General features: G+C 59.9%; 87 protein-coding genes (1 of these 87 cut by a window edge). 47 read left to right on the top strand and 40 right to left on the bottom strand.

Annotated features, from left to right (window positions below; translation table 11 throughout):
* The 5 genes in view from ACWKWM_RS07305 to ACWKWM_RS07285 are tightly spaced (at most 35 nt apart) and all read left to right on the top strand, a layout consistent with a single transcriptional unit that may run on beyond the window.
* Positions 1-436, top strand: the final stretch of a protein-coding gene (locus ACWKWM_RS07305) for an ABC transporter substrate-binding protein (RefSeq protein WP_483845495.1). Its footprint begins 1,163 nt before the window's first position; 436 of the gene's 1,599 nt are visible here — the last part of the coding sequence; its start codon lies beyond the left edge, outside the window; its stop codon occupies positions 434-436.
* A gap of 35 nt (positions 437-471) precedes the next feature.
* Entirely contained in the window at positions 472-1,413 is a 942-nt protein-coding gene (locus ACWKWM_RS07300; RefSeq protein WP_065832352.1) for an ABC transporter permease, read from the top strand.
* A 10-nt stretch (positions 1,414-1,423) separates the two neighbouring features.
* Positions 1,424-2,299, top strand: coding sequence for an ABC transporter permease (locus ACWKWM_RS07295; protein ID WP_483845494.1), 876 nt, complete (start codon positions 1,424-1,426; stop codon positions 2,297-2,299).
* Positions 2,296-3,939 (top strand): ABC transporter ATP-binding protein, encoded by a 1,644-nt coding sequence (locus ACWKWM_RS07290; RefSeq protein ID WP_483845493.1) that lies wholly within the window; start codon positions 2,296-2,298, stop codon positions 3,937-3,939. The genes ACWKWM_RS07295 and ACWKWM_RS07290 overlap by 4 nt, the downstream gene beginning before the upstream one ends.
* Before the next feature lie 2 nt (positions 3,940-3,941).
* Positions 3,942-5,390, top strand: coding sequence for an N-acyl-D-amino-acid deacylase family protein (locus ACWKWM_RS07285; RefSeq protein WP_483845492.1), 1,449 nt, complete (start codon positions 3,942-3,944; stop codon positions 5,388-5,390).
* Here ACWKWM_RS07285 and ACWKWM_RS07280 read toward each other — a convergent pair.
* Positions 5,387-5,743 (bottom strand): RidA family protein, encoded by a 357-nt coding sequence (locus tag ACWKWM_RS07280; protein ID WP_483845491.1) that lies wholly within the window; start codon positions 5,741-5,743, stop codon positions 5,387-5,389. The two genes, ACWKWM_RS07285 and ACWKWM_RS07280, sit on opposite strands and share 4 nt — an antisense overlap.
* A 133-nt stretch (positions 5,744-5,876) precedes the next feature.
* Between ACWKWM_RS07280 and ACWKWM_RS07275 the strand changes: the two genes are divergently transcribed.
* Positions 5,877-7,127: a D-amino acid dehydrogenase gene (locus ACWKWM_RS07275; RefSeq protein WP_483845490.1), complete on the top strand. Its 1,251-nt coding sequence runs from the start codon at positions 5,877-5,879 to the stop codon at positions 7,125-7,127.
* Between the two features lie 478 nt (positions 7,128-7,605).
* Here the strand turns inward: ACWKWM_RS07275 and ACWKWM_RS07270 are convergent, their stop codons facing one another.
* On the bottom strand, positions 7,606-8,469 hold the full coding sequence (locus ACWKWM_RS07270; RefSeq protein ID WP_483845489.1) for a LamB/YcsF family protein: 864 nt from the start codon (positions 8,467-8,469) through the stop codon (positions 7,606-7,608).
* A gap of 84 nt (positions 8,470-8,553) precedes the next feature.
* Between ACWKWM_RS07270 and pxpB the strand changes: the two genes are divergently transcribed.
* Positions 8,554-9,285: a 5-oxoprolinase subunit PxpB gene (gene pxpB, locus ACWKWM_RS07265; protein ID WP_483845488.1), complete on the top strand. Its 732-nt coding sequence runs from the start codon at positions 8,554-8,556 to the stop codon at positions 9,283-9,285.
* Positions 9,282-10,247: a 5-oxoprolinase subunit C family protein gene (locus ACWKWM_RS07260; RefSeq protein ID WP_483845487.1), complete on the top strand. Its 966-nt coding sequence runs from the start codon at positions 9,282-9,284 to the stop codon at positions 10,245-10,247. The genes pxpB and ACWKWM_RS07260 overlap by 4 nt, the downstream gene beginning before the upstream one ends.
* Positions 10,248-10,663: 416 nt before the next feature.
* Here ACWKWM_RS07260 and ACWKWM_RS07255 read toward each other — a convergent pair whose 3' ends face one another.
* The 3 genes from ACWKWM_RS07255 to ACWKWM_RS07245 all read right to left on the bottom strand — a co-directional run bounded on the left by ACWKWM_RS07255 (position 10,664) and on the right by ACWKWM_RS07245 (position 13,510).
* A complete protein-coding gene (locus ACWKWM_RS07255; protein WP_483845486.1) occupies positions 10,664-11,458 on the bottom strand; it encodes a transporter substrate-binding domain-containing protein in 795 nt (264 codons plus the stop codon).
* Between the two features lie 87 nt (positions 11,459-11,545).
* Positions 11,546-12,511, bottom strand: a complete 966-nt coding sequence (gene speB, locus ACWKWM_RS07250; RefSeq protein WP_483845485.1) for an agmatinase — start codon at positions 12,509-12,511, stop codon at positions 11,546-11,548.
* 75 nt (positions 12,512-12,586) lie between these two features.
* A complete protein-coding gene (locus tag ACWKWM_RS07245) occupies positions 12,587-13,510 on the bottom strand; it encodes a dihydrodipicolinate synthase family protein (protein WP_483845484.1) in 924 nt (307 codons plus the stop codon).
* 168 nt (positions 13,511-13,678) lie between these two features.
* Between ACWKWM_RS07245 and ACWKWM_RS07240 the strand changes: the two genes are divergently transcribed.
* From ACWKWM_RS07240 to ACWKWM_RS07230, 3 genes are all read left to right on the top strand, one after another.
* The gene (locus ACWKWM_RS07240; protein WP_483845483.1) at positions 13,679-14,635 is read left to right on the top strand and encodes a GntR family transcriptional regulator; all 957 of its coding nucleotides are present in this window, start codon (positions 13,679-13,681) and stop codon (positions 14,633-14,635) included.
* A gap of 51 nt (positions 14,636-14,686) precedes the next feature.
* Complete coding sequence (locus tag ACWKWM_RS07235; protein ID WP_483845482.1) at positions 14,687-15,460, top strand: SDR family oxidoreductase; 774 nt, start codon at positions 14,687-14,689, stop codon at positions 15,458-15,460.
* 103 nt (positions 15,461-15,563) lie between these two features.
* Complete coding sequence (locus tag ACWKWM_RS07230) at positions 15,564-16,769, top strand: pyridoxal phosphate-dependent aminotransferase (protein WP_483845481.1); 1,206 nt, start codon at positions 15,564-15,566, stop codon at positions 16,767-16,769.
* Positions 16,770-17,168: 399 nt separating this feature from the next.
* Here the strand turns inward: ACWKWM_RS07230 and ACWKWM_RS07225 are convergent, their stop codons facing one another.
* The 7 genes from ACWKWM_RS07225 to ACWKWM_RS07195 form a co-directional block, all read right to left on the bottom strand.
* Positions 17,169-18,344 (bottom strand): M24 family metallopeptidase, encoded by a 1,176-nt coding sequence (locus ACWKWM_RS07225; protein WP_483845480.1) that lies wholly within the window; start codon positions 18,342-18,344, stop codon positions 17,169-17,171.
* Complete coding sequence (locus tag ACWKWM_RS07220; protein ID WP_483845479.1) at positions 18,344-19,441, bottom strand: mandelate racemase/muconate lactonizing enzyme family protein; 1,098 nt, start codon at positions 19,439-19,441, stop codon at positions 18,344-18,346. Before ACWKWM_RS07220 ends, ACWKWM_RS07225 begins: the two co-directional genes overlap by 1 nt.
* Positions 19,438-20,607, bottom strand: coding sequence for a M20 family metallopeptidase (locus ACWKWM_RS07215; protein WP_483845478.1), 1,170 nt, complete (start codon positions 20,605-20,607; stop codon positions 19,438-19,440). Before ACWKWM_RS07215 ends, ACWKWM_RS07220 begins: the two co-directional genes overlap by 4 nt.
* Positions 20,608-20,616: 9 nt before the next feature.
* Positions 20,617-21,375 carry an amino acid ABC transporter ATP-binding protein gene (locus tag ACWKWM_RS07210; RefSeq protein ID WP_483845477.1) on the bottom strand — a complete coding sequence of 253 codons (759 nt, stop codon included), beginning with the start codon at positions 21,373-21,375 and terminating at the stop codon, positions 20,617-20,619.
* Between the two features lie 27 nt (positions 21,376-21,402).
* On the bottom strand, positions 21,403-22,128 hold the full coding sequence (locus ACWKWM_RS07205) for an amino acid ABC transporter permease (protein ID WP_483845476.1): 726 nt from the start codon (positions 22,126-22,128) through the stop codon (positions 21,403-21,405).
* Between the two features lie 69 nt (positions 22,129-22,197).
* Positions 22,198-23,016, bottom strand: a complete 819-nt coding sequence (locus tag ACWKWM_RS07200) for an ABC transporter substrate-binding protein (RefSeq protein ID WP_483845475.1) — start codon at positions 23,014-23,016, stop codon at positions 22,198-22,200.
* Positions 23,017-23,233: 217 nt separating this feature from the next.
* Complete coding sequence (locus tag ACWKWM_RS07195; RefSeq protein WP_483845474.1) at positions 23,234-24,463, bottom strand: glutamine amidotransferase-related protein; 1,230 nt, start codon at positions 24,461-24,463, stop codon at positions 23,234-23,236.
* Between the two features lie 113 nt (positions 24,464-24,576).
* Between ACWKWM_RS07195 and ACWKWM_RS07190 the strand changes: the two genes are divergently transcribed.
* The 3 genes from ACWKWM_RS07190 (at position 24,577) to ACWKWM_RS07180 (ending at position 27,818) form a co-directional block, all read left to right on the top strand.
* Complete coding sequence (locus ACWKWM_RS07190; protein WP_483845473.1) at positions 24,577-25,434, top strand: LysR substrate-binding domain-containing protein; 858 nt, start codon at positions 24,577-24,579, stop codon at positions 25,432-25,434.
* Between the two features lie 133 nt (positions 25,435-25,567).
* Positions 25,568-26,425, top strand: coding sequence for an SDR family oxidoreductase (locus ACWKWM_RS07185; protein ID WP_483845472.1), 858 nt, complete (start codon positions 25,568-25,570; stop codon positions 26,423-26,425).
* 1,033 nt (positions 26,426-27,458) lie between these two features.
* Positions 27,459-27,818: a hypothetical protein gene (locus ACWKWM_RS07180; protein ID WP_483845471.1), complete on the top strand. Its 360-nt coding sequence runs from the start codon at positions 27,459-27,461 to the stop codon at positions 27,816-27,818.
* 14 nt (positions 27,819-27,832) lie between these two features.
* On the opposite strand, the gene ACWKWM_RS07175 is transcribed toward ACWKWM_RS07180, so the two are convergent.
* A complete protein-coding gene (locus ACWKWM_RS07175) occupies positions 27,833-28,720 on the bottom strand; it encodes an SDR family oxidoreductase (protein WP_483845470.1) in 888 nt (295 codons plus the stop codon).
* A 97-nt stretch (positions 28,721-28,817) separates the two neighbouring features.
* Between ACWKWM_RS07175 and ACWKWM_RS07170 the strand changes: the two genes are divergently transcribed.
* Positions 28,818-29,651 carry a helix-turn-helix transcriptional regulator gene (locus tag ACWKWM_RS07170; protein ID WP_483845469.1) on the top strand — a complete coding sequence of 278 codons (834 nt, stop codon included), beginning with the start codon at positions 28,818-28,820 and terminating at the stop codon, positions 29,649-29,651.
* Between the two features lie 42 nt (positions 29,652-29,693).
* Here the strand turns inward: ACWKWM_RS07170 and ACWKWM_RS07165 are convergent, their stop codons facing one another.
* From ACWKWM_RS07165 to ACWKWM_RS07155, 3 genes are all read right to left on the bottom strand, one after another.
* Positions 29,694-31,742: a TonB-dependent siderophore receptor gene (locus tag ACWKWM_RS07165; protein WP_483845634.1), complete on the bottom strand. Its 2,049-nt coding sequence runs from the start codon at positions 31,740-31,742 to the stop codon at positions 29,694-29,696.
* Positions 31,743-32,044: 302 nt separating this feature from the next.
* Entirely contained in the window at positions 32,045-33,334 is a 1,290-nt protein-coding gene (locus tag ACWKWM_RS07160; RefSeq protein WP_483845633.1) for an NTP/NDP exchange transporter, read from the bottom strand.
* 157 nt (positions 33,335-33,491) lie between these two features.
* Positions 33,492-34,418 (bottom strand): aldo/keto reductase, encoded by a 927-nt coding sequence (locus tag ACWKWM_RS07155; RefSeq protein WP_483845468.1) that lies wholly within the window; start codon positions 34,416-34,418, stop codon positions 33,492-33,494.
* A gap of 297 nt (positions 34,419-34,715) precedes the next feature.
* Between ACWKWM_RS07155 and ACWKWM_RS07150 the strand changes: the two genes are divergently transcribed.
* Complete coding sequence (locus ACWKWM_RS07150; RefSeq protein ID WP_483845467.1) at positions 34,716-34,922, top strand: hypothetical protein; 207 nt, start codon at positions 34,716-34,718, stop codon at positions 34,920-34,922.
* Positions 34,923-35,251: 329 nt separating this feature from the next.
* Complete coding sequence (mqo, locus tag ACWKWM_RS07145; protein ID WP_483845466.1) at positions 35,252-36,892, top strand: malate dehydrogenase (quinone); 1,641 nt, start codon at positions 35,252-35,254, stop codon at positions 36,890-36,892.
* A 261-nt stretch (positions 36,893-37,153) separates the two neighbouring features.
* Here the strand turns inward: mqo and ACWKWM_RS07140 are convergent, their stop codons facing one another.
* A complete protein-coding gene (locus ACWKWM_RS07140) occupies positions 37,154-39,529 on the bottom strand; it encodes a DUF2235 domain-containing protein (RefSeq protein ID WP_483845465.1) in 2,376 nt (791 codons plus the stop codon).
* 521 nt (positions 39,530-40,050) lie between these two features.
* On the opposite strand from ACWKWM_RS07140, the gene ACWKWM_RS07135 reads away from it, so the two are divergent.
* From ACWKWM_RS07135 to ACWKWM_RS07105, 7 genes are all read left to right on the top strand, one after another.
* Positions 40,051-41,676 carry an NADP-dependent glyceraldehyde-3-phosphate dehydrogenase gene (locus tag ACWKWM_RS07135; protein ID WP_483845464.1) on the top strand — a complete coding sequence of 542 codons (1,626 nt, stop codon included), beginning with the start codon at positions 40,051-40,053 and terminating at the stop codon, positions 41,674-41,676.
* A 133-nt stretch (positions 41,677-41,809) separates the two neighbouring features.
* Positions 41,810-42,403: a biliverdin-producing heme oxygenase gene (locus tag ACWKWM_RS07130; RefSeq protein ID WP_483845632.1), complete on the top strand. Its 594-nt coding sequence runs from the start codon at positions 41,810-41,812 to the stop codon at positions 42,401-42,403.
* A gap of 364 nt (positions 42,404-42,767) precedes the next feature.
* Positions 42,768-43,655 carry a DMT family transporter gene (locus ACWKWM_RS07125; protein ID WP_483845463.1) on the top strand — a complete coding sequence of 296 codons (888 nt, stop codon included), beginning with the start codon at positions 42,768-42,770 and terminating at the stop codon, positions 43,653-43,655.
* Positions 43,656-43,722: 67 nt separating this feature from the next.
* Positions 43,723-44,682, top strand: a complete 960-nt coding sequence (locus tag ACWKWM_RS07120; RefSeq protein ID WP_483845462.1) for a 3-hydroxyacyl-CoA dehydrogenase — start codon at positions 43,723-43,725, stop codon at positions 44,680-44,682.
* 219 nt (positions 44,683-44,901) lie between these two features.
* Complete coding sequence (locus ACWKWM_RS07115) at positions 44,902-45,669, top strand: SDR family NAD(P)-dependent oxidoreductase (protein ID WP_483845461.1); 768 nt, start codon at positions 44,902-44,904, stop codon at positions 45,667-45,669.
* 14 nt (positions 45,670-45,683) lie between these two features.
* On the top strand, positions 45,684-46,892 hold the full coding sequence (locus tag ACWKWM_RS07110) for an acetyl-CoA C-acyltransferase (RefSeq protein WP_483845460.1): 1,209 nt from the start codon (positions 45,684-45,686) through the stop codon (positions 46,890-46,892).
* A gap of 93 nt (positions 46,893-46,985) precedes the next feature.
* Positions 46,986-47,759, top strand: a complete 774-nt coding sequence (locus ACWKWM_RS07105; RefSeq protein ID WP_483845459.1) for an enoyl-CoA hydratase — start codon at positions 46,986-46,988, stop codon at positions 47,757-47,759.
* A gap of 4 nt (positions 47,760-47,763) precedes the next feature.
* Here the strand turns inward: ACWKWM_RS07105 and tssI are convergent, their stop codons facing one another.
* Positions 47,764-49,383 carry a type VI secretion system tip protein TssI/VgrG gene (tssI, locus tag ACWKWM_RS07100; protein ID WP_483845458.1) on the bottom strand — a complete coding sequence of 540 codons (1,620 nt, stop codon included), beginning with the start codon at positions 49,381-49,383 and terminating at the stop codon, positions 47,764-47,766.
* Positions 49,384-49,720: 337 nt separating this feature from the next.
* Here tssI and ACWKWM_RS07095 point away from each other — a divergent pair, with 337 nt between their 5' ends.
* Entirely contained in the window at positions 49,721-50,425 is a 705-nt protein-coding gene (locus ACWKWM_RS07095) for a YebC/PmpR family DNA-binding transcriptional regulator (RefSeq protein ID WP_483845457.1), read from the top strand.
* Positions 50,426-50,508: 83 nt separating this feature from the next.
* On the opposite strand, the gene ACWKWM_RS07090 is transcribed toward ACWKWM_RS07095, so the two are convergent.
* A complete protein-coding gene (locus ACWKWM_RS07090; RefSeq protein ID WP_483845456.1) occupies positions 50,509-51,810 on the bottom strand; it encodes a leucine-rich repeat-containing protein kinase family protein in 1,302 nt (433 codons plus the stop codon).
* Positions 51,811-51,907: 97 nt separating this feature from the next.
* On the bottom strand, positions 51,908-52,456 hold the full coding sequence (locus ACWKWM_RS07085; protein ID WP_483845455.1) for a TetR/AcrR family transcriptional regulator: 549 nt from the start codon (positions 52,454-52,456) through the stop codon (positions 51,908-51,910).
* Positions 52,457-52,561: 105 nt separating this feature from the next.
* Here ACWKWM_RS07085 and ACWKWM_RS07080 point away from each other — a divergent pair, with 105 nt between their 5' ends.
* The 3 genes from ACWKWM_RS07080 (at position 52,562) to ACWKWM_RS07070 (ending at position 57,550) form a co-directional block, all read left to right on the top strand.
* Entirely contained in the window at positions 52,562-53,776 is a 1,215-nt protein-coding gene (locus ACWKWM_RS07080) for an MFS transporter (RefSeq protein ID WP_483845454.1), read from the top strand.
* Between the two features lie 183 nt (positions 53,777-53,959).
* Positions 53,960-55,903 (top strand): propionyl-CoA synthetase, encoded by a 1,944-nt coding sequence (locus ACWKWM_RS07075; RefSeq protein WP_483845453.1) that lies wholly within the window; start codon positions 53,960-53,962, stop codon positions 55,901-55,903.
* A gap of 72 nt (positions 55,904-55,975) precedes the next feature.
* On the top strand, positions 55,976-57,550 hold the full coding sequence (locus ACWKWM_RS07070; protein ID WP_483845452.1) for a lactate dehydrogenase: 1,575 nt from the start codon (positions 55,976-55,978) through the stop codon (positions 57,548-57,550).
* Between the two features lie 65 nt (positions 57,551-57,615).
* On the opposite strand, the gene ACWKWM_RS07065 is transcribed toward ACWKWM_RS07070, so the two are convergent.
* Together ACWKWM_RS07065 and ACWKWM_RS07060 are read right to left on the bottom strand one after the other, a co-directional pair.
* Positions 57,616-58,374, bottom strand: coding sequence for an anti-sigma factor family protein (locus tag ACWKWM_RS07065; RefSeq protein ID WP_483845451.1), 759 nt, complete (start codon positions 58,372-58,374; stop codon positions 57,616-57,618).
* On the bottom strand, positions 58,371-58,883 hold the full coding sequence (locus ACWKWM_RS07060; protein ID WP_483845450.1) for a sigma-70 family RNA polymerase sigma factor: 513 nt from the start codon (positions 58,881-58,883) through the stop codon (positions 58,371-58,373). The genes ACWKWM_RS07065 and ACWKWM_RS07060 overlap by 4 nt, the downstream gene beginning before the upstream one ends.
* Before the next feature lie 175 nt (positions 58,884-59,058).
* On the opposite strand from ACWKWM_RS07060, the gene ACWKWM_RS07055 reads away from it, so the two are divergent.
* The gene (locus tag ACWKWM_RS07055) at positions 59,059-60,150 is read left to right on the top strand and encodes a catalase family peroxidase (RefSeq protein ID WP_483845449.1); all 1,092 of its coding nucleotides are present in this window, start codon (positions 59,059-59,061) and stop codon (positions 60,148-60,150) included.
* A complete protein-coding gene (locus tag ACWKWM_RS07050) occupies positions 60,147-60,686 on the top strand; it encodes a cytochrome b (RefSeq protein WP_483845448.1) in 540 nt (179 codons plus the stop codon). The genes ACWKWM_RS07055 and ACWKWM_RS07050 overlap by 4 nt, the downstream gene beginning before the upstream one ends.
* A gap of 150 nt (positions 60,687-60,836) precedes the next feature.
* Here the strand turns inward: ACWKWM_RS07050 and ACWKWM_RS07045 are convergent, their stop codons facing one another.
* The 3 genes from ACWKWM_RS07045 to ACWKWM_RS07035 form a co-directional block, all read right to left on the bottom strand.
* Positions 60,837-61,979, bottom strand: coding sequence for a M14 family metallopeptidase (locus ACWKWM_RS07045; RefSeq protein ID WP_483845447.1), 1,143 nt, complete (start codon positions 61,977-61,979; stop codon positions 60,837-60,839).
* A gap of 170 nt (positions 61,980-62,149) precedes the next feature.
* A complete protein-coding gene (locus tag ACWKWM_RS07040) occupies positions 62,150-62,698 on the bottom strand; it encodes a sigma factor-like helix-turn-helix DNA-binding protein (RefSeq protein ID WP_483845446.1) in 549 nt (182 codons plus the stop codon).
* Positions 62,699-63,361: 663 nt separating this feature from the next.
* The gene (locus tag ACWKWM_RS07035; protein WP_483845445.1) at positions 63,362-63,829 is read right to left on the bottom strand and encodes an Lrp/AsnC family transcriptional regulator; all 468 of its coding nucleotides are present in this window, start codon (positions 63,827-63,829) and stop codon (positions 63,362-63,364) included.
* Positions 63,830-64,038: 209 nt separating this feature from the next.
* Here ACWKWM_RS07035 and ACWKWM_RS07030 point away from each other — a divergent pair, with 209 nt between their 5' ends.
* Positions 64,039-67,524: an indolepyruvate ferredoxin oxidoreductase family protein gene (locus tag ACWKWM_RS07030; protein WP_483845444.1), complete on the top strand. Its 3,486-nt coding sequence runs from the start codon at positions 64,039-64,041 to the stop codon at positions 67,522-67,524.
* Between the two features lie 55 nt (positions 67,525-67,579).
* On the opposite strand, the gene ACWKWM_RS07025 is transcribed toward ACWKWM_RS07030, so the two are convergent.
* From ACWKWM_RS07025 to ACWKWM_RS06995, 7 genes are all read right to left on the bottom strand, one after another.
* On the bottom strand, positions 67,580-69,544 hold the full coding sequence (locus ACWKWM_RS07025; protein WP_483845443.1) for an acetyl/propionyl/methylcrotonyl-CoA carboxylase subunit alpha: 1,965 nt from the start codon (positions 69,542-69,544) through the stop codon (positions 67,580-67,582).
* Positions 69,541-70,359 (bottom strand): gamma-carboxygeranoyl-CoA hydratase, encoded by an 819-nt coding sequence (locus ACWKWM_RS07020; RefSeq protein ID WP_483845442.1) that lies wholly within the window; start codon positions 70,357-70,359, stop codon positions 69,541-69,543. The genes ACWKWM_RS07025 and ACWKWM_RS07020 overlap by 4 nt, the downstream gene beginning before the upstream one ends.
* A 14-nt stretch (positions 70,360-70,373) precedes the next feature.
* Positions 70,374-71,981: a carboxyl transferase domain-containing protein gene (locus ACWKWM_RS07015; protein WP_483845441.1), complete on the bottom strand. Its 1,608-nt coding sequence runs from the start codon at positions 71,979-71,981 to the stop codon at positions 70,374-70,376.
* Between the two features lie 91 nt (positions 71,982-72,072).
* A complete protein-coding gene (locus tag ACWKWM_RS07010; protein WP_483845440.1) occupies positions 72,073-73,236 on the bottom strand; it encodes an isovaleryl-CoA dehydrogenase in 1,164 nt (387 codons plus the stop codon).
* 703 nt (positions 73,237-73,939) lie between these two features.
* Positions 73,940-74,839, bottom strand: a complete 900-nt coding sequence (locus ACWKWM_RS07005) for a hydroxymethylglutaryl-CoA lyase (RefSeq protein WP_483845439.1) — start codon at positions 74,837-74,839, stop codon at positions 73,940-73,942.
* Positions 74,840-74,871: 32 nt separating this feature from the next.
* Positions 74,872-75,279, bottom strand: a complete 408-nt coding sequence (locus ACWKWM_RS07000) for a MerR family transcriptional regulator (RefSeq protein WP_483845438.1) — start codon at positions 75,277-75,279, stop codon at positions 74,872-74,874.
* A gap of 145 nt (positions 75,280-75,424) precedes the next feature.
* Entirely contained in the window at positions 75,425-76,354 is a 930-nt protein-coding gene (locus tag ACWKWM_RS06995; RefSeq protein WP_483845437.1) for a LysR family transcriptional regulator, read from the bottom strand.
* A gap of 158 nt (positions 76,355-76,512) precedes the next feature.
* Between ACWKWM_RS06995 and ACWKWM_RS06990 the strand changes: the two genes are divergently transcribed.
* Positions 76,513-77,745: an acyl-CoA dehydrogenase gene (locus ACWKWM_RS06990; protein WP_483845436.1), complete on the top strand. Its 1,233-nt coding sequence runs from the start codon at positions 76,513-76,515 to the stop codon at positions 77,743-77,745.
* 176 nt (positions 77,746-77,921) lie between these two features.
* On the opposite strand, the gene ACWKWM_RS06985 is transcribed toward ACWKWM_RS06990, so the two are convergent.
* Both ACWKWM_RS06985 and xthA read right to left on the bottom strand, forming a co-directional pair.
* Positions 77,922-79,271: a substrate-binding domain-containing protein gene (locus ACWKWM_RS06985; RefSeq protein ID WP_483845435.1), complete on the bottom strand. Its 1,350-nt coding sequence runs from the start codon at positions 79,269-79,271 to the stop codon at positions 77,922-77,924.
* A gap of 243 nt (positions 79,272-79,514) precedes the next feature.
* Positions 79,515-80,327, bottom strand: coding sequence for an exodeoxyribonuclease III (xthA, locus tag ACWKWM_RS06980; RefSeq protein WP_483845434.1), 813 nt, complete (start codon positions 80,325-80,327; stop codon positions 79,515-79,517).
* A 214-nt stretch (positions 80,328-80,541) separates the two neighbouring features.
* Between xthA and ACWKWM_RS06975 the strand changes: the two genes are divergently transcribed.
* From ACWKWM_RS06975 to ACWKWM_RS06965, 3 genes are all read left to right on the top strand, one after another.
* Positions 80,542-81,192, top strand: coding sequence for a GNAT family N-acetyltransferase (locus tag ACWKWM_RS06975; protein WP_483845433.1), 651 nt, complete (start codon positions 80,542-80,544; stop codon positions 81,190-81,192).
* Between the two features lie 68 nt (positions 81,193-81,260).
* A complete protein-coding gene (locus tag ACWKWM_RS06970; RefSeq protein WP_483845432.1) occupies positions 81,261-82,991 on the top strand; it encodes an autotransporter assembly complex protein TamA in 1,731 nt (576 codons plus the stop codon).
* A gap of 5 nt (positions 82,992-82,996) precedes the next feature.
* On the top strand, positions 82,997-86,680 hold the full coding sequence (locus ACWKWM_RS06965; protein WP_483845431.1) for a translocation/assembly module TamB domain-containing protein: 3,684 nt from the start codon (positions 82,997-82,999) through the stop codon (positions 86,678-86,680).
* A 270-nt stretch (positions 86,681-86,950) separates the two neighbouring features.
* On the opposite strand, the gene ACWKWM_RS06960 is transcribed toward ACWKWM_RS06965, so the two are convergent.
* Positions 86,951-87,946, bottom strand: coding sequence for an aldo/keto reductase (locus ACWKWM_RS06960; RefSeq protein ID WP_483845430.1), 996 nt, complete (start codon positions 87,944-87,946; stop codon positions 86,951-86,953).
* A 145-nt stretch (positions 87,947-88,091) separates the two neighbouring features.
* Between ACWKWM_RS06960 and ACWKWM_RS06955 the strand changes: the two genes are divergently transcribed.
* The 8 genes from ACWKWM_RS06955 to ACWKWM_RS06920 all read left to right on the top strand — a co-directional run bounded on the left by ACWKWM_RS06955 (position 88,092) and on the right by ACWKWM_RS06920 (position 102,016).
* Complete coding sequence (locus ACWKWM_RS06955; RefSeq protein ID WP_483845429.1) at positions 88,092-89,009, top strand: LysR family transcriptional regulator; 918 nt, start codon at positions 88,092-88,094, stop codon at positions 89,007-89,009.
* A 111-nt stretch (positions 89,010-89,120) separates the two neighbouring features.
* Positions 89,121-89,621, top strand: coding sequence for a thiol peroxidase (gene tpx, locus ACWKWM_RS06950; protein ID WP_483845428.1), 501 nt, complete (start codon positions 89,121-89,123; stop codon positions 89,619-89,621).
* A gap of 200 nt (positions 89,622-89,821) precedes the next feature.
* A complete protein-coding gene (locus ACWKWM_RS06945; RefSeq protein ID WP_483845631.1) occupies positions 89,822-91,156 on the top strand; it encodes an MdtA/MuxA family multidrug efflux RND transporter periplasmic adaptor subunit in 1,335 nt (444 codons plus the stop codon).
* Complete coding sequence (locus ACWKWM_RS06940) at positions 91,153-94,248, top strand: MdtB/MuxB family multidrug efflux RND transporter permease subunit (RefSeq protein WP_483845427.1); 3,096 nt, start codon at positions 91,153-91,155, stop codon at positions 94,246-94,248. Before ACWKWM_RS06945 ends, ACWKWM_RS06940 begins: the two co-directional genes overlap by 4 nt.
* Before the next feature lie 142 nt (positions 94,249-94,390).
* A complete protein-coding gene (locus ACWKWM_RS06935) occupies positions 94,391-97,498 on the top strand; it encodes an efflux RND transporter permease subunit (RefSeq protein ID WP_483845426.1) in 3,108 nt (1,035 codons plus the stop codon).
* Positions 97,495-98,988, top strand: a complete 1,494-nt coding sequence (locus ACWKWM_RS06930; RefSeq protein WP_483845425.1) for an efflux transporter outer membrane subunit — start codon at positions 97,495-97,497, stop codon at positions 98,986-98,988. The genes ACWKWM_RS06935 and ACWKWM_RS06930 overlap by 4 nt, the downstream gene beginning before the upstream one ends.
* Positions 98,989-99,118: 130 nt before the next feature.
* Positions 99,119-101,209, top strand: coding sequence for a putative bifunctional diguanylate cyclase/phosphodiesterase (locus ACWKWM_RS06925; protein ID WP_483845424.1), 2,091 nt, complete (start codon positions 99,119-99,121; stop codon positions 101,207-101,209).
* Between the two features lie 60 nt (positions 101,210-101,269).
* Positions 101,270-102,016, top strand: a complete 747-nt coding sequence (locus ACWKWM_RS06920) for an SDR family oxidoreductase (protein ID WP_483845423.1) — start codon at positions 101,270-101,272, stop codon at positions 102,014-102,016.
* Positions 102,017-102,277: 261 nt separating this feature from the next.
* Here the strand turns inward: ACWKWM_RS06920 and mapR are convergent, their stop codons facing one another.
* The 3 genes from mapR to ACWKWM_RS06905 all read right to left on the bottom strand — a co-directional run bounded on the left by mapR (position 102,278) and on the right by ACWKWM_RS06905 (position 104,982).
* Positions 102,278-103,732, bottom strand: a complete 1,455-nt coding sequence (mapR, locus tag ACWKWM_RS06915) for a GntR family transcriptional regulator MpaR (RefSeq protein ID WP_483845422.1) — start codon at positions 103,730-103,732, stop codon at positions 102,278-102,280.
* A 474-nt stretch (positions 103,733-104,206) separates the two neighbouring features.
* A complete protein-coding gene (locus tag ACWKWM_RS06910) occupies positions 104,207-104,395 on the bottom strand; it encodes a DUF2790 domain-containing protein (RefSeq protein WP_483845421.1) in 189 nt (62 codons plus the stop codon).
* Positions 104,396-104,733: 338 nt separating this feature from the next.
* Complete coding sequence (locus ACWKWM_RS06905; RefSeq protein ID WP_483845420.1) at positions 104,734-104,982, bottom strand: DUF3203 family protein; 249 nt, start codon at positions 104,980-104,982, stop codon at positions 104,734-104,736.
* Between the two features lie 148 nt (positions 104,983-105,130).
* On the opposite strand from ACWKWM_RS06905, the gene ACWKWM_RS06900 reads away from it, so the two are divergent.
* Complete coding sequence (locus ACWKWM_RS06900) at positions 105,131-105,652, top strand: MgtC/SapB family protein (protein WP_483845419.1); 522 nt, start codon at positions 105,131-105,133, stop codon at positions 105,650-105,652.
* Between the two features lie 171 nt (positions 105,653-105,823).
* Here the strand turns inward: ACWKWM_RS06900 and ACWKWM_RS06895 are convergent, their stop codons facing one another.
* Positions 105,824-106,000, bottom strand: coding sequence for a hypothetical protein (locus tag ACWKWM_RS06895; protein ID WP_483837063.1), 177 nt, complete (start codon positions 105,998-106,000; stop codon positions 105,824-105,826).
* 305 nt (positions 106,001-106,305) lie between these two features.
* Between ACWKWM_RS06895 and ACWKWM_RS06890 the strand changes: the two genes are divergently transcribed.
* The 3 genes from ACWKWM_RS06890 to glgB are packed head-to-tail and all read left to right on the top strand — an operon-like array spanning position 106,306 to position 113,926.
* A complete protein-coding gene (locus ACWKWM_RS06890; protein ID WP_483845418.1) occupies positions 106,306-108,342 on the top strand; it encodes an alpha-1,4-glucan--maltose-1-phosphate maltosyltransferase in 2,037 nt (678 codons plus the stop codon).
* A 17-nt stretch (positions 108,343-108,359) separates the two neighbouring features.
* Entirely contained in the window at positions 108,360-111,680 is a 3,321-nt protein-coding gene (gene treS, locus ACWKWM_RS06885) for a maltose alpha-D-glucosyltransferase (RefSeq protein ID WP_483845417.1), read from the top strand.
* A 2-nt stretch (positions 111,681-111,682) separates the two neighbouring features.
* Positions 111,683-113,926 (top strand): 1,4-alpha-glucan branching protein GlgB, encoded by a 2,244-nt coding sequence (gene glgB, locus ACWKWM_RS06880; RefSeq protein WP_483845416.1) that lies wholly within the window; start codon positions 111,683-111,685, stop codon positions 113,924-113,926.
* A 234-nt stretch (positions 113,927-114,160) separates the two neighbouring features.
* On the opposite strand, the gene ACWKWM_RS06875 is transcribed toward glgB, so the two are convergent.
* Positions 114,161-115,063, bottom strand: a complete 903-nt coding sequence (locus tag ACWKWM_RS06875) for a 2-hydroxy-3-oxopropionate reductase (protein WP_483845415.1) — start codon at positions 115,061-115,063, stop codon at positions 114,161-114,163.
* Between the last annotated feature and the right edge of the window lie 280 nt (positions 115,064-115,343).

The raw sequence follows: 115,343 nt of genomic DNA, 5'->3' as shown, positions 1-115,343 counted from the left end.
GGTGGTCGCGCAAGCGTTGCGCAAGGCCGGCTTCACCGTCGATCTGCAACCGATGGACTGGCAGACGCTGGTCTCGCGCCGGGCCAATCAGAATCCTCCGGCGCAGGGCGGCTGGAACCTGTTCTTCACCTACTGGAACGCCGAGACCATCTGGAACCCGGTGGTCAATCCGATGCTCGACGGGGGCGGGCAAAAGGGCGCCTGGTTTGGCTGGCCGACTGACCCGCAGATGAATCAGCTGCGGGTGGATTTCGCCACCGCCACCGATCCGGCCAAACAGAAGGAAATCGCCGTCGATATCCAGAAGCGCGCCATGGACCAGGTCAGCTACATCCCGCTGGGTCAGTACTTCGACGTCGCCGCCTGGAACAGCCGCATCAGCCACTTGATGACCGGGCCGTCCACGGTGTTCTGGAACGTCGAGAAAGCCGACTGATTGCCGCACCATGATGCATGCCTTCGGAGGCTTTGATGCTGGGTTACTTTTTACGCCGCGTGCTGGCCGCCATTCCGGTGATGCTGGTGGTTGCACTGTTTGTGTTCCTGCTGCTGCGTCTGTCGCCGGGTGATCCTGCGGCCATCATCGCAGGCGACATGGCCAGCCCCGAACAACTGGCGGCCATTCGCGAAAGCCTGGGCCTGAATCAGCCGTTGTACCGGCAGTTTTTCGTGTGGATCTGGCAACTGCTGCAAGGCGATTTCAGCACTTCGCTGATGGCGCACACGCCGGTGCTGAACATGATCGGCCAGCGGCTGGAGCCGACGCTGAGCCTGGCGCTGGTGTCCATCGTGTTCACCATCCTGATCTCGGTGCCGCTGGGTGTGTTGGCGGCGTGGAAGCACGGCAGCTGGATCGACAATCTGGTGATGTCGACTTCGGTACTGGGCTTTTCGATTCCGGTATTCGTGATCGGGTATGTGCTGATCACCGTCTTCGCCCTGGAACTCAAATGGCTGCCGGTGCAGGGCTTTCGCAGCATCAGCGATGGCTTGGGCCCTTTCGCGCAAAGAATTGTGCTGCCGGCGCTGACCCTGTCTTCGGTGTATGTGGCACTGGTCGCGCGTATGACCCGGGCCAGCATGCTCGAAGTGCTCGGCGAAGATTACATCCGCACGGCGCGGGCCAAGGGCCTGGCCGAAGTGCATGTGCTGTTCCGCCACGCTTTGCGCAACGCGATGATTCCGATCCTGACGGTAATCGGCACCGGTTTCGCGCTGATGATTTCCGGGGTCGTGGTCACTGAAAGCGTGTTCAACATTCCAGGGCTGGGCCGACTGATCGTCGATGCCGTGCTGGCCCGCGACTACCCGGTGATCCAGGGCATGATCCTGCTGACCAGCGGCGTATATGTCGTCATCAATCTGCTGATCGATCTGTCATACGCGATCAGCGATCCACGCATTCGCTACTGAGGCCAAGGCCATGAGCAAACCCGTTTCCTTGAGCCTGCCCGCGCCCCGGCGTCGCCTGGTCAGCCTGCCACGCTTGCCGGTGACGTCGGCGATTGCGCTAGTGGTGTTGGTGATGATTATCGGCATGGCAATCTTTGCGCCTTGGGTCGCCAACCACGATCCGGTGGCGTTGGCGCCGGCCTTGCGCCTGAAACCTGCCAGCGCCGAATTCTGGCTGGGCACCGACGCCTACGGTCGCGATCTGTTTTCGCGCATCGTCTACGGCGCGCGGATTTCCCTCACTGTCGGCGTGGGCGTCACGGTATTGAGCATCCTTATCGGCCTGCCGTTGGGCTTGATCGCCGGTTATTTTCGGGGGCTGGATGCGTTGTTGATGCGGGTGATGGACGGGCTGATGGCGATCCCTGGCATCCTGCTGGCGATTGCCATTGTGTCCCTGAGCAGCGCCGGGATCTGGACGGTCATGATCGCGATCATGGTGCCGGAGATTCCCCAGGTCGTGCGGCTGGTGCGGGCTCGCGTGTTGTCCACCCGTGAGGAGCCTTACGTCGAAGCGGCGGTGCTGATGGGCACCTCGACGCTCAAGATCCTCACGCGCCATCTGATGCCCAACACCCTCGCGCCGCTGATCGTGCAGGGCACTTATATCTGCGCATCGGCGATTCTTACCGAAGCGATCCTGTCGTTTCTCGGGGCGGGCATCGGCACCGAAATCCCGACCTGGGGCAACATCATTTCCGAGGGCCGGGTGTATTTCCAGCTCAAGCCATCGCTGGTGCTGTGGGCCGGTCTTGCGCTTTCGTTGTGCATTCTGTCGATCAATTTGCTCGGCGATGCGGCGCGCGACGCCCTTGACCCCCGCATGAAGAAAAGGGGCGCAGCATGAGCGAGCAGTTGAGCGACACGCTGCGGGTCGAACACCTGTGCGTGAACACGGCGGACGGTACGCCGATCCTGCAGGACATCTCGTTTGAAATTCGGCCCGGCGAAACATTGTGTCTGGTCGGCGAAAGTGGATCGGGCAAATCGGTGACATCGCTGGCGACCCTGGGCCTGCTGCCTAAGGATGCGCTGAGCGCCACCAGCGGGCGGATTCTGCTGGACGGCGAAGACGTGTTGCAGGTCAGCAATGGCCGACTCAAGGCCCTGCGCGGAAGCCGCATGGCGATGATTTTTCAAGAGCCGATGACCGCGCTCAATCCGGTACTCAGCGTCGGCAGGCAGATCGACGAAGTGCTGCAAACCCACACCGACCTCACCGCCGCGCAACGTCGTGTTCAGGTGATGGACGCGTTGGCGCAGGTGCATTTGCCGGACATCGAGCGCATGTACGATGCCTACCCCCATCAACTCAGCGGCGGCCAGCGTCAGCGGATCATGATCGCCATGGCGTTGGTGCTTGAGCCGCGCTTGCTGATCGCCGATGAGCCGACCACCGCCCTGGACGTCACCACTCAACAACAGATCCTCAAGCTGATCCGCGAGCTGCAACAAAAGCACGGCACAGCGGTGCTGTTCATCACCCACGACATGGGCGTGGTGGTGGACATCGCCGACCGGGTTTGCGTGATGCGCCAGGGCCGGATCGTCGAATCCGGCACCGTGGCCGATGTCTTGTCCCGTCCAGAACAGGATTACACCAAAGCGCTGCTGGCCGCCGTGCCGGGCCTTGAGCCGCGGGCGGCACGGCGCGAGGCCTACAGTGCCCAAGTGGTGCTCGACGTCAGTGAATTGGGCAAAGTTTATCCGCCTGCGGGCGGGGGCTGGCGCTGGTTCGGCAAGGCCCGGGAAGGCACGCGTGCCGTGCACGACGTCTCCTTCACCCTCAAGCGCGGACGAACCCTGGGCATCGTCGGCGAAAGCGGCTCCGGTAAATCCACCGTCGCCCGTTGCGTGATGCGTTTGCTCGCGCCGACCCATGGCGCGATCCGCGTCACCGGCAAGGACATTTCCGAGTTATCGGCCGCCAGTCTCAAGCCGCACCGCAAGCGCATCCAGATGATTTTTCAGGACCCCAATCGCTCGCTAAATCCGCGCATCAGCATCGGCAAAAGCCTGATCGAAGGGCCGATGAACCACGGCGTGCCTTTCGCTCAGGCGTGGGCGCGGGCTCAGGAATTACTCGAACTGGTGGGTCTGCCGGTCGACGCCATCGAGCGTTATCCGCACCAGTTTTCCGGTGGCCAACGCCAACGCATTGCCATCGCCCGCGCCTTGGCGATGGAGCCGGATGTGATCGTCGCCGATGAGGCGGTGTCGGCGCTGGACGTCTCGGTGCAGGCGCAAGTGCTGCAATTGCTGCAAGACATTCAGGCGCGCATGGGGGTGGCGATTTTGTTCATCACTCACGACCTGCGGGTGGCCGCGCAATTGTGCGACGACGTGCTGGTGATGCATCGCGGGCAGGTCGTGGAATACGGCCCGGCGGCCCATGTGCTCGCCCATCCGCAGCAGCCTTATACCCGGCAATTGATGGACGCGGTGCCCGGCAAGGGCTGGAATTTTGCCGCCGGCCAGAGGATTTGAGCATGACATTTGATTTGCTGTTTCGCGCCGTCACTGTGGTCGATGGCACCGGCGCCGAGCCCTACACCGCCGACCTTGCGACCCTGGGCGATCGTATCGTCGCCATCGGTGATCTCAGCGGCCACGAAGCACGGCGAACCATCGACGGTAACGGGCGCTGCCTGATGCCTGGTTTCATCGACGTGCACACCCACGACGACACCAATGTCATTCGCACGCCGGAGATGCTGGCGAAGATTTCCCAGGGCGTGACCACGGTGATTGTCGGCAACTGCGGCATCAGCGCGTCACCGGTCACGCTGCCCGGTGTGCCGCCGGACCCGATGAACCTGCTGGGCGCCAGGGACGCGTTCGTGTACCCGACCTTCAAGGCCTACGTCGATGCAATCGAGCACGCCGTGCCGAGCGTCAACGTCGCGGCGCTGATCGGCCACACGGCGTTGCGCGCTAACGTGATGGAACAGTTCGATCGCGCCGCGCTGGGCAGTGAACTGGAGGCCATGTGCCTGGCGCTGGAAGGCGCGCTGGACGCTGGCGCGATCGGCCTGAGTTCCGGGCTGGCGTACACCAATGCCAAACAGGCGCCGATGGCCGAGATGCAGCGCCTGGTAGACATCGTCGGCGCCCATGGCGCGCTATACACCACGCACATGCGCAATGAGCACGATGGCTTGCTGGACTCGCTGCAGGAATCCTTCGCCACCGCGCGCAACGCGGGTGCTGATCTGGTGATCTCCCATCTGAAATGTGCGGGCGCCGGTAACTGGGGGCGGGCGCCGCTGGCCCTTGCCGCATTGGAAAAGGCCGCTAGCGAGCAGTCCTGCAACTGCGATTGTTACCCGTATTCGGCCAGTTCCACCACGCTGGATGCCTGGCGCGTGGACGGAGTGATGGAGATTTACATCACCTGGTCCGACCCGCACCCGGACATGGCCAGACAGACGCTCAAGGACATCGCCGCGCAATGGGGCGTTGACCAATGGCAGGCCACTGAGCGGCTGCGTCCTGCCGGCGCGATCTACCACATGATGAGCGAAGACGACGTGCGCAAGATCCTTGCGCACTCGCTGTCGATGGTCGGTTCTGACGGCTTGCCCAACGACCCTAATCCACACCCGCGATTGTGGGGTACGTTTCCTCGGGTGCTGGCGCACTACTGCCGTGACTTGAAACTGTTCAATCTGGCCGAGGCGGTGCGCAAGATGACCGGGCTGTCAGCCACACGTTTTCGTTTGCAGGATCGTGGTGTGTTGCGCGAGGGCGCGTTCGCCGACCTGACGCTGGTCGACATGCAGCGCATCGAGGATGTCGCCACTTATGCCGATCCTTGCCGGCAGGCGCCGGGCATTGATCTGGTGGTGGTCAACGGCGTGGTCAGCTACGAAGACGGCAAGGTGCAGGGGCGGCAAGGGCGCTTGCTCAAGCGCCAGCCTGCCGCCGTGGCGGTTTAGGCGCCAGTGGCTGCGGTCAGCATGATTTCGACCAGCACGTCCGGGGACGCCAGGTCTGCCTGGATGGTCGCGCGGGCCGGTGCGGCACCTTCGGGCAGCCACTGGCTCCAGACTTCATTCATGGCGGCGAAGTCGGCGTTGATGTCCTTGAGCCAGATCTGTGCGCTCAGCAATCGTGATTTATCGCTGCCGGACTGGGCGAGCAGGGCGTCGATCTTGGCCAGCACCTGGCGGGTCTGCCCAGCGCAATCCTCGCTGCGATCGTCTGGCACCTGGCCCGACAACCAGGCCAGCCCGCTGTGGACGACTGCACCGCAAAGACGTGGATTAACGGAAATTCTCTGGATGCTCATGGCAATTCCTGGGTGGGGTAATGGACCGGCAACGCTAACCAACCTCGTCGCGCATTGCCATGACCAAATCGATGGTCGGCCATAACCTGGTGCTATGACCGCCGTCGCAACACGTTATTGAAAGGGGAACGCTGTGCAGGTAGTGGTGATTGGAGCGGGTGTGGTGGGGCTGACCAGCGCCTGGTATCTGGCGCAACAGGGCGTGCAGGTCACGCTGGTGGACCGTCATGCCGATGTGGCGCAAGAGACCAGTTTCGCCAATGGCGGGCAACTGAGCTACAGCTACGTCGCACCGCTGGCCGATCCGGGGGTGATCGGCAAGTTGCCGCAGTGGTTGTTGCGTGCCGACTCGCCGTTGCGTTTTCGCCCGCGACTGGACACGACGCAATGGCGCTGGTGCCTGGACTTTCTGCGGGCCTGCAACAGCGATCAGGTGCGACGCACGATCGGCGAGATGCTCAGCCTGTCGTATCTGAGCCGCGATTCCCTCGACCAATTGCTGGCCGCGCATCCGCTGGAGTTCGATCTGATCCGCACCGGCAAACTGGTGGTGTATCGCGATCCGGCAGCGCTGGCCGCTTCTGTGCCGATGGTGGAGTGGCAGCGCACGCTGGGTGCTGATCAGCAGATGCTCGATGGGCCGGGATGTGTGGCGCTTGAGCCTGCGCTGCAGGGGATTGGTCCAGAGTTGGCGGGAGGGATTTACACCCCCGGTGAAGCAACCGGTGACTGCCTGCGTTTTTGCCAGGGTTTGAAGGGCCTGTTGGCGCAGATGCCCAACGTGCACATGGCACTGGGCGTCGAGGTGCAAGGGTTGGTGCGCGAACGGCAGCGCGTGGTTGCGGTGCGCACCGATCAGGGGGATTTCGCGGCTGACGCCGTGGTGGTCACGGCGGGGATGTTCAGCGTGCCGTTGCTCAAGCCGCTGGGGATTTCACTGCCGCTGTATGCCCTGCGTGGTTACAGTCTGAGCGTGCCGCTGGACCCGGCGATGCAGACGCCGCGCTTGAGCGTGACCGATGCCGCGCGCAAGGTGGTTTACGCGCCGCTGGCCAGACACTTACGCATCGCCGCGATGGTGGACATGGGCGTCAGCCGGGCCGATGTGGACCCGGTGCGGATCACGTTGCTCAAACAGCAAGTGGCCGAGACCTTCCCGCAGCTGGATTTGAAAGAGGCGCAAGCCTGGGCCGGTCTGCGCCCCAGCACGGCTCACAGCAAACCCATCGTGGGGCGTGCGGCGGACTTCAGTAATCTGTGGCTCAACGTCGGGCAAGGCGCCTTAGGCTTTACCTTGGCACTGGGCAGCGCAAAGTTGTTGGTAGCGCAGATGTTCAACGAACGGTTACCGATAGATCCGGCGCCGTTTCAGCTCGGTTCATAACGGCTGCGGCGCGAGCCCAGGCTCCGCAGTCGTGGCTGATACACCGCGAGCGGCGGGTTTACTGCCGCTGCGCGCCAGATCGTCAGCAAGCTGGACTCCTACGGCCTGCGGCCAGAATCAAAAGCGAGTCGTCATTGAATTGAGCAGAGGGGTAAGAAGCCCGTGGGAGCGGACCTGTCCGCGAATGCTGAGTGTCAGGCGCCAGAAATGCATTGCCTGTACCGGCCCCTTCGCGGACAGGTCCGCTCCCACAAGTTGCGACGGTCAGACTGTGGGTGAAGGCGGGCTTCTGCCGAAGGCGTAGGAGCCTTGCTTGCAGGCGATTGCTCCGGGGTCGCGCCCGATCGTAGCAGTCCTGACTCCAGACACCTCGGTCGTACCTGATGCACCGCGTTCGCCAGGTTACTGCCGCTGCGCGCCAGATCGTCAGCAAGCTGGACTCCTACGGCCTGCGGCCAGAATCAAAGGCGAGCCGTCACTACCGCGCTCCGATCACCGCTGCCATCGGCGCAATCTGCACACCGGCGCCTTCAAGTAGCGCGCGCAGATGCCGGGCCATGTCTGTGGCGCCCGGGGTGTCGCCGTGCACGCAGACGGTGTCGATGCGCACGGGCATTCGGGTGCCGTCGACGGTGGTGATGGCTTGCTCTTCGATCATACGCAACACCCGGGCTGCGGCGATTTCGCTGTCGTGAATGACGGCGCCTGGCAATTTGCGCGAGACCAGATTGCCGTTGGCGGCATAAGCCCGGTCGGCATAGATCTCCCGGGCCATGCGCAGGCCCAGTTGTTCGCCGGCGCGCTCGGTTTCAAGACCAGGCATGACCACGAAGATCAAATCCGGATCAACCGCCTTGATCGCTCGGGCCACGGCCAGTGCCAGCTCAAAGTCTTCATTGGCCATGTTGCCCAGCGCGCCATGGGTCTTGACGTGCTGCAAGGGCAGTCCTGCCGCTTGGGCCAGCGCTTTGAAGGCGCCGATCTGATAAATGATCTGGCGTTCGATCTGGGCGGGACTGTCGCCCCTTATCTGCCGACGACCAAAGCCGTGCAGGTCGAGAAAGCTGGGATGGGCACCCACCGCCACACCTTTTTGCCGGGCCAGGACAGTGGTGTCGAACATGATGTCAGGGTCGCCTGCGTGGAATCCGCAGGCGATATTGGCGGAACTCACGATGTCGAGCATTGTGCTGTCATCGCCCATCTTCCAGGCGCCGTAGCCTTCGCCCATGTCGCAGTTCAAGTCGATCAGCATGCAGTCACCTGTGAGACGATTGAGGTCATCGTGAATCGGTCGGACCGGGGCAGTGACCCGGGTTGAATCAAGTTGTTTACGAGCCATCCGGGGCTATCTTTCGCAACAGCATATTGCCAGAATACTTCTGGTATTCCAAAAGCATTCCAGCGGTCACCGGAGAGTCGAGCATTGAACACCGAGCAGCAGGAGTCGTCTTTGCGCATTGCGCCCATCGCCGATCATGCGCTGTATATCGATTTCGGCGAAGTGATCGATGCAGCTGTCAATCAGCGCGTCACCGCACTGGCAAAACGTGTGGCCGATGCGAGCATCGATGGCGTTACGGGCCTGATCCCCACCTACCGCGCGTTGACTGTGGCCTACGACTGCACGCGGATTCGTCAGTCCCGATTGATCGAGCACATTGAGCGCCTGCTCGCCGAGCCCGATGAGCAAGCCGCGCCCGTGCGCAGTTGGGAGGTGCCGGTGGCTTACGGCGGCGACCACGGCATCGATCTGCTGTGGCTGTCCGAGCATCATCAGCTTGACCCGCAAGAGGTCATCCGCCTGCACAGCGCTGTCAGCTACCGCGTTTACATGATCGGCTTTATGCCCGGGTTCGCCTATCTCGGCGGCCTGGATCAACAACTGCACACCTCGCGCCGCGAATCCCCGCGCCTGAAAACTCCAGCGGGTTCAATCAGCATTGGCGGCATGCAAACCGCCGTGGCCTCGGTTGAAGCGCCCAGCGGCTGGCACTTGATCGGTCAGACCCCCGCGCGCAGTTTCGTACCCTCGCGCCAGGAGCCGTTTCTGTTTGGCGCCGGTGACGAAATCCGCTTCACGCCCATCAGTGCCGACGAGTTCGACGACCTCTGGGCACAGCCCGATTACCTCCCGCAATGGACCTGGCGCACATGAGCAGTCTTCACGTTTTAAATCCCGGGCTGCTTACCACGCTGCAGGATCGCGGCCGCACCGGCTATGAAGATCGCGGCGTGCCGCCCTCCGGCGCGCTGGACGAGTTGAGCTTCGCCATTGCCAACGCACTGGTCGGCAATCCGGCAGGGACCGGCGCGCTGGAGTTCACTCTGGTGGGCGGGCAGTTTCGGGTCGGGCAGGGCGGCTGTGTCATTGCGGTCACAGGCGACATGCAAGTGTTCATCGATGATCAGCCGGTCACGCCGTACCAGTGCCATGTGCTGCGCTCGGATGCTGTGCTCAAGGTCGGGCGGGCGCTCAGCGGGGCGCGGGGCTATCTCGCGGTGGCGGGCGGGTTCGCTGCCGAACCGGTACTGGGCAGCGTCTCGACATTGATGCGCGGCGCACTGGGCGGTTTTGCCGGGCGGGCACTGGCCAAAGGTGACGAGTTACCGCTGGCGGGGCCTTCGCAATACCTGCCAACTGCCGCGCGAGCACCGGGGCAGCGCCTTCTGCCCCAGCGTGAACATCAGCCGCTGCGTGTCGTTTTGGGCCCGCAGCAGGGGCATTTTTCCGCCCTCGAAATCCATCGCTTTCTCAGCGAGTCCTTTCAGGTATCAGGCCAGAGCGACCGCATGGGGTACCGCATGACGGGCGCGGTGATCGCTCATCTGAAAGGCTTCAACATCGTCTCGGACGCCATCAGCACCGGCAGCGTGCAAATCCCCGGCAGTGGTCATCCGATCATCGCCATGCATGACCGTCAGACCACTGGCGGCTATCCGAAAATCGCCACCGTGATACGCGCCGATCTGGCAAGGCTGGGCCAACTCAAGCCAGGTGACTGGCTGAGCTTTGCCGAGGTGTCAGTGGAGGACGCCGAAGATTTGTGGTGCGAGCGCCAGGTGCTTCTCAATGCTTATCTGGATGAACTGCTGATGCGTTATCGCCGGCGCAGTTGATGGCTTGCGGTCCGTCAGCGCAAGCCTCGCCAACAGCTCCTTCGCGCTGCCCAGGTCCCAGGCGGATGCAAAACCCGTGGGAGCGGACCTGTCCGCGAAGTGGCCGGTACATTCACTCCCTCTCTATCGTCCGAAACACCGTCTTCGCGAACAGGTTCGCTCCCACAGTGAATCAGCGGCGCCGCTGGTTTTTGAGTTCACGCCGATCCGTTGGTGCCGCGTGCGCCCAGGTCCCAGGAGGATGCAAAACCCGTGGGAGCGGACCTGTCCGCGAAGGGGCCGGTACATTCACTCCCTCTCTATCGTCCGAAACACCGTCTTCGCGAACAGGTTCGCTCCCACAGTGAGTCAGCGGCGCCGCTGGTTTTTGAGTTCACGCTAACAAAAGCAAAACCCGCGGCCTCGCTTCTGATCGGTTATTTGAAGATCGAGCGGATCGGCTCTTTCGGTGCCGGGTCGTAGCCCACCAGATCCAGCGTCAGCTTGGCGTAGGTGCCGTCGGCATTCATGTCCGCCAGCGCTTTGTTGACCGCTTTGACCAGATTGTTTTTGCCCAGCTTGAAGGCAAAACCTTTCTGGATGTGGCTGACGTAATCGTCGGTCATGACGATCGGCAGATGCACGGTTTTCATCAGGTAGGCGGCGCTGATGGAATCAGTGATCACCGCATCGGTGTTGTGGTTGATCAAGTCCTGGATCGCGTCGGATTCGGCCTTGTAGTTTTTCAGCACGCCGCCTTTCTCTTCGGCAATCGCGCTGAAGGTGGTGGACACCTGCACGCCGACGTTTTTGCCCTTCAGGTCCGCCGCGGATTTGATCGACGAGTTCGGCGGTGTAACCACGCGCCCACCCGATTCCAGCCAGCCGTCGGAGAACAGAATCTGCTCCTGACGGCCTGGCGTGATGTCCATCGCCGCGCTGATCACATCAAACTGATTGGCGGCCAGGCCTACCAGCAGAGCGTCCCACTTGATCAACACCGGGGTGTATTCCAGGTTCAAGCGCCGGGCGACTTCTTTCATCACTCGGATTTCCAGGCCATCAAGCTGACCTCCTGCGCTGCGCATGCTGAACGGCGGGAACGTGCCCTCGGTGGCTACCAGCAATTTGCCTGGACGGATCAGCTCCAGCGGTTCATCGGCACTGGCCAACGTGCCAAAAGCGAGCACCGACACTGCCGCGAACATTTGCACGATATTTCTGACTTTCATGGTCACGCTCTCTTTGCTGGTTAATGTTGAACGCGGGACGTTGGGCGGGCAGGCCGGGGTTTTATTCCATCAAGTCAGGCAAGTGGATCAGGCAGGTTTCGCGCTTTTCAGCCGCTCACTGGCAAGCAGCGACATGAACTCACTGAGCACTGTGGCGCCAAGCAGCGAAGTGATCTGGCCAGCGCCTTCGTACATCGGGCTGATTTCCGTGACATCGCAACCCACCAGGTTGATGCCGTTCAGGGCACGCAACAGCAGGAGTGTTTCGCGGGCCGACGGGCCACCGGCTTCCGGCGTCTCGACCGCAGGTGCGAAGGCCGGATCGACAAAATCCATGTCGAAGGTGATGAAGGTTGGACGCCCGCCAGTGCGCTCGCGGATGCGCGCGGCCAGGGCGGGGATGCCCATTTCGAACATTTGATCGGTGGTCACCACTTCGTAGCCCAAGTCGATGGACTGGGTGATGTCGGTGGGACGGAACAGCGAGCCACGCAAACCGATCTGGATCGAATGCGCGGGGTCCACCAGGTTTTCTTCTACGGCGCGACGAAACGGCGTACCGGCGCTGTAGAGCTTGTCGGCGAAGTACTTGTCCCAAGTGTCGCTGTGGGAATCGAACTGCACCAAGGCAACGGGACCGTGCTTGGCCGCTACGGCGCGCAGTTCGCCCAGCGTCACCGAATGATCGCCGCCAATACCGAATGGCACGACGCCGGCGTTCACCAGCCCGGCCACCGCTTGTTCGATCCGTTCCAGGCAGTCTTCTTCGTAACCGGGCACCACTGCCGCATCACCGGCATCGGCGATGTTCAGGGTTTCGAAAATATTGATGTTGTCGCGGTACGGGCTTACCGGGCGCAGCATCACCGACATAGCACGCACGGCATTGGGCGCAAAACGTGCGCCGGTACGGAACGCCGCACCCGAATCGGACGGCAGGCCAATGACTGCGGCATCCAAGCCTTCCAGTGTGGTGGCCATCGGTAAACGCATGAAAGTCGGCACTCCGCAGAACCGCGGGGTAGAGAGGGAATCGGTGGGTAGTACGCTCATGTTGTGCTCCTGTTGCAATTCGTGTTTCGGGACTCGGCATGCGCGAGGCATCGCCAGTCCTCATCAGGTTTGGGCCTACGCCGGCAGCACAATCGCCGAGCGCGGATCGCAGGCCAGTGCGCGCAATGCAACGGCCACGTCTTCAAGCGCCGGCCCCTGCAGGTCGAGCAATGGCTGGCGCACTGAGCCACCTTTGAAGCCGCGCAGATTCATGATGGCTTTGGTGGTTTGCGGCTGGCCGTGTTTGCGCGCCAGTTCACGCAGCGGGAACCAAAGACGATGCAATTCAATGGCCAGCTTTGCGTCGCCGTTTTGCAGCGCGCGGAAGGTTGCCAAAATCAGCTCTGGCAATGCACCGCTGTTGGTGGAACTGATGCCGTCAAAGCCCGCCATCATCGGGCCGCTGAACACCAGGTCCGAGGCGCAGAACAGTCGAACCTTGCCCCCCAGCTTGTTGGCGATACGGTCGATGACCGTGGGCGTCAGATCGCCCTGTTTCAAACCCACCACGCCTTCGATTTGCGCCAGTTGTTCAATCACCGGCACCGAGAGGGTGATGCCAATACCGGGTGCGTTGTAGATCAGAATGCCGGTCTTGGACAGCGGCGCCATCTGCTCGAAGAAGCTGACGATCTGGGCATCGGTGATCTCGGACACGAATGGCGGCGTGACCATCGGCAGGCCGCCGAGGTCGCCGGCCAGCTGTGTCAATTGACGCACGTCGCGGCTGTCGGAGCCTGCGGTGCACAGCATGACCGGCACTCGGTCGCCCACGATGGCCATGACCTTGCGGAACATGTCGGCGCGCTCTTCACAGGTCATGACAGCGAACTCGCCGTACGTTCCGCCGATCAGCAACCCGTCGTAACCCAGCGCAATGACCCGCTCGATGTTCTCGGCCATGGCCGGGTAATCGAACTCACCGCTGCTAGTGAAGGGGGTGACTGTGATGTTGAAGATACCGTGAAGGCGTTCGCGACATTCTTGAAGGTTCTGCATGGGTGTTCCCTGGGGGCTGTTCGTCAGAGTGATCGAATATTGTATTATCTGTATTCATATGTACAATAATTTTTCGTGCAACGGATGCCTCTGTTTTCACTTGGGCAGACGGCAGCGGTGAGCGTCCTTGATAGGATGTGCGCACTTTATTTTTGAGGTTTTGTGTCCATGGCTTCGTTACCGGGTCAGAACAGCCGCCGTCTGGCTAACCAGATTCTCGATTTCGTGCGCAAGGCGAAATTCGAGCCTGGGCATCATCTGCGCGAACAACAGATTGCCGACTTGTTAGGCGTCTCCCGCACGCCGATCCGCAACGCGCTGAAACTGCTGGTCGAGGAAGGGATTGTCGAAGCCCGACGCAATCAGGGTTTTTTCCTGCTCAAGGCCTTCGATGCCCTGCAGCGGGTGGAACTGAGCGTTTCATCGAGTCTTGAAGATTCGCTGTATGAGCGGCTGGTGAATGACCGGCTGAGCGGAGAGATAGCCAATTCCCTGACCCAGACCGAAATCGCCAAGCGCTACGACGTCGACCGGGTCACGCTGATGAAAACCCTGACGCGCCTGGCCGAGGACGGCCTGCTGATTCGCAACAAAGGGCATGGCTGGAGCTTCTTGCCCACGCTGGACAACGACGAAGCCCTGCGCAGCGGCTACCGGTTTCGTCTGATGGTGGAGCCGGCCAACTTTCTCCAGCCGCAATTCACGCCTAACGCCGCCGCCCTTGAGCGCTCGCGGTTGCAGCATTTGTATCTGGCCAGCCATTCCGATTCGGCGGCGGTCAGCAACGCGCAATTGTTCGAAACCGACGCGCAGTTTCACGAAATGTTCGCTGAGTTCGGCGGTAACACCTTTGTGATTCAGGCCATTCAGCAGCAGAACCGCCTTCGCAAGCTGCTGGAATTTGCCGGTTACGCCAACCGCCGACGGGTACGTGACTGGTGCACCGAACACCTGGCGATCATCGACGCGGTGACGCACGGGCACTACGCCGAGGCGAGCGAGCTGATGCGCAGACACCTGACACACGCCGACGACGCGGCCCAGCCCGGAAAACCCCGTGTGGGCAAAGCGCCCGCAAAACCCCGCGCGCCGCGTAAGGCAGCCGTTGTCCCGATTCCGGATTAGCTCCCTTGGGAGCGATCCATCCTGTAGCGAGAGGTTTTCATGGATTTAGGTTTGCAAGGTAAACGAGCTCTGGTGCTGGGCTCCAGTCGTGGTCTGGGTCTGGCGATTGCCCGGTCGCTGGCTGCCGAAGGTGCTGCGGTTACGCTGTGTGGCCGTCGGCGTGAAGCGCTTGCGGATGCGGTGGCGGAGCTTGTCGCCCAAGGCGCCGAAGCCGATTACCTGGTGCTGGACCTGGCCGATGCAACCCAGCGGCGCACTGCGCTCGAAGGTCTGTTGGCCGAAGGTCGCGGCTACGACATCCTGATCAATAACGGTGGCGGCCCTGCACCGGGGGCAATCAGCGCCGTGCAAACCGCCCAGTGGCAGGGCGCGTTCGACAGCATGGTCAGCGCGCTGTTCGAGATCACCGCCGCGTTGCTTCCCGGCATGCGCGAGCGCAATTGGGGGAGGGTGATCAACGTCGTGTCCTCCGGCGTTGTGCAGCCGATCGCCAATCTCGGCATTTCCAACACCTTGCGCGCGAGCATCATCGGCTGGGCCAAGACCCTGGCAGGCGAAGTCGCGGCCGAGGGCGTCACGGTCAATTCGGTCATCCCCGGTCGTATCGCCACGGCGCGGGTTGGCGAGCTGGACGAAGCGGCAGCCAAACGCACGGGCTCTACCGCAGACGCGATTGCAGAGGCCTCGCGCCATACCATTCCTGTCGGCCGTTATGGCGATCCTGCCGAGTTCGCCGACGCGGTGGCCTTTCTCGCGAGCGCCCGTGCGGGCTATATCACCGGCACCAGTTTGCGGGTGGACGGCGGACTGATTCGCAGCATCTGAACACCGTTCCGATTGATCAATCTCGACCACTGCGTCCATGAGTCGCGTCTGAATCGATTGAGCAATCTGTACCCCTGCATGCAATTACTGAGAGAGAACCGCTATGTTCACACCGCTTCTGGCCCGGCGAATGGGCCGTGTCCGGCCATCGCCCACGGCCGAAATCTCCGACAAGGTCCGCGCGTTGACCGCAGCAGGGCATTCAGTCATCAATCTGGGTGAGGGCGAGCTGGATTTCCCTACGCCTGCGCACATCGCCCAGGCCGGTATTGAGGCCATCAATGCCGGTGAAACCAAGTACACCGCAGTGCCTGGCAGCGCGCGTCTCAAGCAGGCGATCATCGATAAATTCAGCCGTGAGAATGGCCTGAGCTACAACGCTGGCGAAGTCATCGCCGGTGCAGGCGCGAAACAGTTGATTTTCAATGCGCTGATGGCGACGGTAAATCCGGGCGATGAGGTGATCATTGCCGCACCGTATTGGGTGTCTTACCCGGACATGGTGTCGCTGGCAGAAGGTGAAACCATCGTCGTGCAGTGCCATGAGGCCGACGGCTGGAAACTTCAGCCGGGAGCGCTTGAAGCCGCCATCACCGAACGGACTCGTTGGGTGCTGCTCAACTCGCCCAACAACCCGACCGGCGCGGTGTACAGCGAGGCCGAAATCAAGGCGCTGACGGACGTGCTGTTGCGTCACGAGCACGTGCTGATCCTGGCTGACGACATCTACGAGCACACCCGTTTCGGTCAGGCATTTTTCACGCCTGCGCAGGTCGAGCCGCGCTTGCTGCCTCGTACGCTGACGGTCAACGGTCTGTCCAAAGCGTTCTCCATGACCGGCTGGCGAATTGGCTACGCAGGCGGGCCGAAATGGCTGGTGGACGCGTTGCAGGTTCTGCAATCGCAAAGCACGTCAAACCCGAGCTCGATTTCCCAGGCGGCGGCGATTGCAGCGCTGGATGGCGGCACCGGGTTTATCGACGACTGGATCGGCAGGCTTGCCGAACGCCGGGATCGCGTGCTGGGCAGTATCGGGCGCATCACCGGGCTGGCCTGCGCGATGCCGGAGGGGGCGTTTTATCTGTTCGTCAATTGCCAGGGCATGTACGGCAAACACACTCCCGAAGGCAAGGTGATTGTCGATGACTTTGACTTTGCCAGCTATCTGCTCGATGAGGCGAAGGTGGGCACGGTGCATGGCTCGGCGTTTGGTGCGCCGGGTTATCTGCGCATTGCTTACGCGGTGGATGATCGACTGCTGGACGATGCGTGTCAGCGGATCGAAGCGGCGTGTGGTCAGTTGGTCTGATTAAGCCGCGTGCATCTTGAATGGGGGCGTTGCGATCAGACGTCGAATGCAAAAATCTGTGGGAGTGGACCTGTCCGGGAAGGCAAATCAGGCGCGACAGATGCGGTTGTAACGGCCTATTCGCGGACAGGTCCGCTTCCACGGTTGCGGGTTCATCCGAGAATGTACGGCGAACACACATCCCCGGTAGGAGCTGCCGAGCCCTGCGCAGGCTGCGATTACGGTCTGCCTGACACTGAGTTTCGCAGCCTTCGGCAGCTCCTACAGGTTTGGCGGCTGGCCACGCCTTCGCGGCGAACCCACATCCTTGTAGGAGCAGCCGAGCAGCGCGAGGCCGCGATGGGGCGTAACGGGTGTACCGCAGCGGCCACCCGCACGGGATGCCGAACGAATCGTGGGTCAGATCAGCAGCAATGGACGCTCTAGCGTGCCCAGTACCCGATACCCCGTTTCGGTGATGACCACTGTTTCACTCACGCCCACCGTGAACTCGCCGTAAATGCGCAACGCCGGCGGGATGTGGAAACACATGCCCGGTTGCAGCTCGGTTTTGACGCCGCTGTACAGGCTCAGAATCGAGCCTTCGCCCCAGTCAGGGGCAAACGAAACCCCCACCGAGTAACCGGTGCGTTTCTTGAACGCATCGGTGAATCCGGCGCGATCGATCACCGCCTGACAGGCGTTGTGTGAAGCTTCGCACGGCTCTCCCGGACGTAACGCATCCAGTGCCGCCTGCAAGGCGTCCTGACAGACCTTTTCCATCTCCACGGCAATCGACGGCGGTTTACCCAGCCAGGCACAGCGCATCAACGCCGCGTGATAGCGATCGTGGCTGGCGGCCATTTCCAGAAACGCAGGTTCACCCGCTTGCAGGGTGCGGCGGCGCCAGGTGCCGTGGGGAATGCCGGTGCGCGGACCGCTCGACACCAGCGGCTCCATGCCCATGTACTCCGAACCTGCGGCAATCGAGGCCTGAAGCATTGCCGCTACCAGATCGTTTTCAGTAGCGCCTTCACGCACGGCATTCATGCCGGCGCGCATCCCTGCATCGACATAGCGCGCAGCGAACTCCAGTTTCTCCACTTCAGCCGGCGATTTCACTGCACGCAGCTTTTCCACCACGCCAGCCGCGTCATGGATAGTGCCCAGTTTGGCCTGCAACGATTCATACACTGCGATGGGCAAGAACCAGCCGCGTTTGTCGATGGCAATACGGCGGTGGCTCCAGCCTTTTTGCTCGATAGCGGCCACCAGAAAACTCACCGGATCATCGCCGTCCAGATACACCGACGCATCGCTGATGAAGGTATTGGCGATGAAGTTGAAATATTCGAGCTGACGAATCACGAACATCGGCTCGCCGTCCACCGGCAGCACCAGTGCTTGAAACGTGTAGTAGCCGGGAGTTTGCTGGCCGGTCAGGTAGAAAATATTTTCCGGACCCGTGACGATCATCACGTCGATGCCGGCCTGAACCATGTTGGCTTTGGCGCGGATAACGCGTTCGGCATATTCATGTGCAGCGAACGCGGACTCGCTGCCTTGGCGTACGTTGACGGGGGGCGCTAGGTTCATCAGAAACTCCGAATCAGTTGAGTTTTGTTCAGATCAAGGGTGATGCCCAGTCCCGGAGCGGTGGGCATCCAGGCCTGACCATCCTGGTAGTGAAGGGGGCGGGCGGGGTCGTCACAAACTCCATCGGCGCCGTACAGTTCGGCGAATCGTGGCTGCGTGACGCAGGCCACATGCAGCGCGGCGGCGGTGGCAGCCGCGCCTTCGTTCATCTGGCCGATCATGCAGGTGACACCGGCCTGGGTCAGCCGCCTTGCAGCGGTCACGCAGGGCGCGATGCCGCCGATCTTCACCAGTTTCAGGTGCGCCCAAACCTTGCCGCGCAGGCCGCACAGGCGGTCCAGATCTTCGCTGCCCGCCAGGCCTTCGTCGATCATCAGCGGCAGCGGGCTTTGCTCGGCGAGCCGCTCCATGGCGCGCCAGTCGCCAGAGGCGATGGGTTGTTCGACGTAGGCCAGATCAAATCGCGCCAGCGCTTCCAGGTAGTTCGGCGCTTGTTGCGGTGTCCACTGTCCATTGGCGTCGACTGCGATTTTGATGCTGTCGCCAAAGCGATCGCGCAAGGCCTGTAATCGCGTCACATCCTCTTCAAAACTGCCCACGGCGATGCGCACCTTTAGGTCGCGAAAGCCGCGGTCCACATACGCTTGGGACTGCTGCAGAAAAACCTCCAGCGGCGACCAGAAAAGCGTCTGGTTGCTGGCATAACGAACGTCCGCATCCGGGGCACCCAACCATTGCGCCAGCGGCAGACCGGCGCGGCGCGCAATCAGGTCATGCAGGGCGCAGTCGATGAGTGTGCGCACGGGCATGCTCAGCGCGGCGGCCCATTGCGGCATCTCAGTCATCAATTGCTCGGGTTCCTGCTGCCAAGGCAGCGTCGAGAGCGCCTGCAACGCGTGGGCGATGACTTCATCGGGCTCATAGCCGTTGAGATAAGCAATGTTGATTCGCACCTCACCAACGGCCTGATGCTGGCCGTCGTCCAGACACAAATACAACGCCTGAAGCTCGCCGACGCTGCCCGACGCCGCCGTGTGCAGCTGCACGCCGTTGCCGTAATGCAAATCGGCACGACGCAGCGAAACGGCAAGGCTCATGCGCGCTCCAGCGGCAGCATTTGCAGGGCGATGTCCCGGTAAATCAGGCTGGCGGCGATGAACTCGTCAATGGGCACGAACTCGTCCGGTTTATGCGCTACGGCCAGAGTGCCGGGGCCGATCACAGTGCCGGTGGTGCCCAGGCTACGAAAGTGCACCAGGTCGCAGCCTCCCTGAAAGCCGAACGGGCCAGCGTTGCCATGATTGTGCTCGCGGCAGGCGGCGAGGCTGGCCTGGACGATGGGTTCGGATTGCGCGGTTTCAGTCGCGCCGCCGGTGGTGGGGATGTACTTGAGCACTTCGGCGCGCACGCCAAAGCGCTCGTTGGCCAAGGCCAGCAGTTGTTCGATTTCGGCCTTGACCGCGTCTTCGTTTTCCCCCGGCACCATGCGCCGGTCCAGCAACAGATCACAGGCACCGGGCAGCACGTTGTCAGCGTGTCCGCCGTTGATCCGGGTGACGGTCAGGCTCGCTTCGCCGACCAGTGCGTGGCAGTGGCATTTGACCGAGGTCTCATGATGCTGCTCGATCAGGCCAAGCAACTGCCCGGCGCGGTAAATTGCATTCTCACCCAGATGCGGCGTGCCGGAATGTGCTGTCACGCCATGCACGCGCACCAATGGCCGCAAGCTGCCTTTATGCGCAGTGAATGCAGCGTTAGATGTGGGCTCGCCGATCACCGCGAAGTCGATATGGGGTGGCTGGTGGGCGACGTAATGTTTGGCGCCTTCGCTGGCGATTTCTTCATCGGCGGTGAACACCGCCATCAACGTGCCGGACCACTGTCCGCGACAGGCGATCAGCATGCGCGTGGCTTCGATCATCGCCACCATCGGACCTTTGGCGTCGCAGCTGCCACGCCCGTACAGTTTGCCGTCGGCCTCGTGCAGCACGAACGGATCGGTGCTCCAGCCTTCGCCGGCGGGCACCGTGTCGATGTGGGTGTTGAAGGCAAAGGTCGGGCCCGGGCCGTTGGCGAAAGAGGCGATCACATTCACGCGTCCGGGTTTGTATTCGGACAGCGACAGGTCGAAACCTTCCGCCTCCAGCAGTACTTTCAAGTGCTGAGCCGCTTCAAGCTCATGGCCGGGCGGATTTTCGGTGTTGATCGCCACCAGGGCGGCGAGGTCGCGTTTCATGCGGGCAAAGTCGGGTTGCTGATTCATTGGGGGATCTCAGTGCAGGATCTGATCGAGAAAATGGCGAGTGCGCGGGTTGACGGCCCCGCCAAAAAAGTCCGAATTGCTGGCGTTTTCGATGATTTCGCCGCTCTCCATGAACACGATGCGGTCTGCCGCGCGGCGGGCGAAACCCATCTCGTGGGTCACCACCAGGCTGGTCATGCCCTCGCTGGACAGTTCGGCCATCACGTCGACCACTTCGCGAATCATCTCCGGGTCCAGGGCCGAGGTGGGCTCGTCGTAGAGCATGACTTTGGGTTTCATCGCCAGCGAACGGGCGATGGCCACGCGCTGCTGCTGACCGCCGGAAATCTCGTCCGGGTAGGCGTCGGCCTTTTCCGGAATACGCACTTTGCCGAGCAACTCGACCGCGATGTCGTGTGCATCAGCGCGGCTCATGCCGAGCACCTTCATGGGTGCGAGCATGATGTTTTCCACCACCGATAAGTGGGAGAACAGCTCGAAGTTCTGGAACACCATGCCGATGTCCCGCCGTAGCAGGTGGACGTTGCGCTTGTCGTAGTCGATGCGCCGACCCTCGAAGAACAGGTCGCCGCCATCGGCAGGTTCCAGTTGATTGACGCAGCGCAGCAGGGTCGATTTACCGGAGCCTGAGGGCCCGATGATCACCACCGTTTCCCCGGTGCGCACGTTCAGTGAGCAGTTTTTCAACACCTTGAACGGGCCGTAGCTTTTGTCGATGCCGATCAGTTCCAGCAGCGGTTTGCCGTTGCCCGAGAGATTTTTTTGCATGTGGGTTTGCTCCTGGCGGACAGAGGCCTAACGAACGGTGGCGCCGCGTGAGGTACCGAGCATGCGTTCGGTGAGGCTGATGCGCGGACCTTTGCGGCGTCTCTTCGGATCGAGCTTGCGTTCGATCAACGCCTGAACGCCCATGAAAATCGTGGTCAGGACCAGGTAGTAGATACCGGCGGCCGTAAGCGCCTCGAAATAGCGGAAGTTGGAGCTGGCGGTCTGGTTCGCCACCAGCATCAATTCTTCAACTGCCACCACCGAGACCAGCGCGCTGAGCTTGAGCATGCCGACCATCTGATTGCCGATGGGCGGCAGGATCATTCGCGTGGCCTGAGGAATCACCACATGGCGCAACACCGCAAAGGGCTTCATGCCCAGCGCCAGGGCAGCGGTGCGCTGACCCTTTTTCACGGCCTGCATCCCGGAGCGGATGATCTCCGCCATGTAAGCGCCTTCATTGAGCGACAGCGCCAAGACAGCACTGACCATTGCCGACAGACGAATGCCGAAGGTGGGCAGCACGTTGTAGATGAAGATGATCTGAAACAGCACTGGAGTGCCGCGAAACAGCCACAGATAAATCAGCGCCAAGGTGCGGCCCGCGCGGGTCTGGCTGTCTTGCAGGAGGGCAATCACAACGCCGACACCGACGCCGAACACCAGCGAGTACAAAGTGATGAGCAGGGTGGTCACGGCGCCGTGGAAAAACGCCGGGGAGATCAGGTATTGCCAAACCAGTTCAAGCGACATGATGCGTCCTCACGTGAAATTGCCTGGCGCCGAACCTTTGCGGCGCCACGGCTTCTTGGTGATCAGGCATCAGTCGAACAGTGAAACCGTCGCAGGAAACTTCCATTTTTCGATGATCTGCTTGTACGTGCCGTCTGCGACCAGTTCTTTGAGCGCGCTCTGCAGCGCATCGCTCATCCCTGTGTTGCCCTTGGCCACGGCCATGCCGATGCGGGTTTCCGATTCAAATTCGGGGCCGACGGTTTTATAGACGCCAGGCACATCGCGCAGCATCTGCACCACACCGGGGGTGGAATCGAACGTGGCATCGGCGCGTCCCTGGCGCAGGCTCAGTGCCGAGGCCTGGGCGGTTGGCAGGGTCTGGACCTTGACCGCCGCAAGACCTGCAGCTTTGCAGCGTTGGTCATCCTGGCGGGCGTAGGTTTCCTCGATACCGCCCAGGGTGACGGCCACGGTCTTGCCGCACAGCGAGTTGTCTCGACCGGTGACCTTGGCCGGGTTGTCTACGGTGACGACCACTTGGTTGCCGATGCGAAGGTACGGGACGAAGTCGACCTGGGCCGCTCGTGCTTCGTTCATGTACATGGCCGAGTTGATCAGGTCCACGCGCTTGCCTTGCAGCGCCGGGATCAGCCCCTGGAACTCCATGTTCATGGCGGTTGGCTTGAGTGCCATCTTCTTGCCAAGGGCTTCAATCAGATCGATGTCGAAACCGGTGAGCTTGCCGTCGGCCTGGAATTCGAACGGCGCAAAGGTCGCCGCTGTGCCGTAGGTCAGCAAGCCTGGGGTCATGACGGGGGCCGGGCTCGCCGCATTGACGAACGGGGCGGCAAGGAGTGCGGTCATCAGGGTGATGGAGCGCAGGCTGAAGCGGGACGATGTCATCATGTAAATCTCCAAAACCATCAGTTCATTGCACGAGTTGTGTCAACAAGTGCAAATTATCCGGAAGTTGCAATGAGCCCTTGGAGGGCATGCCGCTCTGTAATGATGCAGCGGGTGTGACTTTCGGCGTAATTAGCAGGAGGGGTGCAGCCCAATCGGGCTCAAGGGTTACGCAGCAATATGCATTCCATGTTCTTGCTGTTTGATCTAATACGATGTTTCAAGAGCGCGCGACCCTATGCGTTGTGCCAGTCATTGCCAGCGCCGCCAGCAGAAATTCCTCGATCAGCGGATGTGCATTGCCGCTGCGTGAGCCAAGTTCCGGGTGGCCTTGCATGCCCTTGTAGAACGGATGTTTTGGCCAATTAATGGCGTCGACAATCTGCCCGCTGTGGTCGGTGGCCGTGACCTCCAGCCCTGCGCTGCGCAGCGGGGTAATGAGGGCGGGGGCCAGCATGAAACGGTGGTTGCAACGAATGCGCTGGTGATCCTGCAACTGTTGCTCCAGCGCCTGGTCGGTAAAACTCAAGCGCTGGCTGCCCAGACGATGAGCTGGCAAACCGGGCGTGCCCGCCATAGGAGAAAAGCTTTTGATCGGCGCATGCGGCGCCGCTTCGGCCATATTGGCCTGCTCAAGCCCGGGGCAAGACTGCGCGAGTGCGGTGGTCATCGATTGCATGCCAAGGCACAAACCCAGCGTGGGGATCATCGAACGCAAACCATATCGCGCCGCTTCGATCTGCCCCGGCACGTTGCCCATGTCTGAGCCACCCGGCAGGACAATCCCTGGCACCGAGGCGAGCTGTGAAAGATTCAACTGCTGTGCAGAAACGAACCGTACCCGCAGGTCAATGCCGGTGGCGTCCGCTGCATCGCCCAGCGCCGCCAGTGTGGCGGGGTACACGTCGGTCTGATCTGCCTGAGTGCCGATCAGCACCACCGTGAGCGGGTTTGCGCCTGAGGGGCTGGATGCTTTATCCAGCGCGCGGCCCCAGCGGCCAAACGCATCACGGCCCCAGACCCCGTAGCGCGAGGGCTGGCCCTGGGCGGTCTGCAGATCCCACAGATCATTGCGTCGCCGCCCCGTGAGATGAATGACCGGGATACCAGCGCCAGCGGCTTTATCGATCAGCTCCGTAGGTAAGGCCTGTTGCTGAAACTCTGGATGCCACGGCACCACGACATCATATTCGGCGGCCATCGCGACGATCTCGTGGACGCTGCTGGCCGGCAGCACTTCGCGCCCGGTTGCACGTTCATACCAAAGCAACCCACTGGGCACCAACGCCCCGGCTGCGGCCACCATCTGCACGGTGTCAGCGCCATGTTCAGGTTGGAATTCAGTCGCCAGATGCATCAGCAGGGCGCCGTCCATTTCGGCGACGCTGGCAGCCAGCGCGCCGAACAGGGCGGGGCAGGCATTTGAATGGGTAACCAGCGTGAGGGCCATCCAGGATCTCCGTTGAGTCGCGCACTGGCGCAACACTGCAATGCAATCAAGAGTGTCTCTTTCGCGCCGATAGAGATAGCCTGTATTTTTTGTTTCGATCGAAAGTATTTCTTATGGACAGTCGTTACCTGAAAAGCCTGTTAGCCGTGATTGAATGCGGCTCGATCGCCGATGCGGCGCGTGCCGAGGGCTTGACCGCAGCGGCGGTCAGTCAACGTATTCAGGTGTTGGAGCGCTCGCTGGGCTTTGCACTGTTGTCCCGCGTCGGGCACGCCGCAAAACCCACTGAAGCTTGTGTGGCTCTGCTGCCGCGAGCACGCAATATCGTCAGAGAAGTCCAGTTGCTGGCCGGCGATGCTGACCTGAGCGGGATGACCGGCTCTCTGCGCATCGGAGCCATTTCCACCATGCTCACCGGATTGCTGCCCAGCGCCTTGCTGGAATTGAGCCGACAAGCACCCGGCATTCAGCCGTCGATTCTGCCAGGCACTTCGCGCTCGCTGTATGCGGCATTGCAAAATGGCGAGCTCGATGCGGCGATCATCGTGGCGCCACCGTTCGAGCCGCCGAAGATGTTTCGGGTAGCGCCCCTGCACCGGGAAAAGCTGGTGCTGGCGTCCAAGGCGCTGCCAACCGAAGGGATTGCTCACGTGCTGCAATCGCATCCTTACATCTGCTACGAGCCCCGGTCCTGGGGAGGGCTGCATGCCGAGCGTTATCTGCACGACAGCGGTCTGGCGCTCAAGCCGCTGTTCAGTCTCGACGGTCTTGAGGCCATTGCGATGCTGGTGGCTGATGGCGTGGGCGCCAGTCTGGTGCCGCAATGGGCGGGGCTGGACCGACTTGCTCAGGATTTCAACATCACCCCGGTGGGTGAAGGCTATGACCGACAGATCGTGTTGATCATGCTGGCTCACACCGACCGGCCCCGGATGCTTGAAGCCTTGCTCCAGTCATTGGCTAAGCGCTAAGCAGGCAACGCTGGCTCAGCGGCAGGTGCACACTCATCGCCCCGCGCGGCAGAAAGACCGAACTCCTCGGATCGTCTCCAAGTCCACCTTTAGCAAGCGCCACGATGCGCAGCATCAACTAAAGGAACACGACATGACCGATTATCCCAAACCGCCTTTCAAGCCGCAGCAGCAACCTGTACCTGGTGATCAGAGCCGGATGGAGCCCTATCCTGACTGTGGCGAAACTAGCTACAAAGGGTCTGGCCGGTTGAGCAATAAGATCGCCTTGATCACCGGCGCCGACAGCGGCATTGGTCGCGCTGTGGCCATTGCTTTTGCGCGAGAAGGGGCGGACGTCGCTATTTCGTATCTTGATGAACACGAAGATGCGAAGGAAACCGCGCGCTGGGTCGAGGAAGCGGGCCGGCAGTGCCTGTTGCTCCCGGGAGATCTGGCGGACAAAGAGCAGTGTTCGGCCATCGTGCGCGAGACGGTCAGCCGATACGGACGCATCGATGTGCTGGTCAACAACGCGGCGTTTCAGATGAGTCACGAAACGCTGGAAGAGATTTCCGATGAGGAATGGGTGAAAACGTTCGATATCAACATCACCGCCATGTTCCGCATCTGTAAGGCCGCGCTGCCATCAATGGCATCAGGTAGCTCGATCATCAACACCAGTTCGGTCAATTCCGATTCGCCCAAGCCGACCTTGTTGCCTTACGCGACCACAAAAGGCGCCATCGCCAACTTCTCTGCGGGCCTGGCGCAGATGCTCGGCCCGCGCGGCATTCGGGTGAACAGCGTGGCACCGGGACCGATCTGGACCCCTTTGATCGTCGCGACCATGACCGATGAAGACGTGAAGAGTTTCGGTGAGGAAACACCGCTCGGTCGGCCCGGCCAACCGGTAGAAGTGGCGCCTATTTACGTGCTGCTGGCGTCCGACGAGGCTAGTTACATCTCGGGCACGCGTTACGGGGTCACGGGTGGGAAGCCCATCCTCTAAGCGCAGATGAGGTCGCCGGGTTTGCTGCCGCTTCGCAGCAGATCGTCGGCAAGCCAGACTCCTATGGCCTTCGGCCGGGATCAAAAGCAGCCGCCTTGCGTTTGGGGCTGCGGTACACATCAAAAGCGCTCGCGAACAAGTTCGCTCCTACAGTCGTTGTCACGATCAGCTTCTGCCGCAGGCGTAGGAGCTCTCGGAGGTAACGACGGCAGCGATGGGGCGCAAAGCGGCCCTAAAACCAAACGCCTCGGAGTGTCAGGCGAAACGATGTCGCCGGGTTTGCTGCCGCTTCGCAGCAGATCGTCGGCAAGCCAGACTCCTACGGCCTTCGGCCAGAATCAAAAGCAGCCGCCTTGTGTTTGGGGCTGCGGTACAAATCAAAAGCGCTCGCGAACAAGTTCGCTCCTACAGGGAGTGTGTCGTTGTCACTGCTTCTGCCGAAGGCGTAGGAGCTCTCGGAGGTAACGACGGCAGCGATGGGGCGCAAAGCGGCCCTAAAACCAAACGCCTCGCAGTGTCAGGCAAAACGACGTCGCCGGGTTTGCTGAAGCGTCGCAGCCGATCGTCGGCAAGCCAGACTCCTGCGGCCTTCGGCCAGAATCAAAAGCAGCCGCCTTGCGTTTGGGGCTGCGGTACACATCAAAAGCGCTCGCGAACAAGTTCGCTCCTACAGCAAGTGTGTCGTTGTCACTGCTTGTGCCGAAGGCGTAGGAGCTCTCGGAGGTAACGACGGCAGCAATGGGGCGCGAAGCGGCCCTAAAACCAAACACCTCGCAGTGTCAGGCAAAACGACGTCGCCGGGCTAACTGCCGCTTCGCAGCAGATCGTCGGCAAGCCGGACTCCTACGGCCTTCGGCCAGAATCGACGAGCCGCCGTCCGTTTGGGCCTTCGGCCAGAATCAAAGCGCATCGCGAGCAAGCTCCCTCCCACAAATGGCATGGGCCGTCCGAAATCACGCACCATTCGTCCATTCGTGCGCACCATGCCTTGTCCGGTCACTCCAAAAAAGCTCACACGACGGAGAACAACAAGATGCCCACCGAACCGGTTGATAGCCCAGAAATCCTCGACAGTCATCGTCCTCAGCCAGCTGACGACGTACCCGAAAACGTGTCACTGGCTAACGAGTCAGCCAACGAGTCAGCCGACGAAAATACCCCGGACGACACGCCTGAATACCCGCTGTCTGCCCCCATGAAACCCGATGACCCCGAGCGCCGCAGCGAGCAATCGAAAGCTGAAACAGCCGGCCTGGTCGAGGAACAATTGCCAGCGCATCCGGCAGAATCTGCGTCCGCTAAACCCAGCTTCAAACTGGCGCTGGGATCTGCAGTGCTGATTGCGCTGTCCTTGGGTTTTGAGCTGGGCCAAAACGTGTCGCGACGCCGCTGACAACAAACCCCAAGTCAGTGATTGAAGAGGGCGCGGAGGTCGGTGATCAGGCTGAGCCCTTTAGGCTCCCAGCCCAAACGCGTGCGAGTCTTTTCGCTCCGGCTGGACATGTCCTGAGGCACGAATCCCGACATCCAACCGAAATCCGTCGTTGCTTCTTCCTGAGTGACGGACGCCGTAGGCAAACCAAGGCCTTCTCCGATGGCGCGGGCTATCGACCGAAAGTCGATGCCTGATTCTGCGGTGGCATGGTAGCGGGCGCCCGGTTGATGTTTTTCCAGGGCCAAGCGATACAGATGCGCGGTGTCTGTCAAGTGCGCAGCCGACCATTTATTGAGCCCTTCACCGATGTAAGCAGACCGGCCATTTTCCCGCGCCATCTTGATCAGTTCTGTCACCAGACCCTGCTTCACCGGATTGTGGATTTGCGACAGGCGCATGACCACCACATTGACACCGCGTTGCAGCAGCGCGTCCCCGGCCAGTTCCGAAGCAGCCCGAGGATGGGGATGGTGGGAATCGAAGTAATCCTCGTCGGCAGGTTGTCCCGGTGCGGGGGATCCCATTGCGGTGGCTGAAGTAATGATCAGCGGGCGCTGGGAAGCTTGCAGCGCTGAACCCAAGGCGGCAATGACCCGCGAATCCTTCTGACAGTTAGCCGTGAAGTGTGCAAAGTCATGATCGAACGCCGTGTGAATGACCGCGTCGCATCCTTCGGTAGCGCGTTGCAGGATGGCGAGATCCTCCATATCGCCTGAGTACGGTTCGGCGCCCATGGCCAAGAGTGCATGGGCACCGGCTTGCGAACGCGTCAGGCCGAGTACCTGATGACCCGCGCTCAGTAACTCCTGAGCCACCTGAGAACCGATAAAGCCTGTTGAGCCCGTCAGAAATACACGCATGCTGGAATCTCTCTTTGCGAAAGTCAGCAGAGTGCGCGTAACGTTTATCGGGTAATAGCCGTGACGTTATCAGGGTATAAACACTAACAGGATCACCATGGCACAGCATTCGGCTCACCTGCTGGGAACGTATCTGAAAGACTGCCGGGCCCGTCTGGACCCTGCCAGCTTCGGCTTCTCCAGTGCTCGTCGCCGCACACCCGGCTTGCGCCGGGAGGAAGTAGCCCATCGCGCCAATATCAGCGCCACTTGGTACACATGGCTGGAGCAGGGGCGCGGTGGCGCGCCGTCCACGCAAGTCCTGGACCGCATCGCCGAAAGCCTGTTGATGACCGAGCCCGAACGCGAGCACTTGTTCATGCTCGCGTTCGGTCATCTGCCTGAGGTGGTCTACCGCGCTCCGGAAGGGATAACGCCGCGCTTGCAACGCATTCTCGACACCCTGCATTTCAGCCCCGCGATGATCAGGACTGCCACCTGGGATGTGTTGGCCTGGAACAGCGCAGCGGCAGCCGTGTTCACTGACTACAGCTTGTTGCCGGTGGGCCAGCGCAACATCTTGCGGCTGATGTTTTGCAATCCAGGCGCTCGGGCCAGACAGGACGATTGGCAGGGGGTGGCGCGCTTTGTCGTCGCAGCCTTTCGAGCGGATGCTACACGGGCGGGCGCTGCCTCTGAAGTCAGCAAACTCGCCGATGAGCTGTGCACTCTGAGCCCGGACTTCGCAGCGTTATGGCGCGAGAACGACGTTCGGCTGGGCGGTGACGGAACCAAACGCCTGCGCCATCCGACCCATGGAATGATCGAGCTGGAATATTCCGGCTTCGCGATTGATGGCCGCCCGGACCTTGCAATGATCGTCTACAGCCCGGTGACCAGTGTCGATGCTGAGCGCGTCCGGGCGCTTGTGGACGGCCTTGGCGGCAAATGACCTGCAAGGCTCGCAGGTCTCGAGCCCCGCAGGATCAGGCTGTCAGTACTTCCAGCTGACGGACGCAGTGAGGTTGCGCGGCGCACCGTAGTTGGCGCTGGTGCCGCTTTTGAGCGACATCAGGTATTTACGGTCGGTGACGTTGTTCAGGTTCAACGACGTGCTCCAGTTCTTGTCGATGTCATAGCTGGTAAGCAGGTCGACCAAGGCATACGCATGCTGGTTCACGTTGCTGTAAGTGTCGTCTTCGATGCCGCTCTGCCAGCTCACGCGGCCACCGACCTTGGCTTTCGGCATACCGGGCAGGCGATAGGTCGCCATCCCTCGGAAGCTGTGGGTCGGCACGTATTTGCGCGCTTCGTCGCCATCGGCGTCTTCGATGTGCACGTAGGTGTAGCCCGCCAGCAGGTCCAGGCCTGGCAGCGCTTCACCGGACGCCTGCAGTTCGATGCCGCGGCTTTTGAAATCCACGGCGTCGTAGACGTATTGATTGCCCAACTGGCCTGCGTATTCGGCCACATTCTCTTGCTTGGTTTTGAACACCGCCGCCGTCAGGTTCAGGCGGTCATCGAGCAGGCTGCCCTTGATGCCGACTTCGGTGCTTGTGCCTTCAAGCGGATCGATCAGATTGCCATCGGTGCTCAGCACGTACTGCGGGGTATAAATCTGCGTCCAGCTGCCGTACACCGCCCACTCGCTGTTGAGGTCATAGACCAGACCGGTGTAAGGCGTGACCTTGCCGTGCTCGCGGGTATCGTGGGCAGCGCCATAGTTTTCACCCTTGCCATCAGCGCTGAGCATGCGCGCGCCGACGATCCAGTGCAGGTCGTCAAGCAGGCTGAAACGTGCCCCGGCGTACAGACTTTTCTGGGTGTCGCTGAAGTTGCCCATGTTGTTGGCGTCGGTGTAGTTGAGCCCGGGTTTCGGGATATTGCCGGCCAGAGCGTCGGACAGTGTGGTGGTGTAGTAGCCGATCTCGTCGAGGTTGTAGGCGGTTTCCTTGTGATGGGTGCGACCGTAGTTGGCGCCGAAGGTCAACTCGTGATCGCGCCCGAACAGGCTGAACGGCCCGGACAATTTCGCCTCGCCGATCAACTGGTGTTCCTTGCTGGAGGTGTCGGTGGCGTAGGCCGAGCCCACATCGTCGGTCACGCCGGAGATGTAGTAGATGTCTGCGTCCTGGTACTGGGTGACGCCGGTCACGGTGACCTTGCCATTCCAGCCGTTGCCGAAATCGTGGTTCAGCTCAGCAAAAGCGCGCTGTGTATGCAGGTTCCAATAGGTCCACGGCTGGCCGACGCTGGAGCTGCGGCCGCTGTAATGGATAGCGTTGCCGTTGCCGTCGATCAGCGGCAGGTTGCCCCAGCTGCTGCCGTTGGCGTCGCTGTTGTGCTGGGAAAAACCTACCGTCAGCGTGTCGGCATCGGACAAATCAAAAGCCAACAGACCGGCGGTCACGTTGACTTCGTGGCTGTAGCGGTCCAGGTAGGAATTGCCTTTGTCGTGGGCATAAATGAACCGCCCGCGCACATTGCCGGTGGGGGTCAACGGGCCGGACACATCCACATCCACGCGACGGCTGTCCCAGGAACCGACACTGGCATCGACCTGCGCCTGAAAGGTGGCAGTCGGACGTTTGCGCACGAAGTTGACCGTGGCCGAAGGGTTGCCGGTGCCGCTCATCAATCCGTTGGCGCCGTGCAGCACGTCGATCTGTTCGTACTCGGCCAGATCCTGCTCACCCACCAGCGTGGTGGAGGCGAAAGGCATGCCCATGCCGTCGTATTCGAAGGTGTCGATGGTGAATCCGCGAGAGGTGAATTCGGTTCGGTCGGTTTCGATTTGTTCAACGGTCACTGAGGGCGCTGAGCGCAGGGCATCGCGGATGCCATTGAGTTTGAAGTCATCGATCTGGGCGCGGGTGATTGTGGTAATGGCTTGCGGGGTTTCTTTGTCCGTCAGTCCCAGACGCGTTGTGCTGCTGGCAGGCCGGGCCTGATAGCCCACGGTCTGTTCATCGACCTGTCCGCCAGTAGTCTGGATCTGCGTGGCAGGCAGCGTGAGTTCTTCCGCGGCATGAGCCAGGGGCATCGCGCTGCAAGCGCCGGCGAGCAACAGCTGTTTAGAGAGACGGTTCAAAGGGACTTTCCTAAGGGGATGCAGGACAAAGATTTGGTAATGGATGAGGTTGCGAATGAGAAAGATATACATTCAGTGACAAACTTTCGACATATTTTTCACATTTGACGCATTTGAGTGGGAACTCGGGAGGTGTCTAGCCCGGGGATAGGCGTCTGACGGCTGTCACAATCTAGTGGGAGGGCAGCCGTCATTTGGGGAGAGGGCGCTTTTCTGAGGCCGATTTTGAGGCAATGAGCCCCTGTTCTCGCGGCCTAATGGACAGGCAGTGGCTTGCGCACCTGAACATCATCGGCGCGCCGACCGAGATACCAGCCGGTCAGCGCCCAAATGGCGGCACATAAAGCGCCGATCAAGGCAACCAGCACCGTCCCTTGGCCGAGCATGTCCAGCAGGCTTTTGGCCCAGGCGCTGATGGCGTCGCCGCCGCGATAAACCACGGTATCGATGAAGTTCTTGGCCTTGTATTTGGTTTGCGCGTCCAGCGGTGCGAACAACATCTCACGGCCGGGGCGGATGAACGCGTACTCGCCGATCCGTCGCACAATCATCAGCCCCGCGAGCATGGCGAAAGTGGGCGCCAATGCCAGGCCGACGAAGCCTATGCACACCAATGCAGGGACCACCGCCAGCAAGGTGCTGACGCCGAAGCGCTGGGCGATGCGCCCGGTGATGAACAGCTGCGAGACCAGCGCGCCCGCCTGCACGGCGAAATCAATCAGGCCGAACACCCGAATCTGTTCTTCGCGGGTGGTGAACAGTTGCGCCACCAGACGCGCCTGTTCGAAATAGAGGAAGGTACTGGCCGTGGCCAGCAGCACCACAAACAGGCACATCATCAGCAGGTACGGAGAACGCAGCACCTTGACGATGCCGCTGAACGGATTACCCGGCACTGGTCGGCTGGAGCTTTCTGCCGCAGGCGCGCCGGGCCGACCTGCGCCGCCGCGCTCTCGCCACGCCATCAAGTAACGCTTGAGGATCAACGCCACCAACAGCAGCATGGCGCTGACAAAAGCGAGTCCGGCTTGCCCGAGCAAATCAATGGAAAACGCGCTGATCAGCGGCCCGAACAACCCACCGACGCTGGCACCGGCAGCGATAAAGGCAAACAGCCGCCGTGCCTGCGCGCTGTCGAAGGCATCGGCCATCAGGCTCCAGGCCACTGACACCACGTACAGGTTGTAGACCGAAATCCACACGTAAAAGGTGCGGGCCAGCCAGACACTGTCGTCATGCAGGGCAAAGGTGCCAGCGAACAGCAGCAGGTTGACGGCGAAAAAACCGTACACCCAATCAACAAACTGCACCCGTGGCACCACCGAGTTCAGCCAGCCGAACAGCGGCACCGCGATCAGCATCACGACGAAGGTAGCGGTGAACAGCCATTGCAGGTTTTCAACCCCACCCTGAATGCCCATGGCCTCGCGAATCGGTCGCAGCATGAAATAGCCGCAAAACAGGCAGAAGAACAACGCGAAACCTGTCAGCGCCGGGTACAGCTCATCCGGCTCGGCATTGATGGCACGGGCAGCGCGGTGCATCAGTGATGTGTCGGCAATGGGCAAGTGCTGGCTCCTGTGGGCAATGCGGGTGTATCTAAAACTTCGGTTATCTGTAGGAACCAACTTGTTGGCGATTTGAGCGGGGGCGGGATGAAATACTGCTTCGCGAACAGGTTCGCCCCACAGACGACTTCCGTCAGGTGAAGGCCTCAACGATACGCTCACGCAACGCAGCGTCCGGCAGTCGTCCCTGGCCTGCAAGCAAATTGTCGGCGGCATAGCGTGGATTGCTGGTCGCTGGAATCACCGCAGTGACGGCTGTGTTGGCGAGCACGAACTTGAGCAGCAGTTGGGCCCATGAACTGGCATCCAGTTCGGCGGAGGCCCAATCCGGCAGCGGTTTGCCCTTGACCTTGGCGAACAGGCGCCCGGCCTCGAACGTACGATTGGCCAACACCGCGACCCCATGATCGGCGCACCACGGCAGCAAGCGTTTTTCCGCATTACGCGCCCCGACCGAATAATTGACCTGGACGAAGTCGACCTTCTCCTTTTGCAATATCGCGAGCAAATCATCGTGGGCCGACTCAAGATAGTGCGTCACCCCGACATAGTGAATGCGCCCCTGCGTCTTGAGTTCGCGCAGGGTTTTCAGCTGGGTGGCGGTGTCTTGAAGGTTGTGCACCTGGATCAGATCAATGCGCTCGGTCTGTAATTGCTTGAACGCCTGTTCGATCTGGCTCAAGCCCGCCTCGCGACCGGTGGCCGAAACCTTGGTTGCGACAAATGCCTGGCGGTGAGCATTGGCGCGGGTCAGCAGTTCGCCAGTGACCTGCTGGGCATCACCGTAGCTGGGCGCGGTGTCGATGAGTCTGGCGCCGCCGGCGAACATCGTTTTGACCACGTCAAGGGCTGTCGCCATTTCGCTGGAAGCGACGTCGATGTCAAAGGTACGGGACGTGCCCAGGCCAATCACCGGCAAGTCTTCCCCTGTAGCGGTGATCTTGCGCATGAGCAGGGTGCTGGCCGCGAACGCCGGGAGCAGCGGGGAGAGGGCGGCCATCGCGGTGAGGGCTGTGGTGATCTGAAGGATGTCGCGACGGCTGAACGAGTGAACGGGCATGACAGGCTTTCCTTTCGTTCGTGAGGGGGCGCACGTGTCGGCTTGTAACAACCTTGTCATCGATAGAAGCACATTGGCGCGTAACAGGCTGAGCTGTCTGGACGAGGGGGATCGGAAAGTTTTTCAAATCATTTCCGCCGCCGGTTGTCAGTACACGGATCCTGCTGCCGGAACGACCGTGTGGTCTGAACCTTGCACATCGTGAACGCTAGCGATCTGGATCACCGAATATTGACGCGCACCCCCATTACCCACGTATAGACGGGCTTCATTTGAAGCCATGTCATGGAGTCGACCTTGAGTACCCTCGCAGAACTCGCCGCAAATCTTCGCAAGCTTGAGCGGCGCGCTGAAACCACGTTATTGGACACGGCTGCACACGATGCGACGGGATGGGAACAACTGATGCCCCTTGGCCAGTCAACCAAGTGTATGACTGCGCTAGACATCGCGCCGCGCAGCCGCATTACCGTGCTAAGGGTTATCGAAGGTGATCTGGCCTAAGGCTCTTGATTCTAAGAGTTTATCCTTTCGGGCAATTGCACAATCATAGTGGCCCTGTGGGTAGGCTTACGGCGCGCGCTCCCCTATAATCCGCCGCTCGAAATCCAATGAACTTTTTTCGAACTTCGCGTCACCCAAGCAGCTGAAGCCAATGACCAATAAAAAGTCAGCGCAGGAGGGGGCTAAAAGTGAGGTTGATTCTGCATCGTCGACCTTGTATGTCCACGCCAGATCTTCTGAGGGCGGGAGCCTGCGGCATGCAGTAATGCGTGCTGTGAACCCAGGCATTTCGTGATCGAGGACGGCGTTCTATCCTAGGTATTTACTGCATGTTTAAAAAAGTGAACACGGCGCTCTTGGGCCTGGCGATATCGGTGGGTTTGAGTTCCGTACAGGCAGCCGAGGCAAAGAAGGTAGATGTCTTGCTGGTTGGCGGCGGCATCATGAGCGCAACGTTGGGCGTATGGCTCAATGAGCTGGAGCCGGGCTGGACGATGGAAATGGTCGAGCGCCTCGACAAGGTCGCCGAAGAAAGCTCCAACGGCTGGAACAACGCAGGTACCGGTCACTCAGGCCTCGCCGAACTGAACTACACCCCCGAAGACAAAGACGGCAAGGTCAACATTTCCAAAGCCATCGAGATCAACGAAGCCTTTCAGATCACTCGTCAGTTCCTGTCCTGGCAGGTCAAGAGCGACGTCCTGAAAAACCCGCATTCGTTCATCAACTCCACGCCGCACATGAGCTTCGTGTGGGGTGATGAGAACATCAAATTCCTGAAGAAGCGTTACGACGCGCTGCAAGCCAGCCCGCTGTTCCGCCCGATGCAGTATTCCGAAGACCCGGTGCAGATCGCCAAGTGGGTCCCGCTGATGATGGAAGGTCGTGACCCTTCGCAGAAGCTGGCAACCACCTGGACGCCAATCGGTACCGACGTCAACTGGGGTGAAGTCACCCGTCAGTACGTGTCCGCCCTGCAAACCCGTCCGAACTTCGACCTGAAGCTGTCCAGTGAAGTCAACGACATCACGCGCAACAAAGACGGCTCGTGGCATGTCGAGTACAAAAACCTGAAAGACGGCACCACCAGTGCAACGGACGCCAAGTTCCTGTTCATCGGTGCTGGCGGCGGCGCGCTCAAACTGCTGCAGAAATCCGGCATTCCAGAGGGTAATGACTACGCGGGCTTCCCGGTCGGCGGTTCGTTCCTGGTCACCGAGAACCCGACCATTGCCATGCAGCACATGGCCAAGGCCTACGGCATCGCGTCCACTGGCGCGCCGCCGATGTCGGTTCCGCACCTGGACACCCGCGTGCTCGATGGCAAGCGCGTGATCCTGTTTGGCCCATTCGCGACGTTCTCCACCAAGTTCCTGAAAGAAGGTTCGTACCTGGACCTGTTCAGCACCATGACCACGCACAACTTCTGGCCAATGACCAAAGTCGGCGTCGAGCAGTACCCGCTGGTCGAGTACCTCGCCGGTCAACTGATGCTGTCTGACGACGACCGCTTCAAAGCGCTGCAGGAATACTTCCCGCACGCCAAGAAAGAAGACTGGCGCCTGTGGCAAGCCGGTCAGCGTGTTCAGATCATCAAGCGTGATGCGGACAAGGGCGGCGTGCTTAAACTGGGCACCGAAGTCGTGTCCTCCCAAGACGGCAGCATCGCCGCTCTGCTGGGTGCATCGCCAGGCGCCTCAACCGCTGCGCCGATCATGCTGAACGTGATGGAAAAGGTCTTCAAGGACAAAGTCGCAACGCCGGAATGGCAGGCCAAGATCCGCCAGATCGTGCCGAGCTACGGCACCAAGCTCAACGATTCGCCTGCCGCTGTTCAGCAGGAATGGAACTACACCTCCGAAGTGCTGCAGCTTGATAAGCCGCCAGTATTGGATCTGAACGTTCCAGCAGGTTCGGCTCCGGCCCCGGCCCAGAGCAAACCGAATCCTGCGGCGGACATGGCTTTGTAAAAAGCCTTCGCCTGCTGCGGCTGTCGCTCTGCGCAGCCGTCAGGAAGCAGAACTGCCGGGTCGTAGCGAACGCTGCGACCCGGTTTTTTTTGCCTGAAAAAGCTCGATGCCTGTCGGTACAGGTCAGCGTCCCATCACCGGCGCAAGAGCAACTTCGCTGAGTGGACGAGGCATGACGACCCGAGGCTCAGCAAACCCTCGGGGTAGTGGCTGGCGTTTTGAAAGGACGCTGCCGGCAAGGTTTCCAAATCCACCGGTCGATCACCGCCCCGACGTGTTCACTTGGGTGACAGTGACTTTGGCGCAACCGCGGTTATTGCTATAAAAAAAGTCCTCGCTAAAGGGCACTCCGACCACGTCATTTACGTACAGGTACAGCGGGCCTGAGGACCGGGCGAGGAATCTCATCTGGGTTTTTTCCATCGGGCCGAGGCTGGCGACATCAGGCGGGCAAGGCAGTGCAACCGGAGGGCTTTGTGATGGGCATGACGGCAGCTCACTGGGCTCCACGCCGTGGCCGTCAATCGCGAACACGTCGTTGCCGTTATCCCCGATCTTAGCCATAGGCTGAAACCAGGCCTGGGTCAGGTGGCGACGGGCCGGAACAAGGGCTGCAAACCCAAGCGCTTTGTACCAGGGCAAGGCGCATGTAAAGCCGCCGGGTCCTGCGGGGATCGTATCGTCATGCCAGCGGTTACCGATGGGGATTTCCAGGGTGATCTGGTAGAGGTTGCCAGCTATAACCTGGGTCTGGGTGTCGTGGCACAGTTCTCTGGGAGAAAACCAGGTGCCTGCAACCGAGGACGAACTGCAAACAAGCCCGGTTGATGAACGACCGGCAAACACCACCTGGGTGAGCGTGATCGCGGCATAGGCAAAAATTGCCAGCACGAATACGAATGGCAGCACCCGGCGCGTCAGACATCTCACGACAATACGACCGAAATCGGCGCTGCGCAGACGCTTGATTGACTCTGAGCCTCGGTTCAACGCGGGCGGCGGTTTCATCTCATAGACCGCAGCAGGTTTTAGCGGGGCGATGGCGTACCAGATTTGCCGCATCCGGTCGCTGATCTGCACGTCCAGACGCTTGCTCAGGCCAAAACAAAGCCCTAGCAGGACCAGCAGTGGCAGGAATGCATGGGGACTGGAGGTGAACGAGTTGGTCCAGGCAGTCGCAAACGACGGAATAAAGGTGTCGAGCAGTTTAAGAGGCGAGGTCAGAAAGCAGAAATTGCTGCGACAGACACCTTCGCCCGGCGCCCAGGCGGGCATGGTAAACAGCGTCAGCGATACGAACAGGGTCAGGTAGTAGGCGATTCGTCGCCACCAGACCGAGTTGAATACTTGCTCTCTTGCCAGCGTATAGCCTGCGAACCACGGCGTAGGAGGTGCAGCCGAATCCGCACCGGCATTGGGTTGGGCGAGGGCATCAAGATAGTTATTGACCGGGACGATCTGGCCATTGAGACAAACAACATCAAAGTCTTCTGCCAGTACGATTGGCGCATAGCCGTCGGGATCGACGCGGATACGCCGCAGCACGCTCTCGTGCACTTTGCCACGGACGATGTTCACGTGATCGCCATGGTTGACCCACTCCATCCGCCGAGGGTTATAGGCGTAATAACAGGCGATACCTTTGCGCGAGTCATACACCGGGCCGTTTTCATCCGACAGTGCGCGGAATTCGTCCCAGATCGTATTTTTGAAGCGCAGGTTGCAGCGGTTGGCTTCATCCATGATCCATTGCAACGGCACCAGTGACAGGCTGTCATCGGGATAGCCTCCGCCTACATTGGAATGCACCCCGGCAAACCACACCTGACAGATGCGCTTGTCTCTGATGTGGGTCGCGCAATCGGCAGGCTCTTTGTCTTCGGTCCAGAGCCTTGGGTAGAAAGAACGCCGCTCATCGTCCAGAGACAAGGCATGACGCGCGCATTTGACCCGGTCGTTGAGCACGTAATTGCGCATGGTCAGGGGCCAGATGAATCGATCGATGGCCCGCGTCAGTTGATCAACCGGGAGCCCATAGGCATCAACGGTGTCCCATAGCCCCAGGAATTCGATGTGTATGGCGTCTGCAGTGTCGGGTTGTCCGATGCGCTTGGCATCTTCGAAACAGGTATTTCCCAATAGGCGGTTTTTTGCGTTCAGCAACCGGTCGCGTAGCCACCGCATGAGCTGAACGAAGCAGTTGCCAGGGAATTTTTCCCTTCGATACGCGCGATAGGCATCCCACGCCCAGCGCTGCAAGTCTTGCTCACTGCCGCTGTAGCGCAACAAGCCCTGGGTCATCACCAGTCCGATCAGTACGCGAATGGTGAACGCGCCACGGCTGAAACCGAATGCATAGATTCGGTCGCCAGGCTGATAGGTACGGCAGAGGAATACGTAGAGATCGACAACGTTGCGTGCAAGTCCGACACCGAATGCGCCCCCGGCAATCGCCAGCGGCTTGAACGTCGAGGTGCCGACACCATCGTCGTAATACGCGAACTGGCGGGGGATCGTCAGTGGCAGAGGGTCGGTCAGATCAAGCGCTTGGTACACACGCCAGACATTGGTCTTGAACAGCTTGCCGGCACTGTTGCCGGTACCGTCTGAAAACAGAACGAGGTTTTTCGGTTCCATGGTAGAGCTTCCTTGCACAGGTGGGTTACGCGTTCAAAGGCTTTCATGGCGTGATGAGCGAAGAACCTGACCAGCGCAGTTTTTGATGAGGCCGGGCAGATGCGCGCACACGTTCCAGGGTTCAAGCCCTGGGCTTTTTTGAGCTGGAGGTCAGTCGCGCTGTCGTCGAGCGAATCTTGCAGCGCAATGAATCAGATGAGCCGTGCGGTCGGGGGGAGTGCACAGCGGTTGAGCAGGCATGCGTTGCGCATTGCCGATGGGCGCTACCCATGAACGCAGGTGACGTCCGGCCCTGGACACAATTAAATTGATCATATCGCCTCCTTGGATGGCCCTGACGCATTAGCGTTTAAGGCCACACGGCGGCGATAGTTCCTACTGCCCCTTTCAGGCAGCCGTGTCATTGAAAGCGTAGACAGGGTTGTTGACATTCGCTGCAAAGCTTTTCTTACCGCTGGTCAGTGGCGTAGTGTGTTCGACGATGTTACGCACCATGCCCCGATTGAAAGAGGTGAAAAAAGATGACCCTGCAAAGCCGCCTGGACAACCTGTACCCGAGTGCCGACGAGATTCCCGAGGAGTTTCGCGCGGGCCCTGTGATCGAGCAGCGTGAGTATCTGGTCAATGGCCAATTGCATATCTGGGAAGGCGCATTGGCGCCGGTGCTCAGTCCGGTTTCGCTGAAAACTGATTCGGGCCTTGAGTCCGTGATTCTGGGCAGCACGCCGCTGATGGACGCCGACACCGCAATGACCGCGCTGGACGCGGCGGTCAAGGCATGGGATCGGGGGCAGGGCGCCTGGCCTACGATGCGCGTGGCGGACCGGATTCATCACGTCGAGAAATTTTTGAAAGCCATGCGCGAACAGCGTGACCCTGTGGTGAAGCTGCTGATGTGGGAGATCGGCAAGAACCTCAAGGACTCGCAGAAAGAGTTCGACCGCACCTGCGATTACATCGTCGACACCATCAACGCGCTCAAGGAGCTGGATCGTCGTTCGAGCCGTTTCGAGCTGGAGCAGGACACGCTCGGGCAGATTCGTCGCGTACCACTGGGCGTGACCCTGTGTATGGGGCCTTACAACTACCCGCTCAACGAAACCTTCACCACACTGATTCCGGCGCTGATCATGGGCAATCCGGTGGTGTTCAAGCCGGCCAAGTTCGGCGTACTGCTGATTCGGCCACTGCTTGAAGCGTTCCGCGACAGCTTCCCGGCAGGCGTCATCAACGTGATCTACGGCAGTGGCCGGGAGACCGTCAGCGCCTTGATGGCCAGCGGCAAGATCGATGTATTCGCCTTCATCGGCACCAACAAGGCCGCCAGCGCCCTGAAAAAGCTGCACCCCAAGCCTCACCGTTTGCGCGCGGCACTGGGCCTGGATGCCAAGAATCCTGGCATCGTGCTGGCGGACGTCAATCTGGACAATGCCGTCAGCGAGGCGATCACCGGCTCTTTGTCGTTCAATGGCCAGCGCTGCACGGCACTGAAAATTCTCTTCGTGCATGAAAATGTCGTCGGCAGTTTTCTCGAAAAATTCGAAGAAAAACTAAAGCAGCTCAAGCCCGGCATGCCGTGGGAACCAGGTGTCGCGTTGACGCCACTGCCCGAGCCCGGCAAGACCGACTACCTGCAAGGCCTGGTGGATGACGCCGTCAGCAAGGGCGCCAAGGTGGTCAACGAAGGCGGCGGTGAGATTCATCAGCAGTTTTTCTACCCGGCGGTGCTGTACCCGGTCACGCCAGACATGCGCGTCTATCACGAAGAGCAATTCGGCCCGGTGGTGCCGGTGGTGGCCTACCGCGACCTGGATACGGTCATCGAGTACGTGCTGGATTCCGATTTCGGTCAGCAGCTGAGTATCTTCGGCAACGACCCCAAACAGGTCGGGCGACTGGTGGACGCGTTCGCCAATCAGGTAGGGCGCATCAACATCAACGCGCAATGCCAGCGCGGCCCGGACAGCTTCCCGTTCAACGGCCGCAAAAACTCGGCCGAAGGCACTTTGTCGGTGGACGATGCGCTGCGGGTGTTCTCGATCCGCACGCTGGTGGCGACCAAGTTCCAGGAAAGCAACAAGGCGTTGATCAGCGATATCATTCACGACCGTGAATCGAGCTTCCTGACCACCGATTACATCTTCTGACCACCATTTCGCTGCGGACCAGTGCAGGCGACCACGCTACCCTCGGGCGGCGTGGCGCCCGCATACTCTCGACATTGCCACTTTTTGGATTACGCCTTTGATTGACGCTATTTCTCAACCTCAATCCGAGCGCATGGTAAAAACCGTTGCGCCAGTCTTGCAGCACCTGCGAGCGGCCACGGGGGCGTCACACAAATCCCTGGAAGACCGTATGCCGTTTATGCGTCCGGAGTTGGATCGCGCGCTGTATATCAAGCTGATTCAGGCGTACTACGGTTTTTATGCGCCGCTGGAACGGTTGATCGCAGCCGTTGCAGACGTCAGCCAGAGCGACCGACAGCGGCAGAAGGTCCCGGCGCTGGTTCGTGACCTGACGGCGTTGGGTTTATCGGCTTCGGATATTCAGGGGTTGCCGTTGTGCAGCGATCTGCCTTCGATCGACAACGCCCATCAATTGCTGGGCACACGTTATGTCATCGAGGGCGCCACCCTTGGCGGGCAAGTGCTACGGCGAGTGATCAAGGACAAGCTGGCGATTGAGGCAGACAGCGGTGCCGAGTTTCTGGACGTTTATGGCCGCGACACCGGGCCATTGTGGAAGGCATTTCTCCAACAGTTGGCCGAAGCCGAAGATCCGCAATACCACGGCCAAATCGTCGACGCCGCGTGCGCGACGTTCGACTGTTTCGAACGCTGGCTGCAAAGCGCGAACGTATTGACCCCCTGACGCTCTGCATCTCGTCGATGACGCCGAACGACAGGCTTTTGATTCTGGCCGGAGGCCGTCGGAGCGTGACTTGTCCCGCGATCTGCCGGGAACCGGCAGCAAAACCGGAGCACGCGGTTTGCCTGACACACATGTGGTGTCTGGTTTTCAGGGCCGCTGCGCAGCCCATCGTCGGCAAGCCGGACTCCTACGCGCTCCGCGCAGAAGCGAAGTAGCTCGGCCATCACCCGAGGCTAAAAATAACCAAATGTGTCAGCTTTGTTTGGTTATCTGACGACAGCTTCTATATTCTTTTCACGTCTACCCGTTCTGTGCGCAGCGAGAGCGGTGGGCCACGTATTCACGCACGGCCAAAGGAAACCTGATGAGTACCCCCAGCACGCCGCTCTCCGGCGTCAATCAGCCGCTCAAGGGCATCGCCTTTATTGTCCTTGCGACCTTTCTGTTTTCGAGTCACGACACCCTGTCCAAATTCCTGTCCGGTATTTACCCGATCATCATGGTGGTCTGGGTGCGTTATCTGGTGCACACGCTGTTGATGGCCTGCATCTTCATGCCGTCGTCGGGGCTGCGGGTGTTGCGCACCAAAAAACCCGGATTACAAGCCCTGAGGGCGGCGTGCCTGCTCGGCACCAGCCTGTTATTCACCAGCGGCCTGATGTTCATCCCGCTGGCCGAGGCCACGGCGGTCAACTTTCTCGCGCCGCTTCTGGTGACAGCGCTGTCGGTGCCACTGCTCAAGGAACATGTCACGCGTGGGCAATGGATCGCGGTGCTGGTGGGCTTCAGCGGGGTGATGGTCATCGTCCACCCTGGCGGCGAATTGTTCACCCTGGCGGTATTGCTGCCGCTGGGTTCGGCCATGTGCTTTGCCTGTTACCAGTTGTTGACGCGACTGGTGGCGGCACACGACAGCCCGACCACCAGCAACTTCTTCGCCGGGCTGTTCAACACCCTGATGATGAGTGCCCTGGTGCCGTTCTTCTGGCAATCGCCGCAGTGGAAGCACATTCCGCTGATGCTCGCGTTGGGCACCTGCGGCATGGTTGCGCACCTGTTGCTCACCCAGGCATTTCGCTTCGCGGCCCCTGCGATGCTGGCGCCGTTCGGCTATTGCCAGATCGTTTTCGCCGGGTTGCTGGGTTTCATCTTCTTCGATCATGCGCCGTCACTGACCGCTCAGGCGGGCATCGCCATCATCTGCCTCAGCGGGCTGGCGGCGGCGTGGCAGCAACGCAAAAAGGGCAACTGATCTGAGCCTGCGAGCAGACACGCTTCGCGACGGCGCCACTGACAATCCTCAATAACAAGGTGCAGCCATGACTGAACTCGACGCGTTGATCAAAGACCGGCCGGTGGCCATCGTGGGGGCAGGATTGGTGGGGGCGGGCTGGGCGCTGGTATTTGCTCGCGCAGGCTTGCAGGTGCGGATATTCGACGCCAATCCTGTGATCGCCAATGCCGCTATCCCGCTGATCGAGCAGCAACTGGTCGAGATGCACGCACGCGGGCTGATCAGCGAGCCCGTTGCTGACATCCTGGCGCGCCTGAGTCTGGCCAAAGATCTGGCAGAAGCCATCGATGGCGCGGCGTATGTGCAGGAGTCGATACTTGAGCGGGTGGAGGTCAAGCGCGCCTTGATGAATGAGCTGGAAGCACTGGCCGACGGCGATCTGGTCATTGGCAGTTCCAGTTCCGGCATTGTCGCCTCGGCATTCGCCAGCGGGCTGAAAATCTCCTCACGCGTCATCATCGCCCATCCGGTCAACCCGCCTTATCTGGTGCCCGTGGTGGAAATCGTGCCGTCGGCTGAAACCTCTTCACAAACCGTGGCCTTCGTCGCGGCGCTGATGGTGGCGGTCGGGCAAAGCGTGGTGCATGTGCGCAAAGAGGTCGAAGGATTTGTCCTCAATCGCCTGCAGGCCGTGTTGTTGCGTGAGGCCTGGGCGTTGGTCGAGGAGGGCGTGGCGAGTTGCGAAGACATCGACAAAACCGTGCGCGACGGGCTCGGCTGGCGCTGGTCGTTCATGGGGCCCTTCGAAACCATCGACCTGAACGCCCCTGGAGGAATTGCCGATTACGCCGTCAGATTGGGCCCGCTGTACCGCTCCATCGCTGCATCAGGTAATCATGACGATGAGTGGAGTGATGCGCTGATCAGCGAAGTGGAATCCCAGCGTCGCGGTTTCTTGAATCGCGAAGACCTTGAAAGCAAGCGAGCCTGGCGTGATCGCAAGCTGATGGAATTTTGCGTGGCGCGGCGGGATGCGCAGGAGTAACCCGCCCGTGTTGAACCTTTGTAGGAGCTGCCGAAGGCTGCGATTGCGATATGCCTGACACACCTTAATCGCAGCCTCGCGCTGCTCGTCAGCTCCTGCAAGGGACCGAGTGCTGCCCTAAACGCCCACCCTATCTGCACGCTTTGACTATTGCCCCGACGGACGACAGGGCGGAGTATTTGCGCACTCCAACAATAAAAGTCGAAGGAAGAGACAGTCATGCAGATCCAAGGCAAGGTATTTCTGGTCAGCGGCGGCGCATCGGGACTGGGCGCGGCGACGGCGCAGATGCTGGTCGAAGCGGGCGCCAAGGTCATGTTGGTGGACCTCAATGGCGACGCTGTGCAAGCCCAGGCACAAAACCTTGGCGACAACGCGCGCGCCAGCGTCGCTGATGTCACTCAGGAGGCTGCAGCACAATCAGCGGTCGACAGCGCTCTTCATGAATTCGGCCAGTTGCACGGCCTGGTCAATTGCGCCGGTATCGTCGGCGCCGAAAAAATCCTCGGTAAAGAAGGCCCTCACGGCCTCGACAGCTTCGGCCGTGTGATCAGCGTCAACCTGATCGGCAGCTTCAATCTGCTGCGTCTGGCCGCCGCTGCCATCGCCCAAAGCTCGGCAGACGACGGCGGTGAACGCGGGGTCATTATCAACACCGCATCAGTCGCCGCCTACGACGGCCAGATCGGGCAGGCGGCCTACGCCGCGTCCAAAGGCGCCATCGTCAGTCTGACCTTGCCCGCAGCCCGTGAACTGGCGCGCTTTGGCATTCGCGTCATGACCATCGCCCCCGGCATTTTCGAAACACCGATGATGGCCGGGATGACCACGCAGGTGCGTGAAAGCTTGTCTGCCGGCGTGCCATTTCCCCCGCGCCTGGGCCAGCCGCAAGAGTACGCAGCTCTGGTTCGCCACATCATCGAAAACAGCATGCTCAACGGCGAAGTCATCCGTCTGGATGGCGCCTTGCGCATGGCCGCCCGTTAATCGAGGAGCCTTTTATGGCATCTGGCCAAGCAACCTATTTCAATACCGATCCGGTGGTGATCGTCAGCGCCGTGCGCACGCCCATGGGCGGGTTTCAGGGCGACCTCAAAATCCTGGCCGCGCCGCAATTGGGTGCAGCCGCCATTCGCGCGGCAGTGGAGCGCGCAGGCCTTGGCCCAAACGATATCGACGAAGTGCTGTTTGGCTGCGTGCTGCCTGCCGGGCTAGGCCAGGCACCCGCGCGTCAGGCTGCACTGGGCGCTGGGCTGAGCAACGACACGCTGTGTACGACACTGAACAAAATGTGTGGTTCGGGCATGCAGGCCGCGATTCTGGCCCACGATCAACTGTTGGCCGGCAGCGCTGACGTGGTGATCGCCGGCGGTATGGAAAGCATGTCTAACGCGCCGTATCTGCTGGACAAAGCTCGGAATGGCCAGCGCATGGGACACGGTCAGGTTCTCGACCACATGTTTCTCGACGGCCTTGAAGACGCCTACGAGCGTGGCCGGCTGATGGGCACCTTCGCCGAGGACTGCGCCGCGCTCGAGAGCATCAGCCGTGAGGCACAGGATGCCTTCGCCGTCGCCTCATTGATGCGTGCGCAGGACGCCATCCGCGAAGGGCGTTTCGAGTCGGAAATCGTGCCTGTCCAAGTGACCGAAGGCAAAGAGCAACGCACCGTCGTCCATGACGAACAACCACCCAAGGCGCGACTGGAAAAAATCCCGCAACTCAAACCGGCGTTTCGTACTGGTGGCACGGTGACTGCTGCCAATTCCAGCTCGATTTCGGACGGCGCAGCGGCACTGATCCTGATGCGACAGTCCGAGGCCGAGCGACGTGGATTGACCCCGCTGGCGGTGATTCGCGGCCACGCAGCCTACGCCAACAAGCCCAGTCTGTTCCCTACAGCACCCATTGGCGCTATCGACAAGCTGATGCGCAAAACCGGCTGGTCGTTGAGTGAAGTGGACCTGTTCGAGATCAATGAAGCCTTCGCGGTGGTTGCACTGGTTGCGATGAGCAAGCTCCAATTGCCCCACGCCAAGGTCAACGTCAACGGTGGGGCCTGCGCCTTGGGCCACCCCATCGGCGCCTCCGGGGCACGCATTTTGGTGACATTGATCGCCGCTTTAAAGCAGCGCGATTTGAAACGCGGAGTCGCGGCGATTTGCATCGGTGGCGGGGAAGCCACGGCAATTGCGCTGGAGATCTTATAATTTCATTTAAAACAATAACCTGCGGTTGATAGGTGAAGTTAAATATTCAATATGCAGTCGTTATCGTGATGTTAAGAGAATGGATAAATAACAATGACTTACGAAACTATCCTCAACGAAGTCCGAGGTCGGGTCGCGCTGATAACCCTCAACCGTCCCGAGGCCTTGAACGCCTTGAACGCTCAAATCATCAGCGAACTCAACCACGCACTGGATCAAATCGAGCGCAATCCCGACATCGGTTGCGTGGTGCTGACGGGCTCGTCCAAAGCGTTCGCGGCGGGCGCGGACATCAAGGAAATGGCCCAGCTCAAGTACCCACAGATCTACCTCGATGATCTGTTCAGCGACAGTGACCGGGTCGCCGCGCGGCGCAAGCCGATCATCGCGGCAGTGGCCGGTTTTGCTCTGGGCGGCGGCTGTGAGTTGGCGCTGATGTGTGACTTCATTCTCGCTGCGGACAATGCACGTTTCGGCCAGCCGGAAATCAAGCTTGGCGTGCTGCCCGGCATGGGTGGCACCCAGCGCCTGACCCGGGCCATCGGCAAAGCCAAGGCCATGGAAATGTGCCTGACCGGACGCATGATCGACGCCGCAGAGGCCGAGCGCGCCGGGCTGGTCTCGCGCATCGTGCCGCTCGATACCTTGCTCGACGAAGCATTGAAGGTAGCGGCAGCGATTGCGGCAAAGTCCCTGCCTGTAGCGATGATGGTTAAGGAGAGCGTCAACCGCGCCTTCGAGGTCAGCCTCTCCGAAGGCATTCGCTTTGAACGGCGCGTCTTTCACTCAGCCTTCGCCACTGAAGATCAAAAGGAAGGCATGGCCGCGTTCATTGAAAAGCGCGAGCCGCTGTTCAAGCATCGATGAATATTCAGTCATCTTCGCGGCTATGAAAGGTCACGCGATGGGCGGCGATTTCAATCGTTGCCCGCGCGGTATGCAGCGTTATCGGTTGAACGCTATCGAGGTCCAGGCGCTGATCGGGCGCCAACCGCACATGGTTATCGTCACCTCCGGCGACACCTGAGCAACGCACATCGGCTTTCAGTTGCTCGGCGGTCGCAGCCTTTAGCACGCCGCAAATCACCGGCTGATCAGGGTCGTCGTCAAAAAAACCCACGCTGACCGCCGTGGTATCGGCTTGAATCTGTACGGCGCTGCACAGTGCTGCCCAACTGTTTTGCGCCCCTTGATCAGAGCCGACGGATTGCCAGCCAAAGCGCACCGCCAAACGGCCAAGGGCATCGAAGGTGTGGGGCTGGGCAAGTACCGCGCTGTGTATGCCGGTAATGGCCGGCTTGCGGTGCTGCAGGCGCGGACGAAAGGGCATGGCCCAAGGGATGACGGAAAATTCATTGCGGTACTGGCAGTCGGAGGCCCGCACATTGCTGGCGGCGGACGATTGAGCCGGCTGCAGCGGGCTCCAGGTCAGGGCGCGAATCGCTTGGGTGGCGCGGATGATCGCGGCGATGTCTTCGGCACTGGCGCCTTTGAGTTTCGCCAGTTGCGAGCCCTCGTGACGAATCTCAGTGAGCAGCCATTGATCGTTCATCAGTCGGTCCGGGTGTTCGGTGACCTGCATGATCTGGCCACTGACCAACGCCGGCTGACTGCTACGCCCGCTGATCACACGCCGTTCGCAGCGCAAGCGTTCCAGCGCCCTTACGCTCATCTGACGTTGGCGCGTTGACTGATCGCCCCGCACGCCAAAAGGCAACACCACCGCAGGTGGCAAATCGACTTCGAGGGTGGTCACGCGGGTGCTGGTGCTTCGGTGTTGGTCCAGAAATGCAAGGTTATCGCCGCCATGGCTGCTGTAACTGGGCAGAAGGGTCAGTCGCTCGGCGAAATGCGCGATGCCGTTCTGGCCGTTATCAGTGAGGTCGGTTATCAGCATCCCGCGCGATGGGCTCAGTTCCGGGAAGCTTGCCGGATCGTCGGCAAATATCAGCACGTGCCCGCTGACGTTGTGCTCGAAGCGGAAGCTGATGCCTTCTTCTTCGCACAATCGCTGCAGCAGGTGCAGATCGGTTTCCTGATATTGCACGCACATGTCTCTGGGCGGATACACGCCAATCTTTCGCTCGAAGCGGTAGGCAGCGATTTCCAGGCCATGTTCCTGCAGGAGCAGGTCAATAATCTGCGGCACCCTCATTCCGTTGAAAGTCCTGGCCTTGGGCGCGTTGGCAAGTCGCTGCAGGTCCGGGGTCAGGGTGATGCGATAGAGGCTCAAGCCAGTGCCAGCCTGCACATGGCTGACTTCGCTGATCTGGCCGTGAACCCCTTGCGGTTGCGGGCCAAAGCTCAGATAAGCGCCTCGCCCCAGCAGCGTGTTGCAATCGATGGCACCGTGCTCGCTGACCAGGTCGATGTCGAAGCGGTACGGTTGATTCAGCGCTTCTTGTCCGGTGAAGCTGATGACATGCAGATCCATCTGGCTATCATTGATCGCCAGTGTCATTGGCCCTTGCTCGTCGTTGTACATCAGCATGTTCTCTCACCTCTGAAATTCAGGTGCAGAGGGTACGGAAAGCGACGTGCTCACGTCTTCGCCAGCCGCTATTTCGGAAAAGGACTACATCCCGCGTCGACATGTCTTAGGGGGTAAAGCGGCCTGCATGAAGAAACTTAAATGCTCCGGTTTGATCGACGATGAGCGGCGAGGGGTTTCATCTGGCGTCATCGCGTATAAAATGCGCGGGCGCTGCAGCTTTGCTTCGGCGCATCAATGATAGTCACCCTTTTCAGCGCTTACCGTCACGCACGCGACACGCCATGCCGCGCGCAAGACCCTGACGGCAAGACGCCACCGAAACAAGAGAGCAATCATGGGCGCACAGTGGAAGGTCAAGCACAGAGAAGCAGCAGCCAATGCCAAGGGGCGAATTTTTGGCAAGCTGTCCAAGGAAATCATGATTGCTGCGCGTTCCGGCGCCGACCCCGACATGAACGCCCGCCTGCGACTGGTTGTAGAACAGGCTAAAAAAGCCTCGATGCCCCGCGAAACACTTGAACGCGCCATCAAGAAGGGCGCAGGACTGCTCGGTGAGCACGTGCATTTCGAAAAGCTGACCTACGAAGGGTTCGCGCCGCACAAGGTGCCAGTCATCGTTGAGTGCCTGACTGACAACATCAACCGCACGGTGTCTGAAATTCGCGTGCTGTTTCGCAAAGGCCAACTGGGCGCAGCCGGTTCGGTCTCCTGGGACTTCCTGCACCAGGGCATGATCGAAGCCGTGCCAAGCAGCCCGGACGCCGACGCAGATGAGGCGGCCATTGAAGCCGGCGCGCAGGAATGTGAACCGGGCGAGGAGGGCGCCACGCTGTTCTTCACTGACATCACCGATCTGGACGCCGTGTGCAAAGCGCTGCCCGATTTTGGTTTTACAGTGCAGTCCGCGCACATCGGCTACCGCCCGAAAAGCACCGTGGACGGCCTGACCGAAGAACAAATGGGCGAGGTCGAAGCGTTCCTCGAAGCCATCGACGGCCATGATGACGTGCAGAATGTGTACGTCGGGCTGGCGGGGTAAACAGAAATCCCGTAGGAGCCAACTTGTTGGCGAGGAGCGGCAAACCTGTTTTCAGCCCACACCTCTCGCGAACAAGTTCGCTCCTACAGTTTTGCGAGCGCCGACAGTCGCTGTTCAATCTCGGCAAAAGACGGTCGCAGCGCGGCCGTTGGTTGAATGCACTGCTGCTGAAGCTCGGTCAATCGAGCGGCCGTTTCCACGTCCATCCCGTCACACCGCTCAAGCAATTCCCCGAGCAGGATCCCGTAAGCCCGAACCTCAAGACGCTCAAGCTTCACGCCCGTCTGCTCATCGGGATAGAACGAAGCCGCGCCAAAATCTCCCAGCAGGCAATCGCCATGCTCATTCCACAGCACGTTATGGCCATAGAGGTCGCCGTGGGTCAGGCCGTGGGCATGCAGATGGGCAGTCGCAGCCGCAACCCCCTTGGCTATCCGCACAGCCACTGCGGGGGTAAAGCGGGTGTCGTTATAGATGTCCCGCGTGCAGGTTTGCAGGCTAGGCGGGCCTGCCAGATTAATGAATTCAGGCGAAATGAGCTCCATTACCAGCCCATCGACCTCGGCGGGATGGCCGTGAATCTGCCCTTCCACCGTGATCAGGTTGGCGTGGTTACCGGCTGCGATACACGCCGCCATTTCGTTGAGCGGCGATCCGTCGCTGGTCACGGCGCCCTTGTACAGCTTGACTGCCACCTGTTGCGGCGCGCGGTCATCACTTAGCCACACCGCCTGCTGAATAACCCCGGAAGCGCCTTGGCCCAGCACCTGCTCCAGTTGCAGATCCTGCCAGGCAATAGGAGGAATCGGCGTGTCGGTTGCAACGCTGGACAAGGGATTCCCGGCGCAGGCCAGCCACGCCAGCGCGGGCATGTCCAGCAGCCAGTCGGGCAAGCGGCCGATGTTGTTGGCCGAAATTCGCAGCAGCTCCAGACGCTGACACTTTGCCAGGCTTGCGGGCAGGTGACGCAACTGGTTGCCGGCCATCATCAGTTTTTGCAGCGCGCCATAGTCACCCAGCTCTTCAGGCAAGGACTCGATGCAGTTGTCGGTCAGGATCAGCGAACGCAGTTGGGCTGGCAGCGCGCGCGCGGACACTTCACGAATGCGACACGCCTTGAAACCGACCACCTGCAATTGCAGACATTGGCCAATGGCTTCGGGCAAGTGGGTAAACGGATTATTGGAGCAGAACAGAATTTTCAGGTGCGTGAGGCGATACAGATCGTGGGGCAGGTCGGTCAGCGCGTTGCCGCTCAGATCGAGCATTTCCAGTGAGTCGCTCAGGCTGAAGATTTCCTGGGGAAACTCGGTCAGGCCGCAGGCCAGGTTCAGGCGCTTGATACCAGCCAGTTTGCCGGCGCGCAGGTCTGCGAGAGTGTGCATAGGAAAGGTTCACAGATAGCTGATTTGGCCGGCCATCATAACGACTTGCACGGCAGGAAGGCAGTCACCTCTACCGATCAGGCCGAGCATCCGGCGCTCAGCCCAGGCAACGATCCAGCAGCTGGTGCATGCGCTCAAGCGTAGGAGGCGTCTCGGCGTAGAGAATGCGGTAGATCATCGGGGCGACGACGGCGTCCACCAGCTCATCGGCGGAGGGTGAGCGTTCACCGCGCTCCTGGGCGCGATCGATCATGATCTGGAACTGATCGCGGACCATGTTCAGGCATTTGCCGGAGCACAGCGTCGCGCTGCTGGCTACTACGTCGCGCATCATTTCGCGACCGGGCTCTGAGCTCATTTCGTCCAGATAGATTTCGGTCCAGTGCCGCAGATCATCGCGCAAGTTGCCGCAATCCACCGGTTCGTCCGGGCGCAGCCGCTCGACTGCGGCATCGGCCAGTAACGCCGTGAGGTCGCCCCATCGGCGATAGATTGTCGAAGGCGTGACACCTGCGCGGGCCGCAATCACGGGGACGCTGAGCGCCGAACGCTCCTGTTCGAGAAGCAGGTCACGGACGGCGGCGTAAATCGATGTTTGCACGCGGGCGCTGCGACCGCCGGTGCGGATGCCTTCTTTGATAGCCATGGGGCGGACCTTAACACAAAGTATTTGCTTTAAGCGGATTCAGCTCGCACACTCGGTAAAGCTAAAAATTTGCGTTTGTGCGATGGTTTTTTGGAGAGTGTACCTGTGTCTCAATCTTTGCAGAACCCGAAAATCGATGGTCGGGATCGAGGTCATCTCGGTTTCCTCGCGTTTGTGCTGCTGTGCTTCTTCGCAGCCTCCAGCACACCCACGCCGCTTTACCACCTGTACCAGCAAAGCTGGGGATTTTCGTCGGCGCTGCTGACGCTGATCTTCGCTGTTTATGCGTTAAGTCTGCTGGTGGCGTTGTTAGTGGTGGGGTCCTTGTCAGATCACCTTGGGCGACGGCCCGTGATCTTTGCGGCGCTGGTGATTGAGATCCTGTCCATGCTGCTGTTCATCGGTGCTCACGACGTCAGCTGGCTGTTGGCCGCGCGCATTTTGCAGGGGTTTGCCACCGGCATGGCGACCGGAGCGCTGGGCGCCGCGTTGCTCGACACTGATCAGACCCAAGGCCCGTTGGTGAACAGCATTGCGCCGATGTTCGGCATGGCCGCCGGCGCGTTGGGCACCAGTGCGTTGGTTGAATTCGCGCCCTTGCCGTTGTTGCTTGCTTACGCGGTGTTGTTGACTGCGTTTATCGGCCAGGCCCTGTATGTGTGGCGCACTCCGGAGACTGTCACCCCGCAGGCGGGGGCCTGGCGCTCGCTGCGTCCCTCCTTGCACGTCCCGAAACAGGCACGCGCAACCTTGTGGCTGGTGATGCCGGCGGACATTGCCGCCTGGGCGCTCGGCGGGTTTTTCCTGTCCTTGACACCGTCGTTGCTGACGGCGGCCACGGGCTCGACATCGGTGCTCAACGGTGGCTTCGCGGTGGCGGCGTTGACCATCAGTGGCGCGGTGGCGATCCTCAATCTGCGCACTCGCGCGCCAGGGCTTGCGTTGTGGGTGGGCTGCAGTTTTCTGGCGATGGGCGTTCTGGTCATCCTCGCGGCGGTCAATCTAGGGCAGTTGGGGCTGTTTTTCGTCGGCACGGTGGTGGCGGGGATTGGCTTCGGTTCAAGCTTTCTTGGTGCTCTGCGATTGCTGTTGCCGCTGGCCCATGCCCATGAGCGCGCGGGGTTGATGTCAGCCTTTTACGTGCTGAGCTATCTGGCGTTCTGCGTGCCAGCGCTGATTGCCGGCCTTTCCATCAGCCGCGTGGGTCTGATCGCCACGACCAATGTCTATGGATCGCTCGTGGTGCTGTTTGCCTTGATTGCGCTCGTTTCATTGCTGGTGCAGCGTGCGAGCAAACCCCAGGCACTCGATTCCCTGTAGGAGCCAACTTGTTGGCGAGGCGATTTACGCCGTGTGTCAGTCGAGGCGTCTCGCGAACAAGTTCGCTCCTACAGTGCCGTGAAAACCAGTCGCCCCGACCAAAGTCGCACGCGCCATCTTGCGTACATCTGCTAATTTCATCTGTGTTCCCAACCCCATAAAAACAATCACAGGGTTCCACGGATGACCGAGATAAAAGGCCAGGCCTCGCGCCGCGATTACGTACAACAGCATGCCGAAGCGTTGGCTGATCCCGCCGCTTATTGGGCCGCTCAGGCGCAGCATATCGCCTGGTATCGCCAGCCTGAGCAAACGCTGGAGGCCATGGGCGATGGCACCCACCGCTGGTTCGCCGACGGCCAGTTGAACACCTGTTACCTGGCGCTGGATCATCAGATCGAGTGCGGACGTGGCGGGCAAATTGCGTTGATCTACGACTCGCCCGTCACTGACACCAAAGCGTCGTACACCTACCACCAACTGCGCGACGAGGTGGCGCGGCTTGCGGGATTGCTGCGCAGTCTGGGGGTCGAGAAGGGCGACGGCGTCATTCTCTATATGCCGATGATTCCTCAAGCGGCCATGGCCATGCTGGCTTGCGCACGTTTGGGGGCGGTGCATTCGGTGGTGTTCGGCGGGTTCGCCGCCCATGAACTGGCGCTGCGCATCGACGACGTCAAACCAAAGTTGTTGCTGACCGCGTCCTGCGGCCTGGAATTCGACCGGGTGATCGCTTACAAACCCTTGGTGGACAAAGCGCTGGAACTGGCCAGACACGCACCAGACCATGTGCTGCTGTGGCAGCGCCCGCAATTGCCAGCCGAGCTGATCCAGGCGCGAGATGTGGGTTGGGCCACAGCACTCAAAGGTGCCGTCCCGGTCGATCCGGTCCCCGTGTCCAGCCTCGATCCGCTGTACATCCTCTACACCTCCGGCACCACCGGAAAACCCAAAGGCATCGTGCGCGAAAACGGCGGGCACGCGGTCGCCATGCTCTACACCCTGCGCACGGTCTACGGGATGCAGCCGGGCGATGTCTGGTGGGGGATTTCCGATGTGGGCTGGGTGGTCGGGCACACGCTGATCGTCTATGCGCCGCTGATTGCCGGCTGCACAACGGTGTTCTACGAAGGCAAACCGATTCGTACCCCGGATGCCGGGGCGTATGGTCGCATCATCGAGGAATACGGGGTGAACGCGTTGTTCTGTGCGCCGACAGCCATCCGCGCGATCCGTAAGGAGGACCCTAACGGCCAACTGCTCAAAAGCTATGACCTGAGCTCCCTTCGGCAATGCTTCCTGGCCGGCGAAAAGCTCGATTCCAGCACTCACCATTGGCTCGAACAGCTCACCGGCAAACCGGTACTCGATCACTGGTGGCAAACCGAAACGGGGTGGCCGGTCACCGCCCCCTGCCTTGGACTTGAGGGCCATCGCGCCAGCGGGGGTTCCAGCAATCGCCCGGTACCGGGATACAACGTGAAGGTGGTGAACGAGAAGGGCCAACTGCTGGCCGCCGGGGAAGAAGGGTCTATTGTCATCGCCTTGCCCTTGCCGCCCGGTTGCAGCCAGACCTTGTGGAACGATCACCCGCGCTTCCTGCAGGCCTATCTTCAGGCGTTCAAGGGCTATTACCACACCGGCGACGGCGGTTACGTCGATGCAGACGGCTTGGTTTACATCATGGGGCGCACCGACGACGTGATCAACGTCTCAGGGCATCGCCTGTCGACCGGCGAAATGGAGGACCTGGTGGGGCAACACCCTGCGGTGGCCGAAAGCGCAGTGATCGCCACCTCCGATCAGGTCAAAGGCCATGTGCCGCTGGCGTTGGTGGTGCTCAAGGACGGGGTTTCTCACACGCCCGATCAAGTACAGCGGGAACTGATCGCCCATGTTCGCGAGCATATCGGTGCGCTGGCGTGTTTCAACAAAGTGGTGCTGGTCAAACGGCTGCCCAAGACTCGCTCCGGCAAGACCTTGCGCGCGGTGTTGCGCAAGATTGCCGACGGGGAGGCCTACACCATGCCGCCCACCATCGATGATCCGACGATTCTGTTGGAGATCACCGAAGTGCTGAGTCGGTCTGCACCGGGCGGTACGTCTGACCCGGCACCGATCGGGTGAAGGATTCAAGTTCCTTGTATCAGCGTCGATACAGTGAGAGGACACACATGGAACTCAACAGGGACGTCACCGGTGATGACAAGCATAAGCGCAGTCAACCAAGGCCAGATATTGGCGCTCAAACCTGCGGCCGCTCTGCCGCCTGCGGTAAACGATAGCGCTGTCGTAGAATCGGCGGCGTCACCTGCATCAGTGGTGATACTGGGCGAAGACACCAGCGTTCAGGTGCCGGTTTATACCTCCCGAGGTCTGCTACCGCTGGGCGGGACAACCCAGACCTGGGAGTCCGATGCCACCGACGATGTGTCGAAGGCGATGGCGACCAATTTCAATACTTCTTCGACATTGGGCAGGTTTCGCGGCCTCGGCGCAGCCTTGCTGGAGCAGTTGGCCGGCAACGGCAAAGGTTTCTCCCAGTCGCTGATTAAAACCAGCGCCACACCGGAGGCTGCCGCGTTGTCGGCAGCTCAATCCAAGCTGCACAGCAACGCCGACAACAGCATCACGCTGACCATCAAGACGGCCAGCGGCGCGACCGTCGCTTTGAGCCTCACCAGCCAGGCCAATGGGCTGGCAGTGTCGGCTGACGTGACCGGCGGCGAGCTGACCGATGACGAGCTTGCGGGACTGGCGGATCTGGCCGATGGTTTCCAGTCGGCTATCGATGGATTTACGGGGGAGCCGCCGAGCCTTGATCTGAGCAAACTGACCCAGTACGACCCCAAGGTGTTTTCCTCCATAGCCCTCCAGGGCTCGCTCAAACTGAGCGAAGACAGTGTGCAAACCCTGAGCTTTCATGCGGACAGCAACACCCGTTCTGTCAACATGAGCGGCCCGTTGGGTCAGGTGAACATGGCGGTAGACCTGAAAAACGCAGCCATCATCGGCAATGATGTTCAGCAAGCCAAAGCGCTGCAAAGCTACCTCAAGCAATTTGACTCAGCCCGCCAGCGTGGCCATGGCGATGCGCAGTTGATGACCCTGTTTACGGACACCTTCAAGGCCCTCAACAGCCACTATCCAGAGGCAAGCAGCAAGCCGACAGCGCCGCAGACGGTCAACACGATCAATCTGACGGATGCTGATCATGCAATGCTCAGTGGGCTGGCCGACTTCACCGCTTCAGTCACTCAAAGTGTGGAGGCGAGCAACCCGATGCGCCCCAATGAGCTCGATGCGTTCAGTTACAACCTCTCGCAGTCCAGCGAAAGCAATGGCGCTAACCCGCTCAATCGCACCCTGAAGCAGAATCAACAATCGCAGTTGACGGCCAGTTATCACCAGGCGCTGTACCCCGGTTCGTCCCTCAAGATGACCATGGATGCGCAATCGCAGAATTATGCCTATTACCAGATCGAAGACAGCACCAGCAGCTCGATGAACATGACCTATGACAAGGGCAAGCTGATTGAGGCTTCCGTGACCAGGCTGTCCAGCCAATCGACCCGTGTAAGCAAATACGAGTTGGGGCATTTGATCGAAGACACGCTCACGCCGGAAAAGACCTCGGAACAAATCAGCTACACCCACCTGTTGGAATCGGCACTGCAAGCGGACAGAAAGTCGAGGGTCGAGACCGGGCGCTCAACTTTGATGAGCGCGCTGGCTTCTCTTCATGATGAAGTGCTGGCGCCAGCGCATCGTTGAAGACTGACAATCAAGGCCACTCAGGTCGGTAGACCGCGACGGTTTTCAGCGGCGGTCTAAAGGGCTCAGATCGGATGATTCAACGCCTGGCGCGCGGCCTGCGCTGCCGGGTCATCGGCCGGGCCGACCATGGCGTAGTTGTAGCCGCTGCCGGACCAATAATCGGCCTGCAATTCGCCGTCACGACGACTGCCCCTTGGCAACAGGTGGTTATGCTCGCCGGGCGGACGAATGTAGAAACTCAAGGTCCGGCCTTGGGCGTCCCGGTACACCACCATGGCGCCTGCGCCTTGCTCGGTCGGGGTCAACCGGCCACTGACCGGCTTGAAACCTGCGGCTGCCAGATCAGGTAAACGGTTTGCCTGGGCGAAGTTGCTGTCCAGCCAGCCCTGGGCATCACTGACCTTGGTCGGACTCCAGTCGCTGGCCACGTCGTCCTTAACCGCAAACATCCGGTACGCCTGCACGGCATCGGCCATGGGCAGGATGCTCGTGACCAACGTCATTTCCCGCGCTTGCCAGCCACTCAAGCCGCCCACGCTCACGGCAATCAGCAACACCGCTGCGGTCGCATAGTGCCGAGTGCGGTTGCGCCGCAGGCGCTGACGAATGAACGCCGGATCAAGCTCAGGATTGGCGGTACGGTGCAGCTCGCCACTGAGGGCGGCGCGCAGGCTTTGCGCGTCGCGCTGCCAGGCCAGCACCTGGCTGGACACTTCGGGGTGAGCCGCCAGATAAGTTTCCATGGTCGTCTGGTCGGCTTCGTTGAGCTGGCCGTCGACGTAGGCGTGCAGGTCGCGTTCGCTGGGGGGCAGAGTGATCATTTCAATATCCGCAGGGCAGGGGTGGTGATTTCGCCATCGCTGAGCAGGCGCAAGGCCTGACGCGCGCGAGACAGGCGGGACATGACAGTGCCCACCGGGACATCAAGAATTTGGGCGCATTCGTTATAGCTCAACCCCTCGACCGAGACCCATAGTAATAAAGCCCGTTGTTCGGTGTTAAGCCGTTCGAATGCCTGTAGCGTGGATTGCGCGACCACGGTACGTTCCACCGATGGCTCGAAAGGGTCGTCCTTGCCGCCGGTAAACAGCTCTAGCATGCGACTGTAGCGACGAGAACGCCGATGCGCATCGAGAAACTGTCTATAAAGAATGGAGAACAACCAGGCACGCAAATCACCTTCGGGGCGTTTGCTGCCCCACGATGACAGCGCTTTTTCGAGGCTCGATTGCACCAGATCGTCGGCGCTGCTCGGATCGCGCGTCAACGATACGGCAAACCGGCGCATGCGCGGCAGCACTTCTCTGAGTTGTTCGTCCAGCTCGTTCATGTCGGGTTTCCAGGTCATCCAGCGGGATGATTCAAATCGTGTGACCAGAAAGACGCATGCCACCGAAGGTTATTCCACGCTTATAAAAATAAATATCAAGCCGTGGAATAGATGCACCGCAGGAACGTCCACCTTCAATACCGTGATTAGAGGCCAAAGGCCCGGAGTCTTACCAATGATTGAGCGCGAACCACCGCAGCACTCGAAACCGCCCCTCAGTACGGCGCAGCTATTGCTTCGCCTGGCCGGAATCGGCGCCGTCGTCGTCGTGATCGCTGGCGCTTTTGCCTACGTCAACGGCACGCTTGACCCCCAGCGCCTGACGCCTGCGCGAGTGGTCGATACCTTCGAACACAACAACGGTTTGTTTCCCGGTTACCGCCGCAACCACCCGAAGGGCACCTGTGTCGCCGGGTATTTCGAAAGCAATGGCTCGGCAGCGGCGTTGTCCAGTGCGCAAGTGTTCGGCACCGGACGCACCCCGGTGATCGGGCGATTTGCGTTGCCCACCGGTAATCCCAATTCTCCTGACAATGCGGCGCCGATCCGCAGCCTGGCGCTGCAATTCACCCAGCCCAACGGCCAGCAATGGCGAACCGGGGTGAACAGTATGCCGCTGTTTCCGGTAGGCACTCCGGCAGCTTTCATCGATCTGCAGAATGCAACCGCCGCCGACCCGAAAACCGGCAAGCCGGACCCTGCCAAGCCGCCAGCATTCTTTGCGGCGCACCCTGAAACCGCTCCGTTTCTGGCCTGGATAAAGACGGCCAAACCCTCGGCCAGCTACGTCACCGAGACCTACAATTCCGTCAACGCCTTCGTGCTGGTCGCCTCCGATGGCAAGCGCCAGGCGGTGCGCTGGAGCGTGGTGCCGCAGAATCAGGATTCGCTGGTGGCGCCTACGCCGCAGGACAAGGACTTTCTAGAGAAGGACCTGGCCGAAAAACTGGCTTCGGGCTCTCAGAAATTCAGTCTGGTGCTGACGCTGGCCAACGCCGGTGATCCAACCAACGATGCGAGCAAAGCCTGGCCCGCTGATCGTAAAACCGTGAACGCCGGGACCTTGGTTCTCGACAAAAGCCAGCCTCAATTGAATGGCGATTGCCGAGACATCAATTACGACCCGCTGGTGCTGCCAAGTGGCATTGAAGGTTCGGACGATCCGTTGCTGGCGGCGCGCTCTGCGGCGTATGCAGCCTCTTACGAACGTCGGACCCGTGAAGTGAATCAGCTCAAAGCCGCACCTGCACAGGAGAAGCAACCATGAGTGCTCCAACGTCTCACTTCGCACCGCTGGCGCGTCTGCTGCACTGGTTGATGGCCTTGATGGTGATCGCCATGCTGTTCATCGGGGCGGGCATGGTTGCCTCGATTTCCGAGCGTCACGAATGGCTGCTCAACCTTCACAAGCCGCTGGGCATCGCGATTCTGGTGTTGGTGATTGTGCGGTTGATCGTGCGGTTCTCGACCAAAAACCCGCCGTTGCCAGCTGATCTGCCGGCTTGGCAAGCGCTGGCGGCGAAACTGTCGCACTACGTGTTGTACGCGCTGATGCTGGCGATGCCATTGATTGGCTGGGCGATGATTTCGGCAGCGGGGGACCCTGTGATGTTGGGGCAGAGCGTGCGTCTGCCATCTATCGTCGCCGCCAACGCCGAAACCTTCGCCTGGCTGCGCGGGGCGCACCGGTATCTGGCGTACCTGTTCTTCCTGACCATCCTCACGCATCTGGCGGCAGCGCTGTTTCACGGCTGGATTCGTCGGGATGAGGTGTTGGGGAGCATGTTGCGGGGGCGGGATTAAGCTATCGACCGGATCTGTACCTGTAGGAGCTGCCGAGGCACGAAGGCTGCGAATCGGTGTGTCAGTCGACATTTCTTAGTCTGACAGACCGTAATCGCAGCCTCGCTGGGGCTCGGCAGCTCCTACCGTTGACCCTGTTGTTGACGCGAATCAACGCAACACAGAAACCATCTGCGCCAACGTCGTCAGCACGTCTTTGGCCAACTGCTTGGAGCGCTCGCCGGACCAGCCCGTCAGCGGGTTTGGCGCATCGTCGTTGTCTTTGAAGGGCATCTCCAGCGTCAGGGCCAGGCATTGGTAACGTTCACCGACGCTGTTGCAGGCCAGGTTCATGTTGGCTTTGCCGGGTGCCGAACGTGGGTAGCCGTAGCGGGTTTGAAAGTCCTGTGTGATTGCACTCAACCGCGCGCGGAAATCAGCTTCCAATTCTTTCTGCTTGGGCGTGTAGCCCGGATTGCCCTCGCAGGCAGCGGTGAATACGTACGGGATTTCCTCGTCGCCGTGTACGTCGAGGAACATGTCCACGCCGTATTTTTCCATCTGCTGCTTGACGAAGAACACTTCCGGGCTCAGTTCCGGGGTCGAGTCCTGCCAGGCACGGTTGAGGTCCTTGCCCTGCGCGTTGGTGCGCAAATGACCGTGGAATGAACCATCCGGGTTCATGTGCGGCACAAGGTACAAGTCAGCCTGTTCAAGCAGTTCGGCCAACTCGTTGTCGTGGCCCTGCAGACGCTCGATCACGCCTTCCATGAACCACTCAGCCATGTGCTCGCCGGGGTGTTGTTGGGCGATGATCCAGATTTTACGTTTGCCCTCGGCGCCATCGCCTTTGCGCAGCAGTGGGATGTCCCGGGCCTCGACGCTTTTGCCGGTGGCGAGCAGTTCAACGCCCGGCACGTTCAGGGCTTGGCCGACCAGCCATTCGTGGCGTTCGCGGCTGTAAGGTTCGAAGTAAGCGAACCAGATCTGAGCTTGGGTGGGCGACAGGTTGAAATTCAGGGCTTTGCCGTCAAAGGTGCTCGGCACGCGGAACCAGGTTTTCTGGTCGTAGGACGCCGCAGCGTTGTAGCCGCTCCAGGCGCGGTTGTAGCTGGACTCACTGGCGTTGGTCAGACTGAAACCGTGAGGCTGGCCAATCTGCATGCCGTCCACCTTGAAGTGGAACCACTGAAAATGCGGGCTTTTGGTATCGGGGCGGATAGCGAGCTGGATGCGTTGCGGATCGCTGGCGTCGATCACGGAGATGTTGCCGCTGTCGAAGTCTGCGCTGATGGAAAGCAAGGTCTGGGTCACGGAGAAATCCTGAGTACGTTAGTGCCAACTCATGCCGCCAGACCCGCATGGCGTTGAAGTGCACGGGGTCTCTGGGCTGTTATGACACTTACTTTACACGGATCGAACGGACGGGCTGCGACGTATTGTTCCGTCAAACGGCCATGCAGCCGGATGATTTACCCGCGCCTTTAAAGCGCCGAAGAGATGGCCTCGGCTGTGACCAGTAAACTGCACAAAAACGCTGTCAGCAATAACCATCCGATATACACCCGACGCTTGCGGCGATGCCAACCGCTGGCACCCAGGACAGCAGCAGGGGTCTGGAGCCCGCACCATTGCCGTTCGGTGGCTTTGAAGGCGGCGAGATGGGAAGGGGCCGCATCCAGCCAGTGGCGAAATTCGATTCGCTGGCTTGCGGTGGCGTGAGGGCTTTGCAGGTGCACGTACCAGCGATGGGCTTGCGTGGTGGCCGGATCGGTGCTGATGGCGTTGCCGGTTTGATCACTGCACTGTTCGAGCACACGCACCATGGCGCGCTCGACCGACGCCACACTGATCTCCAGTAACACAGCGATATCGGCGTAGGAGAGTCGATCAAGACGGCTAAGCAGGAAAATCTGTTGGGTGCGGCGGGGCAGCTTTTGAATACGGCGGCGGAGCTCGTCGGATTCTTGACTGAGCGGTGTATCGGGTTGCCGCGATGGCAAGCTGAACAGTGAGGAGAATTGGCCCGTCATAATGATTTCACTCGCTGCGCGTCCATGTTCATCCCTTGATGAGGAGTGGGGGCATCGTCCGTGACGCATGGGCAGAGTAGGCTTTATGAGACTCATTCTCAAGTGCTGCGTTCATCATAGTGACGCATATTGCAGAATGTGTCGTTTTTGACCTCATCCGCCTTCAGTGCCAAAGATTCTTTTGCTATGATCCGCGCCATCGAAACAGACCCCTCTTCATTAGCCTGAAGAAAAGCAGCACCCCGAACCTAGATGGCCGCAAAGGCCACGCCCAAAAAAAAGACCCGGCCTAAAGAGCCGGGTCAAAAACCGTGATTAGCCTGATGAGGAGATAATCCGGAAGCCGACCTAAGGCTTCTGGGTTATCAGCCGATCTTGCGATCGGCTTGGTGCAATAGTAATCATTATCATTTGAGAGTCAAATCTTTTTTGCTTGCTCGCGAAAACGCATTCTCGACGCCTGCCGTTTTTGACGTGCGCTGGTTTTCGTTGGAGCGAGGCTTGCCCGCGAAGCTGTGTCGAAAATGATGGAAGTGAATCAACTGTTCCAGCTTCTTCGCGGGCAAGTCGCAATGCCGCCCACTCGCTCCAACAGGATCAGCGTTTGCTTCGCGACAGCGCGGCGTATCGACGACGGGGAATCTCCTACAAGAAGCGATGCTCTCAATCAATCGGCAGCTCTGTCGTGCGTTTCACTTCACTCATCGCGATATTGGAATGGGCCTCCTGCACATGGGGACTTTGCAGCAGGTGATCGCGCAAGAATCGCTCATAGCTGGCGATATCCTGCACCACCACCTTGAGCAGGAAATCCATGTCGCCGGCCATGGTGTAACACTCCAGCACCTCGGGATAACCGATCACGGCTTCTTCGAATTCTGTTAGATAGCGCCTGCCGTGCCCCGACAGCTTCACGTCGACAAATACAGTGGTGGTCAGCCCAAGTTTGGCGGGGTTGAGCAGGGCGACTTTGCGCTCGATGACACCTTCTTCCTGCAATCGATTGATGCGCCGCCAGCATGGCGATTGCGACAGCTCCACGCGCTCGGCGATCTCCGCCGCCGAGAGGTCCGCATCGTGCTGAAGCAGGCGCAGAATCTTGCGATCAATGGCACTTAATTTAACCTGCATGAATTGACCCTTTTTTATTATTTAAATGAAACAGGCATGCAGGATCTCAACAGATTTACGCCGATTTAGAAAGAAAAAGCCTCATCGCCACGGGCACTATTTGATCCATAAGCGCCGGGCTGACCGTCCCGTCGCCTGAGCAGGCAGACCCTCGGTTCGCGCTGCTCCTTTCATTCAAAACGCACCGTATAAAAACAAGGAGTGCATGAATGTCTTTGGCCGATATCCGTCTGGACGATAAGTACCGCCTCGCAACCGGGAACCTTTATCTGACCGGCACTCAGGCGCTGACACGCCTGCCGATGCTGCAAAAACAACGTGACGAGGCCCGCGGGCTGAACACCGCCGGCTTCATCTCCGGTTATCGCGGTTCGCCGTTGGGCAATCTCGACAAGAGCCTGTGGGAGGCCAAGGAATATCTTCAGGAAAACGCCATTCACTTTCAGCCCGGCGTCAACGAAGAGCTGGCAGCAACGGCGGTGTGGGGCAGTCAGCAGGTCAATCTTTTCCCCCATGGCAAATACGACGGTGTCTTCGCCCTTTGGTACGGCAAGGGCCCTGGGGTAGACCGCTGCGGCGATGTGTTCAAGCACGGCAACTCGGCTGGCGTTTCGGAAAATGGCGGCGTGCTGGTGCTGGCCGGTGATGACCACGGTTGCAAATCCTCCACCATCGCTCATCAAAGCGAGCACGCATTTATCGCCTCGATGATCCCGGTGCTCAATCCCAGCAACGTCCAGGAAATCCTCGATTACGGCATCATCGGCTGGGAGCTTTCGCGCTATAGCGGGTGTTGGGTGGCAATGAAAACCATCGCCGAAAACGTCGACTCATCGGCGGTGGTTGAGGTCGATCCGCTGCGAATCGAAATCCGCGTTCCCGACGATTTCGAATTGCCCAAGGACGGCTTGCACATCCGCTGGCCTGACCCGCCCCTGGCCCAGGAAGCGCGGCTCAATACCTACAAAATCTACGCCGCCCGTGCGTTTGCCCGGGCCAATAATCTCAACAAAGTGATGATCGATTCGCCCCAGCCGCGACTGGGCATCATCACCACCGGCAAATCCTATCTGGACGTGCGTCAGGCCCTCGAAGAGCTCGGCATTGATGAAGACTTGTGCGCGCAAGTGGGTATTCGCGTGCTCAAAGTCGGCATGAGCTGGCCGCTTGAACCGGTGTCGGTGCACGGTTTTGCTGAGGGCCTGGATGAAATTCTGGTCGTCGAAGAAAAACGCAGCGTGATCGAGGACCAGCTCACGGGCCAGCTCTACAACTGGCCTGTCGATCAGCGTCCTCGTGTGGTCGGCGAATTCGACGAAGAAGGGCGCTCTTTGCTGCCCAATCTGGCCGAACTCACCCCGGCGATGATCGCCCGGGTCATCGCCAAACGCCTCGCACCGATCTACAGCAGCCCGAAAATCGAAGCCCGTCTGCAGTTTTTGCAGGACAAGGAAAAGGCCCTCGCTGCGCCGCTGTTCAACACCCAGCGCATCCCGCATTTCTGTTCCGGTTGCCCGCACAACACCTCGACGCGCGTGCCCGAAGGCAGCCGTGCGCTGGCAGGCATCGGCTGTCACTACATGACTATCTGGATGGACCGGGAAACCGAAACCTTCACCCAGATGGGCGGCGAGGGCGTGACCTGGATCGGCCAGGCGCCATTCACTGAAACGCCCCACGTGTTCCAGAACCTGGGTGACGGCACTTATTTCCACTCTGGCCACTTGGCAGTGCGGGCGGCGGTCGCGGCCAAGGTCAATATCACTTACAAGATTCTTTACAACGACGCAGTGGCCATGACCGGTGGCCAACCCATTGACGGCATTCTGCGCGTCGATCAACTGAGCCGTCAGGTGTTCAACGAAGGCGTGATGCGCATTGCGCTGGTGTCTGACGAGCCGGACAAATACCCGAGCCGCGAGGCGTTTGCGCCGATCACCACGTTCCATCACCGACGCGACCTGGACACCGTGCAGCGCGAGTTGCGGGAGTTCAAAGGCGTGTCGGTGATCATCTATGACCAGACCTGCGCCACGGAAAAGCGCCGCCGCCGCAAACGCGGGACGATGCTCGATCTGGACAAACGCGCGGTGATCAACCCGGCGGTGTGCGAGGGTTGCGGCGACTGCGGCGTGAAATCAGGCTGCCTGTCGGTGCTGCCTAAAGAAACCGCCCAAGGCCGCAAGCGCGAAATCGACCAAAGCGCCTGCAACAAGGATTTCAGCTGCGTTGAAGGCTTCTGCCCAAGCTTTGTGACCGTACACGGCGGTAAGCTGCGTAAGCCACAATTGCCCAAACAGGCGTCAGCTTTCGCGGCGCTGCCGGACCCGACCCTGCCAGCGCTGGATAAACCCTTCAATATCCTGCTGTCAGGGGTCGGTGGTACGGGTGTAACCACGGTCGGCGCGATGCTGGGTTACGCGGCCAACCTGGAAGGCAAGGGTTGCAGCGTGCTGGATCAGGCGGGTCTCGCGCAGAAGTTCGGCCCGGTGGTCAGCCATATCCGAATCGCCGCGCGCCAGAGCGATTTGTTTGCGGTGCGCATTGCTGCCGGCGAAGCCAATCTGCTGCTGGGCTGTGACTTGCTGGTGGCGTCCGGCCCTGACGCAATCGCCAAACTCAACAGTGCCAAGTCCTACGCCGTGATCAACAGCCAGCAAATCCCGACAGCGGAATTCACCCGTAACCCGGATGCCGAATTTCCAGCCGAAGCGATGATGCAGACCATCCGTGACGCGGTAGGCGCCGAGAAGACCCACTTTGTTCAGGCAACCGATCTGGCGACCAAGCTGATGGGCGACAGCATCGCCAGTAACCTGTTCATGCTCGGATTTGCCTTCCAGTCGGGGCTGATCCCGTTGACGTCGGCTGCCATCGAGAAGGCCATCGAGCTGAATGGTGTGCAGGTCAATCTCAATCAGCAGGCTTTTTTGTGGGGCCGTCGAGCGGCGCACGACTTGCCAGCGGTGCAGGCTGCCGCCAATCCTGACAGTGTTGTGGTGGAAGATTTCCAGGCGCTGGATCTGGATCAACGGCTGGAGAACAACGTCAAGCAGCTGACCGAGTACCAGAACAAGGCCTACGCCGAACGATATTTGCAGTTGGTGTATCGGGTGCGTGACGTTGAAAATCAGCTGTTTCCCGGTCAGCAGCCGGCGTTGACCGAAGCGGTGGCGTTCAGTTACTTCAAGCTGTTGGCGTACAAGGACGAGTACGAAGTCGCACGGCTGTACAGCAACGGCGAGTTCACCCGTCAGCTTCAGGCGCAGTTCGAGGGCGACTACCGGCTGGAATTCCATTTGGCGCCGTCGTGGCTGGCCAAGCGCGATCCGCACAACGGCACCCCGCGTAAACGCAGCTTCGGGCCGTGGATGTTGAAAGCGTTCGATGTGCTCGCCAGATTCAAGTTCCTGCGCGGGACTGCGATTGATCCATTCGGTCGCAGCCTTGAGCGGCATCAGGAGCGGGCGCTGATCGACAGTTATGTGGCTGACATCGAGCTGATCCTCGCGCACCTGAAGACGAGCAATCGCCACACGGCGCTGAGTCTGGCGCGTTTGCCGGAGAAGATTCGCGGTTACGGCCATGTGAAGGAAAACGCGATGAAAGCCGCTGGCTTGCAGGCAGCGCGGATGCGTCAGAGTCTGGTGAACGGGGAAGTGGTGTTGCCAGCGTTGTATGAGGTGGCTGCGTAAGGATGCAGCGCCGTTGAATTGTATCGTTCCCACGCAGAGCGTGGGAACGATCAATCTATTCGCCCTGCAACTCCACCAACACCGTCCCCTCGCTGACCATTTCCCCCTCGGCGCAATACAAGGCCGTCACCACGCCCGCATACGCCGCGCGCACGCTGTGTTCCATCTTCATGGCTTCGAGCACCACCAATTGCGTACCGGTCTCGACAGCTTGTCCCACTTCTACCAGCACCCGAACGATGCTGCCGTTCATGGGCGCAGTGAGGCCGCCGTGTTGCGCGTGGCTGGCCTCAACCGCTGCAATGGGATCGACACGCTTGATCGCGTATAGCTCGCCTTGCCACTGCAGATAAAGCGTGTCATCCCGCCGAACCGCCCGATGCTGGCGACGTACGCCGTTGTGCTCAATGGTCAATTGCTCGCCGCTGAGCTCGATGTGGGCAGCGTCCAGGCTACGCAGCTGAACCTTCTGCTGCTCAGTCCCACAAATCAGGTGCAGATCAACCTCGTTGGGCAAGCCGAACCGCTGACCGTCCAGAGTCGACCACGGCGAATGGACATCATCCTCGCGCACTCGCGGCGGAGTACTTTGCCGAAACGCCTGGGCGGCGGCATGCCAGAAATCAACTGGCAGTTCCTGAGCGGGTGGCAGCAAATCGGCCTGATACCGAGGAATGAAATCGGTGTCCAGTTCAGCAGCAGCGAACGCCGGATGGCCAATGATCCGACGCAAAAAAGCCAGATTGCAGCGCAGCCCACCGATGGCGAACTCATCGAGCATCGCCAACAAACGCAAGCGCGCCTGCTCGCGGTTCTCGCCCCAGGCAATCAATTTCCCGAGCATCGGATCGTAAAACGGCGACACCATATCGCCCTCGGCCACGCCGCTATCGACTCTTCGGCCCGGCCCAGGCGCCGACTCGCGGTAGACCTCCAGCGTGCCGGTGGCGGGCAGAAAGTCATTGCCTGGGTCTTCCGCATACAGCCGCACTTCGATGGCGTGCCCGATCAGCGGCACCTGATCCTGAGTGATGGGCAGCGTTTCGCCTTGGGCCACGCGAATCTGCCACGCCACCAGATCAAGGCCGGTGATGGCCTCAGTGACCGGGTGCTCCACTTGCAGGCGGGTGTTCATTTCCATGAAGAAGAACTCGCCACGGGCATCCAGCAAGAACTCCACCGTGCCGGCGCCGACATAGCCGATGGCCTTGGCAGCACGCATTGCAGATTCGCCCATGGCGCGGCGCAGCTCGGGGCTCAGACCGGGGGCAGGGGCTTCTTCGACGACTTTCTGATGCCGACGCTGAATCGAGCAATCGCGCTCATTGAGGTACAGACAATTGCCGTGTTGATCGGCGAACACCTGGATTTCCACGTGGCGCGGCTTGAGCACGTACTTTTCGACGAGCATCCGCGAATCACCGAACGATGATTGCGCTTCACGCTGTGCCGAGGCCAATGCTTCGGCCAGATCCTCATCACGTTCCACCACCTTCATGCCCTTTCCGCCGCCACCGGCCGTGGCTTTGAGCAGGACCGGGTAACCGATTTTCGCGGCAGCGGTGCGGAAGGTCTGGGCGTCCTGAGCTTCGCCGTGATAGCCCGGCACCAATGGCACACCGGCCAGTTCCATCAGGGATTTGGCGGCGGATTTGCTGCCCATGGCGTCGATGGCCGAGGCGGGCGGGCCTAGAAAAATCAGACCGGCCTGCTCGATGGCTCGGGCGAAACCGGCGTTTTCCGAGAGAAAACCATAACCTGGATGAATCGCCTGGGCGCCACTGGTCTGGGCGGCAGCGATCAACTTATCGATCAGCAAATAGCTGTCGGCGGCTTTGCTGCCCCCCAGATCGACGCAGATATCGGCTTCACGGGTATGCCGCGCATGGCGATCAGTGGCGCTGTGCACGGCGACGGTGGTCAAGCCCATGGCTTTGGCGGTGCGCATTACGCGGCAGGCGATTTCACCGCGATTGGCGACCAGCACGGTGGTCAGCGTGACGGGTTTGATGATGCTCATTCGGCCGACTCCCCATTTTTATTGTGCTGTTGCCAGGCGGGCGGACGTTTTTGCAGAAAAGCGCGCAAGCCTTCCTGGCCTTCAGGGCTGACGCGAATCCTCGCGATGGCGTTCTCACTGAATCGCCGTCGCGCCGGAGTCAGTTCGCCGTTACCCATTTCCCGTAGCAAATCCTTACTGGCGCGCATGGCTTTGGGGCTGTTGAGGAGCAGGTTGTCGACCCAGCGCTGCACCTGGGATTTAAGCTCGTCCAGCGGGTAACACTCAGCCAGCAGGCCAATGTCCCGGGCGCGCAGGCCGTCGAAACGCTCGGCGGTCAGCGCATAGCGGCGTGCGGCGCGCTCGCCGATGGCCTGCACCACGAACGGGCTGATCACCGCAGGCGCCAGGCCGATTCGCACTTCAGACAGACAGAACTGCGCATCCTCGGCGCCAATCGCCATGTCACAGCAACTGATCAGGCCCAGCGCACCGCCGTAGGAGGCGCCCTGAGCAACGGCCAGCGTCGGGATTTTCAGGCGCGCGAGGTTGTACATCAGCTCGGCCAATTCCTGAGCGTCACGCAGGTTGGTGTTGTAATCCAGATTGGCCGATTCCTGCATCCAGGCCAGATCGGCGCCGGCGCTGAAATGCTTGCCGCGCCCGCGCAGCACCAAAAAGCGCAGGGTTGTATCGGCCTGCAATTGATCCAGCGCGATGATCAGCTCGCGGATCATCAGCGCGTTGAAGGCGTTGTTCTTATCCGCACGGTTCAGCCAGAGGGTGGCGAAGCCTCGCGGGTCGTGCTCTATCTGGACGGTTTCAAAGTCGGTCATGGTCTGTCCCTGGATTACATTCGGAAAATGCCGAACTGCGTGGGCTCGATGGGCGCGTTGAGCGAGGCAGAAATCGCCAGGCCCAGTAGGTCGCGGGTCTGCGCCGGGTCAATGACGCCGTCATCCCACAGCCTGGCGCTGGAGTAGTACGGATGGCCTTGAGTTTCGTACTGATCGAGGATCGGCTGTTTGATCGCCGACTCTTGCTCGGCGCTGAAGCCTTGCCCGCTGCGTTCGGCCTGTTCGCGCTTGACCTGCACCAGCACGCCAGCCGCTTGCTCACCGCCCATGACGCCGATGCGCGCGTTGGGCCACATCCACAAAAAACGCGGGTCGTAGGCCCGGCCGCACATGCCGTAGTTGCCCGCACCGAAACTGCCGCCGATGATCACTGTGAATTTGGGCACCTTCGCGCAGGCCACGGCAGTGACCAGCTTGGCGCCGTGCTTGGCGATGCCGCCGGCTTCGTATTTCTGCCCGACCATGAAGCCGGTGATGTTTTGCAGGAACAGCAGCGGGATGCCGCGCTGACAGGCCAGTTCGATGAAATGCGCGCCTTTCTGCGCAGCTTCGGCGAACAGGATGCCGTTGTTGGCGAGAATCGCGATCGGGTAGCCGTGCAGATGGGCAAAACCACACACCAGCGTGGTGCCGAACAGGGCTTTGAATTCATCGAACACCGAGCCGTCCACCAGCCGTGCGATGACTTCTCGTACATCGTAGGGCTGCTTGGGGTCGGCGGAAATGACCCCGTATAACTCGTCACCGGCATACACCGGCGCTATCGGGGCGCGTACTTGCAACTGGCCGTGTTTGCGCCAGTTGAGGTTGGCAATGCAGCGTCGAGCCAGAGCCAGCGCGTGTTCATCGCTGTCGGCGTAGTAATCGGCAACGCCGGAGATCTTGCAGTGCACATCGGCACCACCCAGGTCTTCGGCGCTGACCACTTCGCCCGTGGCTGCTTTCACCAGTGGCGGGCCAGCGAGAAAGATTGTGGCCTGATTGCGCACCATGATCGCTTCGTCCGCCATTGCTGGTACATACGCGCCGCCTGCCGTGCAGGAACCCATCACCACGGCGATCTGCGCGATACCCTGGGCGCTCATGTTCGCTTGATTGAAGAAGATCCGTCCGAAGTGCTCGCGGTCCGGAAACACTTCGTCCTGCCGAGGCAGGTTGGCGCCCCCCGAATCCACCAGGTAAATGCACGGCAGACGGTTTTGCTGGGCGATGGTCTGGGCGCGCAGGTGTTTTTTCACGGTGAGCGGGTAGTACGAACCGCCTTTGACCGTGGCGTCGTTGGCGATGATCATGCATTCCACGCCTTCGACCCGTCCGATGCCGGCGATCAGGCCAGCCGCAGGCACCTCTTCGCCATACACCTCATGGGCCGCCAGCGGGCTTAGCTCAAGAAACGGTGAGCCGATATCCAACAGCCGATTGATGCGCTCCCGGGGCAGCAACTTGCCTCGCGATGCATGGCGCTCCTGGGCTTTGGCGCCGCCGCCTTGTTGAACCTGATTGAGCAACTGGCGCAGGGCATTGACCTGGGTGCGCATGGCTTCGGTATTGGTCGCGAACTCAGCAGAGCGCGGGTTGATCTGGGTCGTCAGAATTGCCATGGAAACTACTCCGAAATAGGGGGGCTGTGCTCACAGGTCCCGAGGCTCTTGCTTGCAGCTTTACGCTTGAAGCTTGCAACTCGCCCCGCGCCTATTTCGTTTCATTGAACAGTTCACGCCCGATCAACATACGGCGTATCTCGCTGGTCCCGGCGCCGATTTCGTAGAGTTTGGCGTCGCGCAACAGGCGGCCTGCGGGGAATTCATTGATGTAGCCATTGCCACCGAGGATCTGGATCGTGTCCAGAGCCATTTGCGTGGCGCGTTCGGCGGAATAGAGGATCACGCCGGCGGCGTCCTTGCGCGTGGTTTCGCCACGCTCGCAGGCTTGGGCCACGGCGTACAGGTACGCGCGACTCGCATTGAGCTGGGTGTACATGTCGGCGACCTTGCCCTGGATCAGCTGGAATTCGCCGATGCTTTGACCGAACTGTTTGCGGTCGTGAATGTACGGCAGCACCACGTCCATGCAGGCCTGCATGATCCCGGTCGGGCCGCCGGAGAGCACGACGCGCTCGTAATCCAGGCCGCTCATCAGCACCTTTACGCCGCCGTTCAAAGCGCCGAGCAGGTTTTCTTCCGGGACCTCAACGTCGTCAAAAAACAGTTCGCAGGTGTTGGAGCCGCGCATGCCGAGCTTGTCGAACTTGCTGCCACGGGAGAAACCTTTCCAGTCGCGTTCGACAATGAAGGCACTGATGCCGTGGGCGCCTTTCTCCAGATCGGTCTTGGCGTAGATCACGTAAGTGTTGGCGTCAGGGCCGTTGGTAATCCAGGTTTTGCTGCCGTTAAGCACGTAGCGGTCGCCGCGCTTGTCGGCCCGCAGCTTCATCGACACCACGTCGGAGCCGGCGTTGGGTTCGCTCATGGCCAGCGCCCCGATGTGTTCGCCAGAAATCAGCTTGGGCAGGTAGCGCGCCTTTTGCTCTGGATTGCCGTTGCGATTGATTTGGTTGACGCACAGGTTCGAATGCGCGCCGTAGGACAGCGCCACCGAAGCCGAACCGCGACTGATTTCTTCCATCGCCACCACGTGGGCCAGATAACCCAGCCCGGCGCCGCCGTATTCTTCGCTGACCGTGATGCCCAACAATCCCATCTCACCGAACTTGCGCCACATGTCAACGGGGAACAGATTGTCTCGGTCAATTTGCGCGGCGCGCGGGGCTATTTCGGCTGCCACGAAGTGCTGAACCTGATCGCGCAGCATGTCGATGGTCTCGCCGAGGGCGAAATTGAGGCTTGGGTAGTTCATGGCGCTGGAATTCCCTGTTGTTTTTGGAGTGCTGTCGGGCAGCAATATCGGGTATCACCTTTACGTTAACGTAAACCTTGGGGCGAGGAGCTGTCAACGGGGACGACGAGAGCACGGGGAGGAGGGGATTGGGCGAATGGCTTGATCAGACAGCACGAAGGGGAGCCGAGGCTCCCCTTCAAGTTTCTGTTGCATGCTCTTTTTTATTTTTAGGCGGTCTATTGTTGTTTTTGGCAACCGGCCTCTTTTGCTTTTTTGAGCAACCCCCAACCGGGGTTAAGAGCAAACGTATTTTTTTGAGCGCTGATGCTGCTTTTACTGCTGCTCGATGGGAGCAACTGTCCAACCGTTCGGGAGCTACCTGAAGGTAGTTTTATTGTTCTCTGCCCGGTTGTGAGGCCAAAGCCTCGTAAAGCGATCCACTCCAAAAAAATCTGTTAGCTGCGTCTCTGTCCGTGTTGTTCTTGTTATGTCAGAGCCGATACGTATTGTTTTTATTGGGTTACTGCAGTTTGTTGTTTTTGTTGTACCTGTGACATAGCAGATGCCGTGCCAATTTTGTCAAATCCTTTAAAAACAGGCACTTGAGTAATCAAGCGGGAGGCAAATCAGCCCATGAAGGCCATCATTTGTTTCCGTGTTACCCGTTTTAGCGACTTTCAATGCCAGTGAGGGTAACACTCTGTGACAAGTTGTCGCACCCTCAAGCCGACAGACGTGCCTTCGCCACCCGCGAACCATTGCTACGCTTTAGGGCCGCACATATTCCCTGGCCCGCCAAAATCAACTTGTCCAGGTCGATTCCGGTGTCGACTCCCAAGCCGTTGAGCATGTACAAAACATCCTCGGTTGCGACGTTACCGGTCGCGCCCTTGGCGTACGGGCAGCCGCCAAGCCCCGCCACAGAGCTGTCGAATACCTGAATCCCTTCCAGCAAACTTGCGTAGATGTTGGCAAGCGCCTGGCCGTAGGTATCGTGAAAATGCCCGGCCAACTGGCTGCGCGGCACTTGCCTGCCGACCACCTCAAACATTGCCCGCGTCGCGCCTGGCGTGCCTGTACCAATGGTGTCGCCGAGCGAGATTTCATAGCAGCCCATCGCGGCCAGCTCATTGGCCACCGCTGCCACTTGTCCGGCTGGGACGTGGCCTTCATAGGGGCAGCCGAGCACGCATGATACGTACCCGCGCACCTGAACGCCGTGGGAACGGGCGGCGTCCATCAGCGGCACAAACCGCGCCAGACTTTCGCTGATCGAACAATTGATGTTGCGCTGTGAGAAGGCTTCCGACGCCGCCGCGAACACGGCGACCTCTTTCACGCCTGCGGCGAGGGCGTCCTCAAAGCCCCTCACATTGGGCGCAAGGGCTGCGTAGGTCACGCCGGGTTTGCGCTGGATCTGTGCAAACACCTCGGCGGAGCCGGCCATCTGAGGCACCCATTTGGGTGAGACGAAACTGCCCACTTCGATATAGCTCAGGCCGGCATCGCTCAGCGCATCCACCAGCATCACCTTGTCGGCAACGCTGATGGGCAGGGACTCATTCTGCAGACCGTCTCGTGGCCCGACTTCAACCAACCGAACATGGGTGGGCAGAGACATGGCTTTTATAACTCCAGAACATGATTATTATTTTAGGTTTGCGGGCTAATCGATTGATTTAGCTCAGTTTTGCCGAGTGCCATCTTGCAGCGTTCTTCTGCGGTATCCAGCTCAAGTTGCATTTGCTGAATATCGAGCAGCTGCTGATCGAGCTGCGCGCGTCGTTCGGTGATTTTGCCGAGCATGGTGTTGAGCTGCTTGTGATTACCACCTTCCGGGTCGTACAAACCGATCAGATCCCGACATTCCGCGAGCGAAAATCCAATGCGCTTGCCGCGCAGAATCAACCTCAGCGTGACCTTGTCGCGCCCAGTGTAAACCCGCTCAAGCCCACGTCGCTCTGGCGTTAGCATGCCTTGCTCTTCATAAAAACGGATAGTTCGGGTGGTAATGTCCAGCTCGCGAGCGAGGTCGGAAATGCTGTATGTCTGGGTACTCATGCAGGGAAGGCTCGGACGTGATAGCGAGAGGCTAAGCTACGGCGCGCTTGACGTTAACGTCAAGCAAGGGATGCAGTCGGACCATCGACTGTTATCCTTTAGGCCACTAATTACCCATCTAAATCAGATGGATGCGATTCGCTACTCAAGCACTTTCGAGCTTGCGTTCATGAGCCGTGATCCCTTGGCACAGCTCAATCATTTGCTCGCGCATCCACCGGTTGGCTGGGTCCTGATCCGTGCTTTCGTGCCAGTACAGGTGACTTTCCACCGTCGGCACATCGTTCACCGGCAGATACACATAATGCAGGTCATTGCGACGGGCGAAGCGCTCCGGGACGGTCATTACCATGTCGGTCTGCTGCAGCACTTGCGAGGCCATCAGATAATGCTGCGAGCGCAGGGCGATCTTGCGCTGAATGCCCATCTTGCCCAGCGCAAGGTCAACATGGCCCAGGCCGGCGCGGCGGCTGGAAATATGAATGTGAGTCAAGGCCAGGTAATCGTCGAGAGTGATCGGGTTCTTGCTGGCCAGCGGATGCCCCTTGCGCATGGCGCAGACATATTTGTCCTCCATCAGCTTGACGTGCCGTACCTGTGGGTCGGTATTGAGCGGCGCATCGATGGCGAAATCCAGGCGGCCGGCGGCCAGTTCTTTGGTGGTTTCACGTCGTTTGGACAGAAAGCTTTCAATGACCACCGCAGGCGCCAGACGCCGCAAGCGTTGAAAAAGCGAGGGCAGAATCACCGCTTCGGTGAGGTCGGTCATGCTGATGCGGTAGTTCTTGTTAGCCTGCAGCGGGTTGAAAATCCGGCTTTCCTGCACTGATACCCGCAGCAACGACAGCGCGTTGCGCACCGGGCCGATGATGTTCTGCGCCATGGGCGTGGGCACCATGCCTTGTGCGGTTCGCACGAATAGCGGGTCGTTGAAGGTTTCACGCAAGCGCGCCAGGGCGTTGGACACTGCCGGCTGGGTGATGCCGACGATCTGACCGGCGCGGGTCAGGTTGGCTTCGGTGTAGATGGCGTCAAAGACAATAAAGAGATTGAGATCGACCTTGCTCAGGTTCATTGCTGCGCGCCTCGTGCTGTTTTTTTATTTTGGTTGAATCGCCCGATCATATATCGGTTATGAATGTTTATACACGCCGAGAATAGGTTAGATAAATGGTGAGGCGTGTTCTAGCATCGGCAGCAAGACCTAAATAACCTCCCAGAAGGTAGTTGCCCATGGATTTCGCTTACTCCCCCAAGGTTCAGGCGCTGCGTGAGCGCGTGACGGCGTTCATGGACGCTTACGTCTATCCCGCAGAGCCTGTCTTCGAACGTCAGGTGACCGAAGGCGATCGCTGGCAGCCGACCGCAATCATGGAGGAGCTCAAGCTCAAGGCCAAAGCTGAAGGGCTGTGGAACCTGTTCCTGCCGGAGTCTGAGCTGGGTGCCGGCTTGACCAATCTTGAATATGCGCCATTGGCGGAAATCATGGGCCGCTCACTATTGGGCCCCGAGCCCTTCAACTGTTCGGCGCCGGACACCGGCAACATGGAAGTGTTGGTACGTTATGCCAGCGAAAGCCAGAAACAGCGCTGGCTGGAGCCCTTGCTGCGGGGCGAGATTCGTTCGGCCTTTGCGATGACCGAGCCAGACGTTGCATCGTCAGACGCCACCAACATGGCCGCCCGCGCTACCCGAGAGGGTGACGAGTGGGTCATCAATGGACGGAAATGGTGGACATCCGGCGCTTGCGATCCCCGCTGCAAGATCATGATTTTCATGGGTTTAAGCGATCCGGACGGCCCGCGTCATCAACAACATTCGATGATCCTGGTGCCTACCGATACGCCTGGGGTGAAGATCGTTCGTCCGCTGCCGGTCTTCGGTTATGACGATGCCCCCCATGGTCACGCAGAAGTGTTGTTCGAAAACGTCCGCGTGCCGTACGAAAACGTACTGCTGGGTGAAGGACGCGGCTTTGAAATTGCTCAGGGGCGGCTTGGGCCTGGTCGTATTCACCACTGCATGCGCTCGGTGGGCATGGCCGAGCGAGCGCTGGAACTGATGTGCAAACGCTCGGTGCAACGCACGGCATTCGGTCGCCCGCTGGCGAGATTGGGCGGTAATATCGACAAGATCGCCGACTCACGCATGGAAATCGACATGGCGCGTCTGCTGACTCTTAAAGCCGCTTACATGATGGACACCGTGGGTAACAAGGTGGCCAAAAGTGAGATCGCGCAAATCAAGGTGGTCGCGCCCAATGTTGCGTTGCGCGTGATCGATCGAGCGATTCAGATCCATGGTGGGGCGGGGGTTTCAGGTGATTTTCCACTGGCCTATATGTACGCGATGCAGCGTACGTTGCGACTCGCCGATGGCCCGGATGAGGTTCACCGGGCAGCAATCGGCAAGCATGAAGTCGGCAAATACGTGCCGAGGGAAATGATGCGCAGCGAACACCGCTAAATAGCGTTCCGGGCAGCCTGCGACTGGTCAAGGACGGCTGATACACAACCCGTGGGAGCGGACCTGTCCGCGAAGAGGCTCGTACATCCGGCGGGTCTCTATCGCCCAGAACACCGCATTCCCGAACAGGTTCGCTCCCACAGGAAATTGCTCGTCTCCACATCACCATTCACAATTCACTCCACCCAAACCTCAACCCGCCGGTTCTTGAATCTGCCCTCATCACCCTCGTTGGTAGCAACTGGCATTTCATCGCCCAGGCCCAGCACATCGCGCAACACCACATTGCTTTTGAGCAACTCACGGCGCACCGCCATTGCGCGCAACTTGGACAACAGTTGCGCTCTGGCGGAGTCATCTTTCGCATCACCAAAGCCGACCAGTGTGACCCGTTGGTTGAGCTGATCATGCTCTTTCAAATAATTCACCACACGCTGCACATCCAGCCTGGCCTTGTTGTCCAGCGCGGCGCTGCCTTGGGCAAAGCGAAAATTTACCGAGAGCCGTTCACCCTGACGAGTCAGGTTTTGGTACTGCGCTGGCATTTCCGGGGTCGCTCGCACCTTGACCGTTTGCACCGTCTGCGAGACAAAACCGCTGTTCGCCACGATGGCCTGACCTGCCGGGCTCTGCGTGAAACGCACCAGGGCTTTGGCCCAGCGCTGGCCGGACTGCGGGGGCAGGTAGAAATACAAACGCCGCGAGAGTGGATAGTCCTCGGTGGCAATCAAACCAACCGTTGGCAGCATGGGCTTGGAATCGCCATCGATAATTGCCAATGCCTTGGCCCGTCGCACGTAGGGCAGGCCGATAAAACCAATGCCTAGACGGTCCTGACTGACTTCGTCTGACAATTGCTCGCTGGACTCAAAGCGTTTGGCATCACGCACCAGGGATTTTCCGTTTTTGGACAAAACAAGCTCGTTGAAGGTGTCGTAAGTGCCGGACTGTTGATCCCGGGCGTACACATGAATGGGCCCCGCAGCGCCCCCTAGGTGTTGCCAGTCCTGAATGTCGCCGGAAAATACCTGCGCCAACTGAGTGATGCTCAATGCCCGTAGCGGATTGTTCGGATGCAAAATGACTGCAACGCCATCGATGGCGATGACCTGTTCGGCGTCATGACTTTTCAGATCACCGACACCGGCCAGTTCTTTGATTTCGCTTTCTTTTACGGGGCGCGAGGAAGCCGCCAGATCGGCAGCGTTGCCCTTCAACGCACTAAAACCGGTGCTGGAGCCATGGGCCGCTACTTCGACGATGACAGTCTGCCCTGCACTTGTGCGGCCAGTAACGCGTGTCTCGTTGGGGTGTGGACCGGGACGTTTTTCGATGGAGAGCACACCTTGCTCAGCCATCAGGCCTTCAACGAGTGCGGGCCCAAGTTGCGCGCCGATGGTGTTGGAACCCTGGATCCGCAATGCCGGCGACCCGTCGGCCGGAAGGGGCAACGCAGCAAAAGCTGCCAGCGGCAATGTGCCGATCAGCAACGCGTGGAAAGTTCGTATGCATAACGTGCGCAGCATCTGCGACATCTTCTTCTAATTGGCGGAAATGCCGAGAGAATAAGACGGACAGGTGACTGCTATGTGACAGCCCGGTTTTCGAGTGCCAACACAATTGGGCCTATCAACGATACACGTGGGAGCGGACCTGTCCGCGAAGGGGAAGGCGCATCAGACGCCTATATTGGGTCTGATGAATCCTCTTCGCAGACAGGTCCGTTCTCACATAGGTCTTTAGTGTGTCGAATAAGCCGCTGCAGGACTTCAGCTCAACTCAAGCCAGATCGGCGCATGATCCGAAGGCTTTTCCATGGCGCGCAGATCGTAATCCACACCACCGGCCTTGATCCGGGGCTGCAACCCGTGGGACGCCATGATCAGATCAATGCGCAGGCCACGCTTGGGTTCATCCTCGAAGCCGCGGCTGCGGTAGTCGAACCAGCTGAACTGGTCGATCACTTCCGGGTACAGATGACGAAAGCTGTCCACCAGGCCCCAGCTCTTGAGTTTGCCCATCCACTCGCGCTCTTCCGGCAGAAAGCTGCATTTGCCGGTTTTCAGCCAGCGCTTGGCGTTGTCCGGGCCGATGCCGATGTCGCTGTCTTCGGGGGAAATGTTGACGTCGCCCATCACTACCAGCGCCTGATCATTGCTGAAGCGGGTCTCCAGCAGTTGCTGCAGATCGGCATAGAAACGTTGTTTGGCGGGAAATTTGGTTGGGTGGTCGCGGCTTTCCCCTTGGGGGAAATAGCCATTCATGACGGTCACCGGAACGCCGTTGCGGTCGGCGTAGGTGCCCCAGATGAAGCGCTTCTGTGACTCTTCGTCGTCGGTGTCAAAGCCCTTGTGCAATGCAATGGGCGGCAGTCGCGACAGCAGCGCAACGCCGTAGTGGCCTTTCTGTCCGTGAAAGTGAACGTGGTAGCCGAGGGCTTCTATTTCTGCTTGAGGGAATTGCTCGTCGGAAACCTTGGTTTCCTGCAGGCCAATGACGTCCGGTTGATGTTTTTCGATCAGCGCCGCCAGCTGATGCGGACGGGCGCGCAGGCCATTGATGTTGAAAGACACAATTTTCATAGGCGGCAGTCCTGGCAAAAAGCAAAACGCGATGCTAGCTGACCTTCGGCGCCAGGGCCAGCGCAGGGTCGTCAGGCGTTGGCGGGCAGGGCGGCTGCTACGCTCAATGAAAGCCAGGCGAAATTAGCCTGAACTGTCATCATCAGCGCTGACTCCAAGCGGATAGCCAAGACGCTGCTTGCACACGGCGCGTCGTCATCACGAGGTTTTACCCATGCCCGAATCTGCCCATGCACCCGCGCAAATCCGCCAACTGGACAGCGGTTATTCCCGCGAGGCGCGCTCGGTGTTGTATCAGGCGTACCGGCATGAGCCGAGTTTTGCCTACCTCTTTGAGTCTGGGCGCTCTGGCTACGAACATCGGGTGCGCGCCACCGTGCGTGAACTGGTCAAACAGCATTTTCTGCAGGACATGCCCGCGCTGGGGCTGTTCGTCGATGACCGCCTGATCGGGGTTGCACTGATTGCGCCGCCGTCACGGCGCCTTGGGATCACCGAGAGTTGGGCCTGGCGTTTGCGGATGATCATGAGTACCGGGCTGCGCTGCACACAACGCTATCTGGAGTACTACCACGCAGTACTGGCGTGTCTGCCATCGGACTCGGTGCACGTATTGCCGCTGCTGGGCATTCATCCGGATTTCCAGGGTCAGCATTACGGCGAGCAGTTGCTCGATGCCCTGCATGACTGGTGCGCAGTGGACGAACATTCCCAAGGCATCGTCCTCGATACCGGCAATGCCCATTATCTTGAGTTCTATAAACGACAGGGCTATGAGGAAATAGGCGAGGTGGCCGTAGGGCCGATCCGCGAGCATGTGTTCTTCCACCCAAATCCGCAGGTTTCCCTGGGCGCGATGGCTTGAACGCCGGAAATTTCTGACATCCAGCGTGGTTCCAATTCAACCCGCAGCTCGTGCTAGCATTCGCGCCTATGAAGTTTCCAAGCAAAGTTACCAGCGGTTTTCTCCTTATGTTCTCCAGTGTTACGGCGTTTGGTGCCGATCAACTGGACGTGCGGATCAAGCCTTCCAACGCTGAGCTCAAGTCCAATATCGAAGGGTATGTGGGTGATTTGGGCGACCGCGACGAACAGGCGCTCGAGCGATTCAGCGTGGGCGCGGTGGAGCAGGCGCAAAAGGCCGCTCAAGCGCTGGGTTTCTATCAGGCGCAAATCGAACCCCAAATCAAAACCTCGGGCAACACGCCGCAGTTGATCCTCAACGTGCAGCCCGGCGAACCGATCCATTTGCGCAATATCGTGCTGCGCATCGACGGGCCTGCCAGCCAGCTCAAGGCCTTTCGGGTTCCCAAAAGCGATGCGTTGAAGACCGGCGCCGTTCTCAATCACGGGCACTACGAAGACGCCAAGCGTCTGATCCAGAATCAGGCCGCCCGCTATGGCTTTTTCAACGGCCGGTTTACCAGCCAGCGCTTGTCGGTGGACCCGCGCGCAGGCGTGGCCGACATCGAACTGATCTACGACAGCGGCCCGCGCTTCTCGCTGGGCAAAGTATCCTTCAGCGGCGACGCGCCGTTCGACGACGACCTGCTCAAACGCATGGTGCCGTTCAAGGAAAACACGCCTTACGACTCAGAGCTGATCGCCGAACTGAATCAGGCCATGCAGGCCAGCGGTTATTTCGAGGGCGTGCGAGTCGATGCCACGCCCACGTCCGCTCAAGGGCAGGTGATTCCGGTGGTGGTCCAGCTCGAAACCCGCAAGCCGCGCACCATGGGGCTTGGCCTGGGTTATTCCACCGACGTTGGTCCTCGTGCCAAAGCCAACTGGACCCGGCACTGGGTCAATCCGCAAGGCCACAGCTATGGCGCTGAAATGGAGTTGTCGGCCCCTCGTCAGAACGTCGGCTTGTGGTACGACATTCCTCTCGATCCGCCCTTGACCGACAAACTGCGGTTCGCGGGCGGCTATCAGTACGAAGAAATTGCCGACACCGACAGTCTGAGTAAGCTGCTGACGGTAGGGCCGGAATGGCACAGCAAGCTGCCCAGCGGGTGGGAGCGGGTGATTTCGCTCAAGTGGCAACGCGAAGAATATCGTCTGGGTGATGACTCCGGGTTGAGCACCTTGTTGATGCCCGGTATCAGTTATTCCTACCTGCGCAGCGACAACCGCATCGATCCCCATAACGGCTATCGGTTGCAGTTCGACACCCAGGTGGCGAAAGAGGGCTTGGGTTCCGACGCCAACGTGGTCCACGGCACCGCTTTGGTCAAAGGGCTGACCACGTTGTGGGACAACCATCGATTCCTCGGCCGGGTCCAGGTCGGCGGCACCGCTACAAACGGCTATAAGTCGATCCCGCCATCGCTGCGTTTTTTCGCCGGTGGAGACCAGAGCGTGCGCGGTTACGACTACCAGTCGCTGTCGCCGGAAAACTCCGACGGCGACAAGATCGGCGGACGCTACATGGTCACCGCCAGCGCTGAGTATCAGTATTCGATTGCTGAAAAGTGGCGTGTGGCGACCTTCATCGACCAAGGCAACTCTTTCAACAGCCTTGAACTGCCGAGCCTGAAAACAGGCGTCGGTATCGGTATTCGCTGGGTGTCTCCGGTCGGGCCGTTGCGCCTTGATCTCGCCCATGCACTGGATGATGACGGCGGCATTCGTCTGCACTTCTCGATGGGACCTGAATTGTGACGAACATGGCACGGCTAAAACGCTTCGCGATCATTGCCGCGATCACCCTTGTTTCGCTTCTGGTATTGCTGGTGGCCAGTGTCGGCGTGGTGCTGGGTACGCAGGCTGGCAGTCGCTGGGCGCTCGGTCTGGTGCCGGGGTTGCAGCTGGAGAATTTCAACGGCCGACTCGGCGGGTTTTGGAGCGCCGATCACCTGACCTGGGAGCAGGGCGCTAACCGGGTCGAGGTCGATGCGCCGGTATTCGATTGGTCTCCGGGCTGCCTGACGCGCATGACCCTGTGCATCGACACCCTTAAAGCGGGCGACATCCGCCTGCGCTTTGCGCCCTCGACCGACGCAGCCCCCAGCGGCCCGATCACCTTGCCCGATCTGAAAATCCCTTTAGCCATTGAGTTGGGCGACGTGCAGATCGGCAGTGTGGTGCTTGATGGTGCCGAGCAACTGCGAGACTTGAAGCTCGCGGCGCACTGGACCCCCGACGGCTTGAAGATCGACTCGGCGCATCTGCAACGCGATGATCTGATACTCGACCTCACCGGATTGCTCAAGCCTCAGGCTGACTGGCCACTGACCGCCCAAGGCCACTTGCAATTGCCACCGGTGGCGGGTCAGCCGCTTTCGCTGGCGCTGAACATCGACGGCGACTTGCTGAAAACCCTTAAGCTCAACGCGCAAAGCAGCGGATACATCGACGCAAAGCTGGTCGGCGAGCTGCAACCGCTGGCGGATAATCTGCCGGCCGAAATCACCATCACCTCCGAACAGTTCAAGCCAGCCGCTGAGCTGCCGGACACGCTGCAACTCAATCAACTGACGCTCAATGCCAAAGGTGATCTTGCCGGTGGTTACGCGATCCTGGGTAACGCCAGCCTGCCCGCCGAGCAAGGCCCCATCGCCTTGGCTTTACAGGGGCGGGTGGACGCCAAAGGGGCTGAAATCGACGGGTTGGATCTCGGTTCCAGCGCTGAGCAGCGACTCAAACTCAGCGGCAAGCTCGACTGGCAGAACGGCGTGCGTGCGGACGCGAAAATTGACTGGCTGGACTTCCCCTGGCATCGCCTCTACCCGGTGATCGCCGAGCCAGACGTCAAAGTCCATACGTTCAACGGAGAAATTTCCTACACGGATGGCAAGTATCTGGGCAACTTCGCGGGCGATTTCACAGGCCCCGCAGGCCCATTCAGCCTCAACAGTCCGTTCAGTGGTGATTTGCAGCAGGTCTTCCTGCCTCAATTGGAGTTGATTGCCGGCAAAGGCAAAGCGAGCGGTCATCTGAACCTGCAGTTTGCCGACGGCATTGCCTGGGACACCGCGCTGGACCTGAGTGCCTTCGATCCCTCGTATTGGGTGGCAGAACTGCCCGGCACGCTCGCCGGACCGTTGCGCAGCAAAGGCTCTTTCAAAAACGGGCAGTTGAACCTCAACGCAGACCTCGATCTGAAAGGCCGCCTGCGCGGTCAGCCTGCGGTGCTGCAGGCCAAAGCCGATGGCGCCGCAGATAAATGGAACGTCAGCGCGCTGGAAATCCGCTTGGGCGACAACCGCATTCAGGGCGCCGGCAGCCTGCAGCAGAAGCTTGTCGCGCAGCTGGATTTGAACTTGCCACGGCTGGGCCAATTGTGGCCAGGTTTACAAGGGCAGGCTAAAGGCCGTCTCGATCTGGCGGGCACCGTGCAGGCGCCGCAAGGGCAGTTCGCATTGCAGGGCTCTCAACTGGCATTCGAAAACAATCGCCTGCAAACCCTCGCACTCACGGCCAAGCTGGATGCTGCGCAGAGTGCAGTCATCGACTTGAAAACCATTGGCATCAACGTCGGTGACACGGCGCTGGGCACATTAAGCGTTAATGGCCAAGGCGACATCAAACGCCAGCAGGTCAAGCTGGACCTGCAAGGTCCTTTGCTCAAGCTGGCACTGGCGCTGGACGGCAATCTGGACAAAGGCAACTGGCGCGGCAGGCTGGCCAGCGGCGATATCCAGACAGGTGGCCAGGACTGGCGTCTGCAACAGCCAGCGAAGCTGGAACGACTGGCGGACGGAAAGATCAATTTTGGCGCCCATTGCTGGCTGTCAGGGTCTGCCAGTTTGTGTGGTGAAGACCAACGCCTGATGCCCGAGCCCCGCTTGCGCTATCACCTCAAGCAGTTCCCGCTGGACAGTCTGGCGCAATGGCTGCCCAAGGATTTTGCCTGGAAGGGCGCGCTCAATGCCGACGTGCAACTGGATCTGCCGGCCTCAGGTCCCAACGGACAAATCATGGTGGATGCCAGCGGCGGCACGTTGCGTGTGCGCGAGAAGCAAGAGTGGCTGGACTTCCCTTATGAAAGTCTGAAGCTCACCAGCACCTTCAAGCCCAAGCGGGTGGATGCGAACCTGGACTTCCGCGGCGGCAAATTGGGTTCGTTGCAGCTCAACGCGACCATCGATCCTCTGGCCAAGGACAAGACTATCAATGGCGCGTTCACGCTCAGCGGTCTTGACGTCTCGGTGGCGCGGCCTTTCGTGCCCGTGGTGGACAAGCTCAACGGTCGTCTGAACGGCAACGGTCGGATTTCGGGCGGTTTACTGGCGCCGCAGGTCAACGGCAGCGTGGTGTTGAGCGATGGCGAGGTCTTTGGGCCGGAACTGCCTGTCAGCCTGGAAAAACTCAACGTCCAGGCGCTCATTGCAGGGGAAAGCGTTCAGTTGCAGGGGCGCTGGAGCAGTGGTCCGAACGGGCAGGGTACGCTGGCCGGGCAAGTGGCTTGGGCGCAGGCACTGAATGTGGATCTGAGCCTGAAGGGTTCGCGTCTGCCGATTACAGTCGAGCCCTACGCCAAACTGGAAGCTGCGCCGGATCTGAAGATTACCCTGCAGGGCGACAAGCTGGCGGTGTCGGGCAAAGTGTTAATCCCGACCGGCGACATCGTCATCCGGCAACTTCCGCCGTCTACGGTCAAGGTGTCCGATGACACGGTGATCGTTGGCCAGCAAACTAAAGCGGGCAAACCACCTATGGCGATCGCCATGGACATCGACGTTGAAGTGGGCAAGGACAAGCTGACGTTCACCGGCTTTGGTCTGACTGCCAATCTGGCAGGGCAGGTACACATCGGCGATAACCTCGACACTCGAGGTGAGCTGAATTTGAACGACGGACGCTACCGGGCTTATGGTCAGCGCCTGACGATTCGCAAGGCGCGCCTGTTGTTTGCAGGCCCCATCGATCAGCCGTATCTGGACATTGAAGCCATCCGCCAGACCGATGACATCATTGCTGGCATCAGATTGACGGGCAGCGCCGAGCAGCCGACCACCGTGGTGTTTTCGGAGCCGGCGATGAGTCAGGAGCAGGCGTTGTCGTATCTGGTGCTGGGACGTCCTTTAAGCACCAATGGCGAAGACAACAACATGATGGCGCAGGCAGCCTTGGCACTCGGGTTGGCAGGGAGTTCTTCGACCGCAGGCAAGTTGGCGACTGATCTGGGTATCAAGGACTTCGAACTGGACACTTCCGGCAGCGGCGATACTACGGCAGTCGTGGCCAGCGGCAAGATCACAGACAAGCTCAGTTTGCGTTACGGCCTTGGCGTGTTCGAGCCGGCCAACACCCTGACGTTGCGTTATCTGCTGAGCAAGAAGGTGTATCTGGAAGTGGCGGGCGGTGTAGCAAGTTCGCTGGATATCTTCTACAAACGGGATTTCTGACGAATGCCTCAACCTGTAGGAGTCACCTTGTTGGCTAGGCGGTTGTTGCGGTGTTTCATTCAGGACGCCTCGCGAACAAGTTCGCTCCTACAGGGCAGCGCCGATCTTTATCTGTAGGAGCCAACTTGTTGGCGAGGCGGTTGTTGCGGTGTTTCATTCAGGACGCCTCGCGAACAAGTTCGCTCCTACAGGGCAGCGCCGATCTCAATCTGTAGGAGCCAACTTGTTGGCGAGACGATCCAAAGGACGGAATTAGCTGCTGGTCACCCCTCAGCCGTTCACCAATTTCAACGACGCCTCGGTATACCGTTCACCCGCTATCGCACTTACCGGGAACAAATCTTTCAGCGCTTTGAGCTCCTCAGCGCTCAATTCGATATCCAGCGCTGCGACGTTCTCTTGCAGGTATTTGCGCTGCTTGGTCCCCGGAATTGGCACCACGTCGTTTCCCTGAGCCAAGACCCACGCCAGCGCCAGTTGCCCGGCAGTGACGCCCTTGTCGGTCGCCAGTTTCTGCACCTTTTCAACCAGCAAGAGGTTCCTGGCAAAGTTCTCGCCCTGAAAGCGCGGGCTGTTGCGACGGTAGTCATCGGCAGCAAAATCGTCAGGGCTTTTCAGAGTGCCTGTCAGGAAGCCCCGGCCAAGCGGGCTATAGGGAACAAATCCAATGCCCAATCGACGACAAGCCTCCAGCACGCCATTTTCCTCAGGATCGCGACTCCACAGCGAATACTCGGTTTGCAGGGCGGTGATCGGGTGCACGGTTTGCGCCCGTTCCAGAGTAGCGGCCGAGGCTTCACTCAAGCCCAGATAACGAACCTTGCCTTCTTTTACCAGCTGCGCCATGGCGCCAACTGATTCCTCGACCGAAATCTGCGGGTCGATACGGTGCTGGTAGTACAAATCGAGGGTTTCGATCTGCAACCGCTGCAACGTACCTTCGATGGCGCTGCGAATGTATTCCGGGCTGCCGTTGACGCCCCGCGCGCTGGCGTCGTTGGGGTCGCGAACGAAGCCGAACTTGCTCGCCAGAAACACCTGATCGCGTTTGCCTTTCAGCGCTTTGCCGATCAGCTCCTCATTGGTATGCGGTCCGTACATGTCGGCGGTGTCGAGCAAGGTCACGCCCAACTCAAGCGCGCGATGAATTGTCGCGATGGCTTCCTGAGTATCTGTGCCGGTGGTGTAGAAATCGGTCATGCCCATGCAGCCCAGGCCGATGGCTGACACTTGAGGTCCGTTCTTGCCGAGTTGACGCGTTTGCATGAAGGAATCCTTGTGGAATAGGGGGTGTTCAAATAGAAGGCCAGTCATTGTCACCCTCGACAGATTCAGGATAAACCGGTTAAAAGTGCTTTCACTGTTTTGAATTTCTACATAAAGAACGCTCGATAAACCTTCAGGAGGCGCTTTGGACAAATTCAATGCCATGCGGGCGTTCACGCGCATCGTCGAACTCGGTGGATTTGCCAAAGCGGCCGATGACCTGCACCTGCCGCGGGCCTCTGTCACCATCCTGATCAAGCAGCTTGAAGCCCATCTGGGCGTGCAATTGCTGCAGCGCACCACCCGCCACGTCAGCCCGACCCTCGACGGCCAGGCTTATTACCAGCGCTGCGTTTCGCTGCTCAGCGACCTGGAAGAAACCGAAAATGCCTTGTCCGCCATCGGCAGTGCGCCCAAAGGGGTTTTGCGAATCGACATTCCGGCAGGCTTCGGGCGCCTGATCGTGATGCGTGCGCTGCCTGAATTCACCGACCGCTATCCGCAGATCGAGCTGGAAGTAGGCATGACGGACCGGCCGGTGGACCTGATCCGCGAGGGCGTCGATTGTGTAGTTCGGGGCGGTCAGTCGCTGGATCATTCGTTGGTGGCCCGACCGTTGGCCCAGATGCGCCAAGTGGTCTGCGCCAGCCGCGAATACCTGCGACGGCATGGCACGCCGTTGACGCTCGATGACTTGGTGCAGCACAAAGTCATCGAATACTTCGCCAGCGGCTCCAACAAACGCTATGGACTGGAGTTCATCATCGACGGCAAGGAGCAGGAATTCAGCATGCCCAAAGCCTTGTCGATCAACAGCGCCGATGGTTATCTCGCGGCGTGCGAAGCCGGTTATGGCCTGGTACAGACTCCGTATTACCACGCCGCCGAACCCATGCGCAGCGGCGCACTGATTGAAGTGCTGGGCGGCTATGCTCAACCGCGGTTGCCACTGACCGCCTTGTATCCTGCTCATCGACACCTGTCGCGGCGGGTGCGGGTGTTTATCGACTGGCTGGTTGAATTGTGTGGTCGGCCGGGGCTGTTGGATAAGCTCGATAACTGACCGTAGTGGCCAAACAAAATCGCGCCAGGGCGTAGGTGGCGACGCGCTTTCGTGGTTAACTTCCGGTTTTCCAAACCTGCCCAACGGCAACCCAGAATAAGGACTCAGCTCATGGCTCAAGTGACTCGTCGTGGTAACCCGGTTCAGATCAAAGGTGAATTGCCCCAGGTCGGCAGCACCGCTCCTGCGTTCACACTGGTGGGTGGCGATCTGGCTGACGTAACGCTGGAAACCTTCGCCGGCAAGCGCAAGGTGCTGAACATTTTCCCAAGCGTCGACACCCCGACCTGCGCCACGTCGGTGCGTAAATTCAATGCCCAGGCCAACGATCTGACCAACGCCGTCGTGTTGTGCATCTCCGCTGACCTGCCATTCGCCCAGGCGCGCTTCTGTGGTGCCGAAGGCCTGGAAAACGTGAAAAACCTCTCCACCATGCGCGGCGCCGATTTCATGGAAACCTACGGGGTGGCTATCGCAGACGGCCCGATGGCTGGCCTGACTACCCGCGCGGTGGTTGTGCTGGACGAAGACAACAAAGTGCTGCACAGCGAACTGGTGCCTGAAATCGGCCAGGAACCTGACTACGATGCAGCGCTGGCCGTATTGAAGTAACTTGCCTGCTGCGCATTTAACAGCTGCGCAGTTAAGCGGCAACAAACAGCAATACATGGCGGCCTGACCTGATCAGGCCGTTTCTATTTATGCTTCAGCACCTTAACGAAGTAAGCCCTAGGTAAATTGCCGGTAAAGCCACTTTGCTCAGGCCCTATCTGTGCTTATTGTTCAGCCTCCCGAAGACGCTCACGCGCACACTGGTTGATTTATACATGCAATCGTCTGGCCCTCGTAACTCCCGTCGCTGGCTGATCAGCCTGTTGGTTTTGGTGATCATTGCAGGGCTGTGCTGGTGGTTCTGGCCCAGCTCTACTACGCAAAATGGCAGTACCGCCCACGTTGACGCGGCACCTCAGGGCGTTGGCCGCAAGGCCGGCGGCAAAACCGTCGCCAACCGTCCGGGCTTCGGCGGCGCAACGGGGCCGATTCCAGTGCGTGTGGCCGCCGCGACCACGGGCGATTTTCCGATCTACTACAAAGCGCTCGGCACCGTGACCGCGATGAACACCATCAACGTTCGCAGCCGCGTGGCGGGGGAACTGGTCAAGCTCAACTTCCAGGAAGGGCAACTGGTCAAGGCCGGAGACCTGCTGGCGGAAATCGACCCGCGCAGCTACCAGATCGCTTTGCAGCAGGCCGAGGGCACGCTGATGCAAAACCAGGCGCTGCTCAAGAACGCACAGACCGACGTCGAGCGCTATCGCGGCTTGTATAAAGAAGACAGCATCGCCAAGCAGACCCTGGACACCGCCGAATCCCTGGTCGGCCAATACCAGGGCACCATCAAGACCAATCAGGCCGCAGTCGGCGATGCCAAGCTGAATCTGGATTTCGCCAGGATTCGCGCACCGATCTCGGGGCGTATCGGCCTGCGCCAACTGGACGTCGGCAACCTCGTCGCCGCCAACGACACCACCGCACTGGCCGTCATCACCCAGACCAAACCGATCACCGTCAATTTCACGCTGCCGGAAAAAGACCTGTCGGCAGTAATCAGCCGGTATCGCAGCGGTGACAATCTGCCGGTAGAGGCCTGGGATCGCGGCGACGTGAAGCTGCAATCCACCGGCGTGCTCGCCAGCCTGGACAACCAGATCGACATCACCACCGGCACTCTGAAATTCAAGGCGCGCTTCGATAACCAGGACGAAGTGCTGTTCCCCAACCAGTTCGTCAATGTCCGCCTGCGTGCCGACACCTTAAGACAAGTGGTGCTGGTGCCGACCGCTGCGGTGCAGTTCGGCGTGAACGGCACGTTCGTCTACGTCGTGGAAGGCGACAAGAAGGTCAAGGTCCGCGCTCTTAAAACCGGCGCAAGCGACGAGACCTCGACCGTCATCACTGAAGGCCTGGCGGCAGGCGACCGGGTGGTACTGGAAGGCACCGACCGCTTGAAGGACGGCAGCGACGTCGAAGTGGTCAATGACAGCAAAGAGGTGCCGGTCACCCCGGGCCAGCACCTGCAAGGCCAACCCTCCAAGCAGTCGTCTGAATCGGCTGGCATCGGCGCCGTGAAGAAAGGCGACGTATGAACCTGTCACGCCTGTTCATCCTGAGGCCGGTCGCGACCACGCTGAGCATGCTGGCGATCGTGTTCTGCGGTCTGATCGCCTACACGCTGTTGCCGGTTTCCGCGCTGCCACAGGTGGATTATCCCACCATCCGCGTGATGACGCTGTACCCTGGCGCCAGCCCGCAAGTGATGACCAGTGCGGTAACCGCACCCCTTGAGCGCCAGTTCGGGCAAATGCCGGGGCTGACGCAGATGGCGTCCACCAGTTCCGGCGGCGCGTCAGTGATTACCCTGCGTTTCAGCCTCGACATCAACATGGACGTGGCGGAGCAGGAAGTGCAGGCCGCGATCAACGGCGCGACTAATCTGTTGCCTACCGATTTGCCCGCGCCACCGGTTTACAACAAGGTCAACCCGGCGGATACCCCGGTGCTGACCCTGGCCATCACTTCCAAAACCATGCTCCTGCCCAAACTCAATGATTTGGTCGATACGCGCATGGCGCAGAAGATCGCGCAGATCAGTGGCGTCGGCATGGTCAGCATTGCCGGTGGTCAGCGTCAGGCGGTGCGCATCAAGGTCAACCCGGACGCGCTGGCCGCCAATGGTCTGAACCTGGCCGACGTGCGCACGCTGATCACAGCCTCCAACGTCAACACGCCCAAAGGTAACTTCGACGGCCCGACCCGAGTTTCGATGCTGGACGCCAATGACCAGCTCAAGTCGCCCGAGGAATACGCCAACCTGATCCTGGCCTACGCCAACGGCGGCCCGCTGCGCCTCAAAGATGTGGCTGAAATCGTCGACGGCGCCGAAAACGATCGTCTCGCTGCATGGGCCAATGAAAACCAGGCAGTGCTGCTGAACATTCAGCGTCAGCCCGGCGCCAACGTGATTGACGTGGTTGACCGGATCAAGGCGCTGTTGCCGAGCATCACCGATAACCTGCCCGCCGGGCTGGACGTCACGGTGCTGACGGACCGCACCCAGACCATTCGCGCATCGGTCACGGATGTTCAGCACGAGCTGCTGATTGCCGTAGTGCTGGTGGTGCTGGTGACGTTCCTGTTCCTGCGCCGTTTCAGCGCCACGATCATTCCGTCGATTGCGGTGCCGCTGTCGTTGATCGGCACCTTCGGCGTGATGTACCTGGCCGGGTTTTCGGTCAATAACCTGACCCTGATGGCCATGACCATCGCCACCGGTTTTGTGGTGGACGACGCCATCGTCATGCTGGAGAACATTTCCCGGCATCTGGAGGAGGGCGAGACTCCGCTGCAGGCAGCGCTCAAGGGCGCGAAGCAGATTGGTTTTACCCTGATTTCCCTGACCATTTCGCTGATTGCGGTGCTGATTCCGTTGCTGTTCATGGCCGACGTTGTAGGCCGTTTGTTCCGCGAATTCGCGATCACCCTGGCGGTGGCGATCCTGATCTCGCTGGTGGTGTCCCTGACACTGACGCCGATGATGTGCGCGCGCCTGCTCAAGCGCGAACCCAAAGCAGAAGACCAAGGCCGCTTCTATCGCGCCAGTGGTGCATGGATTGACTGGCTGATTTCTGGCTACGGCCGGGGTTTGCGCTGGGTACTCAAGCATCAGCCGCTCACACTGCTGGTAGCAGTCGCAACGCTGGGCATCACGGTTTTGCTGTATCTGGCCGTGCCAAAAGGCTTCTTCCCGGTGCAGGACACCGGCGTGATCCAGGGGATTTCCGAAGCGCCGCAGTCAGTGTCGTTCGCCGCCATGAGCGAGCGTCAGCAGTCGTTGGCCAAAATCATCCTTCAGGACCCTGCGGTGCAGAGCCTGTCGTCCTACATCGGGGTCGATGGCGACAACGCCACGCTCAACAGCGGCCGATTCCTGATCAACCTCAAGCCCCATGGGCAGCGTGACCTGTCGGCCGCCCAAGTAATCTTGCGCTTGCAGCCGCAGCTTGCCGATCTGGCGGGCATTCGCCTGTACATGCAGCCGGTGCAGGATTTGACCATCGAGGATCGGGTCAGCCGCACCCAGTACCAGTTCAGCATGTCGTCGCCGGACAACGAACTGCTCGCCGAGTGGAGCGGCAAGCTGGTGGAGGCGTTGCAGCAGCGTCCTGAGTTGACCGACGTCGCCAGCGACTTGCAGGACAAAGGGCTGCAGGTGTTTCTGAACATCGACCGTGATGCCGCGAGCCGTCTCGGGGTCACGGTTGCCAATATCACCGACGCGCTGTACGACGCCTTCGGCCAGCGGCAGATTTCGACCATTTATACCCAGGCCAGCCAGTACCGCGTGGTGCTTCAAGCCGCAGCGGGCAATGAAATTGGCCCGCAGGCGCTGGAGCAGATTCACGTCAAGACCACCGACGGCGGTCAGGTCAAGCTGTCGAGCCTTGCCAAAGTCGAGCAGCGTCAGGCGCAACTGGCTATCGCCCATATCGGTCAGTTCCCGGCAGTGATGATGTCGTTCAACCTGGCCGAAGGTGTGGCGCTGGGCAAGGGCGTGGAAATCATCGATCAGGTGCAGAAAGACATCGGCATGCCGGTGGGCGTGCAGACGCAGTTCCAGGGCGCGGCCGAAGCCTTCCAGGCCTCGCTGTCGAGCACGCTGCTGCTGGTGTTGGCGGCGGTCGTGACGATGTACATCGTGTTGGGCGTGTTGTACGAAAGCTACATTCACCCCATCACCATTCTGTCGACATTGCCCTCGGCGGCGATTGGCGCCTTGCTGGCGTTGATCCTCAGCGGCAATGACCTTGGGATGATTGCGATCATCGGCATCATCCTGCTGATCGGCATCGTGAAGAAGAACGCGATCATGATGATCGACTTCGCCCTCGACGCTGAACGCAACCGGGGTGTCGACCCTGAAACCGCCATTTACGAAGCCGCGCTGCTGCGCTTCCGGCCGATTCTGATGACCACGCTCGCTGCGCTGTTCGGCGCCATTCCGCTGATGTTCGCCACCGGCTCAGGTGCCGAACTGCGCCAGCCGCTGGGTCTGGTGATGGTCGGTGGTTTGCTGGTGAGCCAGGTGTTGACGCTGTTCACCACGCCCGTCATTTATTTGTACTTTGATCGGTTGGGGCGCAGGTTTGCGCGTCAACCGAAGGCCGAGGAAGCGCTGTGACGGGCCAGCTGCAAGCGCCAAGCTTCAGGCCGCAAACTAGAAGCGGGACTGCGGGGGCCGTTGCTTTTGCTTTTGCTTTTGCTCTCACGCGCAGCTTGAAGCTTGAAGCTTGTGGCTGCTTCCAGGCATGGAGCTGTCGCCCATGAACCTCTCAGGGCCGTTCATTAGAAGGCCGGTGGCGACCATGCTCCTGAGCCTGGCAATCATGCTGCTGGGCGGCATGAGCTTCGGGCTGCTGCCTGTTTCGCCGCTGCCGAACATGGATTTCCCGGTGATTGTGGTCACGGCATCGTTGCCAGGTGCCAGCCCGGAAATCATGGCGTCCAGTGTCGCGACGCCGCTTGAGCGTTCCCTCGGTGTCATCGCCGGGGTCAACACCATGAGCAGCCGCTCGAGTCAGGGCACCACGCGAATCATTTTGCAGTTCGACCTGGACCGCGACATCAATGGTGCCGCGCGGGAAGTGCAGGCCGCGATCAACGCCGCGCGCAGCCTGTTGCCCAGCGGGATGCGCAGCATGCCGACCTACAAGAAGGTCAACCCGTCGCAGGCGCCGATCATGGTGCTGTCGCTGACCTCGGACGTGCTCGAGAAAGGCCAGCTCTATGACCTGGCCTCGACCATCCTGTCGCAAAGCCTGTCTCAGGTGACAGGCGTGGGAGAAGTGCAGATCGGTGGCAGTTCGTTGCCAGCGGTGCGTATCGAGCTGGAACCGAAAATGCTCGATCAGTACGGCGTGTCGCTGGACGACGTGCGCAAGACCATCACCGGTTCCAACGTTCGCCGCCCTAAAGGCTCGGTGGAAGATGCCCAGCACAATTGGCAGGTTCAGGCCAACGACCAGCTGGAAAAAGCCAAGGATTACGAGTCACTGATCATTCGCTACGACAACGGCGCGGCGTTGCGTTTGAAGGATGTAGCCAGTGTCCGGGATTCGGTCGAGGACCGTTACAACGCCGGGTTTTTCAACGAAAACGCCGCCGTGCTGCTGGTCATCAACCGTCAGGCGGGGGCCAACATCATTGAAACCGTCGCCAGCATCAAGGCGCAGTTGCCGGCGTTGCAGGCGGTGTTGCCAGCCAGCGTCAAGCTGGACCTTGCGATGGACCGCTCTCCGGTGATCAAAGCCACGCTGCACGAAGCGGAAATGACCCTGCTGATCGCCGTAGTGCTAGTGATCCTGGTGGTGTTCGCTTTCCTCGGGAATTTCCGCGCCTCGTTGATCCCCACGCTTGCCGTGCCGGTGTCGCTGGTCGGCACCTTCGCGATCATGTACCTGTTCGGCTTCTCCCTGAACAACCTGTCGCTGATGGCGCTGATTCTCGCCACGGGTCTGGTGGTGGACGACGCCATCGTGGTGCTGGAAAACATTTCCCGGCACATCGACAAGGGCGTGCCGCCGATGCAGGCCGCGTTTCTGGGCGCCCAGGAAGTGGGTTTCACGCTGCTGTCGATGAACGTGTCGCTGGTGGCGGTGTTCATCTCGATCCTGTTCATGGGCGGATTGGTCGAAACCCTGTTTCGGGAATTCTCGATCACCCTGTCGGCGTCGATCGTGGTGTCGCTGCTGGTGTCCCTGACCCTCACGCCGATGCTCTGTGCACGCTGGCTCAAGCCCCATGTGCCGGGCCAGGAAAACCGTTTGCAGCGCTGGAGCCAGCGGGTCAATGACCGCATGGTGGCGGCTTACGACCGCAGTCTCGGTTGGGCGTTGAAGCATCGACGTCTGACGGTGCTGACGTTGCTGATCACCGTGGGCGTCAACATCGCGCTGTACATCGTGGTGCCCAAGACCTTTCTGCCGCAGCAGGACACCGGGCAATTAATGGGCTATGTCCGAGGTGACAACGGCCTGTCGTTCTCGGTCATGCAGCCGAAGATGGACATTTACCGCGACGCGATTCTCAAGGACCCGGCCGTAGAAAGCGTTGCCGGTTTCATCGGCGGCAACGGCGGCACCGGCAACGCGTTCATCATCGTGCGCCTCAAACCGATCCAGGAACGTGGCATCGGCGCTGAAGCGGTAGTTGAGCGCCTGCGCAAGGAAATGCCCAAAGTGCCGGGCGGGCGCTTGTTTCTGCAGCCGGATCAGGACTTGCAACTGGGCGGCGGCCGAGAGCAGACCAGCTCGCAGTACCAGTACATCCTGCAAAGCGGCGATCTGGACACGTTGCGCGTGTGGTATCCGAAAGTGGTCGCGGCGCTCAAATCAGTTAAAGAGCTGACTGCGATTGACGCCAACGACGGCGGCGGCACCCAGCAAGTGACCCTGATCGTTGATCGCGATGCCGCCAAGCGTTTGGGCATCGACATGAACATGGTTACCACCGTGCTCAACAACGCCTACGCCCAGCGTCAGGTGTCGACCATCTATGACCCGCTTAACCAGTATCAGGTGGTGATGGAGGTCAATCCGAAATACGCCCAGGACCCGGCGACGCTTGAGCAGGTGCAGGTGATCACGGCCTCTGGCGCGAGGGTCCCGCTGTCGACCATCGCCCATTACGAGCGCAGCCTGGAAGACGACCGCGTGGTGCATGACGGCCAGTTTGCGTCGGACAATATCTCGTTCGACCTGGCCGAAGGCGTGTCGCTGGATCAGGCGACCACCGCCATCGAGCGCGCGGTTGCCGCCGTGGGCTTGCCCGAAGGCGTGATCGCGAAAATGGCGGGCACCGCCGATGCGTTCGCCGCCACTCAGAAAAGTCAGCCGTGGATGATTCTTGGCGCGTTGGTGGCGGTGTATCTGGTGCTGGGGATTCTGTATGAAAGCTACGTCCACCCGCTGACGATTCTCTCGACACTGCCGTCGGCGGGGGTTGGCGCGCTGCTCAGCATCTACCTCACGGGTGGGCAGTTCAGCCTGATTTCGCTGCTGGGGCTGTTCCTGCTGATCGGGGTGGTGAAGAAGAACGCGATTATGATGATCGACCTGGCGCTGCAGCTGGAGCGCGAAGACGGCATGACCCCGCTGGATTCGATCCGCCATGCCTGTCTGCAGCGCTTGCGGCCCATTTTGATGACCACGCTGGCGGCCATTCTCGGCGCCGTGCCGCTGTTGCTCAGTAGCGCCGAGGGCGCAGAAATGCGTCGCCCACTGGGGTTGACCATCATCGGCGGCCTGATCCTCAGCCAGATACTGACCCTGTACACCACACCCGTTGTTTATCTTTATCTCGACCGCCTGCGCCATCGCGTCAACAAATGGCGCGGCGTGCGGACCGATGCTGCCCTGGAAACTCCGCTATGACCGATCGTTTGCACCCCTCCCTGCAACAGCGGACCCACGCCCTCAAGCGGCGCTTGGGCATCGGCCTGTGCGCGTTGCTGCTGGGCGGCTGCGCTGTCGGCCCGGATTATCAAAAGCCAGACATGCCGGCACCGGCGCAATTCAAGCAGGCCCAGGGTTGGACCCAGGCCAACCCCAGTGATGCGTTCAGCCGTGGCGCGTGGTGGGAGGTCTACAACGACCCGCAGCTCAATGGCCTGGTGGAACAACTCAATCGCTCCAACCAGACTGTCGCGCAGTACGAAGCCCAATACCGGCAAGCCCAAGCGTTGGTGCGCAGTTCTCGCGGGGCGTTCTTCCCCACGCTGGACCTCAGCGCCGGGAAAACCCGATCCAGCCAGGGCACCGGCAGTTCCAGCTCCAGCCTGAGCAGTTCCAGCAGCGGGATTCGTGATACCTACAGCACGCAATTGGGTGTCAGCTGGGAAGCCGACGTCTGGGGCAAGCTGCGCCGGGGTCTTGAGGCCGACCGGGCCAGTGCCCAGGCCAGCCTCGCCGATCTGGCGTCGATGCAACTGAGCCTGCAATCGCAGCTGGTGCAGAACTACCTGCAATTGCGGGTAATCGACGAACAAAAGCGCCTGCTCGAAGCGACGGTCGATGCCTATCAGCGTTCACTCACCCTCACGCAAAACCAGTACCGCGCCGGCATTTCCGGCCGCGATGCGGTGGCGCTGGCACAAACCCAGCTTAAGAGCACCCAGGCGGATCTGATCGATCTGGCCTGGCAACGGGCGCAATTTGAGAACGCGATTGCCGTGCTGATGGGCCTGGCACCGGCCAACTTCAATCTGGCGATCAGCAAAGACATCCCGCTGCTGCCGCAGATTCCAGTGCAGCTGCCGTCGCAGTTGCTTGAGCGACGGCCTGACATCGCGGCCGCCGAACGTTCGGTGATGTCGGCCAACGCCAACATCGGTGTCGCGAAGGCGGCGTATTACCCCGACCTGACTCTAAGCATGTCCGGCGGCTATAGCAGCAGCACGGTGTCCAACTGGATCAGTCTGCCCAATCGCTTCTGGTCAGTAGGGCCGCAACTGGCCATGACTTTGTTCGACGGCGGGCAGCGCGCGGCTGAAGTTGACCGCACCGAAGCGGTCTACGACCAGACCGTGGCGCAGTATCGTCAGACGGTTCTCGACGGCTTTCGCGAGGTCGAGGACTACATGGTCCAGCTCAAAGTCTACGAGGACGAGGCGGGGGTTCGTGCCGAGGCATTGGCCGCCGCGCGCGAATCCCTGCGTTTGACTAACAACCAGTACAAGGCCGGCCTGATCGGCTACCTCGACGTGGTCAACGTGCAGACGACAGCATTGAGCAACGAGCGCAGCGTGCTGAATGTGTTGCAAAGTCGTCTGATTGCCAGCGTGCAATTGATCGCAGCACTGGGCGGGGGATGGAATGCCCAAACCGGACTGGAGAACCCGTCCCCGAGCGTTTCGGAGCGCTAAGCGTATGGTGGCTGGCTTATTGCCATGATTTCGTCGGATACACGGGCTTTTTTCTGGCTAGCCGGTACAATCGCGCACCGAGTTTTCTTGTCTCGTTGACCGTATTCCGTTGTAGTAATGAGTCGCCGCCATGCTGATTGGGCATTACACATTTTCTCTGGTTGTGATTTCGATTCTGGTCGCGATGCTGGCGTCCTATACCGCCCTTGACCTGGCCGGTAGAATCGCTTCGGCCAAGGGGCGCGCGGTATGGATGTGGATCTGCGGCGGCGCGCTGTCCATGGGCATCGGCATCTGGTCGATGCACTTCATCGGCATGCTGGCCTTCAAACTGCCAATTGATCTGGGCTTCGATCTGCCCGCTACTTTGTTGTCTCTGGCCATCGGCATTCTGTCGTCGGGGCTTGCGCTGTGGCTGGTGAGTCAGCCGCTGCTACCCGCTTGGCAGCTGATCTTCGGCGCCCTGGCCATGGGCATGGGCATCAGCACCATGCACTACACCGGCATGGCGGCGCTGCGGATGCAGCCGGGCATCGACTACGATCCCTCCCTGTTCGGCGCCTCCTTGATAATTGCGGTCACCGCTTCGGCTGCGGCACTGTGGATTGCCTTTCGCCTGCGCAAGCACACGCCTTACGTCAGGCTCGCCCGAGGCGGCGCCGCGGTGTTGATGGGCCTGGCGATTGTGGGCATGCATTACACCGGCATGGCGGCGGCAAATTTCCCTGAAGGTAGCTTTTGCGGGGCCTTGGCCGGCGGCCTGCGCACCGACGGCCTCGATAAACTGGTGCTGGTCACCAGTCTGGCCGTGCTGACCATCACGTTATTGGCCTCGATTCTGGATGCGCGGCTGGAAGCCCGCACCGCCGTGCTCTCCAATTCTCTGAGCGAGGCCAACCGGGAGCTGACGCAACTGGCGTTGCATGACACGCTCACTGGCCTGCCCAATCGAGTGCTGCTGGCCGACCGCATCGAGCAGGCAATGCTCAAGGCCGACACGCTGGGCGGTCATTTTGCGTTGATGTTCATGGATCTGGATGGATTCAAGCCGGTCAACGATGCCTTCGGTCATCACGTCGGCGATCAGTTACTGCGCGCTGTGGCCATGCGGCTTCGGGACAACTTTCACCGTCACGACACCCTTGCGCGGATTGGCGGTGACGAGTTTATCCTGCTGGTGGAAGTAGAAGATATCGAGGACGTGAACACTGTGGCGGCGCGGCAAGTGGCGCTCATTGGTAAGCATTTCACGGTGGGCGACCACGAGCTTCAGGTGTCGGTCAGTATCGGCATCGTGTTGTACCCCGGTAACGGCCAGACCCAGCAGGAACTGTTGATGAACGCCGATGCGGCGATGTACCACGCCAAAAGTGCGGGCAAAAACGGCTACAGCTTCTTCGATTCATCGATGAACACCAACGCCCGCAACCATTTGCAGCTGCTCCAGGATTTGCGCGTTGCCCTCAAGCAGGGCCAGTTCTGTCTGCATTACCAGCCCAAATTCAATGCCGGCGACGGTCAACCGGTCGGCGCCGAGGCGTTGGTGCGCTGGAATCACCCGGAGCACGGGTTGCTGATGCCGGACAAATTCATTGGTCTGGCGGAAAAGACCGGGCTGATCATCTCCATCGGCGAATGGGTGCTCAATGAAGCCTGCCGCCAGATGCGCGTCTGGTTCGACATGGGCTACACCGACTGGCGCATCGCGGTGAATCTGTCGGCGCTGCAGTTTTGTCATTCCGGGTTGGTCAACACCGTCGCCAGCGCATTGAGCCTGCATGGGCTGCCGGCCAACAGCCTGACTCTGGAAATCACCGAAACGACTGCCATGAGCGACGCCGACGCCAGCATGACCGTGCTGCAACAGCTCTCGGATATGGGCGTGGACCTGTCCATTGATGACTTCGGTACGGGCTATTCGAGCCTGATGTACCTCAAGCGCCTGCCGGCCAATGAATTGAAGATCGACCGCGGTTTTGTGCGTGATCTGGAGAACGACAGCGACGATGCGGCCATTGTGTCAGCGATTGTGGCGCTCGGTCAGGCGCTCAATCTGCGGATCGTCGCGGAGGGCGTTGAAACAAGCAGCCAGCGCAATTTTCTGACCCGGCTGGGCTGTGATTCGCTGCAAGGTTATCTGCTGGGGCATCCGCTGCCGGCCGAGCGCTTCATGGCCGATATTCACGCCGCGCAGCTGCGGCCAGCCAAGGCCGGCGACTGACGTTCCACCCTTGGCACACACCAAGAACAGCATTGGGCATTGATTCGGAAAAAGCATTCCATGGATAAAAATCTCCTCATTACCGGTGGTTCGCGCGGTATCGGCGCAGCTACCGCTCTGTTGGCGGCTGCACAGGGTTATCGCGTTTGCATCAACTATTTGAACAACCACGCGGCGGCTGAGCGGGTGTGCGGTCAGATCCGCGAAGCCGGTGGTTACGCCATTGCCGTGCAGGCTGATGTCAGCAACGAAGATGAGATCATTCATCTGTTTGCGCGCATCGACTCGGAAATGGGCCGGCTAACGGCGCTGGTGAACAACGCAGCCACCGTGGCCCAAGCGTCGCGGGTGGAATCGATGTCGGAGTTTCGCTTGCTCAAAATGATGATGAGCAACGTGGTCGGGCCGATGCTTTGTACCAAGCACGCGCTGCAGCGGATGTTGCCACGCCATGGCGGGCACGGCGGCAGCATCGTCAACGTGTCGTCGGTGGCCGCGCGCTTGGGTTCGCCGGGGGAATACGTCGATTACGCCGCCTCCAAAGGCGCGCTGGACACCTTCACCATTGGCCTGGCCAAGGAAGTGGCGGGTGAGGGCGTGCGGGTCAACGCGGTGCGTCCCGGCTACATCTTCACTGAGTTCCACGCCCTGAGCGGCGATGCCCAACGCGTCAGCAAACTGGAGCCGACCCTCCCCATGGGCCGCGGCGGCCTGGCGGATGAAGTGGCTGAAGCCATTTTGTGGTTGCTGTCTGACAAAGCGTCCTACTCGACCGGCACGTTCATAGATTTGGGTGGTGGTCGCTGATTGCCGTTAAAAATGTCCTCGGCGATGGCATTGGTATTGGCCAAATACAAACTTCGTGGGAGCGGACCTGTCCGCGAATGGGCCAATGCATCCGATACATTTTTATCGCCTGAAATATCGCTTTCGCGAACAGGTTCGCTCCCACGGGGTTTGCGTCAGCCTGATATTTCGGCAGCATTGCAGCTTCACTGTAGGAGCGAACTTGTTCGCGAGTCGGCGTCAGGAGTGATCAAATTCTGCGTCTGGCCAACAAGTTGGCTCCTACAGGGGGTTGGTGTGATGTGTCACGTCCATCAACGACCGAACGATCATGCCCAGTGTTTCCATTGCTTTTTCCGACACGTCGCTCCAAGGGCTGCCGTAGTTCAGGCGAATGCAGTGCTTGAAGCGCCTTGTCGGTGAAAAAATAGGCCCCGGGGCGATGCTGATGCCTTGGGCCAGCGCCGCTTGAAACACTTTCAACGAGTCCACCTGCTTTGGCAATTCCAGCCACAGAAAGTAGCCGCCTGAGGGCTGGCTGACGCGGGTCTGTGGTGGGAAGTGTCGTGCCACGGCGCCCAGCATCGCCTGGGACTGATCTTCCAGCGCGTTACGCAGCTTGCGCAGATGGCGGTCGTAACCGCCGTGTTGCAAGTAGTCGGCAATCGCCGCTTGCGCCGGCATCGATGCGCACAGCGAGGTCATCAGCTTCAGCCGTTCGACCTTCTGAGCGAACCGACCAGCGGCCACCCAGCCGATCCGATAACCGGGGGCAAGACTCTTGGCGAACGAGCCGCAATGCATGACCAGCCCTTCGGTATCAAACGCTTTGGCAGGCTTTTGCGCGTGCTGACCAAAATACAGCTCGGCGTAGACATCGTCCTCGATCAGCGGCACCTGATGCTCGCGCAACAACTCCACCAACGCCCGTTTGCGCTCTTCGGGGACGCTGGCGCCGGTGGGGTTCTGGAAGTTGGTCATGCTCCAGCAGGCTTTGATCGGGTAGCGGTTCAGTGCTTCCCCCAACACATCCAGGTCAATGCCGGTTTGCGGATGTACGGGGATTTCCACGGCCTTGAGTTTCAGGCGCTCAAGCACTTGCAAACAGGCATAGAAAGCCGGGGATTCGATGGCCACCAGATCCCCCGGTTGTGTGACGGCCTGCAAGCACAGATTCAACGCCTCCAGCGCGCCATTGGTGATCAGCAATTCTTCGATCGGCAGCATCAGGCCGCCGACCATGTAGCGCAGCGCGATTTGCCGACGCAGCAGCGGATTGCCCGGCGACAGGTCGGTCACGGTCAGCCGGGGGTCCATGTCACGGGTCGCGCTGGCCAACGAGCGGGCGAGTCGCTGCAACGGAAACAGCAGGGGGCTGGGGAATGCCGAGCCAAACGGCACGGTATTCGGGTCTTTGATTGAATCGAGCACCGAGAACACCAGCTCGCTGACGTCCACTTCTGTGGTTTCCTTGACCTGTTCGGCTGCGGGTCCTATGGGTTCCGGTCTTGCAATCGCCTGGCCGATGTAGCTGTCATTGACAAAGTAACCGGAGCGGGGACGCGCGCGTATCAAGCCGCGACGTTCGAGCAGGTAATACGCCTGAAACACCGTAGACGGGCTGATGCCGTGGGTCTGGCTGGCATAGCGCACCGACGGCACCCGCTGCCCGGCGGCGAGCACGCCAGAGCGGATCAGCTCGGCGATGTCTTCTGCAAACTTTTCATAACGCTTCATGGGGAAAGCTCGCCTGGGTGAGCGTCGGTGATAAATCCGCACCACTATGGATGCATATCTGATCCAGAAACAGCGTCACTTTCAGCGAGGAATACCGGATCAGATCAGGCTCAGCCCGGTTCCACATAGATAAATCGGGCGACAGCTTCGCGGGCAAGCCTCGCTCCAACGGGTCAGGCGCCAGATAAAAATGAAAGCAGCGCCTTAAATTCATTGTGGGAGCGAACCTGTTCGCGAAAGCGGGGGTTCAGATGAATAGATGCGTTGGATGTACCGGCCCCTTTGCGGACAGGTCTGCTCTCACGGGTTCTGCTTCTGATCCTAGATCAATGATGACCTAACCGTTCTGTGTGGAGAGCTGATAGTTGGGATTAAACTAATAAGACACTTTTTAATTAACCAAAAAAAAGCGCTGCAATTAAGGCAGCGCTTTCTTTGTATCGGTAAATAAGTAGGCCGTTAGTTCGACCCTTATCAACCATTCTGACGACCATAACCCAAGATGGTGTAATCAAGGTTGTGGCGAACACCGGAACCGTCGACATACACCATTGTTGCTTTTACAGGGCCGTCTACATTTTGTGGGTCTTGAGCAGTGGAGCTGCTGACGACTTTGGCGATGTCGAGGCCCTTGTGCTGGTTGTATTTCTGAGTCTGGCTCATGGCTTGCGAACCGGAAACGCTGGTGACATTCTCATCGGCCATGGCGAATACGCTGACCAGTGAAAGTGCTACGAAGGCTAAAGTTTTCATGTTAGTGCTCCAGACGTCTGAGTGATTAGTTAATGAGCAAATCGTTGTTTGGTTTGCTTCTGGAACTGATTCTCTGCGCATTCTCACTCATGGGGAAATCCTGCCAAGTGATAGTAAACATCACCGACACGAATACCAACGCGCATTATATTGATTTCAGTAATGAACTGTTGTCGGTATTAAGCGGAGTTAGAACTCCGCACTAATACCTGAAAAGCTGTGTAAAACGCATTGCCTTTGGGTCCGGTTCAAATCACCGGAGAGTCTTCACCTGGCTCAACCCCGATCGTGTGATGGCGCATGTCTTTGGCCTGATACACCGTCAGCGCATCCGCTTCGGCCTCGGTGATCGGCACCTGTTGGCCGCCGATGTTGGCCTCAGACATGTGAGTGGTGTCGTTGGTGGTGATCACCACATCGATCACCGCGCTGCGGTGTTCAGCGCCGTCGACTACAGCGGTGCAGTGTTGGTGGGTGCTGTCGAATTCCAGTGGCATGGCCGTTCTCCTCGTTGTTGTTGTCTAGTTAGGACTTGCGCTAGGTGCCGATGTTCGTGCCGTCCCGACCACAGGTTAGCGCGGCGAATTCCGCACGCTGCATGCCGTTCGCTGTCCATCCTTCACGATAGTGTGCAAAGGAATGAATATGAACAGTTGGTGGCAAGAAGTCGTCGATACGCTACAAGCGGAGTTTTCCGATATTACCGACCCCTCGCAATTGACCCGCGTCACGGTGCGCCTGGTGATTGCGGCCGTGCTTGGCGGCATTCTGGGCTTTGAGCGCGAGCACAAGGGCAAGGCGGCCGGGGTGCGAACGCACATGCTGGTGGCGATGGGTGCAGCGCTATTTGTGCTGGTGCCGCGCATGGCCGGCGCCGATGACGCAGCACTGAGTCGAGTGGTGCAGGGGATTGTGGCGGGGATTGGGTTTCTTGGCGCGGGCACTATCTTGAAGGGCAAAGAGATCAACGCCAATCAGGTGAAAGGCCTGACCACTGCCGCAGGGTTGTGGATGACGGCGGCGATTGGCATTGCAGCGGGGATGGGACGTGAAGCGACGGCGGTACTGAGCACGATCCTGGCGCTGGGGATCTTCAGCCTGATGCCTTGGATCGTGAACCGGTTTGATCCGCCGTCCAAGCGTGAAGGCGGGACGGATGAGCCGTAGCGACAACCGCCATCATCGAACTGCGTAGATTCTGCCGACAGTTACAGAACCCGTGGGAGCGGATCTGTCCGTGAAGACGTCATTTCAGCCGATATAAATATTTCGTCTGGCAGAAAGCCTTCGCGGACAGGTCCGCTCCCACGGGGGATAAAGATGCGATCAGGTTAAGAGTTACTCAGGAAACCCATCATCCAGCACAGCCGGCGGCTCTTTGGACGGCGGATCACCCATCGGCTGTTCGATCACCGGCGGCATGGTATCGGGCGGTGGCTCACTGGGTTTTGGCACCGGCAATTCAGGGTCGTCGATGTTCGGATCGGGGGTTTCTGCGGGGATCGGGATATTCATTGCTTCACCTTCCTGACGCGGACTTATGAAGAAAACGGGCGACGCTCCCAAAGTAGGACAGCGCGCTGTCTGGAATGACTCAAGCCAAATCCCTGACCCCGGCTACGCTCTGCATGGCGCAGGATGAATACGCTCTTGCGCGCGACAAAGTCGTTGAACTTTTCCCAACAGCAAGCGCTCGGAACCTATGCGGCGACGTTGGACGTCCTTGGCTCCGACGAGCTCGCCTTTCTTCTATATACAGGGATATTCAATTGAATGGATTCGCACAAGGAGCGTCCCAGCGGCGTGAGGAGTGATGCTCGATGAATGTGACTGCTGATCAGCCATACGGTCCGGATTCCCTGGCCACCGATGTTCCCCATCTTACCCGGCCGCTGCCGCTGACCCAGGCGCTGCAGCTCCCCAGAATCGTCATAGAAGACACCACGCCAGTCATCGACGGCGGCCAGTTCGCGGTCAAGGCCATCGTCGGTCAGCCTGTGTCAGTCACCAGCAAAGTTTACGCCGACGGTCACGACAAAATGGCCGTGCGGGTGTGCTGGCGGGCCGCTGATGAAGATGAATGGCAGACCTCGCACCTGCGCGAACTGGTCAACGACAGCTGGATCGGTGAGTTCACCCCCACCAGCGTCGCTACTTACGTATTTCGTCTGGAAGCCTGGATCGATCAGTTCGCCAGCTATCGCTATGAGCTGGAGAAGAAGTACGCCGCTGGCGTGCCCATCGGGTTGGAACTGGAAGAAGGGCGCTTGCACTTGGTGCACGCCATTGAGCGCAGCTCGGGTGAAGTCCGTTCGCAGATCGAGGCACTGTTAAAGCAGTTCAATGAAAGCCCGGATCAGGATGTCCAGGTGACGCTGCTGTTGAATAGCGAGACTGCCACCACTATGGCCCAGGCGGACAACCACGCCTACCTGAGCCGCAGTATTGAATTTCCGCTGGACGTAGAGCGTGAACTGGCGCAATTCGCCAGCTGGTATGAGCTGTTCCCACGCTCGATCACCGACGACAAGGCGCGCCACGGCACGTTTAACGACGTGCACAGCCGCTTGCCTATGGTCCGAGATATGGGCTTTGACGTGCTGTACTTCCCGCCGATTCATCCTATCGGGCGTTCGCACCGTAAGGGTCCGAACAACTCGTTGCAGGCGGGCCCTGATGATCCGGGCAGCCCTTACGCCATCGGCAGCGCTGACGGCGGACACGAAGCGATTCACCCTCAGCTCGGCACTCGCGAAGACTTCCGTAACCTGGTCGCGGCTGCGGCCGAGCATGGTCTGGAAATTGCGCTGGATTTCGCCATTCAGTGCTCTCAGGATCACCCGTGGCTCAAAGAGCATCCGGGCTGGTTCTCATGGCGCCCGGACGGCACGATCCGTTATGCGGAAAACCCGCCGAAAAAATATCAGGACATCGTGAACGTCGATTTCTACGCCCCGGATGCGATTCCGAGCCTCTGGCTGGAGCTGCGTGACGTGGTGCTGAGCTGGGTGGAAGAGGGCGTGAAGATCTTCCGCGTCGACAACCCGCACACCAAACCGCTGCCTTTCTGGCAGTGGATGATTGCCGATATTCGCAGTCAGCATCCGGACGTGATGTTCCTTGCCGAGGCCTTCACCAAACCGGCGATGATGGCGCGTCTGGGTAAGGTCGGGTATTCCCAGAGCTACACCTATTTCACCTGGCGCAACACCAAGGCCGAGTTGACCGAATACCTGACCCAGCTCAATCAGGCGCCATGGCGTGACTGCTACCGTCCGAACTTCTTCGTCAACACGCCTGACATCAACCCGCCGTTCCTGCATGCGTCAGGTCGCCCGGGGTTTTTGATCCGCGCTGCGCTGGCGACCATGGGCTCTGGCCTGTGGGGCATGTACTCGGGCTTTGAATTGTGTGAATCGGCGCCAGTCCCTGGCAAAGAGGAATATCTCGATTCCGAGAAATACGAGATTCGCCCCCGGGATTACACCGCGCCCGGCAACATCATTGCCGAGATCGCCCAGCTCAACCGCATTCGTCGGCAGAACCCGGCATTGCAGACGCACCTGGGGCTGCAGATCTATAACGCGTTCAACGACAACATTCTTTACTTCGGCAAGCGCAGTGCAGACGGCAGCAACTTCATTCTGGTCGCCGTCAGCCTCGATCCGGTGAATCCACAAGAGGCCAATTTCGAATTGCCGCTGTGGGAACTGGGCCTGCCGGACGATGCAGTGACCACCGGTGAAGATTTGATGACCGGCCATACCTGGAACTGGTACGGCAAGAACCAGTTCATGCGCATCGACCCTGCTTATCAGCCTTTCGGCATCTGGCGTTTTCAAGTCGCCAATCAATAATTAAAAGGGATGTCAACATGGCGAAAAAGCCTCGGAATGCTGCTTTCATCGACGATCCGCTTTGGTACAAGGACGCCGTGATTTACCAGGTACACGTCAAGTCTTACTTCGATTCGAACAACGACGGGATTGGCGACTTCCCGGGGCTCATCGCCAAGCTCGATTACATTGCCGAACTGGGTGTCAACACCATCTGGCTCCTGCCGTTCTACCCGTCGCCACGGCGTGACGACGGCTATGACATCGCTGATTACCGCGGTGTGCATACCGATTACGGCACCATGGCCGACGCCAAGAAATTTATCTCCGAGGCCCACAAACGTGGGCTGCGGGTGATCACCGAGCTGGTCATCAACCACACCTCGGACCAACACCCGTGGTTTCAGAAAGCGCGCACTGCGAAGAAAGGCTCCAAGGCGCGCGACTTCTACGTGTGGTCCGACAGCGACCAGAAATACGACGGTACGCGGATCATCTTTCTGGATACCGAGAAGTCCAACTGGACCTGGGACCCGGTGGCCGGTCAGTACTTCTGGCACCGTTTTTATTCCCACCAGCCGGACCTCAACTTCGACAACCCGCAGGTCATGGAAGCCGTACTGGAAGTCATGCGCTACTGGCTGGACATGGGCATCGACGGCCTGCGTCTGGACGCGATTCCGTACCTGATCGAGCGCGACGGGACCAACAACGAAAATCTTCCGGAAACCCATGTCGTCCTGAAGAAGATTCGTGCCGAAATCGACGCCAATTACCCGGATCGCATGCTGTTGGCCGAGGCCAATCAATGGCCTGAAGACACTCAATTGTATTTCGGTGACAAGAAGGGCAAGGACGGCGACGAATGCCACATGGCGTTCCACTTCCCGCTCATGCCGCGCATGTACATGGCCGTGGCGCAGGAAGACCGTTTCCCGATCACTGACATCCTGCGCCAGACGCCGGAAATCCCGGAAAACTGCCAGTGGGCGATTTTCCTGCGTAACCACGATGAGCTGACGCTGGAAATGGTCACTGACCGTGAACGCGACTATTTGTGGAACTACTACGCCTCCGACAAGCGCGCCCGCATCAATCTCGGGATTCGCCGTCGCTTGGCACCGTTGCTTGAGCGCGATCGACGTCGAGTAGAGCTGCTTAACAGCATGTTGCTCTCGATGCCCGGGACGCCGACCCTGTATTACGGCGACGAAATCGGCATGGGTGACAACATTTATCTGGGTGACCGCGATGGCGTGCGAACGCCGATGCAGTGGTCGATCGACCGCAATGGCGGCTTCTCCCGCGCCGACCCGGCAAGCCTGGTGCTGCCACCGATCATGGACCCGCTGTACGGTTACTTGTCGGTCAACGTCGAGACTCAGAACAGCGATCCGCATTCGCTGCTCAACTGGACCCGGCGCATGCTTTCTGTGCGCAAGCAGCAGAAAGCCTTTGGTCGCGGCAGCCTGAAAATGCTTTCGCCGAGCAACCGTCGCATTTTGGCCTACACCCGTGAATACACGGGGCCTGACGGCAAAACCGAAATCATCCTGTGCGTCGCCAACGTATCCAGTGCATCTCAGGCTGCTGAGCTTGAGTTGTCACAATATGCCGGCACGGTGCCGGTGGAGATGCTGGGCGGCAGCGCCTTCCCACCTATTGGCCAGCTGAACTACCTGTTGACGTTGCCGCCGTACGGCTTCTATTGGTTCGTGCTGGCATCGGAGAATCAAATGCCTAGCTGGCACGTGGAACCGGCCCAGAGCATGCCGGACTTCCCGACGATGGTCCTCAAAAGTCGTCTGGAAGAACTGCTCGACGAACCCCTGCGCGGCACCATGGAAAACGCCTCGCTTTCTGTCTATCTGCCAAAGCGTCGCTGGTTTGCGGGCAAGGGCACGGCCATCGACAAGGTCAATATTGCGTACGCCGTACGTTTCGGCGATGCACAGCGCCCAGTGCTGCTCAGTGAGATCGAAGTCACTTCAGGCGGCGAGACGGTTCGCTACCAATTGCCGTTCGGCTTGTTGGCTGAAGACGACATCAGCAGCCCGCTGCCACAGCAATTGGCGCTGGCCCGCGTGCGTCGCGGCCGTCAGGTCGGTTTGATCACTGACGCCTTTACCCTTGAGCCGTTCATTCGTGCGGTGATTCAAGGCATGCAGGAAGAAAAAGTGCTGCCTTGCAATGACGGAGAACTGCGCTTTGAACAGACTTCGCAGCTGGCGCCATTGGGCCTCAACAGCGAATCGGAAGTGCGTTACCTGTCGGCCGAGCAGTCCAATAGCTCGGTGGTGGTGGGCAAGGCGCTGGTGCTGAAAATGATTCGCCGTGTCGCAGCCGGCACGCACCCGGAACTGGAAATGGGCGCGTTTCTGACCAAGGCCGGATACAAACACATCTCGCCATTGCTGGGCGCCGTGGTCCGGGTCGATCCCGAAGGGCAAAGCAATTTGCTGATGATTGCCCAGGGTTATTTGAGCAATCAGGGCGATGCCTGGGAATGGACCCAGAACAACCTCGAGCGCGCAGTGCGCGATGAAATGACTCGGGGGCGTTCGGAGGTTGAACAGCACGCCAATGCACTGCTGGAACTCAAGGATTTTGCCGGGCTGCTCGGTCAACGCTTGGGCGAGATGCACGTTGTATTGAGCACCGCGACTGACAATCCTGACTTCAAAGCCGAGACCACCAGCGTCAAGGACAGTCAGGCGTCGGCGAAAAGCGTCAGCGCTCAGGTTGAACGTGCATTGCAGTTGCTGGAACAGCATCGCAATACCCTGGAAGCCGATGATCAGGAACTGGTCAGCGAGCTGTTGGGCAAGCGCAAACCGCTGCTGGCGCAGGTGCAGACCCTGGCCAAACGCACCGTGGGCGGCTTGCGCATGCGGGTTCACGGTGACTTGCACCTGGGGCAAATGCTGGTGGTCAAGGGTGATGCTTACCTGATCGACTTCGAGGGTGAGCCAGCACGTCCGCTCGAGGAGCGTCGCGCCAAATACAGCCCGTTCAAAGACGTCAGCGGTGTACTGCGTTCTTTCGACTACGCTGCCGCCATGGCCGTACGCAACGCCCAAAGTGCGGACAACTCGCCGGAAGCTACAACGGCGCGTCTGCATGTAGCTGAAACTTATTTGACCCAGGCACGTGAAGCGTTCATTGATGGCTACCGCAAGGCCACGGCGGACATGGCCCATGACTGGAAAGATGCCAAGGGCGAGGGCGCTGCACTGGCTCTGTTCACCTTGGAAAAAGCTGCTTATGAAGTGGCCTATGAAGCTGAAAACCGCCCGACCTGGTTGTCCGTGCCGTTGCAAGGCTTGCGTGGGTTGCTGACATTGTCTGATGGAGAGTGAAAATGAGTGCGTCTGACCAATTCGGCAAAGGCAACCACAATGTGTTGCCCAATGCTGTAGACATGGACGCGTTGATCCGCGCCGAACACCGCGATCCGTTCTCCATGCTCGGCCCGCACAGCGATGGCGAAAACGGACAAATCATCCGTGCCTACCTGCCCAATGCTCTGGCCGTTCGCGTGTTGTCCCGCGACAACCACGAGGACTTGGGCGAACTGACGATGAGCGACAAGCCGGGCTTTTTTGCCGGGCATTTTCCGACGCGTCAGCCGTATCTGTTGAAGATCAGCTGGGCGACCGGCGAGCAGATCACCGAAGACCCTTACAGCTTCGGTCTGCTATTGGGCGAAATGGATTTGTATCTGTTCGCCGAAGGCAACCACCGCGACCTGAGCAGCGCGTTTGGCGCGCAGGTGGTCAACGTTGATGGCGTGGACGGCGTGCGCTTCTCTGTCTGGGCACCTAATGCCCGTCGCGTCTCGGTGGTGGGTAATTTCAACAGCTGGGATGGCCGTCGTCACCCGATGCGTCAGCGTCATCCGTCCGGTGTGTGGGAGATTTTCGTTCCGCGTCTGACGCCGGGCGAGGCCTATAAATACGAGATTCTCGGCCAGCACGGCATCTTGCCACTTAAGGCCGACCCCATGGCTCTGGCGACAACGCTGCCGCCCGATACTGCGTCCCGAGTGGCAACCCCGCTGCGTTTCGACTGGCAGGACAACGATTGGATGCAGACCCGTGGTCAAAAACACGGCCTGGATGCGCCGCTGTCGATCTACGAGCTGCACGCAGGGTCGTGGCAGTGGCACCACGGCGAGGAAGACGAGCCGGATCGCCCGTATAACTGGCACGAACTGGCTGACAAGCTGATTCCGTACATCAAGGAACTGGGCTTCACCCACATCGAGCTGATGCCGATCATGGAGCACCCGTTTGGTGGCTCATGGGGCTATCAACTCTTGTCTCAGTTTGCGCCAACTGCGCGTTACGGCTCGCCGGACGATTTCGCCGCGTTCGTCAACGCCTGTCACCAGAACGACATCGGTGTGATCCTCGACTGGGTGCCGGCTCACTTCCCGACCGACACCCACGGTCTGGCGCAATTCGACGGCACGGCGCTTTATGAATACGGCAACCCGCAGGAAGGTTTTCACCAGGATTGGGACACGCTGATCTACAACCTGGGCCGCACCGAAGTTCACGGTTTCATGCTGGCGTCCGGGCTGCACTGGCTCAAGCATTTTCACATTGACGGCTTGCGGGTGGATGCGGTGGCGTCGATGCTGTATCGCGACTATTCGCGTAAAGCCGGCGAGTGGGTGCCGAACCGTTACGGCGGTCGTGAGAACCTTGAAGCCATCGATTTCCTGCGCCATCTGAACGATGTGGTTGCGATCGAGGCGCCGGGCGCGCTGGTCATCGCCGAGGAATCGACGTCCTGGCCCGGTGTGTCGCAGTCTACCCAGCAGGGCGGTCTGGGCTTCACTTACAAATGGAACATGGGGTGGATGCACGACACGTTGCATTACATCGAGCAAGATCCGATTCACCGTCCGCACCACCATAGCGAGTTGAGTTTTGGTCTGGTGTACGCGTGGTCCGAGCGGTTTATCTTGCCGATCTCCCACGATGAAGTGGTTCACGGCAAGCACTCGCTGATCGACAAAATGCCGGGCGACCGCTGGCAGAAGTTTGCCAACCTGCGGGCCTATCTGGCGTTCATGTGGACGCATCCGGGCAAGAAGCTGTTGTTCATGGGCTGCGAGTTCGGCCAGTGGCGCGAATGGAACCACGACACCGAACTGGACTGGCACTTCTTGCAGTATGCCGAGCACAAGGGCGTACACACGTTGGTCAGCGATCTGAACCGGCTTTATCGGTCGGAGAAAGCGCTGCACGATCAGGATTGTCAGCCTCAAGGTTTCCAGTGGGTGATTGGCGATGACTCGACCAACAGCGTTTACGCCTACCTGCGCTGGAGTAAGGACGGCGAGCCGGTGCTGGTGGTGGCTAACCTGACGCCGGTGCCGCGCGAAGGCTATCGCATTGGCGTGCCGTTCAGCGGCAAGTGGACCGAGTTGCTCAACAGTGACGCTGGCACCTACGCCGGTTCCAACGTCGGCAATGGCGGTGGCGTGCGCACCGACGACACCAAGGCTCACGGCCAGCCGTTCTCGCTGCTGCTGAACCTGCCGCCGCTGGCGGTGTTGATCCTCAAACCAGTGCCGGGTGCTATCGAGGAGTAACTCCTCGCAGCAACTGAAGCTCCAAAAAAACGCCCCCGCAAGATGTCTTGCGGGGGCGTTTTGGTTTTTGTGGGGTGGGGGCTCGCGATGAGTGCGTTACACCCGGTACATTTCTCTCGCCTGACGCGGTCCTCTGTAGGAGCGAACTTGTTCGCGAGGCGGCGTTATTGATCCACCGATGAATACGTCTCGCCAACAAGTTGTCTCCTACAGAATCATGCACTGCGCGGATCATTAATCCGGCTTGTGATCCCCGCGAATCGAGAAATTCGCCATGTGCTCAAGGCCCTTGATCAAACCCGAGTGGTCCCAATCACTGCCGCCAAGGGCCGCGCAGGTGCTGAACACTTGCTGGGCGTTGGCGGTGTTGGGCAGGTTCAGGTTCAGTTCCTTGGCGCCTTGCAGGGCCAGGTTCAGATCCTTCTGGTGCAGCGAGATCCGGAAACCCGGGTTGAAGGTGCCCTTGATCATGCGTTCGCCGTGGACTTCGAGAATCTTCGACGAGGCAAATCCGCCCATGAGTGCTTCACGTACTTTGGCCGGGTCCGCGCCGTTTTTCGAAGCGAACAACAGCGCTTCGGCCACGGCCTGAATGTTCAGCGCAACGATGATCTGGTTAGCGACTTTCGCGGTCTGGCCGTCTCCATTGCCGCCGACCAGGGTGATGTTCTTGCCCATCCGCTGGAACAACGGCAGGGCGCGGTCGAAGGTGCCTTGGTTGCCACCGGCCATGATGCTTAACGTTGCAGCCTTGGCGCCGACTTCGCCGCCGGACACCGGCGCATCCAGATATTGCGCGCCGGTGGCGTTGATTTTCTCGGCGAAGACTTTGGTCGCGGAGGGCGAGATCGAACTCATGTCGATCACCACCTTGCCCGCGCCTGTGCCTTGGCTGATGCCGTTTTCGCCGAACAGCACCTCGTCCACCTGCGGGGTGTCGGGCAGCATGACGATGATGAATTCAGCTTCCTGTGCCACTTCTTTGGGGTTGCTCAACACCGTCGCGCCGCCATCGATCAGGGAGGCGGGCGGGGCAGCGAAGTGGTTGGAGAGGAACAGTTGGTGACCTGCTTTCTGCAGGTTTTCCGCCATGGGTTGGCCCATGATGCCGGTGCCGATGAATCCGATGTTAGCCATGAGAGTTGTCCTTTGTTATTGAAAATTGATTGCATGGCGCTACCCCCTGTAGGCGCGAATTCATTCGCGAGGCGGCATGCCTGACACTCCGCGTGAAGCGCTCGCCAACAAGTTGGCTCCTACAGAATCGGTGGTGTGCCTGCTAAACCCTGTAGGAGCGAATTCATTCGCGAGGCGTTGTGCCTGACACTCCGCGTGAAGCGCTCGCCAACAAGTTGGCTCCTACAGAATCGGTGGTGTGCCTGCTAAACCCTGTAGGAGCGAATTCATTCGCGAGGCG

Source organism: Pseudomonas rosaeacicularis (assembly GCF_057128745.1).
Note: the sequence above shows the minus strand (reverse complement) of the source record. Positions and strands in the feature narration are given on the sequence as shown.

Coding starts and splice junctions, on each gene's coding strand:
- ACWKWM_RS06965 (WP_483845431.1), top strand. CDS start 82,997: ATGGCACGGCTAAAACGCTTCGCGATCATTGCCGCGATCACCCTTGTT.
- ACWKWM_RS07230 (WP_483845481.1), top strand. CDS start 15,564: ATGTTCACACCGCTTCTGGCCCGGCGAATGGGCCGTGTCCGGCCATCG.
- speB (WP_483845485.1), bottom strand. CDS start 12,511: ATGAGCGTACTACCCACCGATTCCCTCTCTACCCCGCGGTTCTGCGGA.
- ACWKWM_RS07225 (WP_483845480.1), bottom strand. CDS start 18,344: ATGAACCTAGCGCCCCCCGTCAACGTACGCCAAGGCAGCGAGTCCGCG.
- ACWKWM_RS06910 (WP_483845421.1), bottom strand. CDS start 104,395: ATGAGCCAGACTCAGAAATACAACCAGCACAAGGGCCTCGACATCGCC.
- ACWKWM_RS07135 (WP_483845464.1), top strand. CDS start 40,051: ATGACCCTGCAAAGCCGCCTGGACAACCTGTACCCGAGTGCCGACGAG.
- ACWKWM_RS06995 (WP_483845437.1), bottom strand. CDS start 76,354: ATGAACCTGAGCAAGGTCGATCTCAATCTCTTTATTGTCTTTGACGCC.
- ACWKWM_RS07020 (WP_483845442.1), bottom strand. CDS start 70,359: ATGACCGACTTTGAAACCGTCCAGATAGAGCACGACCCGCGAGGCTTC.
- ACWKWM_RS06975 (WP_483845433.1), top strand. CDS start 80,542: ATGCCCGAATCTGCCCATGCACCCGCGCAAATCCGCCAACTGGACAGC.
- ACWKWM_RS07285 (WP_483845492.1), top strand. CDS start 3,942: ATGACATTTGATTTGCTGTTTCGCGCCGTCACTGTGGTCGATGGCACC.
- treS (WP_483845417.1), top strand. CDS start 108,360: ATGGCGAAAAAGCCTCGGAATGCTGCTTTCATCGACGATCCGCTTTGG.
- ACWKWM_RS07065 (WP_483845451.1), bottom strand. CDS start 58,374: ATGATCACTCTGCCCCCCAGCGAACGCGACCTGCACGCCTACGTCGAC.
- ACWKWM_RS06935 (WP_483845426.1), top strand. CDS start 94,391: ATGAACCTCTCAGGGCCGTTCATTAGAAGGCCGGTGGCGACCATGCTC.
- ACWKWM_RS07025 (WP_483845443.1), bottom strand. CDS start 69,544: ATGAGCATCATCAAACCCGTCACGCTGACCACCGTGCTGGTCGCCAAT.
- ACWKWM_RS06990 (WP_483845436.1), top strand. CDS start 76,513: ATGGATTTCGCTTACTCCCCCAAGGTTCAGGCGCTGCGTGAGCGCGTG.
- ACWKWM_RS07260 (WP_483845487.1), top strand. CDS start 9,282: ATGAGCAGTCTTCACGTTTTAAATCCCGGGCTGCTTACCACGCTGCAG.
- ACWKWM_RS07240 (WP_483845483.1), top strand. CDS start 13,679: ATGGCTTCGTTACCGGGTCAGAACAGCCGCCGTCTGGCTAACCAGATT.
- ACWKWM_RS07090 (WP_483845456.1), bottom strand. CDS start 51,810: ATGCACACTCTCGCAGACCTGCGCGCCGGCAAACTGGCTGGTATCAAG.
- ACWKWM_RS06940 (WP_483845427.1), top strand. CDS start 91,153: ATGAACCTGTCACGCCTGTTCATCCTGAGGCCGGTCGCGACCACGCTG.
- glgB (WP_483845416.1), top strand. CDS start 111,683: ATGAGTGCGTCTGACCAATTCGGCAAAGGCAACCACAATGTGTTGCCC.
- ACWKWM_RS07220 (WP_483845479.1), bottom strand. CDS start 19,441: ATGAGCCTTGCCGTTTCGCTGCGTCGTGCCGATTTGCATTACGGCAAC.
- ACWKWM_RS07280 (WP_483845491.1), bottom strand. CDS start 5,743: ATGAGCATCCAGAGAATTTCCGTTAATCCACGTCTTTGCGGTGCAGTC.
- ACWKWM_RS07110 (WP_483845460.1), top strand. CDS start 45,684: ATGGCATCTGGCCAAGCAACCTATTTCAATACCGATCCGGTGGTGATC.
- ACWKWM_RS07015 (WP_483845441.1), bottom strand. CDS start 71,981: ATGGCAATTCTGACGACCCAGATCAACCCGCGCTCTGCTGAGTTCGCG.
- ACWKWM_RS07105 (WP_483845459.1), top strand. CDS start 46,986: ATGACTTACGAAACTATCCTCAACGAAGTCCGAGGTCGGGTCGCGCTG.
- ACWKWM_RS06970 (WP_483845432.1), top strand. CDS start 81,261: ATGAAGTTTCCAAGCAAAGTTACCAGCGGTTTTCTCCTTATGTTCTCC.
- ACWKWM_RS07000 (WP_483845438.1), bottom strand. CDS start 75,279: ATGAGTACCCAGACATACAGCATTTCCGACCTCGCTCGCGAGCTGGAC.
- ACWKWM_RS07210 (WP_483845477.1), bottom strand. CDS start 21,375: ATGCAAAAAAATCTCTCGGGCAACGGCAAACCGCTGCTGGAACTGATC.
- mqo (WP_483845466.1), top strand. CDS start 35,252: ATGTTTAAAAAAGTGAACACGGCGCTCTTGGGCCTGGCGATATCGGTG.
- ACWKWM_RS07155 (WP_483845468.1), bottom strand. CDS start 34,418: ATGCCCGTTCACTCGTTCAGCCGTCGCGACATCCTTCAGATCACCACA.
- ACWKWM_RS07165 (WP_483845634.1), bottom strand. CDS start 31,742: ATGCCCCTGGCTCATGCCGCGGAAGAACTCACGCTGCCTGCCACGCAG.
- ACWKWM_RS07190 (WP_483845473.1), top strand. CDS start 24,577: ATGGACAGTCGTTACCTGAAAAGCCTGTTAGCCGTGATTGAATGCGGC.
- ACWKWM_RS07075 (WP_483845453.1), top strand. CDS start 53,960: ATGACCGAGATAAAAGGCCAGGCCTCGCGCCGCGATTACGTACAACAG.
- ACWKWM_RS06985 (WP_483845435.1), bottom strand. CDS start 79,271: ATGCTGCGCACGTTATGCATACGAACTTTCCACGCGTTGCTGATCGGC.
- tpx (WP_483845428.1), top strand. CDS start 89,121: ATGGCTCAAGTGACTCGTCGTGGTAACCCGGTTCAGATCAAAGGTGAA.
- ACWKWM_RS06920 (WP_483845423.1), top strand. CDS start 101,270: ATGGATAAAAATCTCCTCATTACCGGTGGTTCGCGCGGTATCGGCGCA.
- ACWKWM_RS07035 (WP_483845445.1), bottom strand. CDS start 63,829: ATGCAGGTTAAATTAAGTGCCATTGATCGCAAGATTCTGCGCCTGCTT.
- ACWKWM_RS07095 (WP_483845457.1), top strand. CDS start 49,721: ATGGGCGCACAGTGGAAGGTCAAGCACAGAGAAGCAGCAGCCAATGCC.
- ACWKWM_RS06905 (WP_483845420.1), bottom strand. CDS start 104,982: ATGCCACTGGAATTCGACAGCACCCACCAACACTGCACCGCTGTAGTC.
- ACWKWM_RS06890 (WP_483845418.1), top strand. CDS start 106,306: ATGAATGTGACTGCTGATCAGCCATACGGTCCGGATTCCCTGGCCACC.
- ACWKWM_RS07215 (WP_483845478.1), bottom strand. CDS start 20,607: ATGAATCAGCAACCCGACTTTGCCCGCATGAAACGCGACCTCGCCGCC.
- ACWKWM_RS07050 (WP_483845448.1), top strand. CDS start 60,147: ATGAGTGCTCCAACGTCTCACTTCGCACCGCTGGCGCGTCTGCTGCAC.
- ACWKWM_RS07195 (WP_483845474.1), bottom strand. CDS start 24,463: ATGGCCCTCACGCTGGTTACCCATTCAAATGCCTGCCCCGCCCTGTTC.
- ACWKWM_RS07290 (WP_483845493.1), top strand. CDS start 2,296: ATGAGCGAGCAGTTGAGCGACACGCTGCGGGTCGAACACCTGTGCGTG.
- ACWKWM_RS07030 (WP_483845444.1), top strand. CDS start 64,039: ATGTCTTTGGCCGATATCCGTCTGGACGATAAGTACCGCCTCGCAACC.
- ACWKWM_RS07115 (WP_483845461.1), top strand. CDS start 44,902: ATGCAGATCCAAGGCAAGGTATTTCTGGTCAGCGGCGGCGCATCGGGA.
- ACWKWM_RS06930 (WP_483845425.1), top strand. CDS start 97,495: ATGACCGATCGTTTGCACCCCTCCCTGCAACAGCGGACCCACGCCCTC.
- ACWKWM_RS07245 (WP_483845484.1), bottom strand. CDS start 13,510: ATGCAGAACCTTCAAGAATGTCGCGAACGCCTTCACGGTATCTTCAAC.
- ACWKWM_RS07125 (WP_483845463.1), top strand. CDS start 42,768: ATGAGTACCCCCAGCACGCCGCTCTCCGGCGTCAATCAGCCGCTCAAG.
- ACWKWM_RS07180 (WP_483845471.1), top strand. CDS start 27,459: ATGCCCACCGAACCGGTTGATAGCCCAGAAATCCTCGACAGTCATCGT.
- ACWKWM_RS07060 (WP_483845450.1), bottom strand. CDS start 58,883: ATGAACGAGCTGGACGAACAACTCAGAGAAGTGCTGCCGCGCATGCGC.
- ACWKWM_RS07055 (WP_483845449.1), top strand. CDS start 59,059: ATGATTGAGCGCGAACCACCGCAGCACTCGAAACCGCCCCTCAGTACG.
- mapR (WP_483845422.1), bottom strand. CDS start 103,732: ATGAAGCGTTATGAAAAGTTTGCAGAAGACATCGCCGAGCTGATCCGC.
- ACWKWM_RS07255 (WP_483845486.1), bottom strand. CDS start 11,458: ATGAAAGTCAGAAATATCGTGCAAATGTTCGCGGCAGTGTCGGTGCTC.
- ACWKWM_RS07175 (WP_483845470.1), bottom strand. CDS start 28,720: ATGCGTGTATTTCTGACGGGCTCAACAGGCTTTATCGGTTCTCAGGTG.
- ACWKWM_RS06900 (WP_483845419.1), top strand. CDS start 105,131: ATGAACAGTTGGTGGCAAGAAGTCGTCGATACGCTACAAGCGGAGTTT.
- ACWKWM_RS07300 (WP_065832352.1), top strand. CDS start 472: ATGCTGGGTTACTTTTTACGCCGCGTGCTGGCCGCCATTCCGGTGATG.
- ACWKWM_RS07140 (WP_483845465.1), bottom strand. CDS start 39,529: ATGGAACCGAAAAACCTCGTTCTGTTTTCAGACGGTACCGGCAACAGT.
- ACWKWM_RS07200 (WP_483845475.1), bottom strand. CDS start 23,016: ATGATGACATCGTCCCGCTTCAGCCTGCGCTCCATCACCCTGATGACC.
- ACWKWM_RS07295 (WP_483845494.1), top strand. CDS start 1,424: ATGAGCAAACCCGTTTCCTTGAGCCTGCCCGCGCCCCGGCGTCGCCTG.
- ACWKWM_RS07160 (WP_483845633.1), bottom strand. CDS start 33,334: ATGCACCGCGCTGCCCGTGCCATCAATGCCGAGCCGGATGAGCTGTAC.
- ACWKWM_RS06875 (WP_483845415.1), bottom strand. CDS start 115,063: ATGGCTAACATCGGATTCATCGGCACCGGCATCATGGGCCAACCCATG.
- ACWKWM_RS06895 (WP_483837063.1), bottom strand. CDS start 106,000: ATGAATATCCCGATCCCCGCAGAAACCCCCGATCCGAACATCGACGAC.
- ACWKWM_RS07010 (WP_483845440.1), bottom strand. CDS start 73,236: ATGAACTACCCAAGCCTCAATTTCGCCCTCGGCGAGACCATCGACATG.
- ACWKWM_RS07170 (WP_483845469.1), top strand. CDS start 28,818: ATGGCACAGCATTCGGCTCACCTGCTGGGAACGTATCTGAAAGACTGC.
- ACWKWM_RS07120 (WP_483845462.1), top strand. CDS start 43,723: ATGACTGAACTCGACGCGTTGATCAAAGACCGGCCGGTGGCCATCGTG.
- tssI (WP_483845458.1), bottom strand. CDS start 49,383: ATGCTGATGTACAACGACGAGCAAGGGCCAATGACACTGGCGATCAAT.
- ACWKWM_RS07085 (WP_483845455.1), bottom strand. CDS start 52,456: ATGGCTATCAAAGAAGGCATCCGCACCGGCGGTCGCAGCGCCCGCGTG.
- ACWKWM_RS07270 (WP_483845489.1), bottom strand. CDS start 8,469: ATGGCTCGTAAACAACTTGATTCAACCCGGGTCACTGCCCCGGTCCGA.
- ACWKWM_RS07130 (WP_483845632.1), top strand. CDS start 41,810: ATGGTAAAAACCGTTGCGCCAGTCTTGCAGCACCTGCGAGCGGCCACG.
- xthA (WP_483845434.1), bottom strand. CDS start 80,327: ATGAAAATTGTGTCTTTCAACATCAATGGCCTGCGCGCCCGTCCGCAT.
- ACWKWM_RS07185 (WP_483845472.1), top strand. CDS start 25,568: ATGACCGATTATCCCAAACCGCCTTTCAAGCCGCAGCAGCAACCTGTA.
- ACWKWM_RS07205 (WP_483845476.1), bottom strand. CDS start 22,128: ATGTCGCTTGAACTGGTTTGGCAATACCTGATCTCCCCGGCGTTTTTC.
- ACWKWM_RS07040 (WP_483845446.1), bottom strand. CDS start 62,698: ATGACGGGCCAATTCTCCTCACTGTTCAGCTTGCCATCGCGGCAACCC.
- ACWKWM_RS07005 (WP_483845439.1), bottom strand. CDS start 74,839: ATGTCTCTGCCCACCCATGTTCGGTTGGTTGAAGTCGGGCCACGAGAC.
- ACWKWM_RS06960 (WP_483845430.1), bottom strand. CDS start 87,946: ATGCAAACGCGTCAACTCGGCAAGAACGGACCTCAAGTGTCAGCCATC.
- ACWKWM_RS06925 (WP_483845424.1), top strand. CDS start 99,119: ATGCTGATTGGGCATTACACATTTTCTCTGGTTGTGATTTCGATTCTG.